The following is a 110822-nucleotide window of genomic DNA, read 5'->3' as shown; positions in this document are numbered from 1 at the left end:
CACCTATTCCCTCAGCGCGCCGCTCATCGCCTTCGACCTCGCCGCCATGGGCCTGAGCGAGGCGGTGATCGGCGCCAACGCTGCCATGCACGCGGTCGGCGTGCTGGTGACGGCCGTGGTGCTGCCGCGCCTCGTCGCCAAGCTCGGCCCGCGCCGGCTGATCCTGATGTCCATCGCCCTCTCGGCCGTGACGCTCGCCGCTTTTCCCTACATGCCGGCGATCTGGATGTGGTTCGTGCTGCGGCTGTTCCTCGGCATGGCCGCCGAAGCGCTGTTCGTGACCTCCGAAACCTGGATCAATGCGCTCTCAACCGAGAGCACCCGCGCCCGCTCCATGGCGGCCTATACCGCCGCGCTCTCGGTGGGCCTGGCGCTGGGGCCGATCATTCTCTCCCTCGTCGGCACCGAGGGAGTCGCGCCTTATCTGGTGGGAGCGGCCATCGCGCTGACCGCGGCGGTCTTCGTCGCCTCGCCCCGTGTTGCCGCGCCCCATTTCGACGAGCCGACGGTGGGCAACCCGGTCCGCTTCTTGCGCCTTGCGCCCCTTGCGCTGGGCGCGACCATGCTGAACGCCGCCATTGAGACGGCCGGCCTCTCCTTCCTCGCGCTTTACGCCATTGGCCTCGGCTGGGGCGAAGAGCACGCCACCCGCCTCATGTCGGTGATGATGATCGGCGCCATCGTGCTCCAGCTCCCCATCGGCTGGCTGGGTGACACCATGGACCGGCGGCGCCTCGTCATCCTCCTGGCGGCCGCCTCGGCGGTCGGCGCTGCAGTCTGGCCGCTGGCCCTCGCGAGCACGTTTGCCACCTATGCGCTGCTGTTCGTATGGGGCGGGGCGTTCGTGGGCATCTACACCATCATGATCACCCTGGTGGGCAGCCGCTTCAAGGGCGGCGACCTGGTGGGCATCTATGCGGTGTCGGGCCTGTTCTGGGGGCTCGGCGCGCTGGTGGGGCCTCTGGGTGCCGGCATCGCCATGCAGCTCCATGTCCACGGCCTCGCCATCTTCGCTGCGCTGGTCTGCGCCACGTTCGCCCTCGCGGCGCTTCGGCTGCGCGGGAGCAGCTGAGGCGGGGCTATCGCCGCCGCGGATAATTGGTGACGAGAAGATCGTCGATCCGCCCCCCGCGGCCAACGGTGCGGCAGACGATTGCCTGGTCGCGAAACCGCGGGACCGCGGCCGTGATCTGGCCGGCCCGCGGCCGAACCGGCGGATAGTCCAGCAGCAGCAGGCGCGGGTCGGCTGCGAGCAGCCTGAGCGCCGACCACAGCCGGTCGAGGTCCTCCTCGAGGTCCGCGCCCTCGGGATCGTGGTCGCTCAGCCGCTGGCGCACGAACAGGGTTGTGCCGCTGGCGCAGGCGGCCCGCAGGCGCGAGTCCAGCGCCTCGTATTTGGGAACGAGGCGTGCGGAAATTTCGGCCACATCGAGGGCCAGGAAATCCTCGCCGGCCGGAAACTCGTGCAGATGGATCGTGCCCGCCCGCCGCGAGTAGAGCGCGCGCTTGCCGCCATAGTCGGCGAGCTTTTCCAGGTCGGCGGCCGCGAACTGGGCCGCTGCCCCGGCCTCCAGCACCGGCGCGACGCGCGCGAGGGGCGTGATCCACCAGTCGAAGGGGTAGGCCGTTTCGCTGCGTCCGATCCGCCGCGCCTGATAGGCGACTTCGCACAATCCGCCGAGGCTGACGATTCGATCGGCCAGGATCCGGGGGGCGGGACGGCGGGAGAACGGCCACATCACCAGAGCCCGTCTCTCGCTTGCGCGCCGAGCGTCGCAGACGCACGGCCATTGCCAGGTGCGGCACGGAAGGGGAAGGCGGGGGATGTGGGCATGAAGCGGAGAAACCGAAGTTCCGCAGCGTATCAGCTGGTCGGAGTGGCAGGATTTGAACCTGCGACCCCCACGTCCCGAACGTGGTGCGCTACCAGACTGCGCTACACTCCGATCCAGAGGCGCTGCGTCTACCATCGCCCCGGAGCGGAAGCAAGGGGGACAGCGCGGCAGCTTCGCTTGAACGGTGGATGGCCCCATGCCATAGGAAGCGCGCCCCTGGCGCACGAACGGCTGCGCCATTGGGTTTCAATGGCTTGAGCACGTGGAGTTGGGTCAATGGCGACGGACGGTTTCGCGAGCGGTCTTCTGAAGGGCAAGCGCGGGCTGATTCTCGGTGTCGCCAACAACCGCTCCATCGCCTTCGGCATCGCCAAGTCCGCCCGTGCCCACGGGGCCGAGCTCGCCCTCACCTACCAGGGCGAGGCGCTGAAGAAGCGGGTGGAGCCGCTGGCCGCCGAACTGGGCGGTCATCTCGTGGGACATTGCGACGTCACCGAGCCCGAGACGCTGGACGCGGTCTTCGCCGAGACCGAGAAGCTGTTCGGCACCATCGACTTCGTGGTCCACTGCATCGCCTTCTCCAACAAGGACGAGCTGGACGGCCGCTATGTGGACACCACGGCGGACAATTTCACCAAGACCATGTTCATCTCCTGCTACTCCTTCACCGCGGTCGCCCAGCGAGCGGAGAAGCTGATGGCCAATGGCGGCTCGCTGCTCACCCTCACCTATTACGGCGCCGAGAAGTGGATGCCCCACTACAATGTGATGGGCGTCGCCAAGGCCGCGCTTGAGGCGAGCGTGCGCTATCTCGCGGCCGACCTCGGCCCCAAGGCGATCCGGGTCAATGCCATCTCCGCCGGCCCGATCAAGACGCTGGCGGCCTCGGGCATCGGCGACTTCCGCTACATCCTGAAGTGGAACGAGCTGAATTCGCCGCTGCGCCGTACCGTCACCACGGACGAGGTGGGCGACACGGGCGTCTACCTGCTCTCCGATTTGTCGCGCGGTGTGACCGGCGAAGTGCACCATGTGGACGCCGGATATCATATCGTCGGCATGAAGCACCCCGACGCGCCGGATCTCGCGCTGGTGCGCGACTGAGATCCGGGCAGGGCTCGCGATTCGCGGGTGCGTGACGCAGGGTGAGTGTTCGCCCGAACCGAGGAGACCGATGATGCCGGCTGCCCCCTTCCGCGCCGCTTTTTCCACCCTCGTCCTCGGCGCCGTCTCCCTCGCCGGCGCGGCCGTCGTGCCGGCCGGAGGGGCACTGGCGCAGACGCCGCCCACCTTCCAGCAATATCCGCTGGGCGATCGCGTGTTCGGCTCCGGCGGGGCGATCTTCCCGGACTACGTGACGCCGAGCGAATTTGGCGTCACGTACATGATCGGCGGCTCGGGCACCCGCAGCGCGCTGTTCGCCGCCGGCACGTCGGACTACAATTGCCAGCAGACCCAGATCCCTACCATCCAGGTGCTCTCGGCCCCGCCCGGCGGCAAGGTGGCGATCCAGTACGGCAGCTTCATCGGCCGCGGCATTGACGGCGGGTACACCACGCGTTGCCTCGGCCAGCCGGCTAAGGGGCTCATCGTGAGCTTCAAGGGCAAGGCGGCGCCGGGCTCGCAGATCGCGCTTCGGGTCACCTACCCGCCGCGCGGCGCCTGGTACGACCACGTAATTCCGGTTCCGCCGCGGTGAGAGGATCGCGCACCGGATCCGGGAGCGGCGGCGCTGTCGAGGTGATCCCCCGTCCATGACCAGCCGGCGCTATTTCCTCGTCCGCCACGGCGAGACCGACTGGAACGTGGTGGGCCGCCTGCAAGGCCGCCGCGACGTGCCACTCAACGCCCTCGGCCGCATCCAGGCGGCGCAGGTGGGCCGGGTGCTGAACCAGCTGGCCGGCGACCCCCGCGCCCTGTCCTACGTTTCGAGCCCGCTCTCCCGGGCTGTCGAGACCATGCGCATCCTGCGCACCGACCTCGACCTCCCGGTCGCGGATTTCACCACCGACATCCGCTTCGCCGAGATCTCGTTCGGCATATGGGAGGGCCAGACCTGGCCCGAGCTGCGCCGCCGCGACCATGACGCCGTGCGCCGGCGCGACCGCGATCCGTGGAATTTCGCGCCACCCGGCGGGGAGAGCTACGGCACCCTGTGCGCCCGCGTCAGCGCCGCCTGCGCCGAGATCCCGAACGACGCGGTCATCGTGACCCATGGCGGGGTCATTCGCGCGCTCCTCCATGTGAAGGCCGGCATGCCCCAAGCGGAGGCCGCGCTCCTCCCGGTACGTCAGGGAGCCGTCTACGTCGTCGGCCGTGGCGGCTTCGAAGTGGCGGACTGAACGGCGATCCCACGGCGCCGCTTCCTTGGCATTTTTCTTGCTGCGTCAAACCCGTACGCCCGGAACCGTGTCGCGAACGCGACGCCGTTTCTCAATTTTTGATGCCTTTCGCCCGAGCGCCCCGGGGGAGACTTCTGATGACCGACATGGCCGAACTGCAAAAGCGGAAGATGCCGCTGAACCTCGCCATCGTGCACGTCGACCCCGATGCCTTTATCGCCAACTACATGGGCTGGCTGGAGATCACCAAGTTCATCACTGACCTGCGCGCTGGCGAGGCGACGGTGCCGGCCGACGGCAAGACCCCCGCCCTCTCGGCGGCGGATCTCGCCCATGGCGGCGTGCACAACGTGGGCAACGATGCCGTGTTTGCCTTCTGCATGACGGCTGCGCTGAAAGGCGACAAGGCGGCGGTGGACAAGGTGGAGGCCGCCCTCATCGAGAGGATGGGGAAGGAATATCCCGGCAACTTCGCCCTCTGGCATTTCCGCACCCAGATCGACGCGCCCATCACGCTTGAGGATTTCGTCGGCCAAGCGGGCAAGAAGATGCTGCTGGGCGACATTCCGCCCCCGCCGCTGCGCTCCAAGGAGAATTGGAGCGCCGGACTGCGCTTCTTCGAAAAGGCCCGCAAGTCCAACTTCGTCCACGAGATCATGTACCCGCTCGCACTGTGGCATCGGGCCAAGTGGAACGAGACGCTGGAGAAGGGCATCGCCTTCCTCAAGCACATCGAGGACACGGTGCCCGTACTGCGCGACACCCTGGCGGACACGCGCAACGATCAGGCCTTCATCGCCAACGTCCTGCTGAAGAACGCCTTCGGCGTGGATATGGAGCTGACCGAGGAATACGAGGGCTATCTGCGCTCACTGGCCCGCCGCGACTGAGCCGCGCCCGAACCCCAGGAGCGACGGGCGGGGATGACTATCCCTGCCCGGCCACCTTCTGCCGGTGGAGAACCGGCGGGCGCGACACCAGAAGCTTGTCGATGCGCCGGCCATCCATGTCCACGATCTCGAACCGCCAGCCCATTGCGTTGAAGACCGCGCCCTCTTCCGGCAATTCCTTGATATGCGACAGGGCGAAGCCGGCCACGGTGTGATAGCCCTCGTCCACCGGGAAATTCACGTCCAGTAGGTCGCGCAGTTCGTCGATGGGCGTCTCGCCGGCCACCAGGAAGCTGCCGTCCTGCCGCTCCACCACATGGCGGGCAACGTGGTGCACGTCCGCGTCCACCGATCCGGTGATGGCAAGCAGGAGGTCGTAGCCCGTGACGACGCCGGCCATGTCGCCATACTCGTCCACCACGATGGCCATGGGCACCTCGGCCCCGCGCAGGATACGCATGGCCTCCAGCGCGCCCACGTTCTCCACCACGAACGGCACGGTCTGCACGTATTGGCGCGGGTCGGGGCGCTCACCCTTCAGATAGGCGTCCAGCACGCGCTTGGCCTGAATGACGCCGATGGTCTCCTCCGGCGAGCCGTCGCAGGCCGGCAGACGGGAATGGGGGGTGGTGAGCAGGACGTGCCGCACCTCCTCCGCGTCCTTGGAGATGTCCACCCATTCCACGTCGGGCCGCGGCGTCATGATGGCCGTCACCGGCCTGTCGGCGAGGCGCATGACGCCTGAAATCATGCGCCGCTCGGCGGGGTCGATGACGCCCGCCGTCTCCGCCTCGGTGATGATCGCGCGGATCTCCTCGTCGGTGACGCCGTTGTTTCCGCCGGAGCGGTTGCCGAGCAGCTTGAGCACCATGCGGGTCGAGACATCGAGCAGCCAGACCGCCGGCGCCGAAATCTTGGACAGCGCCACCATCAGGGGCGCAACCACGCAGGCAAGGGATTCGGGATTCTGCAGCGCCAGCCGCTTGGGGATCAATTCGCCGACCACCAGCGAGAGATAGGTGATTGCGGCGACCACCGCGGCATAGCCCAGCGGATGGGCGACGCCCGACGGCATGCCGGCGTGCGCCAGCGCCTCTCCCATCTGGTCACCCAGGCTCGCGCCGGAGAAGGCGCCGGCGAGGATGCCGATGAGGGTGATGCCGATCTGCACCGTGGAGAGGAAGCGCCCGGGGTCCTGGCCCAGCCGGAGTGCCGCCGCCGCGCCCTTGCGGCCGCGTTCCGCCATTGAGCTCAGCCGCGCCGGCCGGGAAGAAACGATGGACAATTCCGCTGCGGCAAGAACGGCATTGAGCAACACGAGGACAATGACGATCAGGATTTCGAGTAAAGGCATGGCGGGGGGTGAGTGCTCCGTCGGCGCCCCTCATAGCACAGGATCGCCGGCCTGTGTGACCGCCACCGTCGCATTTGCGCCACGCCCGCCCATCCGCCGTGCCGCGGGCGTTCCCTTGCCGGCCATCCTCGTCTATTGAGCCGGAAGGAGTGAAGGATTTTCCCGCGTCATGTCGTTCAACACCTTCGGGCATCTGTTTCGCGTCACCACCTTCGGCGAGAGCCACGGGGTCGCCATCGGCTGCGTGGTGGACGGCTGCCCGCCCAACCTGCGCTTTTCGCTGGATGAGGTGCAGGCAGCCCTCGACCGTCGGCGCCCGGGCCAGTCGCGCTTCACCACCCAGCGCCGCGAGCCCGACCAGGTGAAGGTGCTGTCGGGTACCCTCGACCATCCCGAGGGGGGGCTCGTGACCACCGGCACCCCCATCGCCCTGCTGATCGAAAACGTGGACCAGCGCTCGAAGGATTATGCCGACATCGCCGGTGCCTATCGCCCCGGCCACGCGGACTTCACCTACGACATCAAATACGGCATCCGCGACCATCGTGGCGGCGGGCGCTCCTCGGCGCGGGAAACCGCGACGCGGGTCGCGGCCGGTGCCATCGCCGCAAAGGTCCTGCCCGGCGTCAGCGTGCGGGGAGCGGTGGTGCGTATCGGCGAGATCGAGATCGACCGCTCGCGCTGGGACTGGAACGAGATCGGCAACAACGCCTTCTTCTGCCCCGATCCGCAGACCGTGCCCCTGTGGGAGGAGTATCTCGACGCCGTCCGCAAGGCCGGCTCATCCGTTGGCGCGGTGGTGGAAGTCGTGGCCGAGGGCGTGCCGGCCGGCCTGGGCGCCCCGCTTTATGCCAAGCTGGACGGCGACCTCGCCTCGGCGCTCATGGGCATCAATGCCGCCAAGGGCGTGGAGATCGGCGAAGGGTTCAACGCCGCCCGCCTCACCGGAGAGGCCAATGCGGACGAGATGCGTCTCGGCAACGAGGGGCGGCCGCACTTCCTCTCCAACCATGCGGGTGGCATCCTCGGCGGCATCTCCACGGGTGCGCCCATCGTCGCGCGCTTCGCGGTGAAGCCGACGTCCTCCATCCTCACGCCGCGCCGCACGGTGGACCGCGCCGGGCACGAGACCGACATTTCCACCAAGGGCCGCCACGACCCGTGCGTCGGCATCCGCGCCGTTCCGGTGGGCGAAGCCATGGTGTGGTGCGTCCTCGCCGATCACGCGTTGCGCCACCGCGGGCAGGTGGGGGAAAGCGTGCGCTGGCCGCTGGAGCCATAAGGCGGGCCTGAAAGCAAGCGCGGCCGGAGGAACGCCATACCCTGCCCCTGCGTTCTCAAAGCATCGAGTCCCTCGATAGGAGGACAACGCATGCAAACCGGAATGCAGGACCCCAACATTCGCGAGACCCACACGCTGGTCGCGAGCGACATGGTCGTCGGCACCGCGGTCTACGATCCGAACGACAACAAGATCGGCAACGTAGAACGCCTGATCCTTGAGAAGATGTCGGGCCAGGTCTCCTATGCCGTTCTCAGCTTCGGCGGCTTCCTTGGTCTCGGCGAGGACTATTATCCCGTTCCCTGGCAGATGCTGACCTACGACGAATCGGTCGAGGGCTTCCGGGTGAATCTCACCAAGGAGCAGATGGACAATGCTCCAAAGTACGGCGCCGGCGAAGACTACGACTGGAGCGCCATCAACGACCGCCGCATCTCCGAGCATTACGGCGTGCCGTTCGGCCGGCCCGCGCTGGCCTGACCACATCGTTTCGAATACAGCGGCCGCCCTACTGGCTCGCGCGGAGCCGGTGGGCGGCCATTTCGCGTGACGGTGGCCGAACTCCGGTGCCATCCATCATTTGAGGGGTGCCGCAGCACCAGCGGCATGACAGCGTCTTCTCTGGTCAACCCAGAGACTGCGCATGCCTCCCACCCTCCTCCACTGCCTTCTCTTCTTCAGTTCCAGCTACCTCGCGATTCTCTCCGTCCCGGGCGCCAACTTTGTCGTGGTCAGCCGTGCGAGCCTCCAGGGTCGCATGGCGGGCATGGCAGCCACCCTCGGCGTGGCAAGTGGAGCCGCCCTGGCGGCGACGGCGACCGTATGCGCGCTCTGCATCATCGGCCGAACCCGGATCGGGGATGACCTTCCCATCGCGCGCGTGCTGTTCGGCGTTCTTTACGGCGCGTTGCTCCTGAGATCCGGCATCGGCTGCCTCATGGTGGCCTGGGACGGCCTACCCCGCGTCAGGGGGCCGGGCAGCTTACAGGCGGATCACGGGGTGGCATTCCGCCTGGGGTTCGTGACCGCGGCGTCCAACCCCATGAGCATCGTCTTCTTCATCTCCGCGTGCGGCCTGCTGCTGACCAACGTGGGAGTGCGTGGCGCCGTCACGAGTCCCGTGCTTGTCTTTGTGGTGGCGTCCTTATGGTTCTGGTCCATTTGTCTCCTTCTGTCGGGGCGTGGCACGCGGCGCGTGTACGACCGGATCCGGTATCCTGCCGACATTGCCATCGGTCTGGTGCTGCTCGGAACCGGGACTTGGGCGGTGATTACCGCCATGAGGGCCTACGCCGCTTGAATTTTCGCGGCCTTTCGTCGGTGCCGAACGATTTCAGAAATTCATTGTCACTGAAATTCGCCGCGCTATGCTGCGCACATGAAGCTCGCGGAATGGCTCACGGCGACGGGAACGAAGCGTAGCGCCTTTGCAAAGCAGGTGGGGCTCTCCCCCGCCAGCGTCACGGCCCTATGCAACGATGACCGCGCCTGGATTTCCCGCGAGAGCGCCGAGAGGATCGCGGAGGCCACCGGACATCAGGTGACCCCGAACGATTTCCTCGGTCTTCCCGCGCCCGTGATCCGAGGTTTGCCCGTGACCGATTCCAGCCAGTCCCGCGTCCAGTCCGCCATCGAAGCCTTTGCGCGGGGGGAGATCGTCGTCGTGACCGACGATGATGATCGGGAGAATGAGGGCGACCTCATCGTCGCCGCCTCCCTCGCGACGCCCGAAAAGATGGCCTTCATCATCCGCAACACCTCGGGCATCGTTTGCACTCCCCTGCCCCCGTCCGAGGCGAAGCGGCTGCGGCTTGATCCCATGGTGTCGAACAACGACGCCCCCATGGGCACCGCCTTCACCATCTCCATCGACGTGCGGCACGGCACCACCACCGGCATTTCGGCGGAGGAGCGGACCAATACGGTGCGGGCCCTCGCCAATCCCAATATGGGCGCGGCGGACTTCGTGCGGCCCGGACACGTGTTCCCGCTGATCGCCAAGGAGGGCGGGGTGCTCATGCGGTCCGGCCACACCGAGGCGGCGGTGGATCTATGCCGACTCTCCGGCCTGCCGCCGGTGGGCGTCATCGCCGAGCTGGTGAACGACGACGGCACCGTGCAGCGGGGGCCGCAGGTTACCGCCTTCGCGGACAAGCATAATCTGGTGCGGATCTCGGTCGCCGACCTCATCGCCTACCGCCAGGCGCGCGAGAAGCTGGTGACGCGGGCGGCGGAATTTCCCGTCCCCACCTGCGTCGGCGAATTGCAGGGCTACTCCTTCGTGACCCCCTTCGACCCGGTGAACCACCTCGCCCTGGTCAAGGGGCGCATCGGGGACGGCGAGAAAGTGTTGGTGCGCCTGCATCGGGCCGATCCCATCGCTGACGCCTTCACCGGGGGCAAGATCATCCAGAAGACGCTGGAGCGCATCGATGCGGAGGGCCGGGGGGTGCTGGTCTATCTGCGCGATGGGACCGCCGGCGTTCCGCCCGTCGCCATGGGGACGGGTCAGGAGAAGAGCCCGAGCGAGCTGGAGCGTGACCGGCACTGGCGCGAGGTCGGCCTCGGCGCCCAGATTCTCAAGGACTTGGGCATCGTCTCGATTCGTTTGCTCGCCTCCAAGGCCCGCACCTATGTGGGTCTGGCCGGCTTCGGCATCGAGATTGTGGATACCGAGTCCCTCGACCACTGAGCGTATGCCTGAAATTTGTGCACCGCACCTCGGCCTAACCGTTTGCGACAGAACGACGACGGATTGCCGGTGCGGTTCACCCCACGCGAATGCAACGGTTCCGCCGCAAATCGTGAGTTAAAAAGAGGCGGCTAATCTCTTCTCCCGCCCGATGGAAGGTGTCAGCATCCCTGGGACGTGATGCCGCGCCTTTCCAGTCGGGAGGGAGACCATGTTCCTGTCGCGTCGCCTTGGGTCCGCCGCCCACCTCCGGCTTTTTTCAGTGGGACTGATCGCCGCCGCCCTCGCCTTCGGCCCATCGGCCGCTCCCGCCCAGGCGGGCGCCGCCGGAAAGGTGCCGGTGGATGTGGAGCTGGTGCTTGCGGTGGACATCTCCTACTCCATGGACACCGAGGAGCTCGCCCTCCAGCGCGAGGGCTATGCCGCCGCCATCGTCTCCAAGGAATTCCTCGACGCGCTCAAGCTCGGGCCCAACGGCCAGATCGCGATCGAATATGTGGAATGGGCGGGCGAGGGCGAGCAGAAGGTGGTGGTGGAGTGGCGGATCATCGACGGTCCCGAGAGCGCCAAGGCGTTTTCTGACGCGGTGCTCGGCGCCCCCATCCGCCGGGTCTACCGCACCTCCATCTCCAGCGCCCTCCTGTTCGCGGCCGACCAGTTCGATCTCAACGGCTTCAAGGGCCTGCGCCGGGTCATCGACGTGTCGGGCGACGGGGTGAACAACCAGGGCCCGCCCGTGGCCCTCGCCCGCGACGCGGTGGTGCAGCGGGGCATTACCGTCAACGGCCTGCCGTTGCTGATGAAGCGCTCCTCCACCTCGGCCCTCGATGTGCCGGAGCTTGATGTCTATTACGAGGATTGCGTCATCGGCGGGCCGGGCGCCTTCGTCATTCCGGTCCAGCGGATGGAGGAATTCTCCCGCGCCATCAAGACCAAGCTGGTGCTGGAAGTGGCCGGTGTCGTGCCCCAGCCGCAGCCTCAGACAGGGCTGATCCGTTACGCGGCGGCGAGCCAGCCGCGTATCTCCTGCACCATCGGCGAGAAGATCTGGATGGACCACTGGGCGAACTGAGCCCGCGGCGCCTCAGCCCACCGCCGTCAGCGGCACGGACCTGAGCGCCGCAAGGTCGCGGGCGCCGGTGACGAAGCAGGCGATCTTCAGTTGCGCCGCCATGCGCTCGAAATGCGCCACCACGGCCTCGGTCGAGGTCACGGCCGCCTCCAGGGTCGCCGCCGCCTGCCCGACGAGATCGGCGCCGAGACGGATGGCCTTGGCCGCATCCACCCCGTCGCGGATGCCGCCCGAGGCGATGAGAGGCGTATCCGGCAGCGCCCTCCTCACCTCCACCAGCGCCTCGGCCGTTGGGATACCCCAGCCGGCGAAGGCGGCGGCCAGCGCCCGCGTGCGGCCATCCCCGCGCGCACCCTCCACCAGCGCCCAATTGGTGCCCCCTGCCCCCGCCACGTCCAATGCGGCGACACCGCACTCCACCAGTTGGCGGGCGACGGCGGCGGAGAGACCGAATCCCACCTCCTTCACCACCACCGGCACGTTCAGCTCGGCGCAGAGGCCGGCGATGGCGTCGCGCACGCCGCGCCAATCGCGGTCGCCGCCCTCCTGGATCGCCTCCTGCAGGGGATTGAGATGGATGACGAGGGCATCAGCCCCGATCATCCCGACGGCGCGGCGGGCGGCATCGCGGCCGTTGGGGGCAAGGAGCTGGGCCGCGCCGAGATTGGCGAACAGCAGCACGTCCGGCGCGCGCCGGCGCAGCCCGGACCCGAGGCCGGCCGCCGCCCCGTTCTCGATGGCGATGCGCTGGGAGCCGACGCCGAGGGCGATCCCCAAAGCCTGCGCCGCCTCAGCGAGATGGGCGTTGATGGCCTCGGAGCGCTCCGGCCCGCCGGTCATGGCCGAGATCAGCAGCGGTGCGGCAAGCCGGCGTCCGAGCAGCCGGGTGGAGAGGTCCACATGGTCGAGGTTCAGCTCGGGCAGCGCGCAGTGGACGAGGCGCCAGCGATCGAAGCCCGCATCGACGCGGGAGGCCACACGGTCCCCCGCCAGAACGATGGCAATATGATCTTCCTTGCGCCGCCCGGCTTCCGGGTCGTTGGCCTTGTCGGCCGCTTTTTCGCTCATGCCCGCCGCCGGCTCCGGCCGGATGCCGCGGCGAGGACGCCACACGCCGGCAAAATCTGCTGCGCCCGCAGGGGCGCACTCTGGCATCCTTCTGTAAGGGGTGATCTAACGTCGTTCAAGGCAACGTAATTGTGGTTGAGGGGACTGCCGCCCCAAAGAGCAACAAGCAGGAAGGCGGGCGTAATGGGGCAGAAGGGCGGACGGGACCGACGGACCGATGCGCAGGCATCAGGCCCGCTGGATGGGTTGCGGCCGGCCCAGCAGGGCGCCCTTACCGTGGCCCTGGCCGTGGTCGAGCCCCAGCCCCACACCCCGCCGCACGCGCCCTCCCCGCCTCAGCCGCTGGCGGGGCCGGACGATGCGGCCGCCCCAGCCTTCCCGCCGCGCTCCCGCGACCTGTCCTACCTGCGGGCGGTGATCGACCGGCGGCTCGGCCTTCTGGTGCCGCCCGCCGCCTCCCACCCCGCGGTGCTCCACGCCGCCATGCGGCACATCCTGCTCGCCCCCGGCAAGCGGCTGCGGCCGCTGCTCGCCATGGCCGCGGCCATCCAGCTGGATGCCTCCGAACACGCTGCCCTCGACTTCGGTTGCGCGCTCGAGATGATCCATGCCTCCTCGCTGATCGTCGACGATCTGCCCTGCATGGACGACGCGCTGGTGCGGCGCTCCCAGCCCACCACCCACGTGCAGTACGGCGAGGACGTGGCCGTGCTGGCCTCGATCGCCTTGCTCTCGCGGGCGCTCGGAGTGGCAGCCGCGGCGCCGGGCGTGAGCGAGCGCGTGCGTCTCGATGCAGTGTCGATTCTCTCCATGGCGGTCGGCTCGCTGGGCCTGTGCGGCGGCCAGTATGACGACCTGCGCCCGAGCGCCGGCCGCAGCCTCGCCGCCACCGAGGACGTCAACCGCCGCAAGACCGGCGTGCTGTTCTCGGCCGCCGTGGACATCGCCGGCCAGGTGGCGGGCGCCGACGACACCCAGCTCGGTCACCTGCGGGCGCTCGCCGGCCATGTGGGCCGCGCGTACCAGATCCTCGACGATATCCTGGATGCCTCCTCCACCGCCGCGGCGCTGGGCAAGGACGTGGGCAAGGACGCCCACAAGGCCACGGTGATCGCCTCCCTGGGCGCGCCCCGTGCACGCAAACTGCTGACCGAGCATCTGGCCGGCGCACTGGCGGCCTCGCGGGAGCTCGGCCCCAGCAAGGAGGGCGAGGAGCCCCTGCGGGACTTCATGACCGCGGCCTTCGGCGAATTGATGGGGCCGCTGGCGCCGTGAGCGCCGCCGCCCAGCCGTCCGCCGACCAGGACTTCGCGGGCGCACCGCCCCTCGCCATCACCGGGCTTCATGCTGGCTACGGCCCACGCCGGGTGCTCCATGGCATCGACCTCACCGTACCGGTGGGCTCGGTCATCGCCCTCGTCGGCCCGAACGGCGCCGGCAAGAGCACCTTGGTGCGCGCCGTCTGCGGCCGCCTCGCGCCCAGCGCCGGCGCGGTGACGGTCTGCGGCGATCCCGCGGCCGCGGGCGCAGCCCGGGCCCGCATCGGCCTCGCGCCGCAGGAAATTGCCCTGTACCGGCCGCTTACGATTGCCGAGAACCTTGCCGTCTTCGCCCGCCTCGCCGGAGTTGCGTGGCGCGAAGTGCCCGCCTGCATCGACCGCGTCATGGCACGCACCGGCATAACGGCACGGCGGGACGAGCGCATCGAGCGCCTCTCCGGCGGCTGGCAGCGCCGCGCCAACGTCGCCGCCGCCCTGGTCGGCAGCCCCCGCCTGCTGGTGCTGGACGAACCCACGGTGGGGGTCGATGCCCCGGCCCGCGCCGATCTGGCCGATCTGGTCCGCAGCCTTGCCGGCGATGGGCTGGGCATCCTCCTCATCACCCACGACTTCGCCTTCGCCGAGGCGGTGGCTGAGCGGGTCGCCATCCTCGCCGGCGGGCGCATCGCGCTGGAAGGCCCCCTGGCCGAACTGGTGGCGCAGCATTTCCCCGGCCAGCGCCGGGTGGAGGTGACCTTCGCCGCCCCGCCCGATTCCGCCGGCCGGCGGGTGTTGGCGGACCACGGCCTCGCGGGCGGTGTTGATCCCGCCGCCTTCAGCGGCGTCGTGGCCGACACGCCGGAAGGCGCCGGCGGGCTCATCGCCGCGCTGAAGGGCTCCGGGCTGGTGCCGCGCACCATCGTGTTCGAGGCCGCCGGCCTCGATGCGCTCTATGCGGCGGTGACGCGGGAGCCGCGTCCATGACGGCGGCCATCGTGCGCGCCATGGCACTCTCGCTGCTGCGGGACCGCGGCGCGCTGGCCATGACCTTCCTTCTGCCGCCCGTGCTGTTCGTGCTGTTCGCGGCGGTGTTCGCCGGCACCGGCGGCGAGGTCTCGGTCATAAAGGTAGCCGCGGCGCGGGCCACCGATGCGGCCTCGGCCGAGGTCTTCCTTGCTGCCCTTCACGGGGCGCCCGACATCGTGCTCGAACGGGTCGAGCCGGCGGCGGTGGAGGCCCGGGTCTCCGGCGGCGCGGCGGACGTGGGCCTCGTGGTGCGCGGCGACGTGGCGGCGCCCACCGACAAGCCGCCGCTTCTCCTGGTGACCGATCCAGCCCGCAACGTCGCGGCGGCGCTCCTCGCCGCCCGCATTCAGCGGGTGCTGTCGCAGGACCTGCCGGGCCTCGCCCTGCGGCGGGTCGCGGGGCAGATCGAGGTGCTGGTGGGGCCCTTCAGCGCCGAACAGAAATCGCGGCTCGAACAGTCGGTCGCCCGCGCCCCAGAGCTGGTGGCGAGCGGCGGCGCCGAGCTGATGGAGCGACAGCCCCTGCCGCAGCGCCGGGCCGAGCCGGGCGTAAGCTATTATGCCGGGGCCATCGCCATGCTGTTCCTGCTGTTCTCGGCCGTGCAGGGCGCCGGGAGCCTGGTGGACGAGCGCCGCTCCGGCGTGCTCGACCGTATCGTGATGGCACGCGGCGGCGTGCTGGCGCTGGTGGCAGGCAAGCTCATCTTCCTGATCCTCCAGGGTTTGGCCCTTTGCGCCGTGCTGTTCGCCGTGGCGCAGGCGGTCTATGGGGTGCACGTCCTCCCCCATCTCGGACCTTTCATCGCGGTGGCGCTGGCCGCCTCTGCGGCGGCGGCCGGCGTCGCCCTGCCCCTTGCGGCGGTGGCGCACACCCGCCAGCAGGCGCAGACGCTCTCCACCTTCGCCGTGCTCCTGCTCTCCGCCGTGGGCGGCAGCATGGTGCCGCGCTTCCTGATGCCGCAATGGCTCCAGCAATTGGGAGTGGTCACCCCCACCGCCTGGGGCATCGACGCCTTCCAGGGCGCCCTGTGGCGGGGCGAAGGGATGGACACCCTGGCCGTGCCTCTCGCCGTGCTCGCGGGCTTCGCCCTCGCCGGCACCGCCGTCACCCTGTGGATCATCCGCCGGCAGGTGCGGCTCGCCTGAAGGTCGCGTCTTCTTGACGCGAGCGGCTTTCCACTTGGGCGGAAAACCCTCTAGAACGCCGTCATGGCGCTTCTCGACCTTGCCAATCCGGTCCGCTTCCTCAGCTTCTCCGCCCGGCTCCTGCCCTGGATCGCCGGTGCGGCCTTGGCGGTGCTGGCGGTCGGCTTCTTCCTCGCCTTCCGCGCGCCGGCCGACTACCAGCAGGGCGAGACGGTGCGGATCATGTACATCCACGTGCCGTTCGCCTGGCTCGGCCTGTTCGGCTATTCCCTGATGGCGGCCTCCTCCATCGGCATCCTGGTCTGGCGCCATCCGCTGGCGGACGTAGCGCACAAGGCCGCCGCGCCGGTGGGCGCCACCTTCACCCTGCTCTGCCTCGTCACCGGGGCTCTTTGGGGCCGGCCCATGTGGGGCACCTATTGGGTGTGGGACGCCCGCCTCACCTCCATGCTGGTGCTATTGCTGCTCTATCTCGGCCTCATGGCGCTGCGCGCCGCCATCGACGATCCCAACCGCGCCGGCCGCGCCGCCGCGGTGCTGACCCTCGTGGGCTTCATCAATGTGCCCATCGTGAAGTTCTCGGTGGACTGGTGGAATACGCTGCACCAGCCGGCCTCGGTCTTCCGCATGGGCGGATCCACCATCGACCCGAGCCTGCTGTGGCCGCTGATGACCTGCGCCATCGGCTTCACGCTGCTGTTCGTGGCGCTCCACATGCTGGGCATGCGCACCGAGATCCTGCGCCGCCGGGTGCAGGCGCTCGAGGCGCGCGCCGCCGCCGAAGCCATGGCGTGAGCTTAGCGTCATGAGCCATTTCACCTTCATCGCCGCCTCCTACGGCGCCGCTCTGGTCGGCCTCGGCCTCCTCGCCGGCTGGCTCTTCGCCGACTATCTCAGCCAGCGCCGGGCACTCGCCGAGCTGGAGGCGCGCGGCATCTCCCGCCGCCGCACGCGTCCCGGGACGGAGGATGCGCCATGACGATGCCGGACAGCCCCGCCCCCCGCCCGAAGCGGCGGGTCTGGCTGGTGGCGCTGCCTTTGGTGGTGTTCCTCGCCGTCGCCGGCCTGTTCTTCTCGCGGCTGGAGACCGGGGGCGATCCCTCCCGCATCCCCTCCGCGCTGGTGGGCAAGCCCGCCCCCACGGCCAGCCTCCCGCCCCTCGACGGCCTGAAGGGCGCAGGCGGGGCGCCGGTGCCGGGCATCGACCTTGCCGCCCTCGCGGGCAAGCCGGCGCTGGTGAACGTGTGGGCCTCCTGGTGCGGGCCGTGCCGCGACGAGCATCCCATCCTGATGCAGCTCGCCAAGGACCCGCGCTTCAGCCTTGTGGGCATCAACTACAAGGACGCGCCGGAGAATGCCCGCCGCTTCCTCGGCCAGTATGGCCTGCCCTACCAGGCGGTGGGGGTCGATCCCAAGGGCCGGGCGGCCATCGACTGGGGCGTCTATGGCGTGCCGGAGACCTTCGTGCTGGCGAAGGACGGCACCATCGTGCACAAATTCGTCGGTCCGCTGACGCCGGACGCCGTCGCGACGACCCTGCTGCCGCTGATGGCGCGCCTCGCCGGCGGCTGAGCGCCCGTCGCGGCGCCGACCGGAGAACCTGATGGCCTTTTCCCCCGAGGAGATCGAGCGCTACGCCCGCCACATCGTGCTGCACGACGTGGGCGGACCCGGCCAGCAGAAGCTGAAGGCGGCGACCGTGCTGGTGGTGGGCGCCGGCGGCCTCGGCGCGCCGGTGCTGCTCTATCTCGCGGCGGCGGGGGTGGGCCGGCTGATCCTCGTCGAGGACGACGTGGTCTCCCTCTCCAACCTGCAAAGGCAGGTCATCCACCGCACCGCCGACATCGGCCGGCCCAAGACCGAGAGCGCGCGCGACGCCATCTCCGCCCTCAATCCCCACGTGGAGCTGGTGACCCACGATGTGCGGCTCGACGCCGGCAATGCGCTCGATCTCGTGGCCCAGGCGGATGTGGTGGTGGACGGCTCGGACAATTTCGCCACCCGCTATCTCGTCTCGGATGCCTGCGTGCTGGCGCGAAAAGTGCTTGTGACGGCGGCGCTCGGCGCGTTCGATGCCACCATCACCACCATCCGCGCCCATGAGAGCGGCCCGGACGGCACGCCCAATCCCACCTACCGCTGCCTGTTTCCCGAGCCGCCGCCAGCCGGCATGGTGCCCGCCTGCGCCGAGGCGGGGGTGCTCGGTGCCCTCGCCGGCCTTGCCGGCTCGCTGGCGGCACTGGAGGCGATCCGCGCCATCGTCGGGTTCGGCGAGGGGCTGGTGGGGCGCCTCCTGATGATCGACGCGCGCTCCATGCGGTTCGAGACGCTGAGCTACGGCTGGGACCCGGACAACCCGCTCACCGGCGAGGACCGGCGCATCACCGACCTCTCCGCCCACGCCCGCAGCGCGGCCTGAGCGGATGGCGCGCGCCTGCGTCTACACCTGCCTCGCGGGCGGCTATGAGGCGCTGAACGAGCAGCCGGTTGCGGCGCAATCGAATCTCGATTTTCTCTGCTTCACAGACGACCCGAGCCTCGCCAGCCAGAGCTGGCGCATCATGCCCATGGAGCTCGCGCTGCCGCTCGATCCGGTGCGCAGCCAGCGCATCGTCAAGCTCTCGCCGCACGAGCTTCTGCCGGGCTACGACGTGTCGCTCTACATCGACAATGCGGTGATCCTGACGGCGCCACCGGAGGAGATCATCGCCCGCCACCTGCCGTCGAGTGCCCGTGCCGCTGTGCCGGGCCACAGCTTCCGCGCCAGCATCAAGGACGAGTTCCTGGAGATCCTGCGGCTCGGCTTCGACGACGCGGGCCGCATCCTGGAGCAGCTCAACCACTATCAGCTCACCGCGCCGGAGGTGCTGGCAGACGTCCCCTTCTGGTCGGCGGTGATGATCCGCCGCCACCATGATCCGGTGGTCATCGCCGCCATGCGGACGTGGCTGACCCAGGTCCTGCGCTACTCCCGGCGCGATCAGGTCTCGGGCACCTACGCCTTCCGCCGGGCCGGGCTGACGCCGGAACGGATCGAGATCGACAACGCGGTTTCCTGGTTCCACCGCTGGCCCGTGGCGCCGGAACGCGACCGCTCGGCTTTGCCTTTCGCCCCCGTCCTCGCCCAGCTGCCCGCAGCGCTTCTGGTGGAGGAATGGATGCAGGCGCGCCGCGCCGGGGAATCGCGCATCGCCGCTCTGGAACACGCCTTGCGGCAGGCTGAGGCGGATCTTGAGCATCTGCGGGCCGCCGAGCACGCCCGGGCGATTGCAGGGGATTCGCCGCCAGCTCCGGAGCCGGACAGCGAAATGGCGGCACGCCCGCCGGACGAGCCGAATGCGGGCGGCGTGCATCTTGGGGCAGACGCCGCAGCCCCCCGGCGCGCCAGCGCGCTGAAGAGGCTGGCGCGTGCCTTCGGCAAAGGCCGAAGGCACTCATAGAACGCGAGACGCGCGACCGGCCCGCCCATGGCGCGTGGTCGCGCTACGCCTCACAGCATGGCCGGCAGCACCCGGTCCGGCGGACGGTGGCCGTCCATGAAGGTCTTGATGTTGACGATGACCTTCTCGCCCATGTCCACGCGCCCTTCCAGGGTGGCGGAGCCGAGATGGGGCAGCAGCACCACCTTGCCCTGGCGGGCGAGGCGCACCAGCTTCGGGTTCACCGCGGGCTCGTGCTCGAACACGTCGAGGCCGGCGCCGGCGATCTCGCCCGCTTCCAGAAGGCGGGTCAGGGCGTTCTCGTCGATCACCTCGCCGCGGGCGGTGTTCACCACATAGGCGTCGGGCTTCAGCAGCTTGAGGCGGCGCGCCGAGAGCAGGTGGTAGGTCGCCGGCGTGTGCGGGCAGTTCACGGACACGATGTCCATGCGCGCCAGCATCTGGTCGAGGCTGTCCCAATAGGTGGCGTCCAGCATCTCCTCGATGCCGGAATTGAGGCGACGACGGTTGTGATAGTGGATCTGCAGACCGAACGCCTTGGCGCGCCGCGCCACGGCCTGACCGATGCGGCCCATGCCGATGATGCCGAGGCGCTTGCCCCAGATCCGGCGACCGAGCATCCAGGTCGGCGACCAGCCGGCCCACTCTTCCTTGTCGGCGATCATCACCTGGGCGCCTTCGGCGAGCCGGCGGGGCACCGAGAGAATGAGCGCCATGGTCATGTCGGCGGTGTCCTCGGTGAGAACGCCGGGTGTGTTGGTGACGGTGATGCCCCGCGTCAGCGCGCTGGCGACGTCGATGTGATCGACGCCGTTGGAGAAAGAGGCGATCAGTCGCAGGTTCTCGCCGGCCTGGGAGAGAACCGACGTATCGATGCGGTCGGTCACGGTCGGAACGAGCACGTCCGCCGTCTTCACGGCTTCCACGAGCGCGGCCTGGTCCATGGGCACGTCGTCGATATTGAGTTGCGCGTCGAACAACTCGCGCATGCGCGTCTCGACCGAGTCGGGCAGCTTGCGCGTGACGACGACGAGGGGCTTGCGACGCACCATCGTTACTCCCCATTCCCCATTTCTTAACGGTTCTGGTCCCGTCTATCAGACAGGCGGGGAAACACAAGGCGCGCCGAGACGCAGGCCTTGACGTGCCCGCCGCGGCGGCGCACTCCCCCCGAAAGTTCCGCTGCGATGCGAAAGGACGAGCCCATCATGCCCACGATGCGACCTCATCTGATGCGAAGCCTGAGCGCCCGCGCAAGCGCGGCCGTGGTGCTGGCGGTGATGGTGATCGGGGGCAGCGGCGCGCCGGTCTCGGCAGCGGAGAACGGCGGCTCGGGCCTGCCGGTGCCGCGCTTCGTCTCGCTCAAGGCCGACAAGGTGAATGTGCGCAACGGCCCCAACAAGGACCACGACGTGTCGTGGGTGTTCAACCGCGCTGGCCTGCCGGTGGAGGTGACCGCCGAGTTCGAGACCTGGCGGCGCATCCGCGACGCCGACGGCGCCGAGGGCTGGGTCTACCACTCCATGCTGTCCTTGCGCCGCACTGCCCTCGTGGCGCCCTGGCTGAAGGGTGAGACCGTGCCCCTGCGCGACGGTCCCACCGGCGAGGCCAAGGTGGTGGCCAAGCTGGAGCCGAGCGTGCTCGCCGTGGTCAAATCCTGCGACGGCAAGTTCTGCCGCCTGTCCGGCGACGGCTTTGACGGCTTCGTTCAGCAGAACCAGCTGTTCGGCGTCTATCCCGACGAGAAGGTGGAGTAGGCGGCGTCTGCCCCCTGCTCCATCCGCGTCAGCCCTGGATTTCCGGCGTGTGCAGCACCAGGCCGTCCAGCGCCGCCGTCAGCTTGATCTGGCAGGAAAGGCGGGAATTGGGACGCACGTCGGTGGCAAAATCCAGCATGCCTTCCTCCATCTCGGAGGGCTCGCCGACCTTGTCGGCCCAGGCTTCGTCCACATAGACGTGGCAGGTGGCGCAGGCGCAGGCGCCGCCGCATTCGGCGACGATGCCGGGCACGCCGTTGCGCACCGCCGTTTCCATGGCGGTCGCGCCCTCGGGGCCCTCGACGTTGTAGACGGCACCGGTATGCTCGATGAAGGTGATGGCAACCATGGGACTGTCGCTTGCTCGGCTTCCGCCGGGACCGGCGGTGGCTGTGGGGTGACGGAACGTGGCTCCTGCCTATAAACGCTCGCGCTGCACCGCACCAGCACCGGCGCACCGCGCGGTTCGCAGCGCCACAGGAACGCCGGCGCAGCTCCGATACGGCCAAGGTCAAGCCGCGTTAACGATATCTTCATAAATGTGGCACGCCCGGTTCAAACCTTGCGGCGGTATGTCTAGGATAAGAAACGGTAAACCATCTTCGTCCGGCCGGTCCGGATGAGGAGGCATGTGTACTGGTATCGGCGCACTGGCGACGGCGACGTCCCGTGCCAGCACCGTCGACGGCAGAGGCGAGAACGAGATGAAGAACCCGAAGAAGATCCAGGATCCGACCGAGGCGGCTCTGTCGGCCATCCAGGAGGCTCTGACGCTCGAACTCGACAATGCCGAAGCCAATGCGGCCGCGAAATCGGCGGAAGCACCCTACGCGCCCGACCGGGGCGCGCCGGAGCGGCCCGCCGGCGACCGTCCCCTCTCCGCCGGCCCGCGCGAGGGTCGGCCCATCAATCGCCGGGCCCGCCCGCCGGAGGGCGAGATGCGCCCCGAAGGTCGCCGGGAGGCCCAGCCGCGTCCCCGCGCCGAAGCCGAGCGCCGCGCCGCCAACGACGACCGCCAGACCATCGGCCAGCTCCTCGGCCAGCTGCAGAAGAAGCCGCCGGTGACGCCCTATTACTGGGCGGCGGGCGCCTCGCTCATCTGGATCGTGGTCGGCATCGCCTTCGCCTTCGCCTATCACCGCGCCCTGATGGCCTCCTCCAGCGGCCTCCAGTCCCTCACCGACTCCCCGGCGCTGCTCGGCATCTTCGCCGGCATCCTTCTGCCGCCGCTCGGCTTCTTCGGCATGGCGAGCGTGCTGCGCCGCTCCCTGGAGCTCCAGGGCATCGCCCGGTCCATGACCGAGGTGGCCCTGCGCCTGGCCCAGCCGGAATCCATCGCCACCGAGAACGTGGTCACCGTCGGCCAGGCGGTGCGCCGCGAGGTAGCGGCCATGGGCGACGGCATCGACCGCGCCATCTCCCGCGCCAGCGAGCTGGAGGCCATGGTGCGCGCGGAGGTGTCCATCCTCGAGCGCGCCTATGAGGAGAACGAGGTGCGCATCCGCACCCTCATCGACGACCTCCAGACCGAGCGCCACAACATCCAGATCGAGACCGAGCGCCTGCGCGAGGGCATCGTGAATGCCGAGGTGGTGCTCTCCAACGAGGTGAAGGACGTCGCCTCGCGCATCCACGGCACCATGATGGAGGCCAGCGAGCAGGTCACCGAGATCCTCGGCCAGAAGGGCGAGCACATCACCGCCGCCCTCGCCCGCGTCGGCGACAGCATGATCGACAGCCTCACCGCCAAGGGCGGCGAGCTCATCGACCGCCTCCAGCTCACCGGCTCGGACATCCGCCAGGACCTCTCCGAATCCGGCGACCTGCTGGTCAACACCCTGAAGACGCGCACCGACGACCTCGCCACCAACCTGCTGTCCACCACCTCCGACGTGGCCCAGCTGATCGACCGCTGGGGCGAGGACATCACCGTCAACATCGACCGGCTCAAGCAGGGCATCGGCGACACCCTCACCGAGAACGCCAACCGCTTCGCCGACGACATCGACGTGCAGGTGGCGCAGGTCAATTCCGCCTTCCGCGCCACCAGCGAAACCGCGGTGCTGGAATTCTCCACCCGCGGCGGCGAGCTGGTGAAGAAGCTGGAAGAGACCGGCGAGCGCGTGGCCGAGACCCTGTCGGTGCGCGGCACCGACCTCGCCGACCGCATCGAGGCCACCGGCAACCGCATCTACGACGCCGTCGCGGTGCGCGGCGAGGATCTCCAGCAGCGCCTCTCGGAGACCGGCGAGCGCATCACCACCTCCCTCGACCGCTCCAGCAACCATGTGGTCACCGCGCTGGTGGACAAGAGCAACGAGATCGCCGCCTCCCTCAGCGGCGCCGGCGAGGACATGACCGAGCGCCTGTCGCGCGTCGCCACCGACATGACCCAGGCCATCGGCGCCCGTGGCTCCAAGGTGACGGAAGCCTTCCGCGAGACCGCCGACATCCTGGTGGCCACCATCGGCACCAAGGGCGACGCCATCAAGGAGATGCTCACCGCCCGCCTGAAGGCGATGGAGGAGACCATTACCGTGCGCGGCGCCGAGCTCGCCGACCGCCTCCAGCACGACGGCGCCAGCCTCGCCCGCACCATGCAGGAAGGCGTGAAGACCTTCGACACCACGGTGAAGGTGCACGCCCCCGAGCTGGTCGACCAGATCACCCACCGCGTCGCGCTGGTGAACGAGAACCTGCGCCTCGCCACGTCCAGCCTGGACGAGCGCCTGTCGGCCACCACCGACAACGTCGCCACCATCATGGACCAGCGCTTCTCGCGCATCGAGCAGACCCTCGACCAGCGCGCCCAGAGCCTCACCGAGACCCTCGCCACCCGCACGGTCAACTTCGCCCGCGCCATCTCCGAGGGCACCAAGAACGCCACCGAATCCCTCGACAAGTCGGTGGAGACGCTGGAGACCTTCTTCGCCACCCGCTCCAAGGCCCTCGGCGACGTGCTCACCGACCGGGCCGAGACGGTCCACCGCAGCATCGGCGTGCGGGCGCAGGAGATCGCCTCGGTGCTGGACGGCCGCGTCCACCGCATCGAGGAGCTGGTGCTCGGCCGCCTCGACGGCGTCGCCACCTCGCTGGAGGTGCGCGGCGGCGCCATCGCCGATGCCCTCGTCGGCCGCATCGAGACCGTCTCCGGCACCCTGCGGGCCGAGGCCGGCGCGGTGGAGCGCTCGCTCACCACCCTGTCGAGCAACGTCAGCCGCACCCTCACCGAGCATTCGGAGAAGGTGGCCGACAGCCTCGGCACCCGCCTCACCGAGATCGCCCACCTCATCGACGACAAGAACGGCACCTTCCTGGCCGCCCTGGAGCGCACCAGCCAGCGGGCCGTGTCGGAGATCACCGCCACCAACACGTCGCTGAAGACCGACGTCGGCGCCATCATCGAGCGCCTGTCCGACGCCAACGCCACCTTCCAGGGCGCCATGTCCTCGGCGGTGTCGAACCTCGACAGCTTTGCCGGCTCTTTCGCCCGGCAGGTGGAAGGCTTCGGCAGCACGGTCTCCGGCATCAGCCGCAGCGCCGATGCCACGGCCGAGCGCTTCCAGGAGCAGATCGGCGCGCTCAAGGAGGTCTCGTCCAACGCGCTGGCGCAGATGGGCGCGCTCTCCGAGCGCCTCGAGGAGAACCGCCGGCTCATGGACGAGGCGGCGCAGACGCTGGCCTCCGCCCACGACCAGGTGGACACCACCCTGGACAGCCGCCGCGCCGCCATGGACCAGCTGGCGCAGTTGCTCGCCCAGCGCGTCGGCGACGTGGAGAGCCGCCTGCTGTCCTTCCACGCCATGCTGGACCAGTCCTTCACCACCACCCAGGACCGGGCGCGCGAGATCTCGGAGGTCATCACCTCCGCCACCTCCGGCTCCACCGCGGCGGTGGAGCAGCAGCTGGCGCTGGTTCGCGCGGCCGCCGACGCCGAGCGCGAGCGCACCGCCCGCACCCTGCGCGAGACCTACGAGGCCGCCCTCAGCGACGTGCAGCGCCTGTTCGGCGAGACCGGCGGCCGCTTCACCGAGGTGGCCGTGGACCTCAAGCGGGTCGCCGAGGACGTGCAGCAGTCCATCACCCTCGCCCGCGAGGAGATGAAGCGCGGCATCCTCGAAATGCCTGCCGAGACCGAGGCGAGCGCCGCCACCATGCGCCGCGCCGTGGCCGAGCAGATCAAGGCGCTGGCCGAGCTCAACGAGATCGTGGCCCGCCAGGGCCAGGCGCTCGACGTGGTGGAGACCACGGCCCGCTCGGCGGCGCTCGAGGCCTCCCGCCCTGCCCGCGAGCCGGTGCGCGAGACGACCCGCGAGGTCGCCTCGGCCCGCAGCCGCGCCGAGGCCCCGCGCGGGGAAGGCGCCAGCCTGCTCCAGTCGGAACTGCGCCGCGCCACGCCGGCCACCCGCCGCCCCGAGCCGGCGGAGCGTCCCGCCCCCCGGCCGGCGCCCCGGACCGAGCCGCGCAGCACTGAACCGCGGCCCGAGACCCGTCAGGAAGCCCGTCCCGAGCCCCGACAGGAGCCCGCCGGCGAGGACCGTGACGGCTGGCTGAGCGACCTTCTCGCCCGCGCCTCCGAGGAGACCGAGGACGAGGCCCCCGCCCCGACCCCGGCCGCCGCGCCGGCGCAGCGCGCCGCCCGCACTCCTGCGGCCCCGCCCAGCGTCGACAATCTCGACGATCTCTCCTCCGACATCGCCCGCATGGTGGAGCACCAGGCGGCGGTGGAGATGTGGGACCGGCACAACAAGGGCGAGGCCCACGTCTTCTCGCGCCGGCTCTACACGGCGCAGGGCCAGCAGGCGTTCGATGCTTTGAAGCGGCGCTACCGTGCCGACGGTGAATTCCGCGAGACGGTGGACCGCTACGTGGCCGAGTTCGAACGGCTGATCGACCAGGTGTCCGGCGACGACCGGGGCAGCGCCCTGGCGCGGACCTATCTCACGTCTGACACGGGCAAGGTCTACACCATGCTCGCCCATGCGGCAGGGCGGCTCGACTGAGTGAGCCGTCCGGGACCGCCGGGGCTGCCCCGGTGCCCGGCGGCATCAAACGACGCGGCCGCGCCCGGCGGCCGGACCATCGTTCAGCGCACGGAGAGCCATCCGCGATGAAGACGTATATCTGCGCCGCCTATGCCGGCGGACAGGGCAAGACCACGCTCGCCCAAATGGTGTTCAGCGCCCTCAGGAAGCGCGACCTCGCCTACAAGCTGGTGGCTGCGGACTTCACCGACGGAACCGGCCATTCCAAGATCGGCAAGTTCTTTCCCACCCGCGTGCTTGAGCTCGGCATCGGCTCGGCGCTGGGCTCCAGCAAGTCGGAGAACGACGCCAACGCGCCCCTGCGCTACTGGGACCGCTTCGGCGGCCTGCTGCTGGCGGGCGGGGCGGTGCTGGACATGGGCGCCAACGTGGTGCCCCAGCTGGTGCAGTGGGCGCACCACCGGCGCGTTTCCTACATCATGCAGCAGCGCAACTCGCCGGAGATCGACCTGCTCGTGGTGACAAAACCCGAAACCCACGCCATCGAGAACGTCTCGACCCTGATCGAGGACGTGGTGGTGGGCGGCGCGCTGCCGGTGGCCAACATCATCGTGGTGGAGAACGAGGTGGGCGGCTCCTTCGCCGGGCAGAGCCTCGCGCGCATCGAGAAGGCCGGCGCCGGGCGCAACCTCACCTTCATCAAGATCCCGCGCTGCTATTCCGAGCTCTGGCCCCATCTGGAGCGCACGTTCACCCCGGTGGAGGATGCCCTCGCGTCCACCGAGACCGACCTCGCCGAGAAGTTCGGCATCGAGATCTGGTCGGCTTATGCCGGCCTCATGGACCTGAAGACCTGGTCCGAAGAGGTCTATGCCGAGCTGAACAAGGCCGGCATCTAAGGCGCCCCGCCGGCGCCTGAAGGAGGCGGGGTGCGCAACCTCATCACCGACGTGCCCGGCCTCCGCGTCGGCAATGCCACCGACCTGCACATCGGCACCGGCGTCACCGTCGTGCTGTGCGAGGAGCCGGCGGTGGCCGCCGTGGACGTGCGCGGCGGTGGGCCGGGCACGCGCGAGACCGACCTCCTCGACCCCGCCGCGACGGTGGAGCGGGTGGACGCCATCGCCCTCTCCGGCGGCTCCGCCTTCGGGCTCGATGCCGCGTCCGGCGTCATGGCGGGGCTGGCGGCGCAGGGGCGTGGCTTCGCCGTGGGCACCGCCCGCGTGCCCATCGTGCCCGGCGCCATCCTGTTCGATCTCCTCAACGGCGGCGACAAGGGCTGGGAGGGGCACCCGCCCTACCTGCGGCTCGGGCGCGACGCGCTCAACGCCGCCGACATCGACTTTGCGCTCGGCTCCGTCGGCGCCGGCACCGGCTGCACCACGGCGACGGTCAAGGGTGGCCTCGGCTCGGCCTCCGCCCTCGCGGCGAGCGGCCACGTGGTGGGCGCCGTGGTGGCGGTCAACGCCGCCGGAAGTCCGCTCTACGGCAACGGACCGCAGCTGCGCGCCGCGCCCTACGAGCGCGACGGGGAGTTCGGCGGGCTCGGACTGCCCACGACCCTCGCCGCCGACGAGGCGGTTCATCCCCACCTGAAGGGTGGCATCGCGCGCTTCGCCACCACCATTGCCGTGGTGGCCACCGATGCGGTGCTGACCCCGGTGCAGGCCCGCCGCTTCGCCATCATGGCGCAGAACGGGCTCGCCTTGTCCCTCTTTCCGGTTCACACCCCCCTCGATGGCGACGTGGTGTTCGCTTTGGCGACCGGACGGCGGCCGCTCGATGTGCCGCTGCCGGATCTCGCGCGGCTCGGCGCCCTCGCTTCTGTGGTGCTGGCGCGGGCGGTGGCGCGCGCGATATTCGCGGCGCGGCGGCTGCCCTTCGCCGACAGCCAGAAGAGCTGGCACGACGTGTTCGGCGGCTGAGACCGCTCCGACGCGCCGCGGATCGCCTTCCGGGCAAAACGTTCTATAAGGCGGGCGAGCCGAGGACCGAACGGATGAACACGCCCGCCCCCCGCCATATCCCCGCGACGCAGTCGTCCGCCCCCGCCGCCGCGCCGCGCCTCGGCGGGCCGCTCGCCATCATCTTCTGGTGCGCCTGCGGCATCACCGCGCTGCCGTTGGCCGGACTGTTCACCTTGGTGGCGGCGCTGGGGGTGACGGGCACGACCTCCGCCCTGCTGGATTCGTTTGCCGGGCCGGGCGTCGCCCAGCAGGTGCTCCGGCTGGGCCTCGTGCCGCAGATCGTGCTCTTCGCTTGGGCGTTGACGACGGTGGTGCTGACGGTGGCGAAGTCGCGCCTCGCCCTGTCGGTCCTGCCTTGGATCCTTGTGGCCTGGCTGCTCGCCACCGCCTACAGCCAGTTCGCCATCCGCGACGCCATCGCCCCGAACGGCGCCGACCTCGGCGCCTTCGCGGCGCTCATGCCGGGCCTGTTGGCCCAGGCGGCGGCCGTGGCCGCCTTCTTCGGCTATTTCCGCGAGGGGACCCGGCCACAGGCCTTTTACCGGCGCTGAGGCGGCGTATCGTCCTCGGGCTCGGGGGCGGGACGCCGACGACGGCTCGGCCCGGAGGCCGCCCGCGCCGCGATGCCGGACGCCCAACCCGACGCCGCATGCAGCGCCGCCCGGGCCGCGTGGCGCGAGGCCGAAGTCGCCGCTGCAACCCCCTGACGCGCCCGTGCGGACGCCGTCGCCGTGCCGCTGACGCGATGGGGGTCCCGCGGCGGCGGCAAAGCGCTCTCGGCGGCTTCGGCCGGCAGAACCTCGGGCGGCTGAACGGGCAAACCGATCAGCCCGGCGTCGAGCACCGGCTCCTGCGCCGCGACAGGTTTCGCCGCTTTCTCCATGAACAGACGGGCGGCCAGGCGCAGGTGCCAATAGCCTGCGGTGCGCGCAATGCGCCCCGCCCAGCCGGTCAGCGTGCCCGAGGCGAAGGGCTGGAGCAGAGCGATCCGGTCGTCGCGATCGGCCAGCGCGCCGGCGATGAGCCGCGCCGCCAGGAAGTCGAGGCCGAAGACGCCCGCGCCGGGGATCAGCGCATACCACACGCCGCGCTCGCCCTCGTGCAGCAGCGGCATGCCGCCGGTCTCGGGCAGCCAGCGGCCGCGCGCGCCCTCCACAAGGCTCGAGCCAACCCCATAGGCCTCGGCGGCATGGCGGCGCAGCACCCGGGCGGCGCCCACCCGCGTCATCATGGGCGTGGCGGTGGCGGCGGCGAGTGCCAGCCGGTCGCCGTCCACATGCCAGGTGAGGCCGGTGAGGCCGGTTTCCTCCACCACGCCCGCATAGGGCACTGCCAGCCCGGGCACACGGAAGCCGCCCGAGACCCACGGGGTGCGCGGCAGGCGCGCCACCTTGGGACCGAGCCGGGCGAAAGCCGCTGCGCCGGTGATCACCACCTGGAAGGCGCGGACCCTCTGGTTCGCCGTATCGAGATACTTGCGCACGCCCTTGAGGTCGGCGCTCAGGGCGCCCTCGACGCTCAGGATCCGCACCCCGGCGGCGCGGGCCTCCGCTTCCAGGGCGGCACGCAACGCCTCGGTCGGCACCCGTTCGGCCGGCACGACGCCGAGGCCGAGCGCGAAGGTATCGGTGGCGAGAAGGGCGGCGAGGTCCCCGGCGCCCACCAGAACGGTGGTATCCGGCGCCAGCGCCTGTCGCAGATCGTGCTCGCGCCGCAGATCGTCGGCGGCATGGGCCCGCGCGACGGTGAGACGTCCACGTGGTCCCACCGTCACGCCAAAACGCTCGGCCAGGGCGAGGCCCGACTTCGCTGCAGCGGTCGAGAGGATGAGAAGCTCGTGCGCATCCTCGCGCCCGACCCGCGCCACGAGATCCTCGGTGGGCAGGGTGAAGCCGGGCGAGATGACGCCGTCGAGGGGCCAGGGGCGCGCCGGCGGCATCGGCGCCAGCACCAGCACCTCGCGGCCGCGCCGGGCAAGATCTGCGGCCAGCACGAGGCCCGCGACGTCATTGCCGACGACGCACACGTCGCAATCATGATTGCGCTTGGGCGCCCCGCCGGCGCGCTCGGGGGGCGCCGCATCGCGGACGGGAGCACCTGGGCCCACACTCTGGCTCATGAATTGGTCCAATGAAACACGCTGCATGCTGTGGCCGCGCCCTTGAGAAACCGTTTATTTGCGGCGCTCTAATGACACGCGCTACCTACCTGCCCCCGGGGGCGTGACGCTGCGGCGCGGCATGGCGGGTTGCACCGCATCCAGCGCAAAGCCATAAGGGTCCCGCTCTGCTTCACCGGGTCCCCTGTCCCATGCGCCGTCTGATCTTGTTGCGACACGCCAAGTCCGACTGGCCCGACGGGATCGCCGACCCCGAGCGGCCGCTGGCGCCGCGCGGCCGCACCGCCGCCCCGCGCATGGGTGCCTATATCGCCCGCGAGGAGCTCATCGCCGACCGAGTGCTGGTCTCGCCGGCCCGCCGGGCGCGGGAGACCTGGGACCTCGTCGCCGCCCGCCTGCCGCCGGTGAAGGTGGTGGCGAGCGAGCCGCGGGTCTATGACGCCACCGTCGCCCGCCTGCTCTCGGTGGTGCGCGAGCAGCCCCGGGAAGCCCACAGCCTCATGCTGGTGGGGCACAATCCCGGCCTAGAGGATCTCGCCGACATGCTTGTGGGCTCGGGATCGGCGCCCCATCTAGCGAGCATGGCAGAGAAATTCCCCACCTGCGGCCTCGCCGTCATCGACCTTCCCATCGACGATTGGGGCGCCACGACGCCCGCGTCCGGCCGGCTCGACCGCTTCGTGACGCCCAAAGACCTGCCGGGAAGCGATTGAGCATGGCCCTCTTCACGGAGGCCATGGACGACGCACGCATCGCGCTGAAGACCCTGGCCGACCGGGTGGACGGCATCGCGCACCCCACCCTCCGTCTCGGCGTCACCGGCCTGTCGCGGGCGGGCAAGACCATCTTCACCACGGCCCTCATCCACGCGCTCACCCGCGGCGGACGCCTGCCGGTCTTTGAGCCCATGCAGTCCGGCCGCATCGCCGGCGCCGAGCTCCAGCCGCAGCCGGACGACGCGGTACCGCGCTTCGCCTATGAGGATCACCTGAAGACGCTGGCGCAGGCGCGGCAGTGGCCGTCCTCCACCACCCGCGTCAGCGAGCTGCGGCTCGCCATCCGCTACGCCACGGCGCGCGGCCGCACGCGCACGCTGACCCTCGACCTCGTGGACTATCCCGGCGAGTGGCTGCTGGACCTGCCGCTTCTCGACATGAGCTATGCCGACTTCGCCCGGCACAGCCTCGCCCTCGCCCGCGCGCCGGCCCGCGCCGAGGTGGCCGCGCCCTATCTCGCCGCCGTCGCCTCAGCGCCGCCCCAGGGTCCGGCGGACGAGACTCAGGCGCGGGAGGTGGCGGCGCGCTTCACCCGCTATCTCGCCGACTGCCGCACCGAGCGGCTGGCCATGAGCCTTCTGCCGCCCGGACGCTTCCTGATGCCGGGCGACCTTGAAGGCTCGCCCGCCCTCACCTTCGCCCCCCTCGACCTCGCCGAGGAGACGCCCCGCGCCGGCACGCTCGGCGCGATGATGGAGCGGCGGTTCGAGGCCTACAAATCCGCCGTGGTGCGGCCGTTCTTCCGCAACCATTTCGCGCGGCTCGACCGGCAGATCGTGCTGGTGGATACGCTGTCCGCCCTGAATGCGGGGCCCGCCGCCCTCGCCGATCTGGAGCGGGCGCTGGACGGCATCCTCGCCGCCTTCCGCACCGGGCGGAACAGCCTCGTCAGCACCCTGTTCCGGCCGCGGGTGGAGAAGGTGCTGTTCGCCGCCACCAAGGCCGACCACCTCCACCGCTCCAGCCACGACCGGCTGGAGGCCGTGCTCGGTCGTCTCGTGGAGCGGGCACGGGACCGCGCGCAGGAGCGCGGCGCCGCGCTCGACGTGGTGGCGCTTGCGGCCATCCGCGCGACGCGCGAGGCCCGGGTGCGCCGCGACGGGCACGAGCTCGACGCCATCGTCGGCACGCCGGAGCCGGGTCAGGTGGCGGGTGGACACGTCTTCGACGGGATCGAGGAGATGGCGGTGTTTCCCGGCGACCTGCCGACCGACCCCGACGCGCTGTTCGACCCGTCCGGCGCCGGCTTCCGCGGAATGGCCTCGGCGCAGGATGGAGACGTGGATTTCCGCTTCCTGCGCTTCCGCCCGCCGCCCGGCATCATCGGCGACGGTCCCCTGCCCCACATCCGCCTGGACCGGGCGCTGCAATTCCTGCTGGCCGACCGGCTGAGTTGAGCGCGGGGGCGGGCCCTAGAACTTGGCCGAGGCCCAGCGCACCATCTGCACCAGCACCTGCTCCTGGGCCTGGTCGAGGGCGGCGGTGGCCGCCGGACCGGCGCTGGACGCAGCCGGAACGCCGGCGCGGAAGACCTGCGCCGCCATGATGCGCCCGCTCTGGGTGCTGATGAGCTTGCCCGACAATTCCACCACCGCCACCGGTCCCTGATCGGTGATGCGCAGCGCGAAGGTGCGGATGTCGATGACGAGGGTGTAGTCCGCGTTCACGCCGTCGCCGGGACGGGCGACGCGCCGCAGCTTGCTGGCGTTCTCGAACGCCTGGATGGTGCGCGCCTGGAGCAGCGCCGGCAGGTTGTCGCTCCACTGGGCATCGGCGAGATAGGCCACCTGCCCGGCCCCCGCCTCCACCATGATCTTGTCGGTGTTGAGCACTGCCAGAGCGGTGGGCGCGACCACCACCAGCTGGCCGGCCCCCGGCCCGCCGGCAGTGAAGCCCGAGGGGGCGGTGAGATTGTAGGTCGGAACGGGCGTCGAGCCGCAGGCGGCGAGGACGAGCGCCAGGGCAAGCCCGGCGCCGGCGGCGATGAGGCGGCGTGCGGCGGGTAAAACGCGTTTCAAACCAGCGTCCTCGGCAACAACGGAACGGCTCCCGGGTAGGTCGATCATGATCGGCTCATCGCCCGTATTTCGGAATGGAGTTGCCGCCGCCGAAGATGAACTGCTGCGGGTTGCGCTCGATGCCCTTCAGCACCCGGTCGATCTCGCCGAGGGTGCGTCGGCCGTCGGTGGCGAGCGCCTCGAACTGCTTCAGGCCGGGGCCGGTGAAGCGGCTGATCTCGTTGGTCAGCAGGGCGGTGCGCTGGTCGAGATTGTCGGCGAGCTTGCGCACCGATGTGGCGGCCTCCGTCGCCTGGACGAGAAGGCCGTTCTTGTCCTCGGTGGCGGCCTGGAGGTTCACCACCACCTTGTCCACCTTCTCCGCAACGGTATTGAGCTGCTTCACCAGCACGTTGGCCTGCTCGATCACGCTTGCCACGTCGTCCGACTTGGAGGCGACAGCCTTCGAGAAGGCGTCGATATTGTGGATGATGTTCTTGATCTCGTCGGGGTTGATGGCGTCGAGCACGATCTCGATCTTGCGCGCCACGCCCTGGGCCGAATTGATGAGCCCGCTCATGCCTGCGCCGCCGTCGGCGGCGATGCGCGGGTAGCCGTTGGGACCCGGGGGCAGCGGCGGGGCGTCCGGCTTCCCGCCGCGGATGGATACCGCGATGATGCCGGTGAGGCCCTGGGATTCCAGCCCCGCCCGCGCGTCCGACAGGACCGGAACGTTGGTGTTGATGCCGACCCGCGCCATCACCTGGCCCGGCTGGCCGGGCACGAGGCCAAGGGCCGTCACCTGGCCCACGGGGATGCCGTTGAACAGCACCGAATTGCCCTGGCGCAGACCCGCGACGGAGCCGTCGAAGACGATCTCGTAGACCTTGCGGGCCGTGGAATCCTGCGGCCCGGCGAACCAGTACACGAAGCCGAACGCCGCGACGAGGACCGCGAGCGTGAAGGCTCCGATGATGGTGTAGTTGGCCCGTGTTTCCATGCCTCGATCCCGATCCCGTTCCGTCCTCTGCCCCGCTTGGGCTCGCCCTCCCCGCCATCGCGCCCACCCTGCGGCGCGCGCCCAACCTGCAACCTAACCTCGCAGCCAGACAGTCATCACCCGCGCTGATTGCCTTTGCGGCCCGCACTCTGTACAGCCCGTGCCCGCGTGCCATGGAAATAGGCCCGCAGCCAAGGGTGCTGTTCCGCCATCATGTTCTCGATGGTTCCCTGCGCGATCACCTTACCGTCGGCCAGCGCCGCGATGCGGTCGCACACCGTGTGCAGGCTGTCGAGATCGTGGGTTACCATGAAAACCGTAAGCCCCAAAGTCTGTTGCAGCGTGCGGATCAGCTCGTCGAAATCGCCCGCGCCGATGGGATCGAGGCCCGAGGTGGGCTCGTCCAGGAACAGGATTTCCGGATCGAGGGCGAGCGAGCGCGCCAGCGCCGCGCGCTTGATCATGCCGCCGGACAGTTCGGAAGGCAGCTTTTCTGCCACGTCGCTCTTGAGGCCGACCATCTCGATCTTGGTGAATGCGATTTCATCGAGAAGCCGTTGCGACAGCCTCAGATTCTCCCGCAGCGGAAACTGTATGTTCTGTTTCACCGTCAGCGACGAGAACAGCGCACCTTGTTGGAACAGCACACCCCAACGCCGCTCCAGGGCCGAACGTTCCCGTTCGGTAAGCTCATCAAGGTTCTGTCCGAACACCTCCACGGTTCCCGAGCGCTTGGGCACGAGGCCGAGGATGGTGCGCGTGAGCACCGATTTGCCGCCGCCGGAGGTACCGACGAAGCCGAGGATCTCGCCCCGATAGACGTCGAGATCGAGGTGGTTGAGCACCACCCGGTCGCCGAAAGCGACGACGATGTCACGCACCCGGATGATGGCTTCCCGGTCGCTCGCCTGAAGGTTTTCGGGTGAGGTCATCGCGTCCATGCGGCCTCACATATCGATCGCGGCGAAGAACATGGCGAAGACGCCGTCCATAACGATGACCAGGAAGATGGCCTTCACCACCGAGGCCGTCGTGTGCTCGCCGAGGGATTCCGCGCTGCCACCCACCCGCATGCCCTCCATGCAGGCGACCATGCCGATGGTGGCGGCCATGAACGGCGCCTTGAGCATGCCCACGTTGAACTGGTCGAGGTCGATGGCCTCCTTGAGGCGTTGGAGGAAGACGTCCGGCGCGATGCCGCCATAGCCCCACGACACGAGCCCGGCGCCGAAGATGGCGGCCATGGAGCCGATGAAGGTGAGCAGAGGCAAAGCGATGATGAGCGCCAGGATGCGCGGCACCACCAGCACTTCCACCGGATCGAAGCCCATGACGCGGAGGGCGTCGATCTCCTCGCGCATGCGCATGGAGCCGAGCTCGGCGGTGTAGGCGCTGCCGGAGCGGCCGGCGATCATGATGGACACGATCAGCACGCCGAGCTCGCGCAGCACGAGCACGCCCACCATGTCCACCACATAGATGTCGGCGCCGAAGCGCCGGAAGTTGAAGATGCCCTGCTGCGCCAGGATGCAGCCGATGAGGAAGGTGATGAGCAGGATGATGGGCACGGCGCGGAAGCCCACCCGGTCCAGCTGGTTCACCATGGAGGTGAAACGGAAGGTGCGGGGCCTGAGCGTCACCCGCCCCATGGCAGCCACCGTCGCGCCGATGAAGTTGAGCAGTGAGAAGCCGTCCTTGGCGACGTTGACCACCTCGTGCCCGAACCGCTCCAGGATCGCCTCGTGCCGGCGCTTGGGCGGCACAGGCTCCTGCCCCATGCGGCCCATCTCGTCGATCAGCACCCGGTAGCGCGGCGCAAGGCCGGTCACCCGGGCCTCGATGCCCGCCCCCTGCCAGGACCGGCGCAGCCGCTCGAACAGAAGCGCGCCGAAGGTGTCCATGCGCTCCACGGCGGCGAGGTCGATGTCGACGCCCTTGGGTCGAGCATAGGTCTGGACGGTGTCGTTCACCGCCTGCTCCAGCTCGTCGGCATAGTCCGACGTCCATGCCCCGCGCCCGGCCACGGTGAGCCGGTCGTCCTGGCTGTGCACGGAAATCAGCGAAGCGTGGGGCAACGCAGGCGTCTCCAACGGCGGCCGGCGCAGGCGCCGGAACATCTCGACCTCTCGGCGGCAGGCGACCTGACGCCCCCCGACCGCGCCGCGGCGGAACACGCCACGGAAACTCTTGTCGCCCCGCAATAATCACGCGCCCACCGGTCATCGACAGGCAGCCACGCAACGCGCTAGCCATACAGACTACCGCCTTCCCCGTCGAGATCGGCGAAGACACACCCTTGCCGGATCCGTGCCGTCGGTGACAACCAACCGTCGGAATCGGCTATTAAGCTTAATTCATGGCCTCCCTGACCCTGTCCATCCAGCGCTTTCCCATCGCCGGCACCTTCACCATCGCCCGCGGGTCTAAGACCGAGGCGGTGGTGGTGGAGGTGCACATCACCGCCGACGGCATCACCGGTCGGGGCGAATGCGTGCCCTACGCCCGGTATGGCGAAACCGTCGACGGGGTCGTCGCCGCCATCGAGGCGCTGGCGCCGGATATCGCCGCCGGCATGGGGCGGGAGACGCTCCAGCACCGCATGCCCGCCGGCGCCGCGCGCAACGCCATCGACTGCGCCTTGTGGGACCTGGAGGCCAAGCGCTCCGGCATGGGCTGCGCCGAGCTGGCCGGCCTGCCAGCCCTGCGGCCCGTGACCACGGCCTACACCCTCAGCCTCGACACGCCGGAGGCCATGGCCCGCGCTGCCGCGGCCGCCGCCGACCGGCCGCTGCTGAAGCTCAAGCTGGGCGCCCCCGGCGACCGCGAACGGCTCTCCGCCATCCGCGCGGCCGTTCCCGACGCCCGCCTCATCGTCGATGCCAACGAGGGCTGGAAATCGCCCGATCTGCCCTTCCTCCTCGAAGCCTGCGCCAAGGCGCGGGTGGAGCTGGTGGAGCAGCCTTTGCCGGTCGATGCCGATCAGCGTCTCGAACGCCTGGAGCGCCCGGTGCCCGTCTGCGCCGACGAGAGCGTGCACGATCGCTCCGGGCTTGCCGACCTGCGCGGGCGCTACGACGCCGTCAACGTCAAGCTGGACAAGGCCGGCGGCCTCACCGAGGCCCTGGCGCTGGCGGAAGCCGCCCATGGGCTGGGCTTCGATGTGATGGTGGGCTGCATGCTGGCCTCCTCCCTCGCCATGGCCCCGGCCCTCGTCGTCGCCCAGCGCGCCCGCTGGGTGGATCTCGATGGTCCGCTGCTCCTCGCCAGGGATCGGACGCCTGGGCTGCGCTACGACGGGGCGCTGGTCTTCCCGCCTGCTGCGGAGCTGTGGGGCTGAAGCCACGCCGCCCCCAAGGCGGTCAGCGCCCCGGCAAGGCCGAGGGCGCATCCGGCGAGAAAGGCCAGCGGCCCGAAGACGGACCAGAGGGGACCTGCCGCTACGTTGGCGGATGACATCAGAAGGCTGCCGGTCCATGCGGCCACCGTCTGGCCGGTGCCGGACCGGTGCTCGCTGACGCTGCGCGACACCAATTCCACCATGGCGAGGAAGGTGGCGCCGAAGGTGAGGGCGTGCAGCAGCTGGAGCGGCAGCAGGACCGCCAGCGGCGGATCCTGCGCCATGACGGCGAAACGGATCACCGCCGCGACACCCCCCAGGGCGATGAGCCGGTAGGGACCAAAGCGCGCCATGAGCCGGGAGCCGAGCCGGAACAGCACCATCTCCGCCGCCACGCCCACCGCCCAGAGGATGCCAATGGTGGTGAGCGACAGGCCTTCCGCCTTCCAGTGCACCGTTCCGAAAAGATAGAGCACCGCGTGGCTCGCCTGAACGAGGCCCGCGGCGACGATGCCCGCGAGGAAGCCGAGGCGGGCGCGGCGGCCCCTCAGGGGCGAGGGCCGTGGTTCGGCCCGCGGCAGCTCCGGCAAGGCGAGGGTGGCGAGGACATAGGTGAGGTGGCCCGCCACCATGAGGAAGACCACCGAGCCCGCGCCCAGGACGCCGATGGCGGCGCCGCCGGCGAGGTTCGCCGCGAGGAACGCCGCCGATCCCCATTGCCGCGCCTGCCCATAGTCGGCCCGGCCCGCCCGCGCGAGGCGCGAAGCATAGGCATCGAGCAGCGAAAAGCCGGGAAACCACACGGCCGCCATCACCGCGAGCATGACGAGGATGGCGGGAAGCCCCGGGGCGAGGGCGAGGCCCAGCATCGCCGCCACCGTGGCGACGGCCAGCATCGCCAGCACCGCCTTGGGCCGCCCCAGCCGATCCGACGCCACCCCGAGCAGCGGCGTCGCGACAAGGCGCACGAGCATGGGCACCGCCAGTGCGAGGCCCATGGCCTCGGGCCCGAGCCCGCGCTCCTGCAGCCACAGGGGCAGATACGGCTGGAGGATGCCCAGGGCGAGGAAGAAGGTGCCGTAGGTCGCGCCGAGGCGCAGCCGGAGCGGCGGCCCGCCCTTCCCCGTCAGGGTCATGCGTTCAGGCGCCGATGCAGCGGATGAAGGTGTCGGCGTCCACGTTGCCGCCGGAGAGCACGATCACCACCGTGCCGCCGCCCGGCACGTCGAGCCGGCCTTCCAGCAGGCTCGCCAGCGCCACCGCACCGCCCGGCTCCACCACCAGCTTGAGCTCGCGGAAGGCGTATTCCACCGCCCGTCCCACCTCTGCGTCCGTGACCGAGGCGGCCTCGCCCACCAGCGCGCGGGTGATCTCGAAGGTCAGCGCGCCCGGTGTCGGGGCAAGCAGCGCATCGCAGAACGAGCCCGACGGCTCGGGATTGCGCTCGCGCACGCCGGAGCGGAACGAGCGGGCATGGTCGTCGAAGCCCGCCGGCTCGCAGGCGACGATCCGCGCCTGCGGGGCGGCGCGCTTCACCGCGAGCGCGATGCCGGCGCACAGGCCGCCGCCGGAGGCATTGGCCGCCACCACGTCCGGCGCGTGGCCGAGGGCGGCGAGGTCCTCGACGATCTCGAGGCCCACCGTGCCCTGGCCCGCGATGATCTGCGGGTCGTCATAGGGCGGCACCATCGTGGCACCCCGCTCGGCGGCGATGGCGCGGGCGATGGCGTCGCGGTCCTCGGTGCGGCGGTCGTAGCCCACCACTTCGGCGCCGAGGGCGCGGGTGCGGTCGCGCTTCAGGGCCGGCGCATCGTGGGGCATGACGATCACCGCCGGCATGCCGAGGATCTGTGCGGCCGCCGCCACGCCCTGGGCGTGGTTGCCGGAGGAGCAGGCGACGACGCCGGCCGGGCGGTCCGCCTCGGGAATCTGGACCATGCGGTTGAAGGCACCGCGGAACTTGAAGGAGCCGGTGCGCTGGAGCGTCTCCGGCTTGAGGTAGGCGCGCGCGCCGACGCGCTCGCTCAGCACGGGCGAGAAAACCAGCGGCGTGCGCACGGCATGGCCGGCAAGGCGCCGCGCGGCGGCGTCGACGTCGGCGGCGGTGGGGATCTGGGAGGGGGTCGGGAACGGTCCGGAGCTCATGCCCCGGAAGCTACCTGACGCCGGCGGCGAAGGCGATAGCGCCGGGCGATGGGTCCAATGTCGTGCGCGATCAGCACGTTGTCGAGAAACTGGCGGGCGCTCTCTCGCCAGGTGTAGTTCAGCGCATAGCGCCGCGCGGCGGCCGGCGACAGCTCCAGCGCCTTCAGGCAGGCGGTCCGAAGGTCATCGTCCAGTACGCCCACCGGCTCGGTTGCGTCGGCCAGCACGTCGGTCGGCCCGGTGACCGGATAGGCGGCGACGGGCAGGCCGCTGGCCATGGCCTCCAGCAGGACGATGCCGAAGGTGTCGGTGCGGCTCGGGAAGCAGAAGATGTCGCAGGCGGAATAGACCTGCGCCAGCGCCTCGCCCTCCTTGGGGCCGGTGAACACCACCTTGGGATAGCGCTCCTTGAGGCTGGCGAGGGCCGGCCCGCCGCCCACCACCACCTTGGAGCCGGGCAGGTCGAGGTCGAGGAAGGCCTCGATGTTCTTCTCCACCGCCACGCGGCCGACGAAGAGATAGACCGGGCGAGGAAGATTGAGAGTCGCCTCGGGGCGCGGGCGGAACAGCTCGGCGTCCACCCCGCGCGACCAGCGCATCAGGCGCTTGAAGCCGCGCGCCTCGAGGTCCCGCTCCAGCGTCGCGGTGGAGACCATGACGCCGCCGCCGGCATTGTGGAAGGAGCGCAGCCACGCATAGGTCAGACGCTCCGGCACGGGGGCGCGGGCGGCGAGGTATTCCGGGAATTTGGTGTGATAGGAGGTGGTGAAGGTGCGGCGCGAGGCAATGCAGGCGCGGCGGACCAGGATGCCGATGGGCCCCTCGGTGGCGATGTGGACGAAGTCCGGCTCCATCGCCTCGATCCGCCGCATGATCATGCGCGGCGTGGCCAGCGCCAGGCGGATCTCGTTGTAGGTGGGCAAAGGGATGGTGCGGAAGCCCTGCGGGGTCAGGAACTGCATTTCGGCGCCGAGATGGGCGGCCTCGTTCGCGGTGTGCTCCAGCGAGCGCACCACCCCGTTGATCTGTGGATGCCACGCGTCGGTGGCGACGAGAACCCGCATCAGGCCGCCGCGCGCGCCCCCTCGACCATGTCGCGTCCCTCCACCGGGACATCCTCCAGATGACGGGTCCAGCTGATGATCTCCAGCCGGCCGTCCTCGTGCTCGGCGATGGCGGTGCAGCTTTCCACCCAGTCGCCGCAATTTACATAGCGCACGCCGAACTGGTCGTGAATGACCGCGTGATGGATATGCCCGCAGATCACGCCATCCACGTCGTGGCGCTTGGCCTCGTCGGCCACCGCCTCCTCGAACTTGCCGATGTAGTTCACCGCATTCTTCACCTTCAGCTTCGCCCACTGGCTGAGCGACCAGTAGGTGAGGCCGAGGCGGCGGCGGACCCGGTTAAGGTAGGTGTTCACGGTGAGGGCGGCGGAATAGGCCCAGTCGCCGAGGAAGGCCAGCCACTTGGCGTGGCGCACCACGAGGTCGAACACGTCGCCGTGGATGACGAGGTATCGCTTGCCGTCGGCCGCCTCGTGGATGGCGGTTTCCACCACCTCGATGCCGCCGAAATGGGTGCCGTAGTAATCGCGCAGGAATTCGTCGTGGTTGCCCGGCAGGTAGAGCATGCGCGAGCCCTTGCGGCCCTTGCGCAGCAGCTTCTGCACCACGTCGTTATGCTTCTGCGGCCAGTACCAGGACTGCTTCAGCCGCCAGCCGTCCACGATATCGCCCACGAGGTAGATGGTGTCGGCGTCGTTGTATTTGAGGAAATCCAGGAGCAGCTCGGCCTGGCAGCCCTTCGTGCCCAGATGCACGTCGGAAATGAAGAGGGCGCGGTAGCGGCGCGCATCGGGACTGTCGCTCACGCCAATCACCTCCTCGCCTTATCCGCCGCCGGGCTTCGCCCTGGACCGGCGGACGCCCGGCACCAGCATTCGGCGCCCGGCTCCAGTCTCCCGGCGGGGGGGACCTTTCCGGCTCCCGCCCTCCGGCACGCTTCCTTTGCGCAACCCGGACTTAGCCGGAGTCGTGTATCCCTTTTATGACGCGGGCTCAGAAAAAGGAAGCGCAATTGCCCATTTCATCACCATGGTCAGATTAGATGCAGTTGAACATGGAACACAGAAGGCGGCTAATAGTCTAAAGTCGAGCAGAGCAAGACAATTCCACCTTCGCGTTTCTCCCCGGCCGCGCGAATTCACCCGCGTCAACTCGCCCACAGCGGATCGGGTCTGGCGAATCACCGCTTATCGCTGCCCCCGCATCGCAGGGTCCCCACGGTACCCCCCGGCGGGTCCCGCGGCGAAATTTCTGTCCGCCCACCATTGACCAATGCTCAAGTCCGCGCCAGCGTGCGCGCCCCGGGAGCGACCGCGCGCCGCACGCTCCAAGTTCAATGATACCATCAGGGAGTTCGAGCGATGAAGCTGGTCCGCTTCGGGGAAAAAGGGCAGGAAAAGCCGGGTCTAATCGATTCAACCGGCAAGCTGCGCGACCTGTCCGCGGTCATCCCCGACCTCAACGGTTCGACCCTGTCGCCTGAGAGCCTGAAGGCCATCGCCGCCATCGACCCCGCGAGCCTGCCGGCGGTGCCGGACGGCGTGCGGCTGGGCTCCTGCGTCGCCCGGCCGGGCAATTTCGTCGCCGTCGGCCTCAATTTCGCGGACCACGCGGCCGAGACCAACAATCCGATCCCCGAGGAGCCGGTGCTGTTCAACAAGGCGCCGAACTGCATCGTCGGCCCCAATGACGACGTGATGATCCCCAAGGGCTCGCTCAAGCTCGACTGGGAGGTGGAATTCGCCTTCGTCATCGGCAAGACCGCCCGCTACGTCGAGGAGAAGGACGCCCTCGACCACGTCGCCGGCTATTGCGTCTGCAACGACGTGTCCGAGCGGCATTTCCAGATCGAGCGCTCCGGCCAGTGGATGAAGGGCAAGGGCAACGAGACCTTCGGCCCCCTCGGCCCGTGGCTGGTGACCACCGACGAGATTCCCGACACCTCGGACCTCGCCATGTGGCTGGAGGTGAACGGGGAGAAGGTGCAGAACGGCTCGACGAAGACCATGATCTTCCGCATCCCGTTCCTGGTGCACTACATCAGCCAGTTCATGGTGCTGGATCCCGGCGACGTCATCACCACCGGCACCCCGCCCGGCGTCGGCCTCGGCTTCAAGCCGCCCCGCTTCCTGAAAGCGGGCGACGTGATGCGCCTCGGCATCGACGGCCTCGGCGTGCAGCAGCAGACGGTGGTGCCGTTCAAGCTGTGAGGCAAGGGCGGCGGGCGCTCCGACACCCGCCGCCTGATCCTGCCTTCGGCGATGGAAGGCCTATTGCATCGTGGTGGTGGCGAGCCAGCTGTTCACCGCGTCCAGCGCCTCGTTGCGCTTGCCGGTGCGATGCTGCGCCTCGCCGAACACGGCGAGCTGAACGTCGGCGCTGGTGCCCTCTTCCGCGATGGTGCGCACCCTGAGCAGCGCATCGAGGCACTCGAGGGCCTCGGCATCTTCCGACACCAGATTGACGAGGCCGTCTACCGCGTCGCGTACCGAAACGGCCCGGCGCTGCGCGAGGTCCACGAAGGAGCCGTTCACGCCGTAGCGCTGGGCCCGCCACTTGTTCTCGTCGGCGATGGCGCGGTCCACCGGGCCGACGTCGCGATTGTGGTGTCGGTTGCGCACCAGGAAGCGCACCAGCGCGCGATAGAGCGCGGCGATGGCCACCGTATCGGTGCTGCGGGTGCAGCTGTCCGGCGCCCGCAGCTCCAGGGTGGGCAGCTTGCGCGAGGGGCGGATGGCCCACCACACATAGCTCGAATCGGTGATCGCCCGGGCCGAGACCATGGCGTCCACATAGCGCTCGTAGGCGGCGTTCGATTCGAACATCTCCGGCAGGCCGGTGCGGGGCAGCTCGTCATAGGCGGCGAGGCGATAGCCCATCAGGCCGGTCTGCTTCGCCGCCCAGAAGGGCGACGAGGTGGAAAGCGCGATGAAATGGGGAATGTAGGGGACGATGCGGCGCATCACGTCCACCCGCTCGTCCGGGTCGGGCAGTTCCACGTGGACGTGGAGGCCGCACACCATGTTGCGCTCGCCCAGCATCCGCAGGTCGTTCATGACGCCATCGTAGCGGTTGGCCTTGGTCGAGCGCACGCCGTCCCAGGTGGCGGTCGGATGGGTGCCGGAGGCGATCAGCGCCAGCCCGTGCTCGGCGGCCACCTCCCCCACCGCCCGCCGAAGGCTGCGGATCTGCTCCAGGGCACTGCCGGTGGCGGTCGTTGGGCGGGTGGCGATCTCCAGCTGGGCCTGCAACATCTCCACCGAGACCTGCTCGCCGAGCCGGGCTTTGAGTTCGTCGAGCAGGCCCGCCGGCATCCGCCGTTGAACGGCGTGCGTCTGGCCATCGACGACAAAGAATTCTTCTTCAATTCCGAAGCTGTAATGGTCGGGCACGAAGGCCTCCCGGCAATACGCCCTCAGGGCGAGCGTGTAACGCTCGGCTCAAGGCTGAGTTCCGGTGAGACTGGCGCCAAATCCGACCAAATTTTGACCGAGCGAGTTGCGCAAAATTCCCTCATCATTGGCAATGCGCTACCGCGGTGCGGGGCAACGTATGTCAGATCAATTTCGAAATATTACAAAATCGCCACGAAATTAATCTCGACGTCGATGGAACAATGTCGGTCCTTAGGCGTTTTTTGCGGCTAGCGCCGGGCGGCGTTCACCAAAGCCAGCGCGGCAACCGCGGCGGTGTCGGCGCGCAGGATGCGCGGACCGAGGCTGAGAGTTAATCCCCGCCGGGCGATGCGACCGCGCTCCTCAGGGCTGAAGCCGCCTTCTGGCCCGATGAGCACGCTGACCGGGCCCGCCGGCGCCTCCCGCAGGGCGGCGATGGGATCTTCGTCAGCAGAGGCCTCGTCGCAGAACACCAGCAGGCGCTCGGGCGCAAGGGCAGCGAGCCAAGCGTCCAGGGGGCGCGGCTCCTCGACCTGCGGAAGTGTGAGAATGCCGCACTGCTCAGCGGCCTCGATGGCGTTGGCGACCATTCGCTCCAAATTGACGCGAGACACCTGCGTGTAGCGGGTGATGACGGGGCTCAGCACGCCCGCGCCCATCTCCACCGCCTTCTGCACCATGTAGTCCAGCCGCGCGTGCTTCAGCGGCGCGAAGGCGTATTCGAGGGTAAGCGGCGCCGGCTGCGGGCGCACCTGCTGCGTCACCTCGAGGCGCACCTCGCGCTTGCCGCCGGTGCCGCGCAGCGCCCGCCATTCCCCATCGCGCCCGTTGAACAGCAGGATGCCCTCGCCCACCGCGAGGCGGATCACGTTGGCAACGTAATGCGCCGCCTCGCGCTCCAGCAGGACTTCGGCGCCCGCGGCGAGGTCGGCGGTGACATGAAGGCGCTGGGCGTGAAAATCGTGCTCGGGCATCAAGGCTCCTCCGACGGGAGGCTCACCACGCCGCGTCCCGTCTGGCAAGCGCCCGCGCGCAGACCTGGCGCACGCCCTTCAGTAAACATGTCCTTACGTAAACAGGCGGCGCCCCGAAGGACCACCGCCTGTCTCGCCCCCAATCGCCCCATCGGAGGCACGCCCTGACCGGCGCACGTCCTTTTTCGCAGTCCGAACGCGTCACGCACATCCCCCAAATGGTGGAGGCGCGTCCCCAGGCCTTCCGCCACATGGAAGGGGCGGAAAAGTCACTTGCTTCCGTCGGCCTTGAACTGGGCGAGGAAGGCGATGAGGTCCTTGCGCTCATCGTCGCTCTTGATGCCGGCGAAGGCCATCTTGCCCTTGGGCGCCAGCGCCTTGGGGTTTGCGATGTAAGCGTCGAGGGTCGCCGCATCCCACATCTTGCCGGCGGCGCCGCCGTCCTTGATGTCGGCGGAATAGGCATAGCCGTCGAAATGCGCCCACTTGGCGCCGACGATGCCGTTGAGCGGCGGTCCGACCTTCACCTTGGCATCGGGGCCGATGGCGTGGCAGGCCATGCACTTCTTGAAGGCGATCTCGCCCTTGGCCACATCGGGCTCGGCAAAGGCGGCGCCGGTCGACGCTGCGATGAAAAGAACGGAAGCCACAACGAGACGCATGGAGTTATCCTCTCTGTCGGCGGGCAGGCGGCGGCGGAGGCGAAGCGACCCCCAAGGGGGCGAGGTCGATCCGCGCTGCCGGCGCAACGCGTTGCTGCGATGCACAAAATATCTGTTCTGGAGGCCGTGCGGGGCCTGCTTAGCATGCTTCCAACCTGCCCTTCGATGCGACTTTGAGACCACCCGCGGAGCCCTGCACCTTGACCATCGTGCTGAAGATTGGCGGCAGCCTCGGCCGCGCCGGCGCGCCGCGCACGCTGCTCGCCCGCCTCGCCGGCCGTCCGGGAACCGTGCTGGTGCCGGGCGGCGGCGCGCTGGCCGATGGCGTGCGCGTCCTCCAGCCCGCCTGGGGCCTGTCCGACGGTGCCGCCCACAAGATGGCTCTCCTGGCCATGGAGCAGACCGCCCACGCCTTCCTCGACCTGGAGCCCCGCCTGCATGCCGCCGACAGCCTCGCCGGCCTGCGCGCGGCGGCGGGTCGCGGCACCGCTCTGTGGCTTCCCGCTGCCATGACGCTGGGAGAGCCCACCATCCGCGAGAGCTGGGACGTGACCTCCGACAGCCTCGCCCTGTGGCTCGCGGTGCAGCTCGGTGCTGCGCGGCTGGTGCTGGTTAAGGCGCCCGGCGTCTGCCCGCCCCCGCCCGCCGGCAGCCGCGCGGCCGATCTTGCGGCCTGGTCGACGGGGGGCCTGGTGGATGCGGCTTTTGCGACCATGGCGGATGGCTTTTCCGGCGATATTCTGCTCGTCCCCGCCGATGATGCCGATGGCCTGGACCGCGCGCTGACCGGCATCCCGGCGCCGCGCCGTCGGGATATGATGGGCACCAACACCGAGGAAACGACGGAAGGCCAGCGCTCGCCATGACCATCCCCGGAAAGAAGGCTCCGCGCTGGGCCTGGGCCCTTACCGGCTCGGGGCACTATTTCACAGAGAGCATCGAGATCATCCGCGAGCTTCAGGAGGTGGACCTGTTCATCTCGGACGCGGCCGACGAGGTGCTGCGGATGTACAAGCAGGACAAGGAGCCCCTGCCCGCCCAGACGCAGGTGTTCCGCGACAATTCGGCCTCGTCCGCCTCCGTCGGTCGGTTCTATCACGGCGAGTATCACACCCTCGTCGTCTCCCCCGCCTCCTCCAACACGGTGGCGAAGGCGGTGCTGGGCATTTCCGACACTCTCGTGACCAACTGCTTCGCCCAGGCCGGCAAGTGCCGCGTGCCCTGCATCGTATTCGCCTGCGACAGCCAGCCCGAGATGGTGACCATGGCGCCGGAAGGCCCGCTTCCGGTCTATCCGCGCCGCATCGACCTGGAGAACACCGCCCGGCTGAAGACCTTCGACGCGACCGTGGTGGCGGAGACGCTGGAGGAGCTGCGCCTCGCCATCGCCCGCCGCCGGGCGGAGCTTTCCGCCCTCGCGCCGGTCCCGGCCTGAGCCATGGCGGAGCGCGTCGCCCTCGTCACCGGCTCCCTCGCCGAACCCCGCATCCGCCGCATCGCGGAGGAACTCGCCGACGGCAAACTGGACCCCGTGGTGGTGAATGTCGGGGTCAAGGTCGCGGCCCTGATGACGGCGGAGATCGTCGAGCGCCGACTCAAGCTGCCGGAGGGCACGGCTCGGGTCCTCATGCCCGGCCGCTTCCGCGGCGACCTCGCACGCCTCGCTGCCCGCTTCGGCCTTCCGTTCGAGCGCGGGCCGGACGAGGCGGCGGACATTCCGGCCTATTTTGGCCGGGCACCCGGGGGCACGGCGGCTCTGGAGCGGCAAGAGGTGCTGCTCTTCGCCGAGATCGTCGATGCCACCCGCCTCTCGGTGCCGCAGATCCTGGAGCGCGCCCGGGCACTGAAGGCGGACGGTGCCGACGTGATCGACCTCGGCGCTTTGCCGGACAGCCCCTTTCCCCATCTGGAAGAGGCCATCGCCGCGCTCAAGGCCGAGAGCTTCAGCGTGAGCGTGGATAGCTTCGATGCCGAGGAACTGCGGCGGGCGACGCGGGCGGGGGCGCATTATCTCCTCAGCCTCAACGAGACCAATCTCGACATCGCCGACGAGGGCGCCGCCGTGCCGGTGCTGGTGCCGGCCCAGCCGGGCGACCTTGCCTCCCTCGTGCGGGCGGTGGAGGCCTGCGAGGCAAAGGGCCGCACCTTCCTCGCCGACCCGATTCTCGATCCCATCCACCTCGGCTTCACCGCCTCGCTGCTGCGCTATGCGGAGCTGCGGCGGCTGAAGCCGGACATCCCCATTCTCATGGGCATCGGCAACGTCACCGAGCTCACCGACGCCGACACCACGGGCATGAACGCCTTGCTCATGGGCATCATCTCCGAGCTCAAGCTCAATGCCGTGCTGGCGGTGCAGGTCAGCCCCCATGCACGCACCGCCGTGCGCGAGTTCGACCGGGCGCGGCGGGAATTCCTCGCCGCGCGCGAGGCCGGATCGGTGCCCCAGGGTTTCGGCGCCGGCTTGATGGCGCTGCGTGACCGGCGCCCCTTCTCCACCACGCCGCAGGATGTGGAGCGCCTCGCCGCATCGGTGAAGGACCGCAATTTCCGCATCGAGGTGACGGAACAGGGCATCCACGCCTACAACCGCGACGGCCACCACGTCGCCAGCGAGCCGTTCGCGCTTTTCCCTCATCTCAAGGTGGAGGACGACGGCGCCCACGCCTTCTACCTCGGCGTGGAGACGGCGCGGGCGGAGATCGCCTATCACCTCGGCAAGCGCTATGCGCAGGACGAGCCCCTGAAATGGGGCGTGGCGGGCGAGACCGGCGGCAGTGCCGAGGAGGCCCACCGATTGACATTCAAGGAGGCGGGCTCGACCCTTTCCTCGAAGAAGAAAGGCGACAGCGCGTGATACGGGAGACCATCGTCACCACCCAGTCGGCGGCGGGCGAGGCCCATGTCGCGCCCATGGGTGCGACCGTCGTGGACGGCGGCTATCTGCTCCAGCCCTTCCGCCCCTCCCGCACGCTCGACAATCTCGCCGCCGGCCGGGTGTGCGTGGTGAACTTTTCCGATGACGCCCGCATCTTCGCCGGCTGTATCACCGGCCGCCACCGCTCCTGGCCCACCCTCCCCGCCACCCGGCTGAAGGGTGCGGTGCGGCTCGCCCAATGCCTCGCCCACGACGAGGTGGAGGTGGCGCGGATGGAGGATGATCCCACCCGTCCGCGCTTCTTCTGCCGCACCGTGCACCGCGAGACCCATGCGCCCTTCCTCGGCCTCAACCGCGCCACCGCGGCGGTGGTGGAGGGCGCGATCCTGGTCTCGCGCCTGCACCTTATGGATTCCGACCGGGTGGACCGGGAGATGAACTACCTCTCCATCGCCATCGAGAAGACCGCCGGCCCGGCCGAGCGGGAGGCCTGGGACTGGCTGTGCGAGACCGTCGCCGACCATCGCGCGCGGGTGGTGTCGTGACCGGCCGGCTTGCACCGCGCGCCGGGCCGGGCCTCCTCGCCTCCGTCGCCGACCTCGGCGAGATGGAGACCGCTCTCGCCGCCGGGGTGGACATCGTCGATCTGAAGAACCCCGCCGCGGGGGCCCTGGGCGCCTGGGCGCCGTCGGCGCTCGAAGCCGCCGTTGCCCGCTGGCGCGCGGCCGGGGCCCCCGCCGGCCTCAGCGCCACGGTGGGCGATCACCCTCTTGATGCCAGCGTTCTCCGCGCCGCCGCCGAGCGCACGGCGGCCGCGGGCGTTCCCCTGGTGAAGATCGGCTTTCCCCTCGCGGACGCCGACACCCTTGCGGACGTGCTCGCCGCCTTGAGCCCGCTTGCAGGCAAGACGCGGCTCATCGCCGTGCTGTTCGCCGACCAGCGGCCGGACCTCGCCGTCGTGCCGCAGTTCGCGCGGGCGGGCTTCCACGGCATCATGCTCGACACCGCAGACAAGGCGGGCGGCAGCCTTCTCGCCCACCTGCCTGTCGCGACGCTGGCGCGTTTCGTGGACTCGGCGCGGGCGCTCGGCCTCCTTACCGGCCTTGCCGGCTCGCTCCGCCTTGCGGATATCGCTCCCCTCGCCGCGCTCGGCCCCGACTATCTGGGATTTCGCGGCGCCCTCTGCGCCCAGGGGCGCACCGGCGCTCTCGATCCCGCCCGCCTCGCCGGGGTGCGCGAGGCCCTCGGGCGCCGCCTCGCCGCCTGAGCGCTCACGCCTCTTTGGTTGCCGGCTCCAGCGCCGCCACCACCGCGTCCAGCCGGTCCGCGGCGGCGGCGATCTCGGCCGCCTCCACCGTCAGCGGGGGGCGGATGGCGAGGATGTCGCCGAAGGCCGCAACGCCCAGCCCCGCCTCTGCCAGAAGCGCCTTCAACGGCTCGGCCGGTCCCGTGCAGAGCAGACCCTGCACGAGGCCGGCGCCGAGGGTGTCGCGGAACAGGTCCGGCCGACGCCAGCGCAGGGCCGCGAGGCGATCCTCCAGCTGCCAGCCCAGTTCCTGCACCCGCGCCTCGAAGCCGGGGGCGAAGGCCGTCGCCAGCACGCCCAGGGCCGCTGCTGCGACGTCGTCCCGCGGGGCGGGAGGGTCTGCCGGAAGACGCCGGGCAAAGCGATCGGTGGCGACGAGCGCGGTCGCGGCGGCGCCGTCCACGCCGCTCAGCAGCATCAGGTCGGGCGTGACGCCCCGCCATTCATGGGCGAAGGCCATGCCGGTGCGGCCGAGGCCGGCCTCGCTCTCGTCGAACAGGAGGGCGATGCCGTATTCGTCCGCGAGGCTGCGGGCCTCGGACAGGGTCGCGCCCGACGCCACATCGCGCCCGGCGGAAAAACGCACCGGGGTCAGCACCACGCCGGCCGTCTTCGGTCCGATCGCGGCGGCCAGCGCCCCTTCCGCCTCCGGCACGCGGACGACGGCGGCATCCCCCGCCAGCGCCGGCGGCAAACGGGGATCGTCCGTCACCACCAGAAGCTCGCGCCGCTTGGGCCGCCCGGCAGCCTGGTGATGGGCCCGGACGGCGTGCAGCGCGGCGCGCCAAGCCGCCCCCTCATCCGCCAGAAGGCGGGCCGCGTCACCGAACGAGTGAGCCGTCAGCAGCGCCGCGCCCTGTGCCGCGGCGGGTTCATCCCCCTGCAGCGGCAGGATGCGTTCCGGCGCGGCCAGCAGCGCACCGGAAAAATCCAGGAAGCCGATGGGCTCGGCCGCCGCCTCCGGGGGGTCGGCCACGGCGACGGACGGGCTTTGGGCGAATGTCGACACGCGGTCCTCCCTGCGGTTTTCCAAGCAAGGAGCGCGCCGGAAGCTCAATCGTATTTTACGTAGGCGAAACGCAGGTCGTGCTGGGGCGTGCCTTCCAGCGGCGCGTCCTCCGCGGTGCCGGGCTGCCACTGCACCACCTCCTCGATCTTCTTCGCCAAGGCGAAGTCGCGGACGGTGATGCCCTTCGCGTCGTGGGACTGGAGGCGCACCTCCACCCAGGCATAGGATGCGGTGAGGTCGGGATGGTGCCACGCGGCCTCGGCCAGATGCCCGACCGTGTTGATCACCATCAGCGTGCCCTTCCAGCTGTTGGTCTTGTAGGTGCGCCGGATCCAGCCGTCCTCGTAGCGCCAGTGGGGCAGCTCGGCCTTTAGGCGGGCCTCGATCTCCTCCGGGGCAAACGTTGCTTTGCGGTCCACGGTCATGGCGTCCTCCGGTGGGGTGGCGGTGCGGTCGACCGCGCGATGTTGATTTCGCGCAGTGCGGCACCGCGCCTCTGATGCTGTATAAGTCGAGGCCCGCGGCAGCCCGGCCCCAGGACCGGAAGGCCGCAGCGGATGGAGAACCATGTCCACCACCCTCGCCTTTCTGGTCAATGCATCAATCGTGCTCGCCACCGTCGCCGCCATGGAAGTCGTGGCGTGGGCGGCGCACAAATATGTCATGCACGGCTTCGGCTGGGGCTGGCACAAGTCGCACCACGAGCCGCGCGAGGGCGTGTTCGAGCGCAACGATCTCTATGCCGTGCTGTTCGCCGGCCTGGCCATCGTGCTGATCTATTTCTACCGCGATGGCGGGGCGCTGCTGTGGGTGGGCGTGGGGATGACCGTGTACGGCTTCCTCTATTTCTTCGTCCACGACGGCATCACCCACCAGCGCTGGCCGTTCCGCTACGTGCCGCGCAACGGCTACCTGAAGCGCCTCGTCCAGGCCCACCGGCTGCACCACGCCGTGGAGGGCAAGGACGGCTGCGTCTCCTTCGGCTTCATCTACGCCCCGCCCCCCGCCGCGCTGAAGGCCCGGCTGAAGAAGCTGCACGGCGGACGCTTCCGAGGCAACGAGGCGGCGGAATAGGCCGGGCATCGGCGAGCCGGAGATGAATGAGGCGGCCGTGCCTCTCGCTCATTCCGCCTGAGTCGTCGACCCGCAGTCATGCCCCCTGATGCCGTCATGCCCCGGCTTAACCGGGGCATCCATCCCGCCGCGCGTGCCGCGCCGGATGTGAAGAGCCGGACGAGCCGAGAGATGGATCCCCGGTCAAGCCGGGGGGTGACGGGGCTCGGGATGGGGACTCTGGGCCGCAAGCGGGTGGGCCTCAAAAAGAAGGCCGACGGCGGCAGGCGCGCAGCCCCAATCTCATTCGGTCCGACTAAGCGCCGCAGACTTGCCACCAACGCCGTCATGCCCCGGCTTGACCGGGGCATCCATCCCGCCGCTCGTGCCGCGCCGGAGGTGAAGATCCGGACGCGCCGAGAGATGGATCCCCCGGTCAAGCCGAGGGATGACGGCCGTGCAAGCCAGTGAGACGCGGTCGAGCCGGCCTCCAAACGAAAAGAGGCGGCCGGAGCCGCCTCTTTCTGAGGGTTGAACGATGCCGGTCAGGCCTTTACCAGCGGCAGCTTCGGGACCGGGCTGCCGGAGCGCCCGCCGCCGGCGGGGCCGGAGCGCGGACCGGACTTCGGTCCGCCCTTCGGGCCCTTGCCCTTGGTGGGGCGCGAGGCCTTGGACACCGGCTTGCGCCGCTTGGCCGGCGCCGGGACGATCTTTTCCGGCTTCGGCGTGACGGGTCCTTCGGGGAATTCGAAGCCGAGCTTCGATTCCTTGCCTTCGCCCTCCACCACCACGCGGACGTGCCCGCCGTTCTTGAGCGCGCCGAACAGCACCAGGTCCGCCAGCGGCGTCTTGATGTATTCCTGGATCACCCGGGCCATGGGCCGGGCGCCCATCTGCTCGTCGTAGCCGCGATCCACCAGCCAGGTGCTCGCGTCGTCGGACAGTTCGATGGTGACGTTGCGGTCCGCCAGCTGGGCCTCCAGCTGGAGCACGAACTTCTCCACCACCTGGGTGATGACCTCGGTGGGCAGGTGGCCGAACGGGATCACCGCATCGAGACGGTTGCGGAACTCCGGCGCGAAGGTCCGGTTGATGGCCTCCGAATCGTCGCCCTCGCGCTTGGTGCGGGTGAAGCCGTAGGCCGGCTTCGCCAGATCCGCCGCGCCCGCATTCGTGGTCATGATGAGGATCACGTTGCGGAAGTCGATCTGCTTGCCGTTGTGGTCGGTCAGCTTCCCGTGGTCCATCACCTGCAGGAGGATGTTGAACAGGTCCGGGTGGGCCTTCTCGATCTCGTCCAGCAGCAGCACGCAGTGCGGGTTCTGATCGACGCCGTCGGTCAGGAGGCCGCCCTGGTCGAAGCCCACATAGCCGGGAGGCGCGCCGATGAGGCGGCTCACGGTATGGCGCTCCATGTATTCCGACATGTCGAAGCGCAGCAGCTGCACGCCGAGGATGGAGGCGAGCTGCTTGGCCACCTCGGTCTTGCCGACGCCCGTGGGGCCGGAGAACAGGTAGCAGCCGATGGGCTTCTCCGGCTCGCGCAGGCCGGCGCGGGCCAGCTTGATGGAGGCGGACAACGCCTCGATGGCCTTGTCCTGGCCGTAGACCACCCGCTTCAGGGTCGTCTGCAGATTGGCCAGCACCTCGGCATCGTCCTTGGACACGGTCTTCGGGGGAATCCGCGCCATGGTGGCGATGGTGGCCTCGATCTCCTTGAGCCCGATGGTCTTCTTGCGCCGGGCCTCGGGCAGCAGCATCTGGGCCGCGCCGGACTCGTCGATCACATCGATCGCCTTGTCGGGCAGCTTGCGGTCATGGATGTAGCGGGCCGACAGCTCCACCGCCGCCTTGATGGCGTCGTTGGTGTAGCGCAGCTTGTGGTAGTCCTCGAAATAGGGCTTCAGGCCCTTCAGGATCTCGATGGCGTCGGGCACGGTGGGCTCGGCCACGTCGATCTTCTGGAAGCGGCGCACCAGGGCGCGGTCCTTCTCGAAATACTGCCGGTATTCCTTGTAGGTGGTCGAGCCCATGCAGCGCAGGGTGCCGGAGGCCAGCGCCGGCTTCAGCAGGTTGGACGCATCCATGGCGCCGCCCGAGGTCGCACCGGCACCGATGACCGTGTGGATCTCGTCGATGAACATGATCGCGTTGGGATAGGCCTCGATCTCCTTCACCACCTGCTTGAGGCGCTCCTCGAAGTCGCCGCGATAGCGGGTGCCGGCGAGCAGCGCGCCCATGTCGAGGGCGAAGACGGTGGCGGTCGCGAGCACCTCCGGCACGTCGCCGTCATTGATGCGCTTAGCGAGGCCTTCCGCGATGGCGGTCTTGCCGACGCCCGGATCGCCCACGAACAGCGGGTTGTTCTTTTGCCGGCGGCACAGCACCTGAATGGTGCGGGTGATCTCGGCGTCACGGCCGATGAGCGGATCGATCTTGCCCTCGTGCGCCTTCTTGTTGAGGTTCACGCAATAGGCATCGAGCGCGTCAGCCTTCTTCTTGCTGTCGTCGCCGGACTTGGTCTCGGTCTCCTCGTCGGCGCCGCGCACAGGGCGGCTCTCCGACATGCCGGAGCGCTTGGCGATGCCGTGGGAGATGTAGTTCACCGCGTCGTACCGCGTCATGTCCTGCTCCTGCAGGAAATAGGCGGCATGGCTCTCGCGCTCGGCGAAGATGGCGACGAGCACGTTGGCGCCGGTCACCTCCTCGCGGCCCGAGGACTGCACGTGGATGACAGCGCGCTGGATGACGCGCTGGAAGCCGGCGGTGGGCTTGGAATCGTCGGAGCCAGACTGGACAAGATTCTCCAGCTCGGTGTCGACATATTCGATGAGATTGCGGCGGAGCTTCTCCATGTCGACGTTGCAGGCCCGCATGACGGCCGCGGCGTCCTGGTCGTCGACCAGGGAGAGAAGCAGATGCTCGAGAGTCGCGTACTCGTGGTGGCGTTCGTTCGCGAGGGCCAGAGCGCGGTGGAGCGACTGTTCGAGGCTGCGAGAGAATGTAGGCATCGACACCTCTTTCGCGCGTCGCCCCCGGCCTTTGGAAACTCCTCCGGCTTGGGGAGCGCGTGCACCATTCACACAAACTTCGTACTGGATGCCGCAGTGCGCAAGTCCCTCGATGGCGCGAAAGCGTTTTCCGCCGCACATCGAATCCGCTTGACGACAGCGCTACGCCGCACAGACCGGCGCTTCGGCCGGTGCCGTTCAGCGATCACTTTTTTCAAGGCGAGGAATTGCTGGAGCCGCGCGGCTCACTTCTTTTCCATCACGCACTGCAGCGGATGCTGGTGCTTGCGGGCGAAGTCCATCACCTGCGTCACCTTGGTCTCGGCAACCTCGTAGGTGAAAACGCCGCACTCGCCCACGCCGTGGTGATGCACGTGGAGCATAATGCGGTTGGCCTCGTCCCGGTTCTTGTTGAAGAACCGTTCCAGCACGTGCACCACGAACTCCATCGGCGTGTAGTCGTCGTTCAGCAGCAGCACGCGATAGAGGCTCGGCCGCTTGGTCTGCGGCTTGGTGCGCGTGATGACCGCCGTGCCCGGTCCGTCGCCCCTGCGGGGCGGCTCGCTGCCGGCCATCGCGACAGCCGGACGACCGGAAATGGAAACCTGCTTCATGTTCGTTCGCGCCCTGTCCCGCTCTCCGGCTCTGGCACGGAGCTTCGGCGCAGCCCCCTGAGGCTGGCAATCATAGGAAAGTCGGCGCTCGCGCGCCAGTACCGCCGCGGAACCAGCCGCCCCCGGCCGATGCGCCGGCCGGCTTCATGTCGGCACGCAGGCGGCGGAGCGCAAGGGCACTGCCCCCCGGGCGCTTCGTGCGGATGGAAAAGCTGCGGACCCGGCCGTCCGCCAGAACGACAAAAGCCCGGCACAGGCCGGGCTTTCGGGGGGTACGCCTTGGAGCCGGGGCAGGTTGCCGCAGGCGAATGCGCCGGGGTGGGACGCAGTACGAACCCCGGCGCTGCACCGCGAGGCTATGACGCCTCGGCGGATCGCTGAACCGGAGGCCTCAGCGGGCGAACTTGCCGAAGGACGACTCGAACGGCTTGTAGGTCTCCTTGGCCAGCTCGGTGTAGAGCTCGCCGAGCTTGGTGGCCTGAGCGACGGCGCCCTCGTAGGCGGTCTTCAGGTAGCTCTGCTGGATCTCGATGGCCTGCTCGAGGGTCTTGGCGCCGAGAAGCTTCTCGAGAGCCGCAGTGCCCTGCTCGAACGAGGTCTTGGTGTAGTCGGCGATTTCCACCGCGATCGCCTGGGCGCTCTTGGAGAGCGTACCGAAGCTCTTCATTGCGGCTTCAATGTTGTCCTTGCTGAGCTTCTGCAGCTCTTCAGCGTTCTGTACCATGGGAGTCCCCTTTTTCGCGCCAGCCATCGCGCCGGCGTTGCGTCGAGTGGATTATGCCTCCGCTCAACTGTGGATATTATGCACTGCACAACGGAAGTCAAGCGAAAATGGTGCACCGCACAATATGGCAGACCCGCCCGGTTTACGCCTTGGTAACTCCGCGTTTTTAGGGTCAGCACTCGGTCACTTTCCTCATGCCCTCGAATGCGACGCACAAGCCTCCCTCAAGGCTCGTGCGTCAGACGGATGCGGGAATTGGATGTCGTCTGCGACCTGCGACACGGGACTCAAGTTCATGCGTAATGCGCCGGCTGGCCTGCCACTCGCCTCGAAAGCCCTTGCGGCTGTTGTGATCGCAGCCTTCTCCCTCAGCACGTCCATGGCCGAGGCCAAGCCGCGCAAGAAGACGCAGGTGGAGCGCTCCAGCAAGGCCAAGCCGCGGTCCGCTTCCAGCACCACAACGGCCTCGGATACCGACGGTTCCCGCTGGCGCTACGGTTCGGCCGCTATCATCGTCGACGCCAATACGGGCAAGGTCCTGTACGAGGAGAATGCCGATGCCCTGCGGCATCCTGCCTCGGTCACCAAGATCATGACGCTCTATCTGCTGTTCGAGCAGCTGGAAGCCGGCAACTTCAAGCTCGACAGCAAGCTCGACGTTTCGGCCAAGGCCGCCTCCCAGCAGCCCTCGAAACTGGACGTGAAGCCCGGCGCGACCATCGAGGTGGAAGACGCCATCAAGGCGCTGGTCACCCGCTCGGCCAATGACGTGGCCGTCGTCATCGCAGAAAATGTCGCCGGGTCGGAATCCGCCTTCGCCGAAGCCATGACCGAGAAGGCCCGCGCTCTCGGCATGAGCCGCACGGTGTTCCGCAACGCCTCCGGCCTGCCCAACCCGAACCAGGTCACCACCGCCCGCGACCTCTCCGTGCTGGGCCGCGCGATCCAGGATCGCTTTCCCAAATATTACAAGTATTTCTCCACCCGCACCTTCTATTACCGCGGTCAGGCCATCGGCAATCACAACCGTCTGCTCGGCCGCATCGAGGGCGTCGACGGCATCAAAACCGGCTACACCCAGGCCTCCGGCTTCAATCTCGTCACCTCCATCAAGCGCGACGGGCGCTATCTGGTGGGCGTGGTGCTGGGCGGCTCCAGCGGCGGCTCGCGCGATGCCCGCATGACCAGCCTCATCACCCAGAACCTCAACGTGGCCTATGCGGGCGGCCGGACCGCCCCCAAGGTGACCGAAGTCGCCGATGCGGCCTTCGCCATCGGCAAGCCAGGCACCTTCGCCGCCCCCCTGCCCGTCGTGGCGGCGCGCGACGAGGTGCAGCCCCATGCGGTGGCGCCCCTGCCGAAGCCCCAGGCGGCGGAATTTGCGCCCGAGCCGGCCTCCACCGCCTCCGTGAACACCCGCGCCGCGGTCGCGACCGCGGCGGTCAAGCCGGGCTCGGCCGAGCCGATCAAGCCGGTGGCGGTCAAGACCGTCGCGATCCAGAAGCCGACCCAGGCGGCTGTCGCTGCCGCCCCAGCCCCTGCGGCACCGGCAGCGCCCATCGTCGTGGCGCCGGCCACCGTGGGGCCCACCACCACCGCTTTCACCTCCACCCCCGCCGGCGTGCTGGGCTATCTCGGCCCCTCCGGCCTCGCCCTCTCCCCCGCCGCGGCTGCCGCGCAGGCCGCGGCCCAGGGGCAGGTCCGCCGTCCCCAGGTCAGCTCTGCGAAGGAAGGCGTGCAGGTCGCCTCCACCCAGCCGGTCGCCTATCCGATGCCTGAGGCGCGGGCGCCGAGCGCCAAGGACGGTTCCCGTCTCGGCGCAGCTTCCGCCCCGAGCGCCTCGGAGCAGGCGCTGCGCGCCGCCCGCATCGCCGCCATGGAGCCCGACGACGCCTATGCCAAGGCGGTGCGTTCGGCGGCCCAATCTCCCGCGCACCCGTCCTCCGCCGCCCAGGCCGCCGCAGGTCGAGCCCCGGTGGTCCACGCTGCGGCGGCCCCCAAGGTGGTGCCGGCGCCCGAGCCGGCCGTGGCCCAGCCGGTCCGCGCCGCCTCCCTCGTGCCCGTCGCGGCACCGCAGCGCGCGGCTGCACCCGCTCCCGTGCGCTCGGGATGGGGCATCCAGGTCGGCGCCTTCGATGTGGAGCGCGATGCCAAGTCCCGCCTCGACACCGCCCAGAGCCGCGCCCGCGCGGTCCTCGGCAGCGCCGAGCCCTACACCGAGAAGGTGGTGAAGGGCTCCACCGAGCTCTACCGCGCCCGGTTCACCGGTCTCGATGAAAAGTCGGCAAAGGAAGCCTGCCGTTTACTCAAGCGTAACGACTTCGACTGCATCACTATCAGGAATTGAAGTCGTGCATGAGAATCAGCGATGCTTGCGCAAGATCACATCCTTGGCTCGGTTGATCCTCGCCGCGAGATAACTGGACCCGCCATGATCGGGGTGGAGCTTCTTCATCAGGGAGCGGTGGGCCGTGCGAACGGCCTCGGGGTCCGCGCCATGGTCAAGGCCCAGGACCTGATAGGCCTCCTCCTCCGACATCGCAGCGTCGCTCCTGCTCTGGGCGCCGCCCCCCATGTTCCCCGCACCCGCGTGTCCCTGTGCGTTTTCACGCCAGGCGGGCGCCCGGCGGTCGAGATAAGCTTCGAGTAAGGCCAGGGACTGCGCGTCGCATTGCGGGCGCAGTGCCAGCAGCGCCGGAACGTCGAGCGCCTCCAAGCGTGAACCTGCAAGGGGACCGGCCAGGACGGCGCCGGTCATGTCGCCGGTGGCGTGGTCGAGCTCCATCTCGATGAGCGCCGTGCGCACACGCGAAGTCTTCGGTGCCGCGCTGCGTTTGCGGAACAGCCCCCCGAGATATCCTCCCACCCCCTGCGGATCGAGCCGGCCCAGCAGCCCGATGCCCGCCACCGCCAGCGGAATCGCCAGGGTGATCCGCCCCATGGCGAGCGCCCCCGCCGCGCCGAGCAGAGCTCCATAGGCCAGTCCGCGCATGAACATGGCGATGAGCGTCTTCGGGTCGGCCTTGGTCCAGACCTTGAGGCCGTAAAGGCCGATGCCCAGAAGCAGCACGCCGGCGATGAGGCTGATCACGAAAGGCTCCTGAACGGCAACCGCACGCTGCGGCCGCAAGAAGAGATGGGGTGGAGCGGTGACGGCGCTGGCGCCGTGCCTCAGCCACCCATGGCGGAGATCAGGCGCCGCGCGCCCGCGTCCCGCCGCGCCGTCAGGGCCACGCGGCCGCCGGCAGCGTAGGCGGCCACGGCGGCCAGCAACTGGCGCAATTCGTCCGGCGCCCGCGCATCGAACCGGCACCATGCCCCGCCGGTGACGGCGGCGAGCCCGCGGAAGACGTCTTCCACCCGCGCGTCGTGCCCCTCCTGGAACATGAACAGCCGCACGCCGCGCAGCGCCAGCTGGCCGGCGGCCTCCTTGAGCTCGGCGGCATCCTCCTCCACCGCGTCGCCAACGAAGATCGCAGCCTTCAGCCCGGTGCGCTCCGCCTCGCGCGACAGGTGGGCCAAGACGCGGCGGATCTGGGTGAGGCCGCCCTCGCAGGAGATCTTTCGCATGAGCCGGCCCAAGGTGGCCGCGTCCTTCACGAAGAGCGAGGCGCGGCACTCGTCGCTGCCGCGGTAATAGACGATCTGGATATCCAGCCCGCCATGAGCCGCCGCGGCCGCGAACATGTCCGCTTGGATATCGCAGGCGAGACTCCAAGTGGCCTGGCGGGAGCCGGTGGCATCGAGCGCGAAGGCGAGGCGGCCCTGGCCGTCGGCGGCGCGGGCGGGCGGCATGGCGCGGGCGGCAGCGAGAAAACGCTCCACCTCCGCGCCGCCGCTGACCGGGACGCCGGCACTCTCCCGCGCTCCGGGTGTCAGTCGGGTATTTTGGGCCTCAGTCTGCCTGTCGTCCGTCTTTGCCATGGGGCCTCTCGCTCTTCACACATAAGGCTCAAGCGGGGTCGAACCAAGGGGGAGGGCACAGCGCCCGTGCCCTACGCCTTCGGATGCGGCCTTCAGATGCGGTCTGCACATGCGGGTTGAAGCGCAGGGGGCGAGGGCCTATCTCCCTCCCCCCAAGCAGCCCGCGAGGGCCAACGGGTGGGGTTGGGACGATGGCAACGATGCCGAAGGTAGTGGGACGCGTGCGCGAACTGAGGGCCGCGGTGGCCGGCTTCCGGGCGGAAGGTGCACGCGTGGCGCTGGTGCCGACCATGGGCGCCCTGCACGAGGGTCATGTGACGCTGGCGGAGCGGGCGCGCGAACTGGCCCAGCGCACGGTGGTGTCGGTGTTCGTCAATCCGACGCAGTTCGCGCCCCATGAGGATTTCGAGCAATATCCCCGGCACCTGGCCGAGGACCTCGACAAGCTCGCGGCAGTAGGCATCGACCTCGTCTATGCGCCGACCCAGACCGAGATGTATCCGGCGGGCTTTGCCACGCGCGTGGCAGTGGGCGGCCCCTCGGAAGGGCTCGAGAGCGATTTCCGGCCGCACTTCTTCGGCGGCGTCGCGACCGTGGTGAGCAAGCTCTTCATCCAGGTCGCACCGGACTACGCTTTGTTCGGCGAGAAGGACTATCAGCAGCTGAAGGTGGTGACGCGGATGGCGCGCGATCTGGACCTTGGCGTCGAGGTGGTGCCGGTAGCCACCGTTCGCGACGAGGACGGGCTCGCCCTTTCCTCCCGCAACGCTTATCTGGACGAGGAGCAGCGCGAGATCGCGCCGGTGATCTACCGGGCGCTCACCCGCGCCGCCGACGCCATCCGCTCGGGCACGGCCCCGGAGGCGGCCATCGCCACCGCGTCCGGCATGATTTCCGAGCTTGGCCTCAGGGTCGACTATGTGGCGGCGCGCAACGCCGAGACGCTCGCGCCGCTCAAGGATGCCAAGGAGCCGATCCGCCTCCTCGCCGCCGCATGGCTGGGCGAGACGCGGCTCATCGACAACGTCCCGGTCTGACGATCCGGGACTAGACGGCGCCCATGTAGCTCGCGGCGAATCCCAGTGCCACCAGGGCGATGCCCACGCCCAGCACCACAAGGATGCGGCCGGAGGCGACGCCCTGGCGGGCCTGGGCGGCGGGCTTGACCGGCGCGCCGTCCACGGTGCGCCCGTCGGGACCGTGAAACTCGCGGTCCTGGATGGCTTCGTTTGCGTCCTGCATCACGTTCTCCTGATCTGATGTCGGTAGGAGAACGCGCCGGCCCCCCGGCGGGTTTCGTAAAGTTCAGCCGGCTTGAGAGGCTGCCCGGAGGCTGGCGAAGGCCTGGTCGATGTCCGCCTTCAGATCCGCCATGTCCTCCAGGCCGATATGCAGGCGCACCGCCGGCCCTTCCGCCTGCCACTTGGTGGCGGTGCGATAGGCGGAGCAGTCGAAGGGAATGGCCAGGCTCTCGTATCCGCCCCACGAATAGCCCATGCCGAACAGCTTGAGCGCATCGAAGAAGGCGGCCACGGCCGCCGGCGGCACCGGCTTGAGGATGATGCTGAAGAGCCCGGAGGCGCCGCAGAAGTCGCGTTTCCAGATGGCGTGGCCGGGATCGGACGGCAGCGCGGGATGCATCACGCGCGACACTTCCGGCCGGGCCGCGAGCCATTGGGCCATCTCCAGCGCCGCCTGCTGGTGGTGGGCGAGCCGCACCGCCATGGTGCGCAGGCCCCGGGCCGCGAGCGCGACATCGTCGGGGCCGACGGTGATGCCGAGCAGGCCGCAGGTGGCGTGCACCTTCTTCCACGCCTCGCCCACGGCCGAGATGGTGCCGATGCTCACGTCGGCATGGCCGCAGATGTATTTCGTGCCGGCCTGGATCGAGACGTCCACCCCCAAGGCGTGGGGCTTGAAGAACAGGGGCGTCGCCCACGTATTGTCGATGAGGGTCAAGATGCCCCGCGCCTTCGCCACCGCGACGATGGCCGGCACGTCCTGCATCTCGAAGCTCTGGGATCCCGGCGCCTCAAGGAAGATCGCCCGGGTGTTGGGCCGGATCAGCCCCTCGATGCCTTCGCCCAACAGCGGGTCGTAATAGGTGGTCTCGACCCCGAGACGGGCCAGCAACCCGTCGCAGAAGTTCCGGGTGGGGCGATAGACCGTGTCGACCATCAGCAGATGGTCGCCGCTGACCAGCAGCGCGAGCAGCGCCGTGGTGACGGCGGAAAGGCCGGAGGGCGTGATCGCGACGCCGTCGCCGCCCTCCAGGGCCTTGAGCGCGGTCTGCAGGCTCTCGCTGGTGGGATTGCCATGCCGGCCGTAGGTGTAGCGGGCGCGGTGGTGGATGAGGTCGTCATAATTGGCGTAGAGCACGGTCGAGCCGCGCACCACCGGCGTATTCACGAATCCGTCGAACCGGCGCGGATCGCGCCCGGAATGGACGATTTTGGTCGCCGGCCTCAGCCCGCCGTTCGCTCCGGCGTCGTCCTCGTGCCCGTCCGCCATGCATATCTCCTGTGGTCACGGTGCCCTGCGACCTGCCGGGCGCTATTGACCGCTCCGCTGTGAGGGGTTGTGATGGGCGGGATAGACGTCCTTGGCCTTCCCGTCGAGCCGTGTCATGCCGCACTGCGGTAAGTAGGCTTGGGATGGCGGGCGCGTCATCGCAAAAAAGGAACCTTCCGTGAAACGCATCCTCTTCGCAGCAGCAGGACTTCTGTCGCTGGCCGGCGCCGTGCAGGCCGCGACTCTTGACGACGTGAAGGCGAGAGGCGCGCTCAACTGCGGCGTGACGCAGGGCTTGCCCGGCTTCTCGAGCCCCAACGACAAGAACGAGTGGAGCGGGCTCGACGTGGACTTCTGCCGCGCCATCGCGGCGGCGATCTTCAACGATCCCTCCAAGGTGAAGTTCACCCCCCTCTCCGCCAAGGACCGCTTCACCGCGCTCACCTCCGGCGCCATCGACGTCCTGTCGCGAAACACCACCTGGACCATGTCGCGCGACACCACCCTGGGCTTCAACTTCGCGGGCGTCATGTATTATGACGGCCAGGGCTTCCTCATCCGCAAGTCGGTTGGGCTGAAGTCCGCCAAGGAGCTGCAGGAAGCCTCCATCTGCGTGCAGACGGGCACCTCCAACGAGCTCAACGTCGGCGACTATTTCCGCGCCAACAACATGAAGTATCGCGAGGTCATCGCCTTCGCGACCCTCGACGAGACGGTGAAGGCCTACGAATCGGGCCGCTGCGACGTGTTCACCTCGGACAAGTCCCAGCTCGCCGCGGTGCGCCTCAAGCTCACCAATCCGGCCGACCACGTCCTTCTGCCCGAGACCATCTCCAAGGAGCCCCTCGGCCCGCTGGTGCGCCACGGCGACGACCAATGGTTCGATCTCGTGCGGTGGACCTACTTCGCGCTGCTGAACTCGGAAGAGCTCGGCATCACCCAGAAGAACGTCGATGAGCAGGTGAAGTCCGAAAATCCGGACGTGAAGCGCCTTCTCGGCACCGATGGCAAGTATGGCGAGGGCATCGGCCTGACCCCGGACTGGGCGGTGCGCATCCTCAAGGCCACCGGCAATTACGGCGAGATCTACGATCGCAACGTCGGCCCCTCCACCCCCCTCGGCATCGAGCGCGGGCTGAACAACCTGTGGACCAAGGGCGGCATCCAATACGGCCCGCCCGTGCGCTGATCGCCCGAGGCATTCGCGTAACCAATAAAGGCGGCGGACGCGGGGCAAGCCCCGCGCCCTCCACCTCCAGAACACGGGGCCAAAGGCGCCGAACCTTTTCGGGGGCTACATGACTGACGTTCGCCTTTCCGGGCCTCCGCGACGCGAACGTCGCCGCTGGTCCTGGACGGATCCCAAGCTCAGATCCCAAGTGATCCAGATCGTTCTGGCACTGATCCTCGTCTGGCTGTTGTGGTCGTTCTACGCCAACGCCTCCGCCAACCTCGCCCGCCTCGGCATCGCCTCCGGCTTCGGCTTCCTCGACAACCGCGCCGGCTTCGCCATCAGCCAGACGCTGGTGCCCTACAACGAATCCATGAGCTACGGCCGCGCCTTCCTGGTCGGGCTGCTCAATACGCTGCTGGTGGCCTTCCTCGGCGTGATCTTCGCCACCCTGATCGGCTTCGTGATGGGCGTGGCGCGCCTCTCCAAGAACGTGGTCATCAAGGCGCTGGCCTCCGCTTATGTGGAGATCACCCGCAATCTGCCGCCCCTGTTCCAGATCCTGTTCTGGTATCTCGCCGTGCTCGCGGCCCTGCCCGGACCGCGCCAGAGCTGGGGCTTCGGCCTCCAGCCGATCTTCGGCGCCATCGGCTCGGGCCTCTCCGCGATCGGCCTCGGCGTCCTTGGCGGGCCCATCTCCGGGTTTGCCGCCGGGCTCGGCGCGCCGAGCGTGTTCGTCAACAACCGCGGACTGGTGCTGCCGCGCCCCATCTTCGAGGACGGCTCCATGGCCATCCTCTACGCTTTGATTGCGGCGCTCATCATCAGCTTCGTGCTGGCGCGCTGGGCGAAGAAGCGGCGCGAGGCCACCGGCCAGTTCTTCCCCGTGTTCTGGGCCACCCTCGGCCTCGTCATCGTGCTGCCGCTGGTCGCCTATCTTGCCGCCGGCTCGCCGGTAACGGTGGAAAAGCCCGAGCTGCGGGGCTTCAACTTCGTCGGCGGGCTGCGCGTCATCCCCGAGTTCGTGTCGCTGCTCCTCGCCCTCTCCATCTATACGGGCGGGTTCATCGCCGAGATCGTGCGCTCGGGCATCCTCGCGGTGTCCAAGGGCCAGTCCGAGGCCGCCCACTCCCTCGGCCTGAGGACGGGGCCGACGCTGCGCCTCGTGGTCATCCCACAGGCCATGCGGGTGATCGTGCCGCCCCTTACCAGCCAGTATCTCAACCTCACCAAGAACTCGTCCCTCGGCGTGGCGGTGGGCTACCCTGACCTGTTCGCGGTCTTCGCCGGCACCACCCTCAACCAGACTGGCCAGGCCATCGAGATCATCGCCGTGACCATGGCGGTCTACCTCACCATCTCCCTCGTCACCTCCGGCATCATGGGCTGGTACAACAAGCGCGTCGCGCTGGTGGAGCGGTGAGATGACGGATACGACCGCCCCCCTCCCCACCGGCCGCATGGCGCCCGTCACGCCCTTCGTCGCCTCGGTGTTCCGCGATCCCGAACCGGCCCCGGTCACGGCCCGCGGACCGGTGCGCTGGGCACGCGAGCACCTGTTCGGCTCGGTGCCGCAGGTGCTGCTCACCCTGTTCGGCGTCTTCCTGCTCTATGTCACCATCCCGCCGCTGGTGCAGTTCTTCCTCATCGACGCGGTGTGGACCGGCACCAATCGCGACGCCTGCCTCGCCGAGAAGATCGGCCGCCCGGTCGGCGCCTGCTGGCCCTTCATCTGGGCCAAGCTCGACCAGCTGATCTACGGCTTCTATCCGGCCAGCGAGCGCTGGCGGGTCAACACCGTCTATTGGATGGGCGCGCTGCTTCTGCTGCCGCTGCTCATCCAGAGCCTGCCTTATAAGCGGCTCAACGCCATCCTCTTCTTCGGCGTCTATCCGGTGGTGGCCTTCGTGCTGCTCACCGGCGGCAATCTCGACCTCCAGCGATTCTTCCTCGGCTGGCTGGGCGTGAACTTCTCCGCCATCGGCGGTCCCCAGGGCATCCGCGCCGGCTTCTGGCTCGACTACGCCTTGTCGACGATGCTGCTCACCTCCATCGCCTATGGCATCTCCCGCTTCCTCGCCGGACCCGAGGGCGGCCGCTCGGCGGCCCGCACCACCCTGAGCGTGCTCGGCGTGCTGGCGCTGGTGCTGCTGGCGGTGGACATCGACACCGGCCTGCCGCAGGTGGAGACGCGTCTGTGGGGCGGCCTTCTGGTGACGCTGGTCATCGCCGTCACCGGCATCACCGTGTCCCTGCCCTTCGGCATCCTCCTGGCGCTCGGGCGGCGGTCCAGCCTGCCGCTGGTGAAGTGGCTCTGCATCATCTTCATCGAGTTCTGGCGCGGCGTGCCGCTCATCACGGTGCTGTTCTTCGCCACCTACATGCTGCCGCTGTTCATGCCAGGCCGCTTCACCATCGACGGGCTGCTCCGCGCGCTGGTGGGCGTGGCGCTTTTCGCCTCGGCCTACATGGCGGAAGTGGTGCGCGGCGGCCTCCAGGCCATCCCCAAGGGCCAGTATGAGGGCGCCATGGCGGTGGGCCTGCGAAGCTCGCTGATGATGCGCCTCGTCGTCCTGCCGCAGGCGCTGAAGCTGGTGATCCCCGGCATCGTCAACAACTTCATCGGCCTGTTCAAGGACACGACGCTGGTCTTGATCGTCTCGATCTTCGACCTGCTCGGCTCCATGCGCGCCGCCTTCACCGACCCCAACTGGGCGTCGCCGACCACGCTGTTCACCGGCTTCGGCTTTGCCGGCCTCATCTATTTCGTCTTCTGCTTCGGCATGTCCCGCTACTCGATGGCGCTGGAAAAGCGTCTCGACCGGGCGCACAGGCACTGAAAGGGATACATCCGTGAGCGCAGATCCCATCATCGCCGCCGACGAGGCCTCCGCCCCCAAGATCGCCGTCGAGATGACCGGCGTGAACAAGTGGTACGGCGACTTCCATGTGCTGCGCGACGTGAACCTCACGGTCGAGCGCGGCGAGCGCGTCGTCATCTGCGGGCCGTCGGGCTCGGGCAAGTCCACCCTCATCCGCTGCATCAACCGGCTGGAGGAGCACCAGAAGGGCCGCATCGTGGTGGACGGCATCGAGCTCACCGACGATCTGAAACGCATCGACGAGGTCCGCCGCGAGGTGGGCATGTGCTTCCAGCACTTCAACCTGTTCCCGCACCTCACCATCCTGGAGAACTGCACCCTCGCCCCCATGTGGGTGCGCAAGATGCCGAAGAAGGAGGCCGAGGAACTGGCGATGCATTTCCTCGAGAAGGTGAAGATTCCGCACCAGGCGCAGAAGTACCCCGGCCAGCTTTCCGGCGGCCAGCAGCAGCGCGTCGCCATCGCCCGCGCCCTCTGCATGCGCCCGCGCATCATGCTGTTCGACGAGCCCACCTCCGCCCTCGACCCGGAGATGGTGAAGGAGGTGCTCGACACCATGGTGAGCCTCGCCCAGGACGGCATGACCATGCTGTGCGTGACCCACGAGATGGGCTTTGCGCGTCAGGTGGCGAACCGGGTGATCTTCATGGATGCCGGCCAGATCGTGGAGATGAACGAGCCCAACGCCTTCTTCTCCAACCCGCAGCACGAGCGCACCAAGCTGTTCCTCAGCCAGATCCTGCACTGAGGGGGCGGCCGGCTCTGCGCGGCCCGCCATCCGCTCCCACCCCCTCTCCCGCCGTCGCCCTCTGCCGCCCCTCTCCGCCGTCACCCTCCGGCTCGACCGGAGGGTCCATCTTTCCACCCGCTCAAACACGGGGAGAGCGCGACGGGCGGCGCCATGGGTCCTCCGGTCAAGCCGGAGGACGACAGCGTGGCGAGAGCGGTGGGACACGCGCGGGCGAGCGAGCGCTTTCTTCGTCGCCCTCCGGCTTGACCGGAGGGCCCATCCCTCCACCCGCTCAAACGCGGGGAAGAGTGGGACCCGAGGCGCCATGGGTCCTCCGGTCAAGCCGGAGGACGACGATCGGGAGGCACGGAGGAAGAGGGGCGCGGGCTGAGGGAGGGACGTTGGGCAACGGGATCGACTGCCCCAGGACCCGCCGCTCCGTCGTCCAGCCCCGCTACGTGACCGCCCGCGCGGCGCGGCGTTCGCGCAGGGCGAACTGCAGGTTGCGGATGTAGATGAAGGTGGAGAGCGCCTGGCCGGCGATGAACACCGGGTCCTTGCGGTAGAGCGCGTAGACCAGCAGCAGCGTGCCGCCGCCCAGCGAGAAGGTCCAGAACGCGAAGGGAATGACCGAGCGCTGCGCCCGCTCGCTGGCGATCCACTGCACCACGAACCGCATGGTGAACATGAACTGCGCGACCAGCCCCAGCAGCACCCACCAGTCGAACTGGTCGATGAAGACCTCGTGCAGGTAGGTGCCGATCTCCGACAGATAATAGATCATCAGCCGCGCTCCACCACCTGCGGCACGCGCCGGCGCCGGACCAGCCAGAACACCCCGAACAGATCGGCGATGCCCACCCAGAGGCGGTTCCAGAAGCCGTATTTGGAGACGCCATGCCAGCGCTCCCGGTCCACCACCTGCACGGTGCGGATCTCATAGCCCTCGCGGCGCACCAGCGCCGCCATGAAGCGGTGCAGGCCGTCGAACACCGGCAGGCGCAGATGCACCTCGCGCCGCACCGCCTTCAGGCCGCACCCGGTGTCCCGCGTGCCGTCATTGAGCAGCCCGCCGCGGATGCGGTTGGCAAGGCGCGACTGGAAGCGCTTGAAGCGCGTGTCCTTGCGGCCCTGCCGCTCGCCCTGCACCATCCCGACCGTGGGACCGCCGTCGTCCAGCGCCTTCACCATGGCCGGCAGATAGGCGGGGTTGTTCTGGCCGTCGCCGTCCAGCAGCAGCAGGATGTCGCCCACCGCGGCCCGCGCCCCGGTATCGACGCCCGCCGACTTCCCGCAGGATTTGGCGTGCACCAGAATGCGCAGATAGGGCCGCGTCGCAGCCGCACGGCGCAGGTTGGCGAGGGTCGCGTCGGTGGAGCCGTCGTCCACGAAGATCAGCTCGTAGGGCTCGAAGGAGAGCGCCTGATCGAGCTCGTCGATCAGCGGCAGCACGTTGTCCGCCTCATCCTTGACGGCGATGACCACCGACAGCCGGGGGGCTGCGGCGGCGTTGGAAATGGGGGAAGTCACTGTCTCGCCTCTTCGGCTGGAACGGCGGTGCTGCTGGGTGGGGCGGGCAGGAGGGCAGCGGGCAGAAGGCGGCCGAGCCGGCCCGCCGACGGGCCGGCCATGGGAATGACCGCCCCGTGTGCATCTACCGCGAACACGAGGCGGCGGGCGGCGAAGACCTTCACCATCCACAGGGAGAAGGCGGTGCCAAGGAAGGCGCCGGCCACCACGTCGCTCGGATAATGCGAGCCGAGGACCACCCGCGTCGCCGCCACCGGCACGGCCAAAAGCAGCAGGATGGTCCGCGCCCGCGGAAACAGCGCCGCAAACGCGACAGCGCAGGCGAAGGTGGTGGTGGCGTGGCCCGACGGGAAGGACGCGAAGCTCGACTTCCAGATGAAGAAGTCGAACGTCAGCTCCGGGTTGGGCCCGCGCATCATGAAGGCCGCATGGGGCCGTGGCCGGCCGAGCGCGTGCTTGATGATGGCGACGCCGAGCCCGATGGGCGCGATGGCGAGGAAGAGGAAGCCGAGCCGCGCGGCGACGCTCGCCGCGATCTGGCGGCTCACGGTGTCGCCCACCCGCGTCATCACCAGTGCATAGGCGAGGGAGAGGCCGAGCGGCCACAGCACCACGCCGCTGAAGCCGAGGTCGGTGATGCGCTCGCAGAAGATGATGAGCCACGCCGGCATCTTCAGCCGCAGGCCCGGCACCATGGGATCCACCAGAAGCATCAGCGCCACCACCAGCCCCACGGTGAGGGCGGCGAAGGCAAGTGCCTCCCAGGTGCCAAGGAAGCCGATGCGGGGCCGCGGCACACCGATGCGCCGGCGCCGCAGATAGACGAGCGCGTCGGCGATGGACTGCAGCAGCAGGCGCACGCTTTCTCCCGCCTGTCGCAGGACCTCGGCGGCCCGCGGCCCGGCGTCAGGTCCCCCGGGCGGCGTCACTGGGGGGCCTCGTCGGAGCGGAACACCGTGATGGATGTGGGGCGCCCGCCGTTATAGGTGAAGCCGGCGATGGTGGCGACGGCGTGATACTTCAACCCCAGAGCCGCCGCATGCTTCTCGAAGGCTGGGGTGAAGCGCTCGTCGAGGAAGGCCAGCGCGCAGCCGCCCTTCTTCAGCAGCGCCGCGGCCTCGTTGGGCAGGCCGTAATTGATCTGCGTCCCCACGAGGAACACCAGGCTCGGCTCCTGATAGGGGAAGGAGGCCACATTGGCCGCCGGGCAGCCCTGCTCCTTGACCACCGCTGCGAGGCGCTCGGAAATCCACAGGGCGCGCATCTGCGGCAGCATCACCTGCCAGACGGCGAGATAGAGCACGAGAGATCCGGCGAGCGCCGTGAGGAAGGCGCCTTCCATGCCGATCCGGGGAAAGGCGCGCGCCGCCCACCACAGAATGACGATGGCGAGCACCAGCAGCGGCCAGGCGGCGAGCCCGAACCCGCTGCCGAGATAGAGGTAGGCCGCCCCGAGCCCGATGGACAGGACGATGGCGAGCACCGGCCACAGCCAGACCAGCGCGGCGAGGCGGCTGCCGGCCTTCGCCAGGGCGCCGCGCTCCAGCGCCAGAGCGGAGAGGATGGCGAGGGCGGGATAGAGCGGCAGCACATAGTGCGGCAGCTTGGTCACGGCGATCTCGAAGGCGAGCCAGCTCGGCACCAGCCAGCACAGCAGGAAGCGGACCGCCGGCTCGCGCCGGTTGCGCCACGCAAACGGGGCGGCCATGGCGGCGAGCACAATGGAGGGCCAGAAAGTGCCCCAGACGGCAAGGAAATAGGTGCCCGGCGGCCCCCAGTGGCCTTCGGCGCCCTCCGCCACCTTGCCCAGCATGTCGACGCCGACCGCGTGCTGATAGAAGGCGCCGTTTGTCACGTAATAGATGGCGACGAACCAGGGCAGAACGAGCAGCAGGCACCACGGCAGGCCGAGCAGCGGCTTCAGCGGCCGCATGAAGCCGGCCGAGCGTTCCACCACCACGAGCGCTGCGATGGTGAGGCCGACGAACAGCGGCGCCATGGGCCCCTTCACCAGGATGCCGGCGGCGAGGGAGGTCCAGAAGATGAAGCCGAGGGGGAGATCGCCCTGCCGCTCGCCGGCCGGGCGCATATAGGCCCGCGCCAGCGCGCCCATGGAGCCGAGGATGGTGAAGAGCAGCACCGCGTCGGTCTTGGCGAGGCGTGCCTCGACCCCGAGCAGCACGCAGCCCGCCATCATCAGCCCGGCCAGCAGCGCGCCGCGGCGCGAGACGAAGACCAGCGCCGTCCAATAGGTGAGAAGCACCGCGCCGACGGCGGCAAAGAGCGATGGCAGGCGATAGAGCCAGATGGAGCCATGCGCCGAGGGACCGATCACCGCCTCTCCGGCCTTCACGCTGGCGGCCTGGAGCCAGTAGATGCCTACCGGCTTCTTGTGCCGGGCCTGGGTGTGGAAGCGGATGTCCACGTAATTGCCGCTCTCAAGCATCTGCTTGGTGGCCTGAGCGAAGCGGGCCTCGTCGCGGTCGATGGGCGAGAGCTGGAAGAAGCCTGGCAGGAAGGCGAGGAACGCCACCACCACGAGCAAGAGGATGGCGCGGCCATGGCGCGCCGACGCCCCGTCGAAGACATGCGCGAGGCGCGCCGGCAGGTCGAGGTCGAACGCCCGCCGCTTGTCGGACGCGGGCTCAGAGATGGCCATGCTTGTGTTTGGATCCGCTCGAATTGGGCGCGGACAATAGCAGAAACGCCCGTGCCGAAAAGGGCCGGACAAAGGGCGTAGGCAGACGCCCCCGGCCGGCGCGGACCAGATGGCGGTCAAACGCGGCGAACGAAAGGCAGGGCGGGACAACCAGCCTTCGCGCGGGCACCGGCCGGCTATTTGGTGAGGATAAGCTTGTTCTGGGCCGTAAGGCGCAGCTGGTAGGTGTGCTCGCCATGGGTGATGGTGACGAGCCGCCCGGCCGCGAAAAGGTCGCGGCTGTCGAGCTGCGCATCCATCATCGGAATGCTGCGACAGGTCGCATCCGCCGGCCGGAAGGTCCAGTCCTCACCCACCTCCGCGCCGCGCAGCTGGGCACCCCTGTGTTCGTGCCTGCTCATTTGAACCGCTCCAGATTTCGCATAGTCCGCCGACCTCGGTGACGCTGGCGGGTCCACTTTAGAAGCATTCAATACTCGAATACCATCATCCAAACCTTGAGTAATACATGCGGGCATCGAGATCAATCCCTTGCGGACGATCACGATGTCACGGCGCATGCGTTCGCGCGCACCGGCGCGCTCGAAACGCGCCTGCGTTGCAGATGCTCAGGTCTGAGGGATCGGGCCGCAGGCGCGGCCGCCGGGGCTAGGCCTCAGAAGGCCTTGAAGGTGATGATGGTCAGCGTGTCCTGGATGCCGGGGATCGTCTGGACCTGCTGATTCACGAAGTGGCCGATGTCGGTTTCGGGGTCCACATAGAACTTCACCAGAAGGTCGAACTCGCCCGCGGTGGAATAGATCTCCGAAGCGATCTCCGCATTGGCGAGGGCGTCGGCCACCTCGTAGGACTTGCCGAGCTGGCACTTGATCTGGACGAAGAAGGGAACCACGGCACGCTCCGCTGGCGGCAGGCCAATGGCCTCCGCATCAGGGCCCGAAGGGGGACCCGGCGGGGCCAAGGTGGACAAAACCGGCGGGACTGGCAAGGGTTGCCGCTCGCCGAGGCGGAGGCATCCAGTCCCATGTCGCGTTCCATTGCGTCGAGTTCCGATTCAGGCCTTCCGGTCGCGGCGCCGCCCATCCCCATCGCCCTGACAATTGCCGGGTCGGATTCCAGCGGCGGCGCCGGCATCCAGGCGGACCTCAAGACCTTTTCCGCCCTCGGCGTGTACGGCGCCAGCGTCATCACAGCCCTCACCGCCCAGAACACCCGCGGCGTCAGCGCCATCCACGACGTGCCGGACGATTTCATCGCCGCCCAGATGGATGCGGTCTTCGCCGACCTCGCCGTGAAGGCGGTGAAGATCGGCATGTTGTCGCGTCCCGGCGCCATCTCCACGGTGGCCGAGGGGCTGGACCGCCACAAGGCCCGCCCGGTGGTGCTGGATCCGGTGATGGTGGCGGCCTCCGGTTCCCGCCTCCTCACCGACGATTCGCTCGCGAGCCTCAAGGCGCTCCTCATCCCGGCGGCGGACCTCATCACCCCCAACCTGCCCGAGGCCGCCGCGCTGCTCGGCACCGAGCCGGCATCCGGCGAGGACGACATGCGCCGCCAGGGCGAGGCACTGCTTGCCCTCGGCGCCCGTGCGGTGCTGATGAAGGGCGGCCATGGCGAGGGACCTGAAAGCCTCGACCTCCTGGTGACACCATCCGGGACGACCCGCTTTTCCGCGCCGCGCCATCCCACCCGCAACACCCACGGTACCGGCTGCACCCTTTCCTCGGCGATCGCGTCCGGGCTCGCGCTGGGGCTGGATCTCACCGAGGCGGTGCGAGAGGCGAAGGCCTATATCACCGGCGCCATCGCGGCGGCCGACCTACTCCACGTCGGCGCGGGGCACGGCCCGGTGCACCATTTCTTCCGCCTGTGGGGTCGATAGGCGAAAATACCGCCCTTTCGGGAGCCGCTTGGCGGCGGCCTATTCCCTCCGTGCAAGCGGGGCGATATCGTCCGCCAGAGCGAACAGGCGTTCGATAGGAAGGATCGCTGGGTATGGCAGTCAAGGACCGCGGCGGCAGTTCCCTCGAAACCGGCGCCCAGGCGATCACCGGCCAGCTGGGCAAGACCATCCAGCGCCTGCGCAAAGCCTATAATCTCTCGCTCTCCGACCTCGCCGAGCAGTCGGGCGTCGCGAAATCCATCATCAGCCAGATCGAGCGCAACGAGACCAACCCCACCCTCGCCACGGTTTGGCGGCTGTCGCAGGCCCTCGACATGTCGGTGGAGCGGGTGCTCGCCTCCTCCGACGACGCGCCATTCGTGGAGAAGCTCTCGCGCGCCGACACGCCGATCCTCGTCTCCGAGGACGGGCTGATGCGCCTGTCCATCATCGGATGGATCAAGACGGTGGAGTGGCTGCAATATTACGATCTGGAAGCGGCCGCCGGAGGGGAGCTCGATTCCGACGGGCACCAGCGCGGTGCCGTGGAATGCCTCACCGTCATTTCCGGCACGCTGGAGGTGGACGTGGGCGGCATCGTGGAAACCGTCCGCGAAGGCGAGACGGTGCGTTACCGCTGCGACCGCCGCCACGTCATCCGCAACCGCGGCGAGGCGCCGGCCCGGGCCTTCATGGTGTGCCTGCTGAAGGCGGCCGTGCTTGAGTGACGGCCGGACCCCACGCGGGGTGCGGGAGGGGTAGCCCTCCCGCCGTCCGCCTCACTCGTCGGTCAGCGGGCCGAGGATGAGCATCTCCAGCTTCACCCAATTGGCGAGCTGGGCGTAGGTCAGCTTCTCCGCCTTGAGGTCCCAGTTGACTTCCGAGCGGGTCGGGCCGACGCACTGGTCCTTGCCGCCCTCGCCCTTCACCCTTTTGCAGGCGTCCTCGCTGTCGTTGTAGTAGACCCGCCCGTACAGGCCCGGCTTGGACTGGTCGGCGGCGGAAAAGAAGGCATCCGACTGGGCCTGCGCCTGCCCGCCGTCGAAGAAGGACTGGTCGGTATTCACCGCCTGCTCGTTCCAGCGCAGGTTGTATTCGTAATAGCCGGTATAGGGCCGCTTCTTGCCAGCCTTGTCGGTGAAGGTGTTCTCTTCCTCGACGAAGCGGATCGAGCCGGAGACCCGGTCGGTGAAGGAGCGGTCGGCCACCGTGTAAGTGAAGGTGACGCCGTTGGCATCGGTCAGCCAGTTGCCGAGTTCGTAGTCATAGTCGAGATTGCCCGACACCCGCGTCTCCGGCAGGAAGGAGAACGGGCCGGCGGCGAGCTGGGTGCGCTCGAAGCGCAGCGGGTCCGGGTTCTTCACCTGGATGGACACCAACTTGCCGTCCACCACGCGCGAATAGATCTTGGTGGCTTCCTTCTGCGCCTTGCGGAACTGCTCGCCCACCTCCCACCAGCGCGTCACGTTGCGGCCCTGGATGGACCCGCCGAAGGCGGAAGAGGTCTGGTTGCCCTTCACCACATCGATGCGCAGGCGGCCGGCATCGGGATTGTAGCGGCCGTTGGCGTCGATCTGCAGATCGCCCCGCATGATGGCCACCTCCCGCGCGATCTGCGACGGGTTGGAGGGGTTCATGACATCGAACTTCACCGAATAGACCAGGCTCTTGCCGGGGGTGCGCTGCACCGAGCCCTTCAGGATCATGAGGTCGGCCACGGAGAGATCGGAAATCTCGTAGAGATCGGTGCCGCTGGAGGAGCGCATGGAGCGGGAGTTGTAATCCACCGTCATGGCGCCAGTGAGCTTCGCCTTGTCGGCGGGAATTTCCTTCAGGGCCGGGCTCTGCTGGGCGAGCGCGGTGCTCGCCGCCAGAAGGCCCGCCGCGCAGGCAAGCGTGGCCGGCACGATGCGAATGGTCATCTCGGTCTCCCCTTCAGCGCCTCCGGCCGCAGCGCGGAGGCGAAATGCGCCGGCACCATGACGGAGCTTTCCTGAACGGCAGATGACGGAAAGCCGGTGGCCAAAGGTGGGCTAGAGCAGGCCCAGGTCGCGCAGCTCCCGGCTCAGGGCTTCGGGAAGGCCGGCGGCACCGGCGTCCGCGCCGAGATCGCGCGGCGCCTCCTTGGCGGCGAGATAGCGCCAGCCCTGGAACGGCCGCGACGGGCGCGGCTCCACCCGCACCACATCGGGATCGAGCACGAGGCCGCAGCGCCGCACGCCCTCTGCGTCCACGAAGGTGCGCAGGTCGAGGAGCTTCTGGCGCGCCGCCACCTCGCCCTTGATGACCCAATAGAGCGAGCCGCCGTCGAGCAGGTCGGCGCTGCGTGTGGGCACCATGCGGGTGACGTGTACCTGCTCGAAGGCGACGCCGGACTTGCGCGCGGCGGCGGCGCGGCCGGCGATCCACGCTTCCAGCTCGGCGATGGAAGTCGCCCCGACGCACAGCTTGAGGAGATGGAGCGCCATGCCGCGGCGGGAGCTACTGCGCTTCCGTCGGTGCCGCGCCCTCGCCGGAGGGTTCGCTGTCGGCGGCGGGCGGGGGGGCGCTCGGGGGCGCGGGCTGCGGCCGCGGACGGGGCGTTGCGGGACGCGAAGGCGCGGGATTGGCTGCGGGCGCGGCGGGCGGCGCCTGCACCGTCGGGGTGCGGGGCGGACGCGCCGGCGGCAGCGGGGCGGGCGGGGGCGGCTCGCTCTCTTCCACCGGAAGGTTGGCGGTGGGTGCGGCAGGCGGCACGGCCGCATGGGGGGCGGGGGCGCCGTCGGGCTGGCCGACGGAGAAGCCGAACGGCCCGGTGCGCGGCGGCGGCGCATTCAGGCTGCCGCGGTTGCGGGCGTTGCGGTCCCAGATGGGCGTATACTTGGCCACCAGCGCTTGGTAGCGGCCCTCGTTCATGTTGGCGAGGATGCGCGTCGGATCACCGAAAATGGCGGCCTGCGGGCAATAGGTGGCGGTGCAGCCGGAGAAATCCACCAGCGCCGAGGCCACCAGACCATATGGGTCCTGCTCCAGCGGGCGGCGCCAGGCGATGATGCGCTCGGTGAGATAGTCGGCCTTGCGGCGGCGGACGAACTCGAACGCATCCTCCACCAGCGCCATGCGGGCGCGCATCAGCGCCCGGCCGGCGGCCACCGTGTCGGGTCGCTCGAACAGCAGCACCTCGCAGACCGCGGTCAGCGCGGTATCGGCGACGAGACAGCCGAGGCCCGGCGACTGGGCCGCCGCGGCGTCCAACCCCGCCGCCCGAGCCTCCAGCGCCCGAGCCTCGGAAATGCCGGCGGCGATGATGATCTGCTTCAGCATGGCGCTGCCGACGGCGAGACCGCCCAGGAGGATGCCGATCAGCACCAGCACGGTGAGCGGGTTCTCGTTCGGCTCGGAGCGCACGAACAGGAGGAAGACGAAGACCGCGCCGATCACCAGCGACGCCAGCACCACCCAGCCGGGGACGTCGAAATTGGTGTTTACGATCCCAAGGACACGGTCGATCCATTCCATGACGGCGTCCTCCGCGACGCATTCTCTACTTCGCGCCGGGGCAAGGCCCGGCGCGCGGCCGGCTCCCGGTCCGCAACGAGGTGGGAAGGCCGGCATCCGGGGCGCGGATCATCATCCGGGCCGAACAGCAAGGCAACGCGGCGCACCCGCGCGCCGGCCATGGTAGAGACATTCCCCGGCTGCACCAGCGATCGCGCCATCGCGCGCGACCCCATCCACCGCAGATCCTGCGGCTCAGCGGGCGTGCAGCAGCGAGGGCTCGAACCCCCCGTAGAGATAGACGATGGCGACGGCGACCAGAAACACGGCGAGCGCCGTGCGCGCGACGCCCCAGCAGGAGCGGCGGTGAGAATAGCCTGGGCTGAGATTCATGATGGGATTGCGGCTCTTTCGACGGTGCCCCCGCGGGCCGACGCGCGTCCCGCAACGCACAATGCTTTAGGAATTTATCAACCTTTCGGCAAGGCCCCGCGCGAACCGTTCGCATCTGGCTGCCCTGCATTTTGTGCAGGGCCCGCCCTGCGCTAGGAAAGCGCCCATGAGCGCCGACCGACCCAGCGATTCCCCCTCCCCCGCGCCGCTTCCCGACGAGGAAGCGACCGCCACACTGCTGCTGCGATTCGCGGCGGAGGCGGGGGCCGGCAAGAGCTTCGGCCCCATGGACGCGGCGATGGCGCTGATGCCGAAGGCGGAATGGCAGCGCGCCCTGCCCGTGGTGCGACGGGTCGCTGTGCGCCTCGCGCTCGAAGGCCGGCTGATGATCTATCGCAAGGGCAAGGCGGTGGACCCCACCGACTTCCGCGGCGTCTACCGCATCGGCGCGCCCCGCGACGAGTGAGGTCAGGGCGCCGGGAAGAGCGCGCTGGTCTGGCCCGAGATGTAATAGGCGACCAGACCGACCCACTCCTTCACGGCGATGTCCGCCATGTCGAGGCCGCTCGCGGTGCGCGAGAAGGCATCGTCCAGCAGGTCCCGCCCCGCGGTGCGGAAATCCACCGGATAGGCCGTCACGTCGAACCCGGCCTTGCGGAAGCAGCCCATGGCGCGCGGCATGTGGAAAGCGCTGGTCACCAGCAGCCAGCGCTCGCCCGGCCTGGGCTTGAGCACCTCCTTGGCGAAGGTGGCATTCTCTGCCGTGTTGCGCGATTTGTCCTCGAACTCTACGCGGTTCTCGGGAATGCCGAGATCGGGCAGCACCAGCTGCATCATGCGCGCCTCGGTACCGACGCCGTCCGAGAACAGCCGCCCGCTGCCGCCGACGAAGGCGAGCCGCGCCTGCGGATACTGCCGCGCCAGCGCGCCGAAGGCGATCACCCGCTCGCCGGCATTGGCGAAGGCCGGCACCCCTCGCGCAAGCCCCACCTCGGGCACCTCCGCGCCACCGAGAAGGATGATGCCGGTCACCGGCGCATCGCCGCGATAGATGGGAAAGCGCTCCTCCAGCGGGCTCATGAGATAATTGGCGAGGGGCGAGAAGCCCACCACCAGCCAGCCGACGATGGCGACGCCGAGCAGCGTCAGCCCGGCCCGGCGCAGACGCGCCAGCGCCAGAACGAGGCCGGCGACAGCCAACAATGCCAGCGCGTTGGACGGCGCCACGAGGAACCAGAACACCTTGGCGGCGGTGAAGAAGGAATCCATGCCGTCTCCGGGCGCGAAAGAGCCGAGGGCGGCCTCAGGCGAGCTCGACCACCTTGCCTTCGCGCAGGGTGACGCGCCGGTCCATGCGCGCCGCAAGGTCGAGATTGTGCGTGGCGATGAGTGCGGCGACGCCGGTCGCCCGCACCAGCTCGGTCATGGCGCCGAAGACGTGATCCGAGGTCTTGGGGTCGAGATTGCCCGTGGGTTCGTCCGCCAGCAGCAGGCGGGGTGCGTTGGCAAGCGCGCGGGCGATGGCGACCCGCTGCTGCTCGCCGCCCGAGAGCTCCGAGGGGCGATGGGTGAGCCGGGCGCCGAGGCCGAGATAGGAGAGCAGTTCCTTCGCCCTTTTGTCCGCCTCGATCCGGCTGAGCCCGCGGATCATCTGCGGCATGGAGACGTTCTCCAGCGCGGTGAATTCCGGCAGCAGGTGGTGGAACTGGTAGACGAAGCCGATGGCGAGGCGGCGGATGCGGGTGCGCTCGGCATCCGGCAGGCGGGCGGTGGGCGCGCCGTCGATGAACACCTCGCCGGCGTCGGAATGCTCCAACAGTCCGGCGATGTGGAGCAGCGTCGACTTGCCCGAGCCCGACGGAGCGACCAGCGCCACCGACTGGCCCTGGGCGATGGCGAGGTCGGCGCCGCGCAGGATCTCCAGCGCCGCCTGCCCCTGCGCGTAGCGCCGCACGACGCCGGTGAGCGCGAGGGCGAGGGGCGGCCGGCCGGCGGAGGAGCCGGGCGCCGAGGTGCGGCCTTGGGGCGGAGCGTGCATGTCCATCACTCGTACCTCAGGGCTTCCACCGGATCGAGCCGCGCCGCCCGCCAGGACGGATAGAGGGTGGCGAGGAAGGACAGAGCCAGCGCCATCAGCACCACGGAGGCAGTCTCGCCGAAGTTCATCTGGGCCGGCAGGCGGCTGAGATAATAGAGCTCGGGGGAGAACAGCTCGGTGGCGGTGAGCCAGGAAATGAACTGGCGGATGCTCTCGATGTTCAGGCAGACCACAACGCCCAGCAGCAGGCCCGACACTGTTCCGACCACGCCGATCGAGGCGCCGGTGATGAGGAAGATGCGCATGATGGCGCCCTGCGTCGCGCCCATGGTGCGCAGGATGGCGATGTCGTGGCCCTTGTCCTTCACCAGCATGATGAGGCCGGACACGATGTTGAGCGCCGCCACCAGCACGATCAGGGTGAGGATGAGGAACATGACGTTCCGCTCCACCTGCAGCGCGCCGAAAAATGTGGCGTTCCTGACCCGCCAGTCCACGAGGTAGACGGGCCGCTCCGCCGCGCTCTGCACCGCGCCGCGCAGCTCGGCCACGTCGTCGGGATTGTCGAGATAGACCTCGATGGCGTTCACGTCGGCGTTGCGGTTGAAATAGGCTTGGGCCTCCGCCAGCGGCATGAAGACGAAGGCGCTGTCATATTCGGACATGCCAACCTCGAACACCGCGGCGATCTTGTAGACCTTGATGCGCGGCGAGGTGCCCATGGGCGTCACCGCGCCGCGCGGCGCAACGAGGGTGATGTTGTCGCCCGCCCTGAGCGACAATTGGTCGGCGAGGCGCTTGCCGATGGCGATGCCCTGCCCCTGGTCGAAATTCTCCAGCGTGCCCTGGCGGATGTTGTTGGACACCGAGGGCAGGCCGCGCAGGTCCTTTTCCGCCATGCCGCGCACCAGCACACCGGACGCGCCGAACGGCGAGGAGGCGAGCGCCTGCCCCTCCACCAGCGGCACCGCGAGGCGGATGCCATTGAGCTTTGAGATGCGCTCCGCCACCGACTTGAAGTCGGTGAGCGGGCTCTCCAGCGGCTGCACGAGCACGTGGCCGTTGAGGCCCAGGATCTTGCCGAGCAGTTCCTGGCGGAAGCCGTTCATCACCGCCATCACGATGATGAGGGTCGCCACCCCCAGCATGATGCCGAGGAAGGAAAAGCCCGCGATGACCGAGATGAAGCCCTCCTTGCGGCGGGCTCTCAGATAGCGCAGCGACAGCATCCATTCGAACGGCGCAAAGGGGCGCGTGCCCGCGGCGTCCTCGCCCGCCTTGGCCGTCGATGCTGCTGCCGTCATGCCTTCAGCCTCTCAAGGATGTCGCCGGGCGCGATCAGCTCGCGGGAGCCGTCCACGCGGCGCTTCAGTTCCACCTTGCCCTCGGCGAGACCCTTGGGCCCGACCAGGATCTGCCACGGCAGGCCGATCAGGTCGGCGGTGGCGAACTTGGCCCCCGCCCGCTCGTCCGTGTCGTCGTACAGCACGTCATATCCTGCCGCCGTCAACGCGGCGTAAAGTTCGCCGCACGCCGCTTCGGTGGCGCTGTCGCCGACCTTGAGGTTCAGAATGCCCACCTGGAAGGGCGCGACCGCGTCCGGCCAGATGATGCCTGCCTCGTCGTGGGACGCCTCGATCATGGCGGCCACGAGGCGCGAGGGACCGATGCCGTAGGAGCCCATGTGGATGGTGTGCTCCTTCCCGTCCGGACCGAGCACCTTGGCGCCGAACGGCTCGGAATATTTGGTGCCGAAATAGAAGATGTGGCCCACCTCGATGCCCCGGGCGGCGAGGCGCCGCGGCTCGGGAATGGCGTTGAAGGCGGCCTCGTCATGCTTCTCGGACGTGGCGGCATAAAGCTGCGTCCACCGGTCGAATACGCTCTGCAGGCCGGCCGCATCATCGAAGTTCACATCCGCGGGAGGCGGCGCCATGTCGAGATAGTCACCGTGGCAGAACACCTCGCTCTCGCCGGTGGAGGCGAGGATGATGAATTCGTGGGAGAGGTTTCCGCCGATCGGTCCCGTGTCCGCCACCATGGGAATCGCCTTGAGGCCCATTCTCGCGAAGGTGCGCAGATAAGCGACGAACATCTTGTTGTAGGAATGGCGGGCGCCGGCCGCGTCGAGGTCGAAGGAATAGGCGTCCTTCATCAGGAATTCGCGCGAGCGGTAGACGCCGAAGCGGGGGCGCACCTCGTCGCGGAACTTCCACTGGATATGGTAGAGGTTCAGCGGCAGCGCCTTGTAGGATTTCACGTAGGCGCGGACGATCTCGGTGATCATTTCCTCATTGGTCGGGCCGTAGAGCATCTCGCGCTCATGCCGGTCCCGGATACGTAGCATCTCCTTGCCATAATCGTCGTAGCGCCCGCTCTCGCGCCACAGGTCCGCCGACTGGATGGTGGGCATCAGCATCTCGATGGCGCCGGAGCGGTTCTGCTCCTCGCGGATGATGGCGCACACCTTGTTCAGCACCCGATGGCCGAACGGCAGCCACGCGTAGATGCCGGCAGATTCCTGCCGGATCATGCCCGCCCGGAGCATCAGGCGATGCGAGACGATCTCCGCCTCCTTCGGCACTTCGCGCAGGATGGGGAGAAAATAACGGGACAGGCGCATCGGCGGGGCTCGGCCTCTGGAGCGGGACGGGAGACGGGTGGCGGAGTGAAAGCGGATGGGGACGCAAAACACAAGAGCGGCGCAATATTGATGGTATTTTAAAACCATAATGCGCTGCAGCAAACCGCTTATTGCGGCGCAAGGATGACAAACGACAGATTCTTGTTCTATTTTCACGGCGCACAAGAAAGGGGACCGTCACCGGCCGGCCAGATGGCGGGTGAACGCGGTCCGGGTCTCGGGAGGAATCGAAGCAAAAAAGCCGACCGACGACCGCCTCTTGGCTCAAGCCTCTTGGCGCATACGGAATCGGCAACACGGATTGGCCGCGCGGCCACCAAGAGCGGACTGAGATCCGCAGGCGGCGCAGGACCCGTGGATTAAAAAAGGCGAGGCCCTTTCGGGGCCTCGCCTTTTTCTTGTCCGCACCAACCCGGCGCGGCTCAGCGCCCCGGCGCGAACATCAGCCTCACATAGGCGCGGAATTGCAGCACCTGTCGCGGCAGGATGGTGGGGTCCTGTAGCGCCCGGCCAAGAATGAGTGCACCTTCCACCAGCGTGGCCAGCATGTCGGCGAGGGCATCGACATCGACCTCCTCCCGCGGCGGATGGCTCCGGGCGATCAGCTCGAAGCGGGCCCGGAAGCGGTCGCGCCACGCCAGCATGGACGAGGCGTTCAAATCCCGGATCTCCCGGTTGAACAGCTGATCCTGGTAGCAGAACGAGGCAGCAAGGCAGCCGGGGTGCGCCTCCGGGAGCTGCGCCATGGCCTCGGCGAACAGCTTGAGGGCGATGAGGAGGCCATGGAGGGGGTCCTCGTCGAGTTCGTCCGCCCGGCGGAAGAGATCGTCGAGCAGCGCCCGGTCGTGCTCCAGGTAACGCAGCATCAGGGCCTTGGCGAGTTCGCCCTTGTCCCTGAAATGATAGAAGAAGCCACTCTTGGTGATGCCGACCGCGGAGATCAGCTCCTCGATGGAGGTGGATGCGAAGCCTTTGGCGAGAACCGCCTGCTCCGCGAGCGCGAGAATTCGCTCACGGGTGTCGCTGCCCCTGCGCGGCGCCTGCTCCAGCATGAACGAACTTTACCATAGGTAGGGTTGACAGCCCAGCCAGCGCTCGCTGCGGCCGATGCTCCGCAAGGCAGATCGGAAAGAGTGAAGCGGGCGCAATATCTTGGCGGAAAGAAGAGCCGACTTGACCACGAGTGGGCTGGATGCCCCCGGCCGATCCGCGCATCGTCCCGGCCATCCCGGCGCGTCCGCCCCGAACGGGCTGAGCCGCCGTCGTCCTTCCATGGAGATGGGAATGTGCAAGTACCGCACCGCATTGCCGCAACTGGCCGACCGCCTGTTCCTCATGGACGGAGGGCTCGAAACCACCCTCGTCTTCCACGAGGGCATCGACCTGCCGTTCTTCGCTGCCGCTGACCAATTGAAGGACGCGGCCGGCACGGAACGCCTGCGGCGCTATTACGACCGCTATGCCCGGCTCGCCGCCGAGGCGAGCCTGGGCTTCGTTCTCGATTCCCCCAACTGGCGGTCGAACCCCGACTGGGGCGAGAAGATGGGGCTTTCCCGCGCCGAGCTCGAGGACATCAACCGCCGCGGCGTGGCGCTCATGGAGGAGGTCCGCGCCCGGCATGAGCACGAGAATGCGCCCATGGTGGTTTCGGGTGTCGTGGGGCCGCGCGGCGACGGCTACCGGACGGATGGCGCCATGAGCGCCGCCGAGGCCCGCGACTACCACGGCTGGCAAGTGGGCATCTATGCGACCACCGGCGCCGACATGGTGGCGGCCTATACGCTCAACTATGTGGAGGAGGCCATCGGTATCGTCCAAGCCGCACAGCACGCCGGCCTGCCCGTTGCCATTTCCTTCACGCTGGAAACCGACGGGCGGCTGCCCTCCGGCCAAACGCTGAAGGATGCGATTTTTCAGACCGATGCCGCCACCGGCTCGGCGCCGGCCTATTACCTTATCAACTGCGCCCATCCGAACCACTTCGCCCATGTGCTGGAGCCCGCCGAGGACTGGACCGGCCGGTTGCGCGGCCTGCGCGCCAACGCCTCGCGCCGCAGCCACGCCGAATTGGACGCCGCGCCCGACCTCGACGCCGGTGATCCGGTGGAACTCGGCCAGCTCTATCGCGGGCTGCGCGCCCGGCTGCCCCAGTTCACCATTCTGGGCGGCTGCTGCGGCACGGACCACCGCCATGTGGAGCAGATCCGCTTTGCCTGCACCGGGGTGGCAGCGGCGGCATAGGGCGTTGATTTCGCGGGCCTTGGATTTCGTGGGCCGGCATCCGCAGCGCTGGACGACGATCTAGTAATTGGCCCACAGCCCTGGACTGGCGATTTCGGCGAGGTTGCCGTCCGGGTCGCGGAAATAGAGGCTGGTCGAGCCCTTCGGCCAGTGCACCTCGCCCTCGATGGCGACACCAAGGGCGGTGAGGCGGGCCCTCCAGGACTCGATGTCCGCTGCTGCAGCGGCAAAGGCGAAATGCAGCCGCCCTCCCCCGTCATGCGGGGGAATGGCGCCGCCGAAGGGCAGCGCGATGGCCTCGTCCGCCGTTCCGCGCAGAAACAGCAGCAGCACGGTCTCGCCCACCGGATAGGCGACGAAGCGCGCATCGGCGAGCATGGGGGAAAGGCCGAGGACGTCCTCGTAGAAGCGACGGGCGCGTGCCAAGTCGTCCACGTACAGGCCGGTCTCGACCACGCGGCCGAGCGGCGGCGGCGCGGCAAGCCCGGCGCCTTCCCCCTCAGCCATCGCCCGGGATCACCAAAGATTGAGGGTGGCGCGGGCCTCTTCGGACATGCGGCCCTGATCCCATGGCGGATCGAAGGTGATGTCCACCTTCACGTCGGACACCCCCGGCACGGCCGAGACGGCGCTCTCCACCATGCTCGGCAGCTCGGCTGCGGCCGGACAATTGGGCGTGGTGAGGGTCATTTCCACGGCAACGGTGCGCGCGTCGGAAATGTCCACTTTGTAGATGAGCCCGAGTTCGTAGATGTCGACGGGAATTTCCGGATCGTAGACGGTCTTCAGCGCACCCACGATGTCATCCGTCAGGCGGGAAAGCTCCGCCTCTGGGATGGTGGACTGGATCTGCGGCTGATGAGCCGCCTCAATCGACTTGGTCTCGGTCATGCGAACAAATCCTGCGCCTTGACGAGGGCGTCCACCAGACGGTCCACGTCGGCGCGCGTGTTGTAAAGAGCAAAGGATGCGCGGCACGTCGCTGAAGCACCATATCGGGCCAAAAGCGGCTGGGCGCAATGGGTGCCGGCCCGAACCGCGACGCCGTAGCGGTCGATGATGGTGGCCACGTCGTGCGGATGTGCGCCCTTCATCTCGAAGGAGATGATCGCCCCCTTGTCCGGCGCGGTGCCGATGATGCGCAGGGAATTCAGCGCCCGCAGGCGTTCGTGGGCATAGAGCGAGAGCGCGTGCTCGTGCGCGGCGATGGCGTCGCGGCCGATGGACTGGACATATTCCATTGCCGAGCCAAGGCCGATGGCCTGAACGATTGGAGGCGTTCCAGCCTCGAAACGATGGGGCGGCACGCCATAGGTGACGAAATCCTCGGTCACTTCGAGGATCATCTCGCCGCCGCCTTCGTAGGGCGGCATGGTCTCCAGCAGCGCCTTCCGGCCGTAGAGCAGGCCGATGCCCGTGGGTGCATAGAGCTTGTGGCCGGTGACGGCGTAGAAATCCACGTCGAGGTCGATCACGTCCACCGGCATGTGGACCACGGCCTGGCAGCCATCCACCGCCACCAGCGCCCCCACCTCATGGGCCGCCTTGGCGATCTCCTTGATGGGCGTGACCGTGCCCAGCACGTTGGACATGTGGGTGATGGCGACGATCTTGGTGCGCTCGGTCAGCAAGGCCTTGAAAGCGTCGAGATCGAACGAGCCATCCTCGCGCACCGGCGCCCACTTGATGACGGCCCCCTTGCGCTCGCGCAGGAAATTCCAGGGCACGATGTTGGAATGGTGCTCCATGATGGAGAGCACGATCTCGTCGCCCGCCTGAATGGACTGGCCGAGGGACGACGCCACCGTGTTGATGGCGCCCGTTCCCGAGCGGGTGAAGATGATCTCGTCCACGCTGGCCGCATTGAGGAAGCCCCGCGCCGTCTCGCGCGCCTGCTCGAAGGCCTCGGTCGCGGCATTGGCGAGATAGTGCAGGCCGCGGTGGACGTTGGAATATTCCCGCTCGTAGGCGGTGACCATGCGGTCGATGACCTGCCGCGGCTTCTGCGCCGAGGCGGCATTGTCGAGATAGGTGAGCGGATGGCCGTTCACCTCCAGCGCCAGGGCCGGGAAATCCGCGCGCACCCGCTCCACGTCGAAGGAGCCATTGGCGACGGCGGGGTGAGGCTGCGTCATGACAAAGTCCTCAATGAATTTCGGTCGTCATCTCAAGCTGGCGACGTCGCACCTGCCTCACCGTTGCCCTCCGGCTCGACCGGACGGGCATCCGCTGGCCAGGCGGCACGATGGATCCTCCGGTCAAACCGGAGGATGACCGGCGCTAGAGGTCAGCAGCGCGCCCTAGGCGAGGGCCCGCCCTAGGCCGCCCGCTTCGCCAGCCAGGCCACCATCCGGTCCATCAGCAGCTCGCGCAGCGCCTCGCTCTCCACCTGCTCAACCGCCTCGCCGACGAAGGCCTGGATGAGCAGCAGCTCGGCCTCGGCCTGGGGCAGCCCGCGCGAGCGCAGGTAGAAGAGCATCTTGTCGTCCAGCGCCCCGACGGTCGCGCCGTGGCCGCACTGGACGTCATCGGCGAAGATTTCCAATTCCGGCTTGTTGTCCATTTCGGCCGCGTCGGAGAGCAGCAGAGCCTTGCTCATCATCCGCCCGTCGGTCTTCTGGGCATCGCGGCGCACCACGATCTTGCCCTGGAAGACGCCGTGGGACGCGTCGGCCAGCACCGTCTTGAACAGCTCGCGGCTCTCGCAACCCGCCACCGCATGGTCGAGGAGGAGCGTGGTGTCGGCGTGCTGGCGGCCGCGGGCGAGGGTCACGCCGCTGAGGCTGCCCTGGGCACCGGTGCCGGCGAAGCGCCCGTAGACGCTGAAGCGCGAGAGCGCCGCGCCCTGGGCCAGGGAGAAATGGTTGAGCTTCGCGCCCCGTCCCATCTCCAGCATCAGCGTGCCGAGATGGAGTGCCGCGTCGCCCTCCTCCTGAAGACGCACGAGATGCACCGTTGCCCCATCGCCCACCACCAGCTCCATGGCGTGATTGGCGTGGTAGGCGACGCCGACGGTGCCGGAGAAGCTCTCCACCAGCGTCACCTCCGCCCCGGCCCCCACCACGATGACGGTGCGGGTGAAGCCTGCGGCGGGCTTGCCGCCGGGAAAGGCGTGGGCGAGGTGGACGGGACGCGCCACGCGCGCCCCCGCGTCGACGTGGAGGGTGAGCCCCTCCTTGAGAAAGCCGGTGTTGAGCGCGAGGGCCGCGTCGTAGCGGTCCGGCGACAGCGCGCCGATGCGATCCGCGAGCGGGTCGGCAGCGGCGATGGCGCTGTCCAGCGGCAGAGCGGCGACACCTTCCGGCAGCGCTGCGAGATCCGACGCCCCGCGGGCGAAGGCGCCCGCCACGAACAGGATGCGCGCGGCGTCCGGCACGCTGGGCACCAGTGCGAGGGCCTCGGCCTCAGCGGCTGCGTCGGGCGCGGTCGAGAGGGGCGGCACATCGCGCACGGCAGCGCGCAGGTCCGTGTATTTCCACTCCTCCACCCGCCGGTGCGGCAGGCCATGGGCGCGGAAGGCGTCGAGCGCAGCGCGCCGCACTTCGCCGATGCGGCCCTGCCCTGCCTCGGCATCGAGCGTCGCCTGGAGGGTCAGAGCCAAAGCCTCCTCGGCCGCGGTGCGGACGGGACGGAGGGGCGTGCGAACGGGAGCATCCATGGCGCTCACGCCGCGTCCTGCTCGTAGGCGGCATAGCCGGATTCTTCCAGCTCCAGCGCCAGCTCCTTGCCGCCGGAGCGGACGATGCGGCCCTTGTGCATCACGTGCACCACGTCCGGGATGATATGGTCCAGGAGGCGCTGATAGTGGGTGATGACCAGCATGGAGCGCGTGGGCGAGCGCAGGGCGTTCACCCCGTGGGCCACCACCTTCAGCGCGTCGATGTCGAGGCCGGAATCGGTCTCGTCAAGGATGCAGAGCTTCGGCTCCAGCAGCGCCATCTGGAGGATTTCGTTGCGCTTCTTCTCGCCGCCGGAAAAGCCCACGTTGACGCCGCGCCGGAGCATCTCGGGCGACATGCCGAGGTCGGGCGCCTTCTGGCGCACCAGCTTGAGGAAGTCCGGAGTCGAGATCTCTTCCTCGCCGCGGGCCTTGCGCTGCGCATTCATCGCGGCGCGCAAGAAGGTCATGTTGGCGACGCCGGGAATTTCGATGGGATACTGGAAGGCGAGGAACAGCCCCGCCGCCGCCCGCTCTTCCGGTGCCAGTGCGAGGATGTCCTGGCCGTCGAAGGTCACGCTGCCGTCCGTCACCTCATAATCCGGCTTGCCGGACAGCACATAGGACAGCGTGGACTTGCCGGAGCCGTTCGGCCCCATGATGGCGTGGATCTCGCCATCGGGGATGGTGAGGTTGAGGCCCTTCAGGATCTCGTTGTCGCCGATGCTGGCGTGAAGGTTCTTGATTTCGAGCATTGCTGTGTCCGTTGAGGTCGCATCGTGCGCCGCGGCCGAAACGCCGCGCGCAGCGAGAAAAGTGCGCGCCGGCCACGCCGGCGCGGGTTTAGCCCACCGAGCCTTCGAGACTCACCGCGATCAGCTTCTGCGCCTCGACGGCGAACTCCATGGGCAATTGCTGGAGCACGTCGCGGACGAAGCCGTTGACGATCAGGGCCACCGATTCCTCCTGTGAGAGGCCGCGCTGGAGGCAGTAGAAGAGCTGGTCTTCGGAAATCTTGGAGGTGGTCGCCTCGTGCTCGAACTGCGCCGAGGCGTTCTTGGCCTCCATATAGGGCACGGTATGCGCCCCGCAGTGGTTGCCGATGAGCAGCGAGTCGCAGTTGGTGAAATTGCGCGCGCCGGTGGCCCGGCGATGCGCCGAGACAAGGCCTCGGTAGGTGTTGTCCGAATGCCCGGCGGCAATGCCCTTGGAGATGATCCGGCTCGACGTGTTCTTGCCGAGGTGGACCATCTTCGTCCCGGAATCCACCTGCTGGTGGCCGTTGGAAATGGCGATGGAATAGAACTCGCCCTGGGAATTGTCGCCGCGCAGGATGCAGCTCGGATATTTCCAGGTGATGGCCGAGCCGGTTTCCACCTGGGTCCAGGAGATCTTGGAATTGTCGCCCCGGCAATCGCCCCGCTTGGTGACGAAATTGTAGATGCCGCCCTTGCCGTCCTTGTCGCCGGGGTACCAGTTCTGGACGGTGGAATACTTGATCTCGGCATCCTTCAGCGCCACCAGCTCCACCACGGCGGCGTGCAGCTGGTTCTCGTCGCGCTGGGGCGCGGTGCAGCCTTCGAGATAGCTCACGTAGGAGCCCTCGTCGGCGATGATGAGCGTGCGCTCGAACTGGCCGGTGTTGCGCTCGTTGATGCGGAAATACGTCGACAGCTCCATCGGGCAGCGCACGCCAGGCGGGATGTAGACGAACGAGCCGTCGGAGAAGACCGCCGAATTCAGCGTCGCGTAAAAATTGTCCGACACCGGCACCACCGAGCCGAGATACTTCTTCACCAGCTCGGGATGTTCGCGGATGGCTTCGGAGATGGGCATGAAGATCACGCCCGCCTTGGCCAATTCCTCCTTGAAGGTGGTGGCCACCGACACGCTGTCGAACACCGCATCCACCGCCACGCGCGAGCCGCTGGCCCCCTCGATGCCGAGCAGCGCATCACGCTCGCGCAGCGGGATGCCGAGCTTCTCGTAGGTCTTGAGGATCTCCGGGTCGATCTCGTCGATGGACTTGGGCGCGGCCTTGGGTGCCGAGTAATAATAATAGTCCTGGAAGTCGATGGCCGGGTAGCTCACCCGCGCCCAGGTGGGCTCTTCCATGGTCAGCCAGCGCCGATAGGCGTCGAGCCGCCATTCCAGCATCCATTCCGGCTCGGTCTTGCGCGCCGAAATGTAACGGATCGTGTCCTCGGACAGACCCTTCGGCGCCTTCTCGCTCTCGATATCGGTGACGAAACCGTACTTGTACTGGTCCACGTCGATCGCGCGGACGCGTTCGACCGTTTCCTGAACCGCAGGCATCTTCTCATCTCCTCTCCCGCGCGGGGTCAAGGCCCGCGGGTCAAGTCACGTCTTCGGTTCCCGGCCGCCCATGATGGACGGCCCAAACTTAAATCCTCGCCGGCATCAGGCCGCGCAGCTGGCGCGGCGCCTCAGGTCCGACACGGCCTTCGCGATGGCCGTCACCACCGCATCCACATCGGCGTCGGTGCTCGACCAGCCGAGAGACAGGCGGATGGCGCCGGCCGCTTCGTCGTCCGGCAGGCCCATGGCCGCCAGAACGTGGGACGCGCCGACCTTTCCCGACGAACAGGCCGAACCGGCGCTTACACTCAAGTGGGCAAGATCGAGGGCAATCACCAGTGTCTCGGCGCGAAGTCCGGCAAATGTGAGCATGCTGGTGTTGGGGAGGCGATCCACGCCGGACGCGACGACCCCCGCCCCTGCAACGCTGGCGAGCACCGCCCGTTCCAGCCTGTCGCGCAGGCCAGCGAGGCGGACCGTCTCCGCATCGAGGCTCGCGCGGGCAGCCGACGCGGCCGCGCCGAAGCCGCAGATGGCCGGGCCGTTCTCCGTGCCCGCCCGCCGGCTGCGCTCCTGCCCGCCGCCACTCAGCAGCGGCGCGGTGCGATGATCGGGTCCCGCCGCCACCAAGGCGCCTATGCCCGGCGGCCCGCCGAGCTTGTGCGCCGAAAGCGCGAGGAAATCGGCGCCCAACGCCGTCATATCCACCGCAATGCGCCCGGCCGCCTGGACGGCGTCGCAGAAGACGATGCCGTCGGCGGCATGCACCAGCGCCGCCGCCTGAGCCACCGGCTGGATTACGCCGGTCTCATTGTTGGCCGCCATCAGCGCCAGCATGGGGCGCCGCCCGGTCGCCCGGTGACGGGCGATCGCCAAGGCGAGGGCGTCGAGATCGAGCCGGCCGGCGCCGTCCACAGGGAGGATTTCGACCGCGTCGTCCGCGAACCGGTGCCCACGCAGCACGGCGGGATGCTCCACCGCGCTCGCCAGCAGCACCTGGCAGGGCCTTGCGCGGCCGGCGATCTCTACAGCCGGGTGAAGCGCGAGCGCCGCGGCTTCGGTTGCACCGGAGGTGAAGACGACGGCGCGCGGCGGGGACCCCACAAGGCGTGCGACTTCGGCCCGCGCTGCCTCGATTCGCGTGCGGGCCGCGCGTCCTTCGGCATGGACCGATGAGGCGTTGCCGCCCGCATCCAGCGCCGCGACCAGCGCCGCCCGCGCCTGCGGCCGCAGCGGGCTCGTGGCATTGTGATCGAGGTACGCGCGGGTCCGCACAGCCGCGGCGCCCAACGCCGTCGCCGCCTCAGCCGAACCGTGCCGGCCTTGCGATCCCAAGTCGCCGCCCGCGCTCATCTCCGCCTCCCGATCCCTCGTGCGCAACGCATCCGGGACCCGCGCCAGACTTGCAATTGCCGGCAATCTCGGTCATAGGTCAAACTTCACCCGTTCTCGCAATGCAGCGCCTTTCGGTTTGCGCAGCCGGCGGGAACAGATTAGAATTATTCTAAATAGATAGGTCTCCTGCCCCCGTAAGTCAAGCATTACCCTTCCGGCGTCAAGTCGTTAGGGTGCTGCCGGGGCAGGGCTCGCGCCCCTCCCGGCCGTCGGACGGAACAGCCCGGCCCACGTCTTGCGCCATTGCTACCCAGAGGTTGCAGACTTCCATGCCAGAAGTGATCTTCCCCGGCGAAAAGGGGCGCCTCGAAGGCCGCTACCAGCCCGCCAAGACCCGCAATGCGCCCATCGGCATCATTCTTCATCCCCACCCGCAGTTCGGCGGGACGATGAACAACCCTGTCGTGTACAATCTGTACTATCAGTTCGTGAACCGTGGCTTTTCCGTGCTGCGCTTCAACTTCCGTGGCGTCGGCCGCTCCCAGGGCTCGTTCGACCACGGCCAGGGCGAGCTTTCGGACGCTGCCGCGGCCCTCGACTGGGCGCAGTCAGTGAACCCGGATGCCCGCGCTTGCTGGATCGCCGGCTTCTCCTTCGGCGCCTGGATCGGCATGCAGCTGCTCATGCGCCGCCCGGAGGTGGAGGGCTTCATCTCCATCGCCGCGCCGGCGAACCTCTACGACTTCTCCTTCCTCGCCCCCTGCCCCTCCTCTGGCCTTTTCGTCCATGGTGACAAGGACGCGGTGGTGCCCACCACGGCAGTGCAGACGCTGGTGGAGAAGCTGAAGACGCAGAAGGGCATCGTCATCGAGCAGCAGGTGGTGCCCGGCGCCAACCACTTCTTCGACGGCAAGACCGAGGAATTGATGGGCGTGGTCGGCACCTATCTCGACAAGCGCCTCCCCGGCACCCGCAAGGACAGCGCCGCCTGATCGCCAGCTACCCCCGCTTCAACGGCGCGCCTCGGGCGCGCCGTTTTCATTTGGGGCTCCCTACGGCCGGAACAGCACGCCCCCCGTCGTCGGCGCACCCACGCCCGTGGTCGTCGGGAAGGTCAAAGGCAGGCCCCGCAGCGCGCGGGCGGCGAGATAGCCGAAGGCATGGGCCTCCAGCGCATCGCCGGACCATCCCACCTGATCGGCCGTGCGCACCTTCGCCCCGAGCCGCGCTGCGAGCATGGCAAGCAGGGTCGGATTTCGCGCACCGCCGCCGGCAACGATCCAGACGGCGGGCGAGCGTGGAAGATGCGGCAGGATGGCGGCAACCGTCTCCACCGTGAGCGCCGTGAGCGTTGCCGCCCCATCCTCCACGGAGAACCCGCCAAGCCCCATGCGCTCCGACACCGCCCGCCGGAAGGCGTTGCGGTCCAGCGACTTGGGCGGGGGCTGGCGGAAGAAGGGATCGGCTATCACCGCCGCAACAAGCGCCGCGTCCGCCTGCCCTCGCGCGGCCGCGCGGCCGTCCGCGTCGAACGGGACGCCGGTGCGATCCTTCATGAAATCGTCGATCAGCGCGTTGCCCGGCCCGGTGTCGCAGGCAATCGGCGGGGCGTCGCCGTCGATCACCGTGACATTGGCGACGCCTCCCACGTTCAGCACCGCCACCGGCTGCGGCAAAGCGAGGCGGCGCACCAGCGCCTGATGGAAGACCGGCACCAGCGGCGCCCCCTGCCCGCCCGCCGCTACGTCCGCCGCCCGGAAATCAGCGACCACCGGGATGCCGAGCGCCGTGGCCAGCCGCTGCCCCTCGCCGATCTGCACGGTGAGGCGCGCATCCGGCCGGTGAATCACCGTCTGGCCATGGAAGCCCACGAGGTCGATGTCGCCGGGCGTGAGCCGCAGCGGCGCCAGCAGCGCGCGCACGGCCTCTGCGTGCAGATCGGTGATGCGCCGCTCGGCTTCCGCCAGCGCACCCGGTCGGTCATCGCGATGGTTCACGCCGCGCGCATCCTCCATGGCGGTGACGAGGAGGGCGCGGGTCTCCGCGTCGATGGGGCGGGTGAGCGCGGGACCGAGCCAGGCGACGGTTTCGCCATCCGTCTCGATCAAGGCGGCGTCAATTCCGTCCATGGAGGTGCCGCTCATCAGCCCGACCACACGCATTGGAGCCCCCTCGCCTCACGCACATGCATTCTTGCGCCGGACCTGATACACCACCGCTCCTTTCCGGCGCGTGAGCGCCAGCCTCAAGCCTCGATCTGTGCGATGACCTCTCCCGCCTTCCGCTCCGATTTCCTGCGCACGCTCCATGAGCGCGGCTACATCCACCAGTGCTCGGACCTCGAGCGCCTCGATGCCAAGGCCGCGGAAGGGCCCATCACCGCCTATATTGGCTTCGACGCTACCGCATCGAGCCTGCATGCGGGCCACCTGCTCTCTATCATGATGCTGCGCACCCTCCAGCGCACCGGCCACAGGCCCATCGCGCTCATGGGCGGCGGCACCACCAAGATCGGCGATCCGTCCGGCAAGGATGAAGCCCGCAAGATGCTGACCGACCAGCAGATTTCGGACAACATCCAATCCATCCGCAAGGTCTTCGCGCGCTTCCTCGATTTCGACGGCGGCGCCATCATGGAGAACAATGCGGCCTGGCTGGACGAGCTGAAATACATTCCCCTGCTGCGCGAGGTGGGGCCGCACTTCACCATCAACCGCATGCTCACCTTCGATTCGGTGAAGCTGCGCCTTGAGCGCGAGCAGCCCCTCACCTTCCTCGAATTCAACTACATGATCTTGCAGGCCTATGACTTCGTGGAGCTGAACCGGCGCCACGGCTGCATGCTGCAGATGGGCGGCTCCGACCAGTGGGGCAACATCGTCAACGGCATGGAGCTGGGCCGCCGCATGCACGGCGCCGACCTGTTCGCGCTGACGACGCCGCTGCTTACCACCTCCTCCGGCGCCAAGATGGGCAAGACCGCCGGCGGCGCCGTGTGGCTCGATGCCGACCTGCTCTCGCCTTATGAGTACTGGCAGTACTGGCGCAACGCCGGCGATGCGGACGTGGAGCGCTTCCTGAAGCTCTTCACCGAGCTGCCGCTGGACGAGATCGCCCGCCTCGCCGCGCTTCAGGGCCAGGAGATCAACATCGCCAAGGAGGTGCTCGCCACCGAGGCGACCGCGCTCCTGCACGGCCGCGAGGCCGCCGAGAAGGCCAAGGAAACCGCCCGCACCACCTTCGAGCAGGGCGCGCTGGCGGTGGACCTGCCCACTGTCGAGCTGCCCCGCGCGAAGCTGGAGGCCGGTCTCGGGGTCGCCAACGCCTTTGTGGAAGCCGGCCTCGTCGCTTCCACCAGCGAGGCGCGCCGCCAGATCAAGGGCGGCGGCTTGCGCGTGAACGACGCCGCAGTCACGGACGAGAAGGCGGCGCTCGACCTCTCCGCGCTCACCCCCGAGGGGGTGGTGAAGCTCTCCATGGGCAAGAAGAAGCACGTGCTGCTGAAGCCCGTGTGAGGCGCAGAGCCGCTCTCGCGCCTCGGCCGACTGGAGCGCAGCGGAAGGAGAGCCGTGGCCCAGCGCAACATGTCGCCGAAGGCGGCTGATCCCGGGGATCTTCCAGAGTATTGCCGGCTTCGCCGACCTTGCCCCTGGACCCCGGCTCGGCGCTCCGGCTCCGCCGTCGCTGGTCCGGGGAGCGAGGCGTCCCTCCTTCGGCCACAAAGGCGGGTCATTGGGCGCAACGTTGACTGCCCCGTCGCGCTGCCGTAAGCGCACGCCCTTCGCACAGCCACCTGTTTCAACGCATTTTCTCCACGCGAACCGGTTCCCACTTCGCTTGAAAATGCTTCAGAAAGAACCCGCCTCCCCATGGCCGAGCCCGCGCCGCGCATCTCCTTCGTGTCCCTCGGCTGCCCCAAGGCGCTGGTGGACAGTGAGCGCATCGTCACGCGCCTGCGCGCCGAAGGCTATGAGCTGACCAAGACCCACCAGGGCGCGGACCTCGTCATCGTCAACACCTGCGGCTTCCTCGACAGCGCCAAGGCCGAGAGCCTGTCCGCCATCGGCGAGGCTCTGGCGGAGAACGGCAAGGTTGTCGTCACCGGCTGCATGGGCGCCGAGCCCGAGCAGATCCGCGAGGTGCATCCGAGCGTTCTCGCCATCACCGGCCCGCAGCAATACGAAAGCGTGCTCGCCGCCGTCCACGAGGCGGTGCCACCGCAGCACGATCCGTTCCTCGATCTCGTGCCCGAACAGGGCGTGAAGCTCACGCCCCGGCACTATGCCTATCTGAAGATCTCCGAGGGCTGCTCCAACCGCTGCACCTTCTGCATCATCCCCCAGCTGCGCGGCGACCTTGTCTCCCGCCCCGCCGCCGATGTGCTGCGCGAGGCCGAGCGGCTGGTGAAGGCGGGCGTGAAGGAACTCCTCGTCATATCGCAGGATACCTCCGCCTATGGGGTGGACCTGCGCTACGCGCCGAGCCAGTGGGGCGACAGGGAAGTGGCGACCCGCTTCCTCGACCTCGCGGCGGCGCTCGGCGACCTCGGCGCCTGGGTGCGGCTGCACTATGTCTATCCCTATCCGCACGTGGATGCGGTGATGGAGCTGATGGCCGCCGGCAAGGTGCTGCCCTATCTCGACATTCCCTTCCAGCACGCGAGCCCCACCGTGCTGAGGCGCATGAAGCGCCCGGCCTCGCAGGAAAAGACGCTCGCGCGCATCCAGGCGTGGCGGGCGGCGGTGCCGGACCTGACGCTCCGCTCCACCTTCATCGTCGGCTTCCCCGGCGAGACGGAAGCAGAGTTCGAGGAGCTTCTGGCCTTCATGGAGGAAGCCGAGATCGACCGCGCCGGCGCCTTCAAGTTCGAGCCGGTGCGCGGGGCGGATGCCAATGCTTTGCCCGATCCGGTGCCGGACGAGGTGAAGCAGGACCGCTACGACCGCTTCATGCGTACCCAGCAGAAGGTCTCGGCCCGCCGGCTGAAAAAAAAGGTCGGCACCCGCCAGCAGGTCATCATCGACTCTGTGAGCCCCGACGGCGCCATCGGCCGCACCAAGGGCGATGCGCCGGAGATCGACGGCACGGTGAAGGTGTTCTCCCGCCGCCCGCTGCGGGTGGGCGAGATCGCCACCGTGAAGATCGAGGCCGCGGGACCCTACGACCTTACCGGCACCGCCGTTGGGTTCTGAGGGGCACCCCTCACCAGGTCGCCTTGAAGTTCCGGTAGAGCTGCTCCGCCGCCCGCGCGAACAGCGGCATCCGCTCCCGCGTCGCGGCCTCGAGCAGCGCCTGCCCGCCGGCGCCGGTGATGGCCTCCAGCGCGCAGCGGTATTCGGGAATCACGCCCCACTCGGGCACCGTCTCGTCGGTCAGCTCCACGTGATACTGGATGCCGAACGCCCTCTCCCCCACCTGTAGCGCCTGGATGGCGCAATGCTCGTTCTCGGCCAACACCACCCCGCCCGGCGGCAGGGCCAGCACCGCCGCGCCATGCCACTGGAGGGTCGGAAAGGAGGGGCCGAGCGACTTGAACAAAGGGGATTCGCGCCCGGCTGCCGTCAGCGTCACCTCGGTGACGCCCACTTCCGGCCTGGCCATGAGGCCGACCTTGCCGCCCAGAGCATCGGCGAGGAGCTGGTGGCCGAGGCAGACGCCGAGATAGGGCTTGCCGGTTGCCACCCAGTCCCGGATGGCAGCCTTCTCGGCGACAAGCCACGGCAGTTCTTCCTCCTGCCACACGTCCATGGGGCCGCCGAACACCATCAGCGCGGCGTAGTCGTCGAAAGCGGGAATCGCCGCGCCCTCGTCCAATTCGACGGCGTCCCAGCTCACCCCGTCGGCGCGCATGAAATCGCGGAAGCGGCCGGGATGTTCGCAGGCGACGTGCTGGAAGACGAGGACTTTCAAGGATCTCTCCGGGCGTGCGGGCGATCGCGTGGCGGCGAGCGCACATAGTGGCGCAGCGCCCGCCGCCGCAGCAAGCCGATGCTGCGTTTGCGAACTGATATTGGTGCAATGTAGCGCCAGGGGGTTTGACCTCAGCGGCAGGCGGGGCTAATCGCATCGCATCGGGGAGTAGCCACCGCCACAGGGCGGGGCCGTTGCCAACACACTTGCAGCCGGGGAGCGCGTCTCCCCATGGGCGCATGGCACGGCCAGCCGAAGCATCGGCCCGGCGAGACCGTGGTGCCACCTGGACCGTGCGGACGGACGGGTGAGGACCCGGTCCCTCTCCGTCCGCTTGAGAGCAATGCCTTGACCCCTGCCACGATCTTCGTGCTCGCAGTGAGCATGTCCGTCGATGCATTTGCCGTCAGTGTCGGCCGCGGCGCCGCGCTGGGCCGCCCCCGGCTGGCCGAGGCGCTGCGCACCGGCGCGGTATTCGGCATGGTGGAGGCGGCGACGCCGCTCATCGGCTGGGCCGCAGGCGTCGCCGCCAGCTCATATGTGGAAGCCATCGACCACTGGATCGCCTTCTGCCTGCTGGGTGGCGTCGGCCTCCACATGCTCGCCACCGCCGTCTTCGGCGCGCGCGAGGCGGTGGACGAAGGCACGAAGGGCCGCTCCCTCGGCATGCTGCTCGCGACGGCGGTGGGCACCAGCATCGACGCCATGGCGGTCGGAGTCTCCCTCGCCTTCTTCAATGTGAACATCGTCCTGGTGGCGGCGGCCATCGGCGCCATGACGTTCCTGATGTCCTCCGGCGGCATGCTGGTGGGCCGGATGGTGGGGGAGCGGTTCGGCCGCATCGCCGAGATCGGCGCCGGCCTCGTGCTGTGCGGCCTCGGCGCCTCGATCCTCATCGAGCACCTCACCAGCTGAAGCCGGCGCGGGAGCCGGCAACATGGCCCCGGCATTGACTTTGGACCGTGGCCCGACTAAGAACCCGGCCACCAAGCGGGCCGGCAGCGGCCCGTTCGGCGTTTCACGCACCCGTGGCACCAGCCGGCAGCGCGCCGGTTGAGCCTGTCGGCGGAAGGGTCCCGGAGGTTTCCGGTTCCGCTTCGCAGAGGAGGGGCGCGATCCCAACCAAACCTTAAGACCTAAGGATCCGCGTTACATGAGCAAGCGCATTGCGGCCAAGCACAAGATCGATCGCCGTATGGGCGAGAACATCTGGGGCCGCCCCAAGAGCCCGGTGAACCGTCGCGAGTACGGTCCCGGCCAGCACGGCCAGCGCCGCAAGGGCAAGCTGTCCGACTTCGGCGTGCAGCTGCGCGCCAAGCAGAAGCTGAAGGGCTATTACGGCTCCATCGGCGAGAAGCAGTTCCACAAGGTTTATGTGGAGGCCTCCCGCCTCAAGGGCGACACCGGCGCCAACCTGATCGGCCTGCTGGAGCGCCGTCTGGACGCGGTGGTCTACCGCGCCAAGTTCGTGCCCACCATCTTCGCCGCCCGCCAGTTCGTCTCCCACGGCCACGTGAAGGTGAACGGCAAGCGCGTGAACATCCCGTCCTACCTCGTCAAGGTGGATGACGTGATCGAGGTGAAGGAAGCCTCCCGCCAGATGCTTCTGGTGCTGGAAGCCCAGCAGCTCGCCGAGCGCGACGTGCCGGACTACATCGAGGTGGACACCAACAAGCTCGCCGCGCGCTTCGCGCGCATTCCGGAGCTCAACGAGGTGCCCTACCCGGTCCAGATGGAACCGAACCTCGTCGTCGAGTTCTACTCGCGCTGATCCGGCGCCGGCCGGCGCCGGCGCTGGCGCTGTCAACACGCGTCACATACGAAAAGGCCGCCCGGTGGGCGGCCTTTTTGCTTTCGGCGGACCGATGCGGGCGGGACGACGAACGCCCCGCAGCGCTTCAGCCGGCGTCCTTCACCTCGGCCGCGGCGAGGGCGAGGAACTCGTCCATGCTGCGGCGGATCTGGTGGTCGGACACGTCCACGCCCTTGGCGTCGAAATCGGCGCGCAGCTTGCGGAACACGTCCTCGTCGCCGGCCTCCTGGAGGTCGGCGACCACCACGTCCTTGGCATAGGCCTGGGCTTCGTCCCCGGCGAGGCCGAGCTTCTCGGCCGCCCACAGCCCGAGCTTCTTGTTGCGGCGGGCGAGCGCCTTGAAGCGGCTCTCCTCGTCCAGCGCGAAGCGCTTCTCGAACCCTTCCTCGCGCTTGTCGAACGTGGTCATGGCACCCCTCTTCCTGGCGAATGGGCGGCCGTCGGCCGGCCTGATCGGTTTGCGCGGCCGCTGGCAAGTGACGTTCCCGCCAAGTGACGTTGCGGCCCGCACGCGCGCCTTGAATATCCCTCGCCTCTTCCTAGATCAACGGCGGTGAGGCGCTGCGCCGCGTCGTGGTCCTGCGACCCGATCGCCCCTCACCGCCACCCGGACGGTGGCGCAAGCGGCAGCCGGGAGCTGCATGAAACGGCGGGCACAGCCCTCAACGGTATGCAGGAGCTGCACATCCGCCGCCCGGAGCACGCGCGTTGTATCGCGCCGCCTGATCGGCTAGTGTCCGAATGGTCCTGGCATGCGCTGGCAACAGCCATTCCTGGTCCAGCCGAGGAGCGTCACCCGAACGGAGCCTTGGCAAACCCATGGATTTCCTCAATCAGCGGTATATTCCCATGAGCCGCCGCCGCCGAATCTACGAAGGCAAGGCGAAAGTCCTCTATGAAGGACCCGAGCCCGGCACACTCATCCAGCACTTCAAGGACGATGCCACGGCCTTCAACGCGAAGAAGCACGATGTCATCGACGGCAAGGGCGTGCTGAACAACCGGATCTCGGAGTATATCTTCTCCCGGCTGAACGACATCGGCGTGCCGACCCACTTCATTCGCCGGCTGAACATGCGCGAGCAGCTCATCCGGGAAGTGGAAATCATTCCGCTCGAGATCGTTGTGCGCAACGTCGCCGCCGGCTCCATCTCGACCCGTCTCGGGATCGAGGAAGGCACGCAGTTGCCGCGCTCGATCATCGAATTCTACTACAAGAACGACGCGCTCAACGACCCGATGGTGTCGGAAGAGCACATCACGGCCTTCGGCTGGGCCACCACCCAGGAAATCGACGACATCATCGCCCTTGCGATCCGCGTCAACGACTTCCTGTCCGGCCTGTTCCTCGGCGCGGGCATCCGCCTCATCGACTTCAAGATGGAATGCGGCCGCCTGTGGGAAAACGACATGATGCGGATCGTGGTGGCGGACGAGATCAGCCCCGATTCGTGCCGGCTGTGGGACATCAAGTCCAACGACAAGATGGACAAGGACCGGTTCCGCCGCGACATGGGCGGCCTCGTGGAAGCCTACAGCGAAGTGGCCCGCCGTCTCGGTATCCTGATGGAGAACGAGCAGGGCCAGGGCAAGGGTCCCGTCCTCGTGAAGTGAGGATATCCGGCCGGGGCGTTGAGCCATGGGCCGGAAAGATGCTAGGCGGGGGCCGGATCGGCCCCCGTTTTGCGTTGCAAGCGCGGCAGATGATACGGCGCGCGGCAGAAGCGTCCGGCGCGCAGGAGCGGTGGTGCCATGCAGGCGAGGTTTTCATGAAGGCCCGAGTGATCGTCACCCTGAAGTCGGCGGTGCTCGACCCCCAGGGCAAGGCCATCGAGGGCGCGCTGCGCTCCCTCGGAGTCGCGGGGGTGCAGAGCGTGCGGCAGGGCAAGGTGTTCGACGTGGAGCTGGCCGGAAACGACCGCTCCGCCGCGGAAGGCGCCCTGAAGGACGCGTGCGACAAGCTTCTCGCCAACACCGTGATCGAGACCTACAAGGTCGAGTTCGCGGAGTGATGCGTAGCGGGCGATGTGCTAGGATTTGCCTTGCGGCATCGCCTTTCTGAACGCCGGCACGATCCCGCCCGCGGCCATTGAGAGATCATGAAACCAGCCGTCATCCTCTTCCCCGGCTCCAACCGTGAGCAGGACGCCGTGCGCGCGCTGCGCCTCGTGGCGGGCGCCAAGCCCCAGGTCGTCTGGCACGCCGAGCACGAGCTGCCGAAGGGCACCGACCTCGTCGTCCTGCCCGGCGGCTTCTCCTACGGCGACTATCTGCGGTGCGGCGCCATCGCCGCCCGCGCCAACATCATGGAAGCGGTCCGCGCCCATGCCGCCAAGGGCGGCCTGGTGCTCGGCATCTGCAACGGCTTCCAGATCCTGTGCGAGGCGGGACTGCTGCCGGGCGTGCTGGTGCGCAACGCCCGCCTGCGCTTCGTCTGCCGCGAGGTGCTGCTACGGGTGGAGCGGGCGGACACGCCCTTCACCAAGGCCTATCGCAAGAACGACCTCATCCGCATCCCAGTCGCCCATGGCGAGGGCAATTTCACCGCCTCCGAGGCAAACCTCGCGCGGCTTGAGGGCGAGGGGCGCGTCGCCTTCCGCTATGCCCGCCGCGACGGCCAGATCGACGAGACCGACGGGCCCAACGGCGCCATCAACGGCATCGCCGGCATCTATTCCGAGAAGTTCAACGTGCTCGGCATGATGCCCCACCCGGAAAACTACATCGAGCCGGAGATCGGCCCCACCGACGGCCGCGGCCTCTTCGAGAGCCTCGCCGGCGCCCTCAAGGCGGCGTGAGCCGCGGCCTCAATTCGGATCGACGCCCGTGAACCTCATTCCCAACACGCCCCGCATCACCCCGGAGCTCGTCGCCGAGCACGGCCTGAAGCCCGAGGAATACGAGCATTTCCTGCGGCTCCTCGGCCGCGAGCCGACCATCACCGAGCTCGGCATCGTCTCGGCCATGTGGAACGAGCATTGCTCGTACAAGTCCTCCAAGGTGTGGCTGCGCACCCTGCCGACCCGCGGCAAGCGGGTGATCCAGGGGCCGGGCGAGAATGCGGGCGTGGTGGACATCGGCGACGGCCTCGCCGTGGTGTTCAAGATGGAGAGCCACAACCACCCCTCCTTCATCGAGCCCTACCAGGGCGCGGCGACGGGCGTGGGCGGCATCCTGCGCGACGTGTTCACCATGGGCGCGCGGCCCATCGCGGCGCTCAACGCCTTGCGCTTCGGCGACTGCCACAATCTGAAGACCCGCCGCCTGCTGGCCGGCGTGGTGGCCGGCATCGGCGGCTACGGCAATTCCTTCGGCGTCCCCACGGTCGGCGGCTCGGTGGGCTTCCACAAGCGCTACAACGGCAACATCCTCGTCAACGCCATGGCGGTGGGCCTCGCCCGCACCGACGAGATCTTCTATGCGGCAGCCACCGGCGTGGGCCGCGCCATCGTCTATCTGGGCTCCAAGACCGGCCGCGACGGCATCCACGGCGCCACCATGGCGTCGGCCGAGTTCGGCGCCGACGCCGAGGAGAAACGCCCCACCGTACAGGTGGGCGACCCCTTCGCCGAGAAGCTGCTGCTGGAGGCGTGCCTCGAGATCATGAAAGCGGGCTGTGTGGTGGCGATCCAGGACATGGGCGCCGCCGGCCTCACCTGTTCCGCGGTGGAGATGGGCGCCAAGGGCGACCTCGGCGTGGAGCTGAACCTCGACGCCGTGCCCTGCCGCGAGAGCGGCATGAGCGCCTACGAGATGATGCTGTCGGAAAGCCAGGAGCGCATGCTCATGGTGATCGCCGACGGCAAGGAAGAAGAGGCGGAAGCCATCTTCAAGAAATGGGGCCTCGACTTCGCTGTGGTGGGCCACACCACCGACACCCTGCGCTTCGTGGTGAAGCACAAGGGGCTGGTGGAAGCCGACCTGCCCATCAAGGAACTGGGCGACGAAGCCCCCGAATACCGCCGCCCCTATGAGGAGCCCCTGCCGCGCCCGGTGATCGACCCGGCGGACCTGCGCCCCTCGGTCTCGGTGGCCGACGCGCTGGAGCGCCTCATCGCCTCGCCGGACCTGTGCTCGAAGCGCTGGGTGTGGGAGCAGTATGACCACCTCATCCTCGGCAACACCCTGCAGCGCCCCGGCGGCGACGCGGCAGTGGTGCGGGTGGAGGAGGGCCCCAAGGCCCTGGCGCTCACCACGGACGTGACGCCCCGCTATTGCGAGGCCGACGCCTTCGAGGGCGGCAAGCAGGCGGTGGCGGAGGCGTGGCGCAACCTGACCGCCGTGGGCGCGACCCCCATTGCGGTGACGGACAACCTCAATTTCGGCAACCCCGAGAAGCCGGAGATCATGGGCCAGTTCGTGGCCTGCGTGAAAGGCATCGGCGCGGCCTGCGAGGCGCTGGACTTCCCGGTCGTCTCCGGCAACGTCAGCCTCTATAACGAGACCAACGGCAAGGGCATCCTGCCCACCCCCACCATCGGCGGCGTCGGCCTGATCGAGGATCTCGAGCAGACCATGACCCTGCCGTTCAAGGCGGCGGGCGAGCCCATCCTGCTGGTGGGCAAGACCCAGGGCTGGCTCGGCGCCACCGTCTTCCTGTCCACCGTCTGCGAGCGCGAGGACGGGGCGCCCCCGCCGGTGGACCTCATCGCCGAGAAGCGCAACGGCGATTTCGTGCGCGGCCTCATCCGCGACGGCATCGCCACGGCGGTTCACGATGTCTCCGACGGCGGGCTGCTGGTGGCCATCGCCGAGATGGCCATGGCGGGCCGCGTCGGCGCCTCCCTGGAGGACCCGCCGGACGGCATGGACCCCTATGCGTGGTGGTTCGGCGAAGATCAGGCCCGCTACATCGTCACGGTGCCATCGGGTCAGGGCGCGGATGTCATTCACAAGGCGGAGATGGCCGGGGTGCCCATGGTCAAGATCGGCAAGACCGGCGGCGACCGCTTGATCCTGCCGCATGACCGCTCGATAGTTGTGGAATCGCTGCGGGATCGGCACGAGACGTGGCTGCCCATCTACATGGGCGCCGCCTCCTGATTCCGAAGGACCCATCGAGGACCTAACGCCATGCCCATGAATGCCAGCGACATCGAGCACCTCATCAAGACCGCGCTGCCCGACGCGACGGTTGTGATCGAGGACCTCGCCGGCGACGGCGACCACTACGCCGCCCGCATCGTCTCCGAGTCGTTCCGCGGCAAGAGCCGGCTGCAGCAGCACCAGATGGTCTATGCCGCCCTCCAGGGCAACATGGGGGGCGTGCTCCACGCTCTGGCGCTTCAGACGGCGGTTCCTACCGGCGATTGATTCGCCGTTCCACATTCGCCGCCTGGATATTTGCCCACGGCGGTAGCGGCATGCGACGGTGGGATCGCCTTCCTCCAGGAGATCCCCTCATGCCCGAAACCGGCGCCCTGCCCCGCGCTCTCGCCGCCGCCGTCTTGCTCGCCCTCGCCACCGGCCCGGCACTGGCCGATTCGCCCAACGGGGTGAAGACCCTGTCGCCCGAGGGAGCGATCAAGCCCACCGGCACCTGGAACCTCGGCACCCGCGCCGGCGACTTCGTCTTCGTGGCCGGGATGCGCGGCATCGACCCCGCGACCAACGCGCTTGTCCAGGGCGACGAGGCGCGGGTGCGCCAGGCCTTCCGCAACATGGAGCTGATCGCCAAGTCCGAGGGCGCGAGCCTGCAGGATTCCGTGCGCCTCGTGGTCTATGTGACCGACATGTTCCGGTATCGCCCCATCGTGAACAAGGTGCAGGAGGAGCTGTGGGGCAAGGGGCCCTATCCGCCGCGCACCATCATCGAGGTGGATCGTCTCAATCAGGACGACATCGTCGAGGTGGAAGGCACCTTCTACGCCCCGCGCAAGTGATCGGCGACGCGCCCGACAGAGGCCCAGCGGTCCCAGCCACGGGCCGCGCCTGATCTTGCGCCGCACCCGGGACCCTTGCGCTTTAACGCGCGAGGGTCGATCTTAAGGGTCGGAAGGCCGAAATTGCGGCCGAGCAGATCGGATTTGAGACCATGGGCTTTCGTGAAGAAATCGACGCCATCGTGAAGTCCGGCGACGTGGTGCTGTTCATGAAGGGCACGCCGCAGTTCCCGCAGTGTGGCTTCTCCGGCCAGGTGGTGCAGATCCTCGACCACGTGGGCGTCCCCTTCAAGGGCGTGAACGTGCTCGAGAACGACATGATCCGCCAGGGCATCAAGGAATATTCCAACTGGCCGACCATCCCGCAGCTCTACATCAAGGGCGAGTTCGTGGGCGGCTGCGACATCGTCCGCGAGATGTTCCAGTCGGGCGAGTTGGTGCCGATGCTCGAGGAAAAGGGCGTCGCCGTCCGCGATCGCGCCATCGGCTGATCGCCGACCGTCGTCCGGCGCGTCCGTGACGGCGCCCGAAGCGCCCCCGCCTGTTGTGGTGCCGGTCGATCCGGCGCCCAATGACAGTGTGCGGCCTGGGCAAGCGCCCGGCGAGCCAGCATCCGCTTCCTGGCTGTCAAGGATCACCATGGGCCTAGGGCTCGTGGCGGACGCAGGACTTGTTATCCTGCTGATCGCCATTTCCGGCTTCGTGTTCGGTGGGCCCGAAGGCGCGCGCGGCGAAGCCTCGGCCGTCATGGGCTGGGGCTCGACCCTTGCGGTATGCATCCTCTCGCCGGCGCTGGCGATCTGGATGTGGCGGCGCGGCCGGCGCGATCTGGCGCTCGCCATGGTGTGGCTGCCCATCCTCGCTTTGTTCGTCGGCCTCGCCCTCGGCATCTAGCGGTCGGCGCAGCGGCTGCGCTCCCGAAGGTATGGAGCGATGGCAGCACCGGCCGGGCGTGGCGCCTCGCGGCCCGGCCGCTTCCCTGCTTCTCTCGTCAGCCGAGACCTGCCTGCCGCTTGGCCGCGGTCAGGGTATTCTGCAGCAGGCAGGCGATGGTCATGGGACCGACGCCGCCGGGCACGGGGGTGATGAGGCCCGCGATGCCCTGCGCCTCGGCATAGGCCACATCTCCTACGAGGCGCGTCTTGCCATCCGCCTTGGGCACCCGGTTGATGCCCACGTCGATCACCGTCGCCCCGGGCTTGATCCAATCGCCGCGTACCATTTCCGGACGGCCTACCGCGGCGATCAGGATGTCCGCCTCCCGGCATTCGCCCGGCAAATCGCGCGTGCGCGAGTGGGCGATGGTGACCGTGCAGTCTTCCTTGAGCAGCAATTGCGCCGCGGGCTTGCCGACGATGTTGGAGCGGCCCACCACCACCGCCTTCAGCCCGGCGAGGCTGCCCAAATGATGCTTGAGCAGCAGGATGCAGCCGAGGGGCGTGCACGGTACCAGCGCGTCGAGCCCGACGGCGAGTCGGCCGGCGTTCACCACATGAAAGCCGTCCACGTCCTTCGCCGGGTCGATGGCCGCCAACACCTTGGTGGCGTCGATGTGCGCCGGCAGGGGCAGTTGCACCAGGATGCCGTGCACTTGCGGATCGGCATTGAGCCGCGCCACGAGGGCAAGAAGCTCACCCTCGCCCGTGTCGACCGGCAGCTTGTGCTCGAAAGAGGCCATGCCGGCCTCGGCGGTCTGCTCGGCCTTGTTGCGCACATAGACCTGGCTGGCCGCATCCTCGCCCACCAGAACCACCGCGAGCCCGGGCTTCAGCCCCGCGGTCGCGGCCAGATGGGCGACCTCCTCGGCGACGCGGGCCCTCAGCCCGGCCGCGAAGGCCTTACCGTCGATGGGCTTGGTCTCGATCACGAAGCACCCCCAGGTGTACCCGAGCAGATCATCCAGGCGGGCCGTCGCGCACGATGGAAGCAGGGCTGCGCCCGCCGTGCCGGCTCCCGCCGTCATGGCTGTTCTTGTCGGCAGACGGCCCGGCGGACGCAAGGCCAAAAGCAGGCCGGAACGCCGCAGCCGTCCGTCGCTTTCCGCTCAGACTGTTTTCGTGAAGTGGAGAAAATGCGCGGCTTTGCCGTTCGCGCCCTCACCCGGCGCTGAACGCCGCGGGAGCCTAGGGGCCCGGAACGAGCGGGCCAGGAAGCATTTCCGCCTGACGCTTCAGCAGCTCGACGGCGGCGGCGATGGGCAGCGGCGGAGAGAAGAGATAGCCCTGCGCCATGGGCATGCCGATGTCGCGCAGGAAGCGCAATTGCTCGCGCGTCTCCACGCCCTCCGCGGTCATGTCCAGCCCCAGCGAGCGGGCGAGCCTGAGCTTGTACTCCACCACCGCCGCGATTTCCGGGTCGGTGACGACGCGGAGCACGAACGAGCGGTCGATCTTGATGCGCGAGATGGGAAATCGCCGCACATGGAGCAGCGAGGTGTAGCCCGTGCCAAAATCGTCGAGCGCGATGCGCACGCCCAGCGTCCTCAGCGCCTCGAAGGTGCGCGCCGTCTCCGGCGTGGGCCGCAGCACCATGCCCTCCGTGACCTCGATCTCCAGCGCCTCGGGATCAAATCCGGTGTCGTTGAGGATGCCCCGCACCTGTGCGATGAAGCCGTGGGAGCGCAAAGTCACCGGCGACATGTTGACCGAGATGGACATGCCCGGGAGCGCCGCCGCCTCAACGCAGGCCCGCCGCAGGCCGTAGAGGTCGAGGGCGGAGATGATGTGCATCTCCTCCGCGACGGCGATGAACTGAGCGGGCAGCAGGCGCCCCTGGGTCGGATGATCCCAGCGCAGCAGCGTCTCGAAGCCGACCACGCGTCCGCTCGCGACCTCCACCTGGGGCTGGTAGATGAGGACCATCTCCCCGCGTTCCGTGGCGCCGGACAAAGCGGTGGCGATCTCGCGCCGGGCGTTCTGTTCGCTTTCCTGCTGCGCTTCGAAACGCCGGATGGTGCCGCCGCCCTCTTCCTTCGCGCGATAAAGGGCGATGTCGGCGCGCCGCAGCAGGTCGGTCGCTACGGTGCCGTCACCGGGCGCCTGCGCAACACCGATGGAGGCGGAGACCCGGACCTTCTCGGTGTCCAGCGGCACCGGCGGCTCCAGCTCGCTCATTACCCGCTCAAGCAGCGCATCGACCGCACCGGCGGAGGCGGCGCGGAAAAACACCACGAATTCGTCGCCGCCGAAGCGCCCGACCAGCCCCTCCTCCCCCACCGCGGCCTGGAGGCGCAGGCCCACGGCCTTCAGCAGTGCATCGCCGGCGCCGTGGCCCGCCCCGTCGTTGATGGCCTTGAAGTCGTCGAGGTCGACGAACAGCAGCGCGAGCCGGTCGTCGGGGCCGAGACGGCCGAGTTGGTCTTCCAGCGCGTCGATGAAGTGGCCGCGGTTGGATAGCCCCGTGAGGTAGTCACGGGCAGCGAGTTCACGGGCGTTGGCCTCGCTTGTGGCGAGCTCGTGCGCCACCTTGCGCGCCCGCAGCATGAGCACCAGGAAGACACCCGCCAGAAGCAGGCTCAGCAGCGCGACCGCCGGAAGCGCGCTCAGAAGCACGCTGCGGCCCGGCTGCGGCCCGGTCCAGACCAGCATCACGTCCGAACCGTCGTACAGGTTGGGCACGACGGTGCCGAGGCGCGGTGGTGGCGCCTTGGCAGGATCGGCGCGCAGTTCGACATTCTGGATGTTGGCCGGCGCCGCGATGGCCTGGAGGAAGGCCGGATCCACCACGTCCACGGTCACCGCCACCAGCGGCTGCTCCACCTTGAGCGCGTCGGTCGTCTGGGTGAACGGCCGCGCCACCATCAGGCCGGAGCCGTCGCGGCTGGAGACGATGCCGGACCGCATCGTCCGGCCGTCCGCCAGCGCCCGCTCTATGGCGGGCTTGATCCAGTCGTAGGCCCGCCGCTCATCGAGCTTGCCGCGCTCGGAAGCGTACAGAACATTGCCTTTGGCGTCGGTGATATAGACGAACTCGAAGCCGAAGCCGTCGTTGAGACGGCGGCCGTAGCGCTGATGCACCTGGGCAAGGTTGCCGGTGGACAGCGCGTCCAGGGTGGCCTGCTCGTCCTGCGAGGTGGCCAACGCCTGCTGCATGATGGTCTCATGCGCCTTCAGCGACGCCAGAAGCGCCACCCGCTCCCGCAGGCCCGCCTTGTCGTCCTGCTTCAGTCCCGCATAGACGAACACGACGACGAGGCCCACCACCAGGAGCGCGAGCGCACCGAGCCCGGCCAGAAGTGGACGATGCGCCTGCGTGCCGGTGTGGCGAGGAATGACGAGGCCCTCCCGGAAGCCCGCCTTACAGGTACCCCCGCCTGGATCGACCATCGCGGCGCTTGGAGCCTTTGGAGCTCCCACCCCGGCGGCAGCCGTCTCCCGGCGGCGCATCCGCAAGGCACGTGATTATTTCCGATACATTCGGCCGGCGCGCAAGAACCATCCGTTACCGCGACCATGGGGCCAATGGCCGGTCGCTGCAATCCGGGCGCAATCCCCCAAGGGCCAAATCAGCCGGCACCGAACCACCAGGTGGCGAGGCCGAGAAAAGCGAAGAAGCCCACCGTGTCCGTGACCATGGTGACGAACACCCCCGATGCCACCGCCGGGTCCAGCTTCAACCGCGAGATGCCGAGGGGGATGAGGATGCCGAACAGGCCGGCCATCATCATGTTCATCACCAGCGCGGAGGCGATCACGGCACCGAGCTGCGCGTTCGCGAACCAAAGGCCCGCGATAAGGCCGAGCATGCAGGCGAGCATGGTGCCGTTCACGAGCCCTACCAGCACCTCGCGGCCGACGATGCGGCGGGCGTTGTGGCTGGAGAGGTCCTTGGTGGCAAGGGCACGGACCGCCACGGTCATGGTCTGGGTGCCGGCATTGCCGCCCATGGAGGCGACGATGGGCATCAGCACCGCCAGCGCCACCATCTTCTCGATGGTCGCCTCGAACAGGCCGATGATGGAGGCGGAGACGAATGCAGTGCCGAGATTGACGGTGAGCCACGGGAGGCGGCTGCGGGCGGTATAGGCGACAGTATCGGACAATTCCTCGTCGCTGCCGACGCCGGCGAGGGCGCGCAGGTCCTCGTCCGCCTCCTCCTGGATCACGTCCACCACGTCGTCGATGGTCATCACGCCCACGAGCCGGCCGGCATCGTCCACCACCGGGGCGGAGACGAGATTGTAGCGCTCGAACATGCGCGCCACGTCCTCCTGGTCGTCGGAGGCCTTCACCACCTTGGCCTGCTCGGTCTTCACCGCGGTCATAAGCACCGGGCGGCGGGTACGGAGCAGGCGATCGAGGGAGACCGCCCCCACGAGGCGATAGGCCGGGTCCACCACGAAGACCTCGTAGAAGGTCTCAGGCAGGTCGGGGGTCTCGCGCATGTAGTCGATGGTGCGGCCGACGGTCCAGAAGGGCGGGACGGCGATGAATTCCGTCTGCATGCGCCGGCCGGCGCTCTCCTCAGGATAGTCCAGCGAGCGGCGCAGCGCGACCCGCTCAGGCGCCGGAAGGTGCTCGAGGACCGCCGCCATCTCGGCTTCGTCCAGATCCTCGAGGATGTAGACCGCGTCGTCCGAATCGAGGTCACGCATGCCGCGCGCCACGGTGAGCGGCGACAGGCTGCGCAGGATGGAGACGCGG

General features: G+C 68.7%; 110 protein-coding genes and 1 tRNA gene (2 of these 111 only partly in view). 56 read left to right on the top strand and 55 right to left on the bottom strand.

The annotated features are described in order from the left end of the window. Positions 1-1072, top strand: the 3' portion of a protein-coding gene (locus ABLE93_RS06665) for an MFS transporter (protein ID WP_348838831.1). Its footprint begins 98 nt before the window's first position; only the last 1072 of its 1170 coding nucleotides appear in the window; the start codon falls outside the window, past its left edge; the stop codon is at positions 1070-1072. Positions 1073-1079: 7 nt separating this feature from the next. On the opposite strand, the gene ABLE93_RS06660 is transcribed toward ABLE93_RS06665, so the two are convergent. Beyond that, on the bottom strand, positions 1080-1739 hold the full coding sequence (locus ABLE93_RS06660) for a DUF1796 family putative cysteine peptidase (protein ID WP_348838829.1): 660 nt from the start codon (positions 1737-1739) through the stop codon (positions 1080-1082). A gap of 130 nt (positions 1740-1869) precedes the next feature. After that, positions 1870-1946, bottom strand: a tRNA-Pro gene (locus tag ABLE93_RS06655). 165 nt (positions 1947-2111) lie between these two features. Here ABLE93_RS06655 and fabI point away from each other — a divergent pair. The 4 genes from fabI to ABLE93_RS06635 all read left to right on the top strand — a co-directional run bounded on the left by fabI (position 2112) and on the right by ABLE93_RS06635 (position 5067). Further along, on the top strand, positions 2112-2939 hold the full coding sequence (gene fabI, locus ABLE93_RS06650; RefSeq protein ID WP_348838828.1) for an enoyl-ACP reductase FabI: 828 nt from the start codon (positions 2112-2114) through the stop codon (positions 2937-2939). 73 nt (positions 2940-3012) lie between these two features. Beyond that, positions 3013-3534 (top strand): hypothetical protein, encoded by a 522-nt coding sequence (locus ABLE93_RS06645; protein ID WP_348838826.1) that lies wholly within the window; start codon positions 3013-3015, stop codon positions 3532-3534. Positions 3535-3589: 55 nt separating this feature from the next. Further along, positions 3590-4177 carry a histidine phosphatase family protein gene (locus ABLE93_RS06640; protein ID WP_348838824.1) on the top strand — a complete coding sequence of 196 codons (588 nt, stop codon included), beginning with the start codon at positions 3590-3592 and terminating at the stop codon, positions 4175-4177. 137 nt (positions 4178-4314) lie between these two features. Further along, a complete protein-coding gene (locus ABLE93_RS06635; RefSeq protein WP_348838822.1) occupies positions 4315-5067 on the top strand; it encodes a hypothetical protein in 753 nt (250 codons plus the stop codon). A gap of 37 nt (positions 5068-5104) precedes the next feature. Here ABLE93_RS06635 and ABLE93_RS06630 read toward each other — a convergent pair whose 3' ends face one another. Further along, entirely contained in the window at positions 5105-6421 is a 1317-nt protein-coding gene (locus ABLE93_RS06630) for a hemolysin family protein (protein WP_348838821.1), read from the bottom strand. Positions 6422-6590: 169 nt separating this feature from the next. Between ABLE93_RS06630 and aroC the strand changes: the two genes are divergently transcribed. From aroC to ABLE93_RS06605, 5 genes are all read left to right on the top strand, one after another. After that, a complete protein-coding gene (gene aroC, locus ABLE93_RS06625) occupies positions 6591-7703 on the top strand; it encodes a chorismate synthase (RefSeq protein ID WP_348838819.1) in 1113 nt (370 codons plus the stop codon). Between the two features lie 102 nt (positions 7704-7805). Then, positions 7806-8183: a PRC-barrel domain-containing protein gene (locus ABLE93_RS06620; protein WP_348839338.1), complete on the top strand. Its 378-nt coding sequence runs from the start codon at positions 7806-7808 to the stop codon at positions 8181-8183. Between the two features lie 163 nt (positions 8184-8346). After that, positions 8347-9003 carry a LysE family transporter gene (locus tag ABLE93_RS06615; RefSeq protein ID WP_348838817.1) on the top strand — a complete coding sequence of 219 codons (657 nt, stop codon included), beginning with the start codon at positions 8347-8349 and terminating at the stop codon, positions 9001-9003. Between the two features lie 78 nt (positions 9004-9081). Further along, the gene (ribB, locus tag ABLE93_RS06610; RefSeq protein WP_348838816.1) at positions 9082-10395 is read left to right on the top strand and encodes a 3,4-dihydroxy-2-butanone-4-phosphate synthase; all 1314 of its coding nucleotides are present in this window, start codon (positions 9082-9084) and stop codon (positions 10393-10395) included. Between the two features lie 211 nt (positions 10396-10606). Continuing rightward, complete coding sequence (locus tag ABLE93_RS06605; protein ID WP_348838815.1) at positions 10607-11467, top strand: DUF1194 domain-containing protein; 861 nt, start codon at positions 10607-10609, stop codon at positions 11465-11467. Positions 11468-11479: 12 nt separating this feature from the next. On the opposite strand, the gene fni is transcribed toward ABLE93_RS06605, so the two are convergent. Beyond that, a complete protein-coding gene (gene fni / locus ABLE93_RS06600; protein ID WP_348838814.1) occupies positions 11480-12535 on the bottom strand; it encodes a type 2 isopentenyl-diphosphate Delta-isomerase in 1056 nt (351 codons plus the stop codon). A gap of 183 nt (positions 12536-12718) precedes the next feature. Between fni and ABLE93_RS06595 the strand changes: the two genes are divergently transcribed. From ABLE93_RS06595 to ABLE93_RS06560, 8 genes are all read left to right on the top strand, one after another. Beyond that, a complete protein-coding gene (locus tag ABLE93_RS06595; protein WP_348838812.1) occupies positions 12719-13810 on the top strand; it encodes a polyprenyl synthetase family protein in 1092 nt (363 codons plus the stop codon). Beyond that, the gene (locus ABLE93_RS06590; protein ID WP_348838810.1) at positions 13807-14778 is read left to right on the top strand and encodes an ABC transporter ATP-binding protein; all 972 of its coding nucleotides are present in this window, start codon (positions 13807-13809) and stop codon (positions 14776-14778) included. Before ABLE93_RS06595 ends, ABLE93_RS06590 begins: the two co-directional genes overlap by 4 nt. After that, on the top strand, positions 14775-15965 hold the full coding sequence (locus ABLE93_RS06585; protein ID WP_348838809.1) for an ABC transporter permease: 1191 nt from the start codon (positions 14775-14777) through the stop codon (positions 15963-15965). Before ABLE93_RS06590 ends, ABLE93_RS06585 begins: the two co-directional genes overlap by 4 nt. Before the next feature lie 63 nt (positions 15966-16028). Next, positions 16029-16760 (top strand): heme ABC transporter permease, encoded by a 732-nt coding sequence (locus ABLE93_RS06580; protein WP_348838808.1) that lies wholly within the window; start codon positions 16029-16031, stop codon positions 16758-16760. A 10-nt stretch (positions 16761-16770) separates the two neighbouring features. Beyond that, the gene (locus ABLE93_RS06575) at positions 16771-16944 is read left to right on the top strand and encodes a heme exporter protein CcmD (protein ID WP_348838807.1); all 174 of its coding nucleotides are present in this window, start codon (positions 16771-16773) and stop codon (positions 16942-16944) included. Next, on the top strand, positions 16941-17537 hold the full coding sequence (locus ABLE93_RS06570; protein ID WP_348838806.1) for a DsbE family thiol:disulfide interchange protein: 597 nt from the start codon (positions 16941-16943) through the stop codon (positions 17535-17537). The genes ABLE93_RS06575 and ABLE93_RS06570 overlap by 4 nt, the downstream gene beginning before the upstream one ends. Before the next feature lie 31 nt (positions 17538-17568). Next, positions 17569-18384, top strand: coding sequence for a HesA/MoeB/ThiF family protein (locus ABLE93_RS06565; RefSeq protein WP_348838805.1), 816 nt, complete (start codon positions 17569-17571; stop codon positions 18382-18384). 4 nt (positions 18385-18388) lie between these two features. Beyond that, a complete protein-coding gene (locus ABLE93_RS06560) occupies positions 18389-19405 on the top strand; it encodes a glycosyltransferase domain-containing protein (protein ID WP_348838804.1) in 1017 nt (338 codons plus the stop codon). Positions 19406-19455: 50 nt separating this feature from the next. On the opposite strand, the gene ABLE93_RS06555 is transcribed toward ABLE93_RS06560, so the two are convergent. After that, positions 19456-20457: a 2-hydroxyacid dehydrogenase gene (locus ABLE93_RS06555; RefSeq protein WP_348838802.1), complete on the bottom strand. Its 1002-nt coding sequence runs from the start codon at positions 20455-20457 to the stop codon at positions 19456-19458. Positions 20458-20613: 156 nt separating this feature from the next. Here ABLE93_RS06555 and ABLE93_RS06550 point away from each other — a divergent pair, with 156 nt between their 5' ends. After that, positions 20614-21162, top strand: coding sequence for an SH3 domain-containing protein (locus ABLE93_RS06550; protein WP_348838801.1), 549 nt, complete (start codon positions 20614-20616; stop codon positions 21160-21162). A gap of 28 nt (positions 21163-21190) precedes the next feature. On the opposite strand, the gene ABLE93_RS06545 is transcribed toward ABLE93_RS06550, so the two are convergent. Beyond that, positions 21191-21511: a 2Fe-2S iron-sulfur cluster-binding protein gene (locus ABLE93_RS06545; RefSeq protein ID WP_348838799.1), complete on the bottom strand. Its 321-nt coding sequence runs from the start codon at positions 21509-21511 to the stop codon at positions 21191-21193. A gap of 280 nt (positions 21512-21791) precedes the next feature. Between ABLE93_RS06545 and ABLE93_RS06540 the strand changes: the two genes are divergently transcribed. From ABLE93_RS06540 to ABLE93_RS06525, 4 genes are all read left to right on the top strand, one after another. Next, on the top strand, positions 21792-26165 hold the full coding sequence (locus ABLE93_RS06540; RefSeq protein WP_348838798.1) for an apolipoprotein A-IV repeat region-like domain-containing protein: 4374 nt from the start codon (positions 21792-21794) through the stop codon (positions 26163-26165). A gap of 107 nt (positions 26166-26272) precedes the next feature. Next, the gene (locus ABLE93_RS06535) at positions 26273-27046 is read left to right on the top strand and encodes a hypothetical protein (protein ID WP_348838796.1); all 774 of its coding nucleotides are present in this window, start codon (positions 26273-26275) and stop codon (positions 27044-27046) included. Between the two features lie 30 nt (positions 27047-27076). Further along, the gene (locus tag ABLE93_RS06530) at positions 27077-28072 is read left to right on the top strand and encodes a P1 family peptidase (RefSeq protein WP_348838795.1); all 996 of its coding nucleotides are present in this window, start codon (positions 27077-27079) and stop codon (positions 28070-28072) included. Positions 28073-28146: 74 nt separating this feature from the next. Continuing rightward, positions 28147-28665, top strand: a complete 519-nt coding sequence (locus ABLE93_RS06525; protein ID WP_348838794.1) for a hypothetical protein — start codon at positions 28147-28149, stop codon at positions 28663-28665. Here ABLE93_RS06525 and ABLE93_RS06520 read toward each other — a convergent pair. Beyond that, the gene (locus ABLE93_RS06520; protein WP_348838792.1) at positions 28653-30233 is read right to left on the bottom strand and encodes an FAD-binding oxidoreductase/lyase; all 1581 of its coding nucleotides are present in this window, start codon (positions 30231-30233) and stop codon (positions 28653-28655) included. The two genes, ABLE93_RS06525 and ABLE93_RS06520, sit on opposite strands and share 13 nt — an antisense overlap. Positions 30234-30424: 191 nt before the next feature. Between ABLE93_RS06520 and ABLE93_RS06515 the strand changes: the two genes are divergently transcribed. Together ABLE93_RS06515 and ABLE93_RS06510 are read left to right on the top strand one after the other, a co-directional pair. Next, positions 30425-30946 (top strand): SixA phosphatase family protein, encoded by a 522-nt coding sequence (locus ABLE93_RS06515; protein ID WP_348838791.1) that lies wholly within the window; start codon positions 30425-30427, stop codon positions 30944-30946. Positions 30947-30948: 2 nt separating this feature from the next. Beyond that, on the top strand, positions 30949-32406 hold the full coding sequence (locus ABLE93_RS06510; RefSeq protein ID WP_348838790.1) for a YcjX family GTP-binding protein: 1458 nt from the start codon (positions 30949-30951) through the stop codon (positions 32404-32406). Positions 32407-32421: 15 nt separating this feature from the next. Here the strand turns inward: ABLE93_RS06510 and ABLE93_RS06505 are convergent, their stop codons facing one another. From ABLE93_RS06505 to ABLE93_RS06490, 4 genes are all read right to left on the bottom strand, one after another. Then, positions 32422-33027, bottom strand: coding sequence for an ABC-type transport auxiliary lipoprotein family protein (locus tag ABLE93_RS06505; RefSeq protein ID WP_348838789.1), 606 nt, complete (start codon positions 33025-33027; stop codon positions 32422-32424). Positions 33028-33082: 55 nt separating this feature from the next. Further along, entirely contained in the window at positions 33083-34006 is a 924-nt protein-coding gene (locus ABLE93_RS06500) for an MlaD family protein (protein WP_348838788.1), read from the bottom strand. A 116-nt stretch (positions 34007-34122) separates the two neighbouring features. Then, positions 34123-34947 carry an ABC transporter ATP-binding protein gene (locus ABLE93_RS06495; protein ID WP_510182982.1) on the bottom strand — a complete coding sequence of 275 codons (825 nt, stop codon included), beginning with the start codon at positions 34945-34947 and terminating at the stop codon, positions 34123-34125. A gap of 6 nt (positions 34948-34953) precedes the next feature. Continuing rightward, on the bottom strand, positions 34954-36123 hold the full coding sequence (locus ABLE93_RS06490) for an MlaE family lipid ABC transporter permease subunit (RefSeq protein ID WP_348838787.1): 1170 nt from the start codon (positions 36121-36123) through the stop codon (positions 34954-34956). 239 nt (positions 36124-36362) lie between these two features. Between ABLE93_RS06490 and dgcA the strand changes: the two genes are divergently transcribed. Further along, the gene (dgcA, locus tag ABLE93_RS06485) at positions 36363-37343 is read left to right on the top strand and encodes an N-acetyl-D-Glu racemase DgcA (protein WP_348838785.1); all 981 of its coding nucleotides are present in this window, start codon (positions 36363-36365) and stop codon (positions 37341-37343) included. Here dgcA and ABLE93_RS06480 read toward each other — a convergent pair. From ABLE93_RS06480 to ABLE93_RS06465, 4 genes are read right to left on the bottom strand one after another with little or no spacing between them, the layout of a single operon-like run. Continuing rightward, complete coding sequence (locus tag ABLE93_RS06480) at positions 37295-38479, bottom strand: MFS transporter (RefSeq protein ID WP_348838784.1); 1185 nt, start codon at positions 38477-38479, stop codon at positions 37295-37297. The genes dgcA and ABLE93_RS06480 overlap by 49 nt on opposite strands. Before the next feature lie 4 nt (positions 38480-38483). Beyond that, complete coding sequence (locus ABLE93_RS06475; protein WP_348838783.1) at positions 38484-39488, bottom strand: threonine/serine dehydratase family protein; 1005 nt, start codon at positions 39486-39488, stop codon at positions 38484-38486. Continuing rightward, positions 39485-40552 (bottom strand): glycosyltransferase family 4 protein, encoded by a 1068-nt coding sequence (locus ABLE93_RS06470; RefSeq protein WP_348838781.1) that lies wholly within the window; start codon positions 40550-40552, stop codon positions 39485-39487. Before ABLE93_RS06470 ends, ABLE93_RS06475 begins: the two co-directional genes overlap by 4 nt. After that, positions 40552-41361, bottom strand: coding sequence for a UDP-2,3-diacylglucosamine diphosphatase (locus ABLE93_RS06465; protein ID WP_348838780.1), 810 nt, complete (start codon positions 41359-41361; stop codon positions 40552-40554). Before ABLE93_RS06465 ends, ABLE93_RS06470 begins: the two co-directional genes overlap by 1 nt. Before the next feature lie 555 nt (positions 41362-41916). On the opposite strand from ABLE93_RS06465, the gene ABLE93_RS06460 reads away from it, so the two are divergent. After that, positions 41917-42765 carry a fumarylacetoacetate hydrolase family protein gene (locus ABLE93_RS06460; RefSeq protein ID WP_348838778.1) on the top strand — a complete coding sequence of 283 codons (849 nt, stop codon included), beginning with the start codon at positions 41917-41919 and terminating at the stop codon, positions 42763-42765. 60 nt (positions 42766-42825) lie between these two features. Here ABLE93_RS06460 and ABLE93_RS06455 read toward each other — a convergent pair whose 3' ends face one another. The 3 genes from ABLE93_RS06455 to ABLE93_RS06445 form a co-directional block, all read right to left on the bottom strand. After that, the gene (locus tag ABLE93_RS06455; RefSeq protein ID WP_348838777.1) at positions 42826-43947 is read right to left on the bottom strand and encodes a carboxylate-amine ligase; all 1122 of its coding nucleotides are present in this window, start codon (positions 43945-43947) and stop codon (positions 42826-42828) included. Between the two features lie 251 nt (positions 43948-44198). Then, a complete protein-coding gene (locus ABLE93_RS06450; protein ID WP_348838775.1) occupies positions 44199-44924 on the bottom strand; it encodes a 16S rRNA (uracil(1498)-N(3))-methyltransferase in 726 nt (241 codons plus the stop codon). A gap of 269 nt (positions 44925-45193) precedes the next feature. Beyond that, complete coding sequence (locus ABLE93_RS06445) at positions 45194-45586, bottom strand: c-type cytochrome (RefSeq protein ID WP_348838773.1); 393 nt, start codon at positions 45584-45586, stop codon at positions 45194-45196. 209 nt (positions 45587-45795) lie between these two features. Here ABLE93_RS06445 and ABLE93_RS06440 point away from each other — a divergent pair, with 209 nt between their 5' ends. Genes ABLE93_RS06440 through ABLE93_RS06420 form a run of 5 tightly spaced genes read left to right on the top strand, consistent with a single transcriptional unit; the run spans position 45796 to position 49731 of the window. Next, positions 45796-46452, top strand: coding sequence for an aspartate kinase (locus tag ABLE93_RS06440; protein ID WP_510182995.1), 657 nt, complete (start codon positions 45796-45798; stop codon positions 46450-46452). Continuing rightward, positions 46449-47021 (top strand): flavoprotein, encoded by a 573-nt coding sequence (locus tag ABLE93_RS06435; RefSeq protein WP_348838768.1) that lies wholly within the window; start codon positions 46449-46451, stop codon positions 47019-47021. Before ABLE93_RS06440 ends, ABLE93_RS06435 begins: the two co-directional genes overlap by 4 nt. Before the next feature lie 3 nt (positions 47022-47024). Continuing rightward, the gene (locus tag ABLE93_RS06430; RefSeq protein ID WP_348838766.1) at positions 47025-48443 is read left to right on the top strand and encodes a DUF6513 domain-containing protein; all 1419 of its coding nucleotides are present in this window, start codon (positions 47025-47027) and stop codon (positions 48441-48443) included. Next, a complete protein-coding gene (locus tag ABLE93_RS06425) occupies positions 48440-49009 on the top strand; it encodes a DUF447 domain-containing protein (protein WP_348838764.1) in 570 nt (189 codons plus the stop codon). The genes ABLE93_RS06430 and ABLE93_RS06425 overlap by 4 nt, the downstream gene beginning before the upstream one ends. Further along, positions 49006-49731, top strand: a complete 726-nt coding sequence (locus ABLE93_RS06420) for a (5-formylfuran-3-yl)methyl phosphate synthase (protein WP_348838763.1) — start codon at positions 49006-49008, stop codon at positions 49729-49731. The genes ABLE93_RS06425 and ABLE93_RS06420 overlap by 4 nt, the downstream gene beginning before the upstream one ends. 4 nt (positions 49732-49735) lie before the next feature. On the opposite strand, the gene ABLE93_RS06415 is transcribed toward ABLE93_RS06420, so the two are convergent. Continuing rightward, positions 49736-50779, bottom strand: coding sequence for an aminotransferase class III-fold pyridoxal phosphate-dependent enzyme (locus ABLE93_RS06415; protein ID WP_348838761.1), 1044 nt, complete (start codon positions 50777-50779; stop codon positions 49736-49738). Positions 50780-50823: 44 nt separating this feature from the next. Further along, a complete protein-coding gene (locus ABLE93_RS06410) occupies positions 50824-51204 on the bottom strand; it encodes a 4a-hydroxytetrahydrobiopterin dehydratase (protein WP_348838760.1) in 381 nt (126 codons plus the stop codon). Between the two features lie 142 nt (positions 51205-51346). On the opposite strand from ABLE93_RS06410, the gene ABLE93_RS06405 reads away from it, so the two are divergent. Then, the gene (locus tag ABLE93_RS06405; protein WP_348838758.1) at positions 51347-51853 is read left to right on the top strand and encodes a sterol desaturase family protein; all 507 of its coding nucleotides are present in this window, start codon (positions 51347-51349) and stop codon (positions 51851-51853) included. 524 nt (positions 51854-52377) lie between these two features. Here the strand turns inward: ABLE93_RS06405 and clpA are convergent. The 3 genes from clpA to ABLE93_RS06390 form a co-directional block, all read right to left on the bottom strand. Beyond that, entirely contained in the window at positions 52378-54843 is a 2466-nt protein-coding gene (gene clpA, locus ABLE93_RS06400) for an ATP-dependent Clp protease ATP-binding subunit ClpA (protein WP_348838757.1), read from the bottom strand. 245 nt (positions 54844-55088) lie between these two features. Next, positions 55089-55457 carry an ATP-dependent Clp protease adapter ClpS gene (gene clpS, locus ABLE93_RS06395; RefSeq protein WP_510182981.1) on the bottom strand — a complete coding sequence of 123 codons (369 nt, stop codon included), beginning with the start codon at positions 55455-55457 and terminating at the stop codon, positions 55089-55091. A 391-nt stretch (positions 55458-55848) separates the two neighbouring features. Then, positions 55849-56181 (bottom strand): phasin family protein, encoded by a 333-nt coding sequence (locus ABLE93_RS06390; RefSeq protein ID WP_348838755.1) that lies wholly within the window; start codon positions 56179-56181, stop codon positions 55849-55851. 259 nt (positions 56182-56440) lie between these two features. Here ABLE93_RS06390 and ABLE93_RS06385 point away from each other — a divergent pair, with 259 nt between their 5' ends. Then, positions 56441-58528, top strand: a complete 2088-nt coding sequence (locus ABLE93_RS06385) for a D-alanyl-D-alanine carboxypeptidase family protein (protein ID WP_348838754.1) — start codon at positions 56441-56443, stop codon at positions 58526-58528. A 15-nt stretch (positions 58529-58543) separates the two neighbouring features. On the opposite strand, the gene ABLE93_RS06380 is transcribed toward ABLE93_RS06385, so the two are convergent. Both ABLE93_RS06380 and ABLE93_RS06375 read right to left on the bottom strand, forming a co-directional pair. After that, positions 58544-59272, bottom strand: a complete 729-nt coding sequence (locus ABLE93_RS06380) for a DnaJ domain-containing protein (RefSeq protein ID WP_348838751.1) — start codon at positions 59270-59272, stop codon at positions 58544-58546. 80 nt (positions 59273-59352) lie between these two features. After that, the gene (locus ABLE93_RS06375) at positions 59353-60105 is read right to left on the bottom strand and encodes a VWA domain-containing protein (protein WP_348838749.1); all 753 of its coding nucleotides are present in this window, start codon (positions 60103-60105) and stop codon (positions 59353-59355) included. Between the two features lie 191 nt (positions 60106-60296). Between ABLE93_RS06375 and panC the strand changes: the two genes are divergently transcribed. Then, positions 60297-61142, top strand: a complete 846-nt coding sequence (gene panC, locus ABLE93_RS06370; protein ID WP_348838747.1) for a pantoate--beta-alanine ligase — start codon at positions 60297-60299, stop codon at positions 61140-61142. A 10-nt stretch (positions 61143-61152) separates the two neighbouring features. Here panC and ABLE93_RS06365 read toward each other — a convergent pair whose 3' ends face one another. Next, positions 61153-61347: a hypothetical protein gene (locus ABLE93_RS06365; protein ID WP_348838745.1), complete on the bottom strand. Its 195-nt coding sequence runs from the start codon at positions 61345-61347 to the stop codon at positions 61153-61155. A gap of 63 nt (positions 61348-61410) precedes the next feature. After that, positions 61411-62616: a cystathionine beta-lyase gene (gene metC, locus ABLE93_RS06360; RefSeq protein WP_348838744.1), complete on the bottom strand. Its 1206-nt coding sequence runs from the start codon at positions 62614-62616 to the stop codon at positions 61411-61413. 178 nt (positions 62617-62794) lie between these two features. Here metC and ABLE93_RS06355 point away from each other — a divergent pair, with 178 nt between their 5' ends. The 4 genes from ABLE93_RS06355 (at position 62795) to ABLE93_RS06340 (ending at position 67417) form a co-directional block, all read left to right on the top strand. Continuing rightward, the gene (locus tag ABLE93_RS06355) at positions 62795-63805 is read left to right on the top strand and encodes an amino acid ABC transporter substrate-binding protein (RefSeq protein ID WP_348838743.1); all 1011 of its coding nucleotides are present in this window, start codon (positions 62795-62797) and stop codon (positions 63803-63805) included. 109 nt (positions 63806-63914) lie between these two features. Beyond that, complete coding sequence (locus ABLE93_RS06350) at positions 63915-65210, top strand: amino acid ABC transporter permease (protein WP_348838741.1); 1296 nt, start codon at positions 63915-63917, stop codon at positions 65208-65210. Between the two features lies 1 nt (position 65211). Next, on the top strand, positions 65212-66627 hold the full coding sequence (locus ABLE93_RS06345; RefSeq protein WP_348838740.1) for an amino acid ABC transporter permease: 1416 nt from the start codon (positions 65212-65214) through the stop codon (positions 66625-66627). Positions 66628-66700: 73 nt separating this feature from the next. Beyond that, positions 66701-67417 carry an amino acid ABC transporter ATP-binding protein gene (locus tag ABLE93_RS06340; protein WP_348839334.1) on the top strand — a complete coding sequence of 239 codons (717 nt, stop codon included), beginning with the start codon at positions 66701-66703 and terminating at the stop codon, positions 67415-67417. A 436-nt stretch (positions 67418-67853) separates the two neighbouring features. Here the strand turns inward: ABLE93_RS06340 and ABLE93_RS06335 are convergent, their stop codons facing one another. The 6 genes from ABLE93_RS06335 to ABLE93_RS06310 form a co-directional block, all read right to left on the bottom strand. Beyond that, positions 67854-68183, bottom strand: a complete 330-nt coding sequence (locus ABLE93_RS06335) for a lipid-A-disaccharide synthase N-terminal domain-containing protein (RefSeq protein WP_348838738.1) — start codon at positions 68181-68183, stop codon at positions 67854-67856. Continuing rightward, entirely contained in the window at positions 68183-68929 is a 747-nt protein-coding gene (locus ABLE93_RS06330; protein WP_348838737.1) for a glycosyltransferase, read from the bottom strand. Before ABLE93_RS06330 ends, ABLE93_RS06335 begins: the two co-directional genes overlap by 1 nt. Beyond that, positions 68926-69789, bottom strand: a complete 864-nt coding sequence (locus tag ABLE93_RS06325; RefSeq protein WP_348838735.1) for a phosphatase PAP2 family protein — start codon at positions 69787-69789, stop codon at positions 68926-68928. Before ABLE93_RS06325 ends, ABLE93_RS06330 begins: the two co-directional genes overlap by 4 nt. A 65-nt stretch (positions 69790-69854) precedes the next feature. After that, entirely contained in the window at positions 69855-71588 is a 1734-nt protein-coding gene (locus ABLE93_RS06320; RefSeq protein ID WP_348838733.1) for an ArnT family glycosyltransferase, read from the bottom strand. 176 nt (positions 71589-71764) lie between these two features. Continuing rightward, the gene (gene hemP, locus ABLE93_RS06315; RefSeq protein ID WP_348838731.1) at positions 71765-71989 is read right to left on the bottom strand and encodes a hemin uptake protein HemP; all 225 of its coding nucleotides are present in this window, start codon (positions 71987-71989) and stop codon (positions 71765-71767) included. Positions 71990-72243: 254 nt separating this feature from the next. Continuing rightward, positions 72244-72480, bottom strand: coding sequence for an Lrp/AsnC ligand binding domain-containing protein (locus tag ABLE93_RS06310; RefSeq protein ID WP_348838729.1), 237 nt, complete (start codon positions 72478-72480; stop codon positions 72244-72246). Between the two features lie 132 nt (positions 72481-72612). Here ABLE93_RS06310 and thiD point away from each other — a divergent pair, with 132 nt between their 5' ends. Both thiD and ABLE93_RS06300 read left to right on the top strand, forming a co-directional pair. Further along, a complete protein-coding gene (gene thiD, locus ABLE93_RS06305; RefSeq protein ID WP_348838728.1) occupies positions 72613-73470 on the top strand; it encodes a bifunctional hydroxymethylpyrimidine kinase/phosphomethylpyrimidine kinase in 858 nt (285 codons plus the stop codon). A gap of 113 nt (positions 73471-73583) precedes the next feature. Further along, positions 73584-74198 (top strand): helix-turn-helix domain-containing protein, encoded by a 615-nt coding sequence (locus ABLE93_RS06300; RefSeq protein ID WP_348838726.1) that lies wholly within the window; start codon positions 73584-73586, stop codon positions 74196-74198. Between the two features lie 51 nt (positions 74199-74249). Here ABLE93_RS06300 and ABLE93_RS06295 read toward each other — a convergent pair whose 3' ends face one another. The 4 genes from ABLE93_RS06295 to ABLE93_RS06280 form a co-directional block, all read right to left on the bottom strand. Beyond that, positions 74250-75392, bottom strand: a complete 1143-nt coding sequence (locus tag ABLE93_RS06295) for a hypothetical protein (protein WP_348838723.1) — start codon at positions 75390-75392, stop codon at positions 74250-74252. 111 nt (positions 75393-75503) lie between these two features. Then, entirely contained in the window at positions 75504-75938 is a 435-nt protein-coding gene (locus ABLE93_RS06290) for a DUF1489 family protein (RefSeq protein WP_348838721.1), read from the bottom strand. 13 nt (positions 75939-75951) lie between these two features. Continuing rightward, positions 75952-76968, bottom strand: coding sequence for a hypothetical protein (locus tag ABLE93_RS06285; RefSeq protein WP_348838720.1), 1017 nt, complete (start codon positions 76966-76968; stop codon positions 75952-75954). A 234-nt stretch (positions 76969-77202) separates the two neighbouring features. After that, positions 77203-77340 (bottom strand): hypothetical protein, encoded by a 138-nt coding sequence (locus ABLE93_RS06280; RefSeq protein WP_348838718.1) that lies wholly within the window; start codon positions 77338-77340, stop codon positions 77203-77205. A 166-nt stretch (positions 77341-77506) separates the two neighbouring features. Here ABLE93_RS06280 and ABLE93_RS06275 point away from each other — a divergent pair, with 166 nt between their 5' ends. After that, entirely contained in the window at positions 77507-77806 is a 300-nt protein-coding gene (locus ABLE93_RS06275; protein ID WP_348838717.1) for a DUF3253 domain-containing protein, read from the top strand. A 2-nt stretch (positions 77807-77808) separates the two neighbouring features. On the opposite strand, the gene ABLE93_RS06270 is transcribed toward ABLE93_RS06275, so the two are convergent. From ABLE93_RS06270 to ABLE93_RS06250, 5 genes are all read right to left on the bottom strand, one after another. After that, entirely contained in the window at positions 77809-78609 is an 801-nt protein-coding gene (locus ABLE93_RS06270) for a YdcF family protein (protein WP_348838716.1), read from the bottom strand. 34 nt (positions 78610-78643) lie between these two features. Continuing rightward, positions 78644-79384 carry an ABC transporter ATP-binding protein gene (locus ABLE93_RS06265; RefSeq protein WP_348838714.1) on the bottom strand — a complete coding sequence of 247 codons (741 nt, stop codon included), beginning with the start codon at positions 79382-79384 and terminating at the stop codon, positions 78644-78646. Next, on the bottom strand, positions 79384-80682 hold the full coding sequence (locus tag ABLE93_RS06260; protein WP_348838712.1) for a lipoprotein-releasing ABC transporter permease subunit: 1299 nt from the start codon (positions 80680-80682) through the stop codon (positions 79384-79386). Before ABLE93_RS06260 ends, ABLE93_RS06265 begins: the two co-directional genes overlap by 1 nt. Beyond that, positions 80679-82001: a proline--tRNA ligase gene (gene proS, locus ABLE93_RS06255; protein WP_348838711.1), complete on the bottom strand. Its 1323-nt coding sequence runs from the start codon at positions 81999-82001 to the stop codon at positions 80679-80681. Before proS ends, ABLE93_RS06260 begins: the two co-directional genes overlap by 4 nt. 443 nt (positions 82002-82444) lie before the next feature. Continuing rightward, positions 82445-83074, bottom strand: coding sequence for a TetR/AcrR family transcriptional regulator (locus tag ABLE93_RS06250; RefSeq protein ID WP_348838710.1), 630 nt, complete (start codon positions 83072-83074; stop codon positions 82445-82447). A gap of 232 nt (positions 83075-83306) precedes the next feature. Here ABLE93_RS06250 and ABLE93_RS06245 point away from each other — a divergent pair, with 232 nt between their 5' ends. Continuing rightward, positions 83307-84263, top strand: coding sequence for a homocysteine S-methyltransferase family protein (locus tag ABLE93_RS06245; RefSeq protein WP_348838708.1), 957 nt, complete (start codon positions 83307-83309; stop codon positions 84261-84263). Between the two features lie 60 nt (positions 84264-84323). Here the strand turns inward: ABLE93_RS06245 and ABLE93_RS06240 are convergent, their stop codons facing one another. From ABLE93_RS06240 to ABLE93_RS06210, 7 genes are all read right to left on the bottom strand, one after another. After that, positions 84324-84770, bottom strand: a complete 447-nt coding sequence (locus ABLE93_RS06240; protein WP_348838706.1) for a VOC family protein — start codon at positions 84768-84770, stop codon at positions 84324-84326. A gap of 9 nt (positions 84771-84779) precedes the next feature. Continuing rightward, positions 84780-85154, bottom strand: coding sequence for an SUF system Fe-S cluster assembly protein (locus tag ABLE93_RS06235; RefSeq protein WP_348838705.1), 375 nt, complete (start codon positions 85152-85154; stop codon positions 84780-84782). Continuing rightward, on the bottom strand, positions 85151-86398 hold the full coding sequence (locus ABLE93_RS06230; RefSeq protein ID WP_348838703.1) for a cysteine desulfurase: 1248 nt from the start codon (positions 86396-86398) through the stop codon (positions 85151-85153). The genes ABLE93_RS06235 and ABLE93_RS06230 overlap by 4 nt, the downstream gene beginning before the upstream one ends. Positions 86399-86580: 182 nt before the next feature. Then, positions 86581-87921, bottom strand: a complete 1341-nt coding sequence (sufD, locus tag ABLE93_RS06225; RefSeq protein WP_348838702.1) for a Fe-S cluster assembly protein SufD — start codon at positions 87919-87921, stop codon at positions 86581-86583. Between the two features lie 5 nt (positions 87922-87926). Further along, positions 87927-88676, bottom strand: a complete 750-nt coding sequence (sufC, locus tag ABLE93_RS06220) for a Fe-S cluster assembly ATPase SufC (protein ID WP_348838699.1) — start codon at positions 88674-88676, stop codon at positions 87927-87929. A gap of 88 nt (positions 88677-88764) precedes the next feature. Then, positions 88765-90237 carry a Fe-S cluster assembly protein SufB gene (sufB, locus tag ABLE93_RS06215; RefSeq protein WP_348838698.1) on the bottom strand — a complete coding sequence of 491 codons (1473 nt, stop codon included), beginning with the start codon at positions 90235-90237 and terminating at the stop codon, positions 88765-88767. A gap of 105 nt (positions 90238-90342) precedes the next feature. After that, a complete protein-coding gene (locus ABLE93_RS06210; protein ID WP_510182994.1) occupies positions 90343-91515 on the bottom strand; it encodes a cysteine desulfurase family protein in 1173 nt (390 codons plus the stop codon). A 389-nt stretch (positions 91516-91904) separates the two neighbouring features. Here ABLE93_RS06210 and ABLE93_RS06205 point away from each other — a divergent pair, with 389 nt between their 5' ends. Continuing rightward, positions 91905-92567 (top strand): alpha/beta hydrolase, encoded by a 663-nt coding sequence (locus ABLE93_RS06205; RefSeq protein ID WP_348838696.1) that lies wholly within the window; start codon positions 91905-91907, stop codon positions 92565-92567. 60 nt (positions 92568-92627) lie between these two features. Here the strand turns inward: ABLE93_RS06205 and ABLE93_RS06200 are convergent, their stop codons facing one another. Continuing rightward, a complete protein-coding gene (locus ABLE93_RS06200; protein WP_348838694.1) occupies positions 92628-93737 on the bottom strand; it encodes an anhydro-N-acetylmuramic acid kinase in 1110 nt (369 codons plus the stop codon). Positions 93738-93839: 102 nt separating this feature from the next. Between ABLE93_RS06200 and tyrS the strand changes: the two genes are divergently transcribed. Further along, positions 93840-95090, top strand: a complete 1251-nt coding sequence (gene tyrS / locus ABLE93_RS06195; protein WP_348838692.1) for a tyrosine--tRNA ligase — start codon at positions 93840-93842, stop codon at positions 95088-95090. Positions 95091-95444: 354 nt separating this feature from the next. Continuing rightward, positions 95445-96767, top strand: a complete 1323-nt coding sequence (gene rimO, locus ABLE93_RS06190) for a 30S ribosomal protein S12 methylthiotransferase RimO (RefSeq protein ID WP_348838691.1) — start codon at positions 95445-95447, stop codon at positions 96765-96767. Between the two features lie 10 nt (positions 96768-96777). Here the strand turns inward: rimO and ABLE93_RS06185 are convergent, their stop codons facing one another. After that, the gene (locus ABLE93_RS06185) at positions 96778-97485 is read right to left on the bottom strand and encodes a type 1 glutamine amidotransferase (protein WP_348838690.1); all 708 of its coding nucleotides are present in this window, start codon (positions 97483-97485) and stop codon (positions 96778-96780) included. 348 nt (positions 97486-97833) lie between these two features. Here ABLE93_RS06185 and ABLE93_RS06180 point away from each other — a divergent pair, with 348 nt between their 5' ends. Together ABLE93_RS06180 and rpsD are read left to right on the top strand one after the other, a co-directional pair. After that, entirely contained in the window at positions 97834-98400 is a 567-nt protein-coding gene (locus ABLE93_RS06180; protein ID WP_348838689.1) for a manganese efflux pump MntP, read from the top strand. 238 nt (positions 98401-98638) lie between these two features. Beyond that, complete coding sequence (gene rpsD, locus ABLE93_RS06175) at positions 98639-99256, top strand: 30S ribosomal protein S4 (protein ID WP_348838688.1); 618 nt, start codon at positions 98639-98641, stop codon at positions 99254-99256. 127 nt (positions 99257-99383) lie between these two features. On the opposite strand, the gene ABLE93_RS06170 is transcribed toward rpsD, so the two are convergent. Then, positions 99384-99707, bottom strand: coding sequence for a DUF1476 domain-containing protein (locus tag ABLE93_RS06170; protein WP_348838686.1), 324 nt, complete (start codon positions 99705-99707; stop codon positions 99384-99386). A 410-nt stretch (positions 99708-100117) separates the two neighbouring features. On the opposite strand from ABLE93_RS06170, the gene purC reads away from it, so the two are divergent. From purC to ABLE93_RS06130, 8 genes are all read left to right on the top strand, one after another. After that, positions 100118-100912 (top strand): phosphoribosylaminoimidazolesuccinocarboxamide synthase, encoded by a 795-nt coding sequence (gene purC / locus ABLE93_RS06165; protein ID WP_348838685.1) that lies wholly within the window; start codon positions 100118-100120, stop codon positions 100910-100912. Between the two features lie 155 nt (positions 100913-101067). Continuing rightward, positions 101068-101310 carry a phosphoribosylformylglycinamidine synthase subunit PurS gene (gene purS, locus ABLE93_RS06160; protein ID WP_348838684.1) on the top strand — a complete coding sequence of 81 codons (243 nt, stop codon included), beginning with the start codon at positions 101068-101070 and terminating at the stop codon, positions 101308-101310. A gap of 87 nt (positions 101311-101397) precedes the next feature. Continuing rightward, entirely contained in the window at positions 101398-102096 is a 699-nt protein-coding gene (gene purQ, locus ABLE93_RS06155) for a phosphoribosylformylglycinamidine synthase subunit PurQ (protein WP_348838683.1), read from the top strand. A gap of 37 nt (positions 102097-102133) precedes the next feature. Further along, the gene (gene purL, locus ABLE93_RS06150; protein WP_348839332.1) at positions 102134-104341 is read left to right on the top strand and encodes a phosphoribosylformylglycinamidine synthase subunit PurL; all 2208 of its coding nucleotides are present in this window, start codon (positions 102134-102136) and stop codon (positions 104339-104341) included. A gap of 30 nt (positions 104342-104371) precedes the next feature. Beyond that, positions 104372-104611 carry a BolA family protein gene (locus ABLE93_RS06145; RefSeq protein WP_348838682.1) on the top strand — a complete coding sequence of 80 codons (240 nt, stop codon included), beginning with the start codon at positions 104372-104374 and terminating at the stop codon, positions 104609-104611. An 89-nt stretch (positions 104612-104700) separates the two neighbouring features. Next, a complete protein-coding gene (locus ABLE93_RS06140) occupies positions 104701-105180 on the top strand; it encodes a RidA family protein (protein ID WP_348838681.1) in 480 nt (159 codons plus the stop codon). Positions 105181-105332: 152 nt separating this feature from the next. Beyond that, positions 105333-105671, top strand: coding sequence for a Grx4 family monothiol glutaredoxin (gene grxD / locus ABLE93_RS06135; protein ID WP_348838680.1), 339 nt, complete (start codon positions 105333-105335; stop codon positions 105669-105671). Between the two features lie 148 nt (positions 105672-105819). Continuing rightward, a complete protein-coding gene (locus tag ABLE93_RS06130) occupies positions 105820-106074 on the top strand; it encodes a hypothetical protein (RefSeq protein WP_348838678.1) in 255 nt (84 codons plus the stop codon). Positions 106075-106171: 97 nt separating this feature from the next. Here ABLE93_RS06130 and folD read toward each other — a convergent pair whose 3' ends face one another. From folD to mgtE, 3 genes are all read right to left on the bottom strand, one after another. After that, a complete protein-coding gene (gene folD / locus ABLE93_RS06125; RefSeq protein WP_348839331.1) occupies positions 106172-107047 on the bottom strand; it encodes a bifunctional methylenetetrahydrofolate dehydrogenase/methenyltetrahydrofolate cyclohydrolase FolD in 876 nt (291 codons plus the stop codon). A gap of 256 nt (positions 107048-107303) precedes the next feature. Further along, positions 107304-109505 carry a putative bifunctional diguanylate cyclase/phosphodiesterase gene (locus ABLE93_RS06120; RefSeq protein WP_348838677.1) on the bottom strand — a complete coding sequence of 734 codons (2202 nt, stop codon included), beginning with the start codon at positions 109503-109505 and terminating at the stop codon, positions 107304-107306. Positions 109506-109684: 179 nt separating this feature from the next. After that, on the bottom strand, positions 109685-110822 hold the 3' portion of the coding sequence (mgtE, locus tag ABLE93_RS06115) for a magnesium transporter (RefSeq protein WP_348838676.1). Its footprint extends 272 nt past the window's final position; 1138 of the gene's 1410 nt are visible here — the last part of the coding sequence; its start codon lies off the right edge, out of view; its stop codon occupies positions 109685-109687.

The organism is Xanthobacter pollutisoli (assembly GCF_040044995.1).
In the GTDB taxonomy this organism is placed as follows: Bacteria; Pseudomonadota; Alphaproteobacteria; order Rhizobiales; family Xanthobacteraceae; genus Xanthobacter.
This window is presented reverse-complemented; position numbering and strand designations above follow the sequence as displayed.

What these genes read in the sequence shown, in the direction of transcription:
- ABLE93_RS06660 (WP_348838829.1), bottom strand. Translation starts at nt 1,739, where the DNA reads ATGTGGCCGTTCTCCCGCCGTCCCGCCCCCCGGATCCTGGCCGATCGA.
- fabI (WP_348838828.1), top strand. Translation starts at nt 2,112, where the DNA reads ATGGCGACGGACGGTTTCGCGAGCGGTCTTCTGAAGGGCAAGCGCGGG.
- ABLE93_RS06645 (WP_348838826.1), top strand. Translation starts at nt 3,013, where the DNA reads ATGCCGGCTGCCCCCTTCCGCGCCGCTTTTTCCACCCTCGTCCTCGGC.
- ABLE93_RS06640 (WP_348838824.1), top strand. Translation starts at nt 3,590, where the DNA reads ATGACCAGCCGGCGCTATTTCCTCGTCCGCCACGGCGAGACCGACTGG.
- ABLE93_RS06635 (WP_348838822.1), top strand. Translation starts at nt 4,315, where the DNA reads ATGACCGACATGGCCGAACTGCAAAAGCGGAAGATGCCGCTGAACCTC.
- ABLE93_RS06630 (WP_348838821.1), bottom strand. Translation starts at nt 6,421, where the DNA reads ATGCCTTTACTCGAAATCCTGATCGTCATTGTCCTCGTGTTGCTCAAT.
- aroC (WP_348838819.1), top strand. Translation starts at nt 6,591, where the DNA reads ATGTCGTTCAACACCTTCGGGCATCTGTTTCGCGTCACCACCTTCGGC.
- ABLE93_RS06620 (WP_348839338.1), top strand. Translation starts at nt 7,806, where the DNA reads ATGCAGGACCCCAACATTCGCGAGACCCACACGCTGGTCGCGAGCGAC.
- ABLE93_RS06615 (WP_348838817.1), top strand. Translation starts at nt 8,347, where the DNA reads ATGCCTCCCACCCTCCTCCACTGCCTTCTCTTCTTCAGTTCCAGCTAC.
- ribB (WP_348838816.1), top strand. Translation starts at nt 9,082, where the DNA reads ATGAAGCTCGCGGAATGGCTCACGGCGACGGGAACGAAGCGTAGCGCC.
- ABLE93_RS06605 (WP_348838815.1), top strand. Translation starts at nt 10,607, where the DNA reads ATGTTCCTGTCGCGTCGCCTTGGGTCCGCCGCCCACCTCCGGCTTTTT.
- fni (WP_348838814.1), bottom strand. Translation starts at nt 12,535, where the DNA reads ATGAGCGAAAAAGCGGCCGACAAGGCCAACGACCCGGAAGCCGGGCGG.
- ABLE93_RS06595 (WP_348838812.1), top strand. Translation starts at nt 12,719, where the DNA reads ATGGGGCAGAAGGGCGGACGGGACCGACGGACCGATGCGCAGGCATCA.
- ABLE93_RS06585 (WP_348838809.1), top strand. Translation starts at nt 14,775, where the DNA reads ATGACGGCGGCCATCGTGCGCGCCATGGCACTCTCGCTGCTGCGGGAC.
- ABLE93_RS06580 (WP_348838808.1), top strand. Translation starts at nt 16,029, where the DNA reads ATGGCGCTTCTCGACCTTGCCAATCCGGTCCGCTTCCTCAGCTTCTCC.
- ABLE93_RS06575 (WP_348838807.1), top strand. Translation starts at nt 16,771, where the DNA reads ATGAGCCATTTCACCTTCATCGCCGCCTCCTACGGCGCCGCTCTGGTC.
- ABLE93_RS06570 (WP_348838806.1), top strand. Translation starts at nt 16,941, where the DNA reads ATGACGATGCCGGACAGCCCCGCCCCCCGCCCGAAGCGGCGGGTCTGG.
- ABLE93_RS06565 (WP_348838805.1), top strand. Translation starts at nt 17,569, where the DNA reads ATGGCCTTTTCCCCCGAGGAGATCGAGCGCTACGCCCGCCACATCGTG.
- ABLE93_RS06560 (WP_348838804.1), top strand. Translation starts at nt 18,389, where the DNA reads ATGGCGCGCGCCTGCGTCTACACCTGCCTCGCGGGCGGCTATGAGGCG.
- ABLE93_RS06555 (WP_348838802.1), bottom strand. Translation starts at nt 20,457, where the DNA reads ATGGTGCGTCGCAAGCCCCTCGTCGTCGTCACGCGCAAGCTGCCCGAC.
- ABLE93_RS06550 (WP_348838801.1), top strand. Translation starts at nt 20,614, where the DNA reads ATGCCCACGATGCGACCTCATCTGATGCGAAGCCTGAGCGCCCGCGCA.
- ABLE93_RS06545 (WP_348838799.1), bottom strand. Translation starts at nt 21,511, where the DNA reads ATGGTTGCCATCACCTTCATCGAGCATACCGGTGCCGTCTACAACGTC.
- ABLE93_RS06540 (WP_348838798.1), top strand. Translation starts at nt 21,792, where the DNA reads ATGTGTACTGGTATCGGCGCACTGGCGACGGCGACGTCCCGTGCCAGC.
- ABLE93_RS06535 (WP_348838796.1), top strand. Translation starts at nt 26,273, where the DNA reads ATGAAGACGTATATCTGCGCCGCCTATGCCGGCGGACAGGGCAAGACC.
- ABLE93_RS06525 (WP_348838794.1), top strand. Translation starts at nt 28,147, where the DNA reads ATGAACACGCCCGCCCCCCGCCATATCCCCGCGACGCAGTCGTCCGCC.
- ABLE93_RS06520 (WP_348838792.1), bottom strand. Translation starts at nt 30,233, where the DNA reads ATGAGCCAGAGTGTGGGCCCAGGTGCTCCCGTCCGCGATGCGGCGCCC.
- ABLE93_RS06515 (WP_348838791.1), top strand. Translation starts at nt 30,425, where the DNA reads ATGCGCCGTCTGATCTTGTTGCGACACGCCAAGTCCGACTGGCCCGAC.
- ABLE93_RS06510 (WP_348838790.1), top strand. Translation starts at nt 30,949, where the DNA reads ATGGCCCTCTTCACGGAGGCCATGGACGACGCACGCATCGCGCTGAAG.
- ABLE93_RS06500 (WP_348838788.1), bottom strand. Translation starts at nt 34,006, where the DNA reads ATGGAAACACGGGCCAACTACACCATCATCGGAGCCTTCACGCTCGCG.
- ABLE93_RS06495 (WP_510182982.1), bottom strand. Translation starts at nt 34,947, where the DNA reads ATGGACGCGATGACCTCACCCGAAAACCTTCAGGCGAGCGACCGGGAA.
- ABLE93_RS06490 (WP_348838787.1), bottom strand. Translation starts at nt 36,123, where the DNA reads ATGTTCCGGCGCCTGCGCCGGCCGCCGTTGGAGACGCCTGCGTTGCCC.
- dgcA (WP_348838785.1), top strand. Translation starts at nt 36,363, where the DNA reads ATGGCCTCCCTGACCCTGTCCATCCAGCGCTTTCCCATCGCCGGCACC.
- ABLE93_RS06480 (WP_348838784.1), bottom strand. Translation starts at nt 38,479, where the DNA reads ATGACCCTGACGGGGAAGGGCGGGCCGCCGCTCCGGCTGCGCCTCGGC.
- ABLE93_RS06475 (WP_348838783.1), bottom strand. Translation starts at nt 39,488, where the DNA reads ATGAGCTCCGGACCGTTCCCGACCCCCTCCCAGATCCCCACCGCCGCC.
- ABLE93_RS06470 (WP_348838781.1), bottom strand. Translation starts at nt 40,552, where the DNA reads ATGCGGGTTCTCGTCGCCACCGACGCGTGGCATCCACAGATCAACGGG.
- ABLE93_RS06460 (WP_348838778.1), top strand. Translation starts at nt 41,917, where the DNA reads ATGAAGCTGGTCCGCTTCGGGGAAAAAGGGCAGGAAAAGCCGGGTCTA.
- ABLE93_RS06450 (WP_348838775.1), bottom strand. Translation starts at nt 44,924, where the DNA reads ATGCCCGAGCACGATTTTCACGCCCAGCGCCTTCATGTCACCGCCGAC.
- ABLE93_RS06445 (WP_348838773.1), bottom strand. Translation starts at nt 45,586, where the DNA reads ATGCGTCTCGTTGTGGCTTCCGTTCTTTTCATCGCAGCGTCGACCGGC.
- ABLE93_RS06435 (WP_348838768.1), top strand. Translation starts at nt 46,449, where the DNA reads ATGACCATCCCCGGAAAGAAGGCTCCGCGCTGGGCCTGGGCCCTTACC.
- ABLE93_RS06430 (WP_348838766.1), top strand. Translation starts at nt 47,025, where the DNA reads ATGGCGGAGCGCGTCGCCCTCGTCACCGGCTCCCTCGCCGAACCCCGC.
- ABLE93_RS06410 (WP_348838760.1), bottom strand. Translation starts at nt 51,204, where the DNA reads ATGACCGTGGACCGCAAAGCAACGTTTGCCCCGGAGGAGATCGAGGCC.
- ABLE93_RS06405 (WP_348838758.1), top strand. Translation starts at nt 51,347, where the DNA reads ATGTCCACCACCCTCGCCTTTCTGGTCAATGCATCAATCGTGCTCGCC.
- clpA (WP_348838757.1), bottom strand. Translation starts at nt 54,843, where the DNA reads ATGCCTACATTCTCTCGCAGCCTCGAACAGTCGCTCCACCGCGCTCTG.
- clpS (WP_510182981.1), bottom strand. Translation starts at nt 55,457, where the DNA reads ATGAAGCAGGTTTCCATTTCCGGTCGTCCGGCTGTCGCGATGGCCGGC.
- ABLE93_RS06390 (WP_348838755.1), bottom strand. Translation starts at nt 56,181, where the DNA reads ATGGTACAGAACGCTGAAGAGCTGCAGAAGCTCAGCAAGGACAACATT.
- ABLE93_RS06385 (WP_348838754.1), top strand. Translation starts at nt 56,441, where the DNA reads ATGTCGTCTGCGACCTGCGACACGGGACTCAAGTTCATGCGTAATGCG.
- ABLE93_RS06375 (WP_348838749.1), bottom strand. Translation starts at nt 60,105, where the DNA reads ATGGCAAAGACGGACGACAGGCAGACTGAGGCCCAAAATACCCGACTG.
- panC (WP_348838747.1), top strand. Translation starts at nt 60,297, where the DNA reads ATGGCAACGATGCCGAAGGTAGTGGGACGCGTGCGCGAACTGAGGGCC.
- ABLE93_RS06365 (WP_348838745.1), bottom strand. Translation starts at nt 61,347, where the DNA reads ATGCAGGACGCAAACGAAGCCATCCAGGACCGCGAGTTTCACGGTCCC.
- metC (WP_348838744.1), bottom strand. Translation starts at nt 62,616, where the DNA reads ATGGCGGACGGGCACGAGGACGACGCCGGAGCGAACGGCGGGCTGAGG.
- ABLE93_RS06350 (WP_348838741.1), top strand. Translation starts at nt 63,915, where the DNA reads ATGACTGACGTTCGCCTTTCCGGGCCTCCGCGACGCGAACGTCGCCGC.
- ABLE93_RS06345 (WP_348838740.1), top strand. Translation starts at nt 65,212, where the DNA reads ATGACGGATACGACCGCCCCCCTCCCCACCGGCCGCATGGCGCCCGTC.
- ABLE93_RS06340 (WP_348839334.1), top strand. Translation starts at nt 66,701, where the DNA reads ATGACCGGCGTGAACAAGTGGTACGGCGACTTCCATGTGCTGCGCGAC.
- ABLE93_RS06335 (WP_348838738.1), bottom strand. Translation starts at nt 68,183, where the DNA reads ATGATCTATTATCTGTCGGAGATCGGCACCTACCTGCACGAGGTCTTC.
- ABLE93_RS06320 (WP_348838733.1), bottom strand. Translation starts at nt 71,588, where the DNA reads ATGGCCATCTCTGAGCCCGCGTCCGACAAGCGGCGGGCGTTCGACCTC.
- hemP (WP_348838731.1), bottom strand. Translation starts at nt 71,989, where the DNA reads ATGAGCAGGCACGAACACAGGGGTGCCCAGCTGCGCGGCGCGGAGGTG.
- thiD (WP_348838728.1), top strand. Translation starts at nt 72,613, where the DNA reads ATGTCGCGTTCCATTGCGTCGAGTTCCGATTCAGGCCTTCCGGTCGCG.
- ABLE93_RS06300 (WP_348838726.1), top strand. Translation starts at nt 73,584, where the DNA reads ATGGCAGTCAAGGACCGCGGCGGCAGTTCCCTCGAAACCGGCGCCCAG.
- ABLE93_RS06295 (WP_348838723.1), bottom strand. Translation starts at nt 75,392, where the DNA reads ATGACCATTCGCATCGTGCCGGCCACGCTTGCCTGCGCGGCGGGCCTT.
- ABLE93_RS06290 (WP_348838721.1), bottom strand. Translation starts at nt 75,938, where the DNA reads ATGGCGCTCCATCTCCTCAAGCTGTGCGTCGGGGCGACTTCCATCGCC.
- ABLE93_RS06285 (WP_348838720.1), bottom strand. Translation starts at nt 76,968, where the DNA reads ATGGAATGGATCGACCGTGTCCTTGGGATCGTAAACACCAATTTCGAC.
- ABLE93_RS06280 (WP_348838718.1), bottom strand. Translation starts at nt 77,340, where the DNA reads ATGAATCTCAGCCCAGGCTATTCTCACCGCCGCTCCTGCTGGGGCGTC.
- ABLE93_RS06275 (WP_348838717.1), top strand. Translation starts at nt 77,507, where the DNA reads ATGAGCGCCGACCGACCCAGCGATTCCCCCTCCCCCGCGCCGCTTCCC.
- ABLE93_RS06270 (WP_348838716.1), bottom strand. Translation starts at nt 78,609, where the DNA reads ATGGATTCCTTCTTCACCGCCGCCAAGGTGTTCTGGTTCCTCGTGGCG.
- ABLE93_RS06265 (WP_348838714.1), bottom strand. Translation starts at nt 79,384, where the DNA reads ATGGACATGCACGCTCCGCCCCAAGGCCGCACCTCGGCGCCCGGCTCC.
- ABLE93_RS06260 (WP_348838712.1), bottom strand. Translation starts at nt 80,682, where the DNA reads ATGACGGCAGCAGCATCGACGGCCAAGGCGGGCGAGGACGCCGCGGGC.
- proS (WP_348838711.1), bottom strand. Translation starts at nt 82,001, where the DNA reads ATGCGCCTGTCCCGTTATTTTCTCCCCATCCTGCGCGAAGTGCCGAAG.
- ABLE93_RS06250 (WP_348838710.1), bottom strand. Translation starts at nt 83,074, where the DNA reads ATGCTGGAGCAGGCGCCGCGCAGGGGCAGCGACACCCGTGAGCGAATT.
- ABLE93_RS06245 (WP_348838708.1), top strand. Translation starts at nt 83,307, where the DNA reads ATGTGCAAGTACCGCACCGCATTGCCGCAACTGGCCGACCGCCTGTTC.
- ABLE93_RS06240 (WP_348838706.1), bottom strand. Translation starts at nt 84,770, where the DNA reads ATGGCTGAGGGGGAAGGCGCCGGGCTTGCCGCGCCGCCGCCGCTCGGC.
- ABLE93_RS06235 (WP_348838705.1), bottom strand. Translation starts at nt 85,154, where the DNA reads ATGACCGAGACCAAGTCGATTGAGGCGGCTCATCAGCCGCAGATCCAG.
- ABLE93_RS06230 (WP_348838703.1), bottom strand. Translation starts at nt 86,398, where the DNA reads ATGACGCAGCCTCACCCCGCCGTCGCCAATGGCTCCTTCGACGTGGAG.
- sufD (WP_348838702.1), bottom strand. Translation starts at nt 87,921, where the DNA reads ATGGATGCTCCCGTTCGCACGCCCCTCCGTCCCGTCCGCACCGCGGCC.
- sufC (WP_348838699.1), bottom strand. Translation starts at nt 88,676, where the DNA reads ATGCTCGAAATCAAGAACCTTCACGCCAGCATCGGCGACAACGAGATC.
- sufB (WP_348838698.1), bottom strand. Translation starts at nt 90,237, where the DNA reads ATGCCTGCGGTTCAGGAAACGGTCGAACGCGTCCGCGCGATCGACGTG.
- ABLE93_RS06205 (WP_348838696.1), top strand. Translation starts at nt 91,905, where the DNA reads ATGCCAGAAGTGATCTTCCCCGGCGAAAAGGGGCGCCTCGAAGGCCGC.
- ABLE93_RS06200 (WP_348838694.1), bottom strand. Translation starts at nt 93,737, where the DNA reads ATGCGTGTGGTCGGGCTGATGAGCGGCACCTCCATGGACGGAATTGAC.
- tyrS (WP_348838692.1), top strand. Translation starts at nt 93,840, where the DNA reads ATGACCTCTCCCGCCTTCCGCTCCGATTTCCTGCGCACGCTCCATGAG.
- rimO (WP_348838691.1), top strand. Translation starts at nt 95,445, where the DNA reads ATGGCCGAGCCCGCGCCGCGCATCTCCTTCGTGTCCCTCGGCTGCCCC.
- rpsD (WP_348838688.1), top strand. Translation starts at nt 98,639, where the DNA reads ATGAGCAAGCGCATTGCGGCCAAGCACAAGATCGATCGCCGTATGGGC.
- ABLE93_RS06170 (WP_348838686.1), bottom strand. Translation starts at nt 99,707, where the DNA reads ATGACCACGTTCGACAAGCGCGAGGAAGGGTTCGAGAAGCGCTTCGCG.
- purC (WP_348838685.1), top strand. Translation starts at nt 100,118, where the DNA reads ATGGATTTCCTCAATCAGCGGTATATTCCCATGAGCCGCCGCCGCCGA.
- purS (WP_348838684.1), top strand. Translation starts at nt 101,068, where the DNA reads ATGAAGGCCCGAGTGATCGTCACCCTGAAGTCGGCGGTGCTCGACCCC.
- purQ (WP_348838683.1), top strand. Translation starts at nt 101,398, where the DNA reads ATGAAACCAGCCGTCATCCTCTTCCCCGGCTCCAACCGTGAGCAGGAC.
- ABLE93_RS06145 (WP_348838682.1), top strand. Translation starts at nt 104,372, where the DNA reads ATGCCCATGAATGCCAGCGACATCGAGCACCTCATCAAGACCGCGCTG.
- ABLE93_RS06140 (WP_348838681.1), top strand. Translation starts at nt 104,701, where the DNA reads ATGCCCGAAACCGGCGCCCTGCCCCGCGCTCTCGCCGCCGCCGTCTTG.
- grxD (WP_348838680.1), top strand. Translation starts at nt 105,333, where the DNA reads ATGGGCTTTCGTGAAGAAATCGACGCCATCGTGAAGTCCGGCGACGTG.
- ABLE93_RS06130 (WP_348838678.1), top strand. Translation starts at nt 105,820, where the DNA reads ATGGGCCTAGGGCTCGTGGCGGACGCAGGACTTGTTATCCTGCTGATC.
- ABLE93_RS06120 (WP_348838677.1), bottom strand. Translation starts at nt 109,505, where the DNA reads ATGGTCGATCCAGGCGGGGGTACCTGTAAGGCGGGCTTCCGGGAGGGC.